The sequence below is a fragment of the Roseibium sp. MMSF_3247 genome, assembly GCF_030733765.1.
In the GTDB taxonomy this organism is placed as follows: domain Bacteria; phylum Pseudomonadota; class Alphaproteobacteria; order Rhizobiales; family Stappiaceae; genus Roseibium.
Genome location: NZ_JASHII010000002.1, coordinates 979,208 through 1,061,406, shown reverse-complemented (window position 1 = coordinate 1,061,406; position 82,199 = coordinate 979,208). Strand labels below are relative to the sequence as shown.

The window sequence follows — 82,199 nt, the reverse complement described above, 5'->3', positions numbered from 1 at the left end:
CCAACATCCCAAAGAACACGGGGAGCGTGACATTTTTGAATTGCGAATGTGAGACATTTTAGCCCGGCGCCTACAAGTAAAATACGCATAATCAATATTATGGAACATTTAATATAACCACAGAAACAGCGGAGTTACGGTCCAACGGGACACTTTGAAACGTAAATTCTCATCGTGTGATATCGACACTGGTTTGCAGTCATCACCTCCGCATCGCACATTGAAACAGTCCACGCTCGGGATCTATGCGCAGAGATCGTCCAGGTCTGCGTCAATGATCTGACGAGCGGTCTCGTAATCAAAACCAGCGCGGCACATCGCAGCGATGTCTTTTAAGCGCCGGTCATCCCGTTTAGCCTGATCACGGAACGGTCCGAACCGTCGGCGCTTTGCATAAGCGATCGCGGCTGTCCGATCTTCCGACGTGTCTTCGGCCATCACAGCTTCGATAATGTGTGCTGAAACGCCTTTGGCCCGCAGTTGTGCTTCGATCTTCTTCGTCGACTGGCCTTTTCGCCGAAGGCTCGCCAGTTTCATCTCTGCAAACCCGCGGTCATTGACCATGCCATTGCGGACGCATTTGGCGACGATGCCTTTGATGAGATCGCTGTAATCGTCCGCCACCAAATCGAGCGCATGACACGCGCGGGCAACCTTCCGTTCAAGCACTTTCCGTAAATTGGCTTCGGTGCTCGCGTACCGCTCAAGATAGTGAACCGCGGACCGGGTCAAGCGGTCTTCTGTCGGGATCTTGTATCGCCGTTCAGCCGGCATCCGCCGCGATCCTGGGCATGGTTTCCGCCAATGCACCGTCGATCAGAACTTGAAGACCATCAAAAGCCGGCTCGATGCCATCCGGCAGCTCAGCTTTCAGTGTTTCATAGTCCAAGTCGTTGTGAAGATTGGTGAAAATCGCTTTTTTGGGCGCAAGGTCCTTTGACCAGCTGAGCGCGTCGTCCAAATTGAAATGGCTGGGGTGCGGATTGCGGCGCAAACAATCCAAAATAAGCAGATCCAACCCGGTCAAAAGATCGAAACTTTCACGCGAAATATCCGAAACATCAGGGACATAGGCCGTGTTTCCAATCCGAAACCCAAGCGCATTGATTTCACCGTGCGTAACTTCAATCGGCAAAAACTCAAGGCCCCCGCCAGGGCCGTCGATCGCAACCGGCATCCCCGCCGTCATACCATGCCGATCGAGAATGGGTGGATAACTGGATCCCTTGGGCGTTTCAAAACAATAGCCGAAGGCAGACATCGCTTTGTCGAACGTCGGGCTATCCATGTAGACCGGGATCCGCCGCCGATCACGGACCATGAACGCCCTCAGATCATCAATCCCGTGAAGATGGTCTGCATGCGCATGGGTATAAAGCACAGCATCCATGCGTTGAACATCAGCACCAAGAAGCTGATCGCGCAGGTCCGGGCCCGTGTCTATCAACACCGTTGTGCAGCCGTTATCCCCAAACTTTTCCACAAGTAGTGAACAACGCCGCCGCCGGTTCTTAGCCTCCTTAGGATCGCACTTTCCCCAATCGTTCCCAATCCGTGGAACGCCGCCGGAAGACCCGCAGCCGAGGATCGTCAGCCGGACACTCATGCTGCGCCCGCTACTTCGTTGGAAACACTTTCCGGCTTCGGTACTTTTCTGAAAAGACGGAAGAAATTCTCTGTGGTCTGTCGGGCGATCTCTTCTTCGCTCACGCCGCGAACCTCCGCCAAAATGGCAGCTGTCATCGCAGTGTAAGCTGGCTCATTGCGCTTGCCGCGTCTTGGTTGGGGGGCAAGGTAAGGGGCGTCGGTTTCCACAAGCAACCGATCGGCCGGCAGCTCCCGGGCGATGTCGCGCAACTCCAAGGACTTCTTGAACGTCAGGATGCCGGAGAACGATACGTAGAAACCGAGTTCAATGCCGGTGAGGGCAAGATCGCGACCGGAGGAGAAACAGTGCAGCAAGGCAGGGAAGGCCCCCTTCCCCGTTTCCTCGCGTAGGATCGCCGCCATGTCGTCGTCCGCATCGCGGGAATGAATGACCAAAGGCAAACCAGTCTGCCTCGCTGCCTCGATATGGATCCGCAGGCCTTCTGCCTGAGCGTCCCTCGGCGCCTTGTCATAAAAGTAATCGAGCCCGGCTTCACCAATAGCGACAACTTTCGGATGCTCAGTCAGTCGGACAATTTCGTCGACGGGGATACCGCGTTCAGTGCCTGCATTGTGCGGATGGGTGCCGACAGAACAGTAGACCTCAGGGTAGGCTTCAGCGATGGCGCGCACCTGATCGAACTTTCGGATATGGGTGCAGATCGTCACCATCAACTCAACGCCCGCATCTTTTGCCCGGGCGATGAGCTCGTCACGTTCGCCGTCAAAGTCAGGAAAATCGAGGTGGCAGTGGCTGTCAACAATCATGGAATGCCGTTCTGAACGTTTCAGGTGGTGTTTTCAAAAAGGTACATACGGTGCTGGTAATTGAAAAACCAGACATCAAATTTACGCAAGTTATGTCCGTACGGACCGGAGATTCAAAAAGAAATCCAGAACAACCTGTTTGCGGTCGAGATTAAGCGCATCAGATTCTACAATTGCTTTTTGTGTGCCTTCCCAGAGTTTCACATAGGCATAGGCGGCGCCGGTGCCGGCTGCAATCGACCGGCGCATTTGACCATGCAGCCAGGTTTCTGCAACGTGTTGAAAGCTCTCCCAGTTGTCGGTTTGACCGCGCGCGGCAACCAGATCGGACAAGGCATGAAGCGCTTTCAAATCCATCTGACTGCCGGCTTCTGCGAGTTTTCTCGTGCCCTGGGCGATCGCTAAACCATCGCCTGCCAAGAGCGTCAATGCTGCTCTTAAACTGCCATCGGCGGTCTGGGCGATTTCAGATAGTCCCCTGGAATCGGGGATCGCATGTCCGGCAAGATCGCGCAGACCGTTGGCGATGTCGGTTTCAGAGAGCGGCGCCATGTCCACCCGTCGGCATCTGGACCTGATCGTGGGGAGCAACCGCCCCGGCGCATGGCTCAAGACGAGGAACAAACACCGTTCAGGTGGTTCTTCAAGTATTTTCAATAACGCATTGGCAGAACTTGCATTCATATCGTCAGCGGCATCAACGATACAGACCCGCCAGGCCCGCGCCGATGCAGTTGTTCCGAAGAAACTAACGGTTCGGCGAACCTCATCAACGGGAAGATCGGCCTTGAACCGTTTACCCTTGTCATCCCAGGGCCGGCGCAAATGCAAGATGTTCGGATGCCCGCCTGCAGCGACCTGCCGGACGACAGGATGGTCTTCGGGAACACTGAGATCGTGCACCATCGCTGCTTGCGGTCCGAACCGGTCCGGATTGGCCAGAACAAACTTGGCGAAACGAAATGCCAGTGTCGCCTTGCCGATACCCTTCGGCCCGCCCAGGATCCAGGCGTGGTGCAGCCGCTCTGAGCGGTAAGCGTCCAGAAGGCTCTTCTCCGTCTCACCATGACCAATCAGAACGTTGCGCTGGTGCGGCAGTGGGATACCCGGCAGGGCATCGACCTCTGGAGTTTCAACAGGTTCGTTTCTGCGCGCCAAAGTCAGTCGGCCTCCTGCGCCAGAGTATCTCGGTTCAACTGATCCTGAAAGGCAGCCTCGACTGCGGATTGAATGGATGTGCTGACAGTCTCCAAATCCTTCGATCCATCGATGACGGCAAAGCGGTAAGACTCTTCCGTTGCCAAATCCAGAAAACGCTTCCGGCGGCCTTCGTGGACACGAAGAGCCTCGCCCTCGAAGCGGTCCGGCCCACCGCTTGTGTCTGTCTTCGCGCGTTCCTGCACCCGAGCCAGGCCGAGTTCCGCCGGCACATCAATCAGGATTGTGAGTTCCGGCCGGACACCGGCCACGGCTGCGGTTTCCAAAAGCCTCAAATAGTTCAGATCTACGCCCGCTTCCCCCTGGTACACTAACGTGGAGTCCGAATAGCGGTCGCACAGGACCCAATCGCCACGTTCCAGCGCTGGCTTGATCAACGTATCCACATGATCTGCACGCGCGGCTGCAAAGAGCATGGCTTCGCCGCGTGGACCGAGATCACGGGCTTCACCGGACAGGAGCATGGCGCGAATTTTCTCGGCGCCGGGCGACCCGCCTGGCTCACGCGTAACGACCACCGTCTTGCCCAGGCTTTCCAGAAAAGTCTTCAACCGGGCAATTTGGGTGGACTTGCCAGCCCCCTCACCGCCTTCAAAACTGATAAAGTGTCCCTGCACCTGGTTCCGGCCCTGTTTTCTTTTTCCGCTGTTTGCCTTGCCGGGCCGAACGGGGGTTTGTCAACCGGCGGGTCTCAGGATTTTGTTATCCGATCCAGCCAAACAGAAGTTCCTGCACGCTGTCCAGCGCCTTGCCGACGAGGCCGCCTTCCGGAACGGATGCGCCGGTGACGAGCGGTGCCCTGTGAACCACGCCGTCCTGGCCGATTACCTGAAGTTCTCCGGCAGGGGCGCCAGCTGCAATCGGCGCTACAAGTGGGCCTTGATAGACTACGCGCAGCCGGTATTCCAGGGTTCCGCCGCGCGGCAGAAATACATCAATATCTGCTTCAGATATTAGTGGGACAGTGCCGTCGACACCACCAAAAACACGGCCTTCGGCCACCATTTCTCCGGCTGGAAAGACGGTTTTAACGGCATAAAATTCCCAGGTTCCCTCAAATATTTCTTTCAAGGCGGCCAGGCGATGGTTGTCTGATGTGAGGCCGGCAACTGCGGCTATGATCCGGCGGCCATTGCGGTCAATGGATCCAAGGCCGGAATATCCGTCTTCCGAATGTGCACCGCCGCCAAGTCCATCAAGATTGCGGATTTCCCCAAGGAGCGGGTTCTTGTTGCGCTGGAAGATGTTGTTCCAAGTGAATTCGGGGATTGCGAACATCGCATACCGGTCGGGATGCTCTTCGACGATGTATTCACCGAGGCGCACCTGATCGCGCACCGTCGTGGTGCTGACGGCTTCTTCGTATCCGGTCGGATTGCCAAAGCTGCTGTTCACCATACCGATTTCGGCAGCGAGCGTGTTCATGCGGTCCGCAAAGGCGGCCTCGGAGCCGTCCAGACACTCAGCCAGAATGATCGCGGAGTCGTTGCCGTTATGAACCAAAAGGCCCTTCAGCAAGTCCTCAACGGCAATCTCTGACTTGATTGCGGCGAACATAGTGGCACCACGGCCAGACGGGGCCCCGCCTGTCCGCCATGCGTGTTCGCTGACAGTGCACAGTTGATCCGGCGTCAGTTCGCCGTCCGACAACGCCTGAAAAACCGTCGCCGCGGTCATGACCTTGACCAAAGCCCCCGGCGCGAAGGAAACGTCAGCATCCTTCGCGAACAAAACTGTGCCGGATGCGGGCTCATAAAGAAGTGCTTTCGGCGCCTTCGTGGTGAGCTGCTCTGCCTGAACGCTTACATTAGCAAACAAAGACACCAAGACCGCAGCAGAGCACCTTGTAAGGCCGGACAAGCAGTTTGGTATCAGGTTTGGGATATGCGGCATGCGGCTGAAGATACGTCGCATCATCAGCCCCGATCACTCAATCCAGAGCTGCCTGGCGAGCAAGCAACTTCAAGGACAAACCGGACCTGGACACAAAGGAGAGCATCTCATGGGCATCCGACACACGCCGGTTCGCCATGTAGGAAGAGATTGCACTTCCTGGGGTCAGACCCTGCTCAGCCGGTACAGTCAACGTGCCAAGCACGCCGCTTTCCGGTGCATAGGCTGCCGGTTGCGGCTCAAACCGATTGTTGGCTGCCACCTGAACATTGCTGGAGCCAGCTTCGAAGGCGATAGCCGGATCAAACGCGGCTGCAATCGTGGTTCCAGGTGTTGCCACGGACGCAAGCGTTGCAGACGGCCTGTATGGCCGCGGTGGCGGGGCTTGTGTCGGACCAACAACAAGGCGCGGAGCATTTTGGGCAATCAAAGTGCCCGGACGGCTAGTGCCGGGCTGAACAGCGCCTGGACCGTTATACGACGCCATCAGGTAGGTTTCATCCTGACCATGAAGCGGCGCGCGGCCAACATACTCGACCTTGACCTTGGCAACACCGGCACTTTTGGTGTCCAGCATGTTGGCGACCCGCTCAGACAGATCAATGATGCGGTTGCCGTGGAATGGCCCCCTGTCATTGACCCGCACAATCATGGACCGGCCGTTGTTCATGTTGGTGACACGGGCGTAGGACGGCAGCGGCATGGTGGTGTGCGCAGCTGTCAGTGCGTTGCGGTCAAAGACCTCACCGTTCGCGGTTTTACGGCCATGGAACGTCGGCCCGTACCAGGATGCCAGCCCAACATTTTTATAGTTCGGCTCGTGTTTCGGGTAATACCACTTTCCGGCAATCTTATATTTCTTGCCAACGACGTAGCGACCGCCGCCTTTGGGAACAGGTTTTCCGGCGGCAACCACTTTCGGGCTGCCTTTAACGCCATACTTTTTCGGGCTGAATTTCGCTTTTTCTTGTGGCGCGGATCCGCAGGCGGCGACAAATCCGGCGGCGGCTGCAACCATCAAAATGGTGCGCACTTGCCGCATCACAGAACCCGTTCGGTCATTTCGTGAAGAAACAATGCCAGTGTCTTCGATAGACTTGTCATCCAAGCGCCAAGTCTGCCCGCCGATCCCATGCATCCCGCCATCCTACTCACAACGCGCTGGCAGCCCCTGAGCTCACGCGACTATTGATCCGGCCGTCCGGCAACCGGTTTCAAAGGTGTGCCCGGCAACTTGCCGGAATCTTAGACGCACTGCCCCCGCGATGCATCCCAAACCACACGCCATGTAACGGCAAACGTCTTACTTCAAAGTAAACCGCCCGTCGACCCTGCAATAACGCCGAATGCACGCAGGAGGAACCTTTCCACCGGTTCGTTTGACGGAAAAGCAAAGCCGCGAACCCTAAGTCCCTGCAAAGGCGAACTAAATTATGTGGATCGTCAAGCGCTACAGGTTGTTGCTCAAAGGTCACGGGCTCAGATTTATCGCCAAATGGACAGGATGTGACACACGTCACAACGTATATTTGGGCTACCTCGTAAGGTGTGTTCATTGCTGGTGACCGCCCTGTCACAAGCAATGCTGGACCCACCTCCAGCTTAAGGCCGCCGGTTCGACCCCTGCCCACGACACTGGATCGGCGGCCCCTTCGACCCTCCCGGGTGTTGGTCTTTAGATGGTTGCCTCACAGCCCCCCATCCAGGCCGCCATTTCAATCAACGCCCGGGACGGTCCAAACAGTCTCAGTTTTGTTTTACGAACGCGTGTTTCGGCCCGGCATAAGGCGCGCGGACGATGGCAGTCGATGGACAGTCTTGTGGGCAATCACCCCGAATTCTGATTTCCCTGCTTGACTTTGAAGGCAAGACCGGGGAAACGGGTGCTCTCGCATGAGCCTTTCAGGCTTTTGCTCTGCGCCGGAGGGGTGGCAGAGTGGTCGATTGCAACGGTCTTGAAAACCGTCGAGCGTGCAAGCGTTCCGTGGGTTCGAATCCCACCCCCTCCGCCAGCAGCCCTTCCCAGACACTCCCCAAATGACCCAAAAAGCCTTGTAAAAACAGGGTTTTTGCGCTTATGGTTTCCCAACTAGTCCCAAACATACCCGGTTTATCTCTTGCAAAAACGGGTACGGAAGCGGGTGCGGGTATTGAAAAAACCGGGTATGGGGTGGAGAGAGCATGCTAACCGATGCAAAAATCAGGCGGATCAAGTCACCCGAGAAACCAACGAAGGTTACAGACAGCCACGGCTTGCATTTGTATCTAACACCGGCTGGCGGCCGCTTTTGGCGATACCGTTACCAGATCAAGGGAAAAGAAAAACTCTTGTCCCTCGGCGAATACCCAAGCCTGAGCCTCGCTGAAGCCCGCCACGCAAGAGACGAAGCAAAGGCCATACTCAAGAGCGGCAAAGATCCCGCAGACGCCAAACGGCAGCGCACAGCGCAACAAACCGCAGACCAAGAAAACACTTTCGAAGTGATCGCGCGGGACTGGTTTGACCTCAACAAAGATCAATGGACCGAGAAGCACACCAGCGATGTCTGGCGATCCCTTGAAAAGGAAGTGCTGCCCGCGATCGGCCAAATGGCGATCAAAGAGATAACCGCCCGCCAGGTTCTTGAAATGCTCCGCGTCGTGGAAAAACGGGGCGCGAAGGAAACAGCTCGCAGGATCCGCCAGCGTGTGTCGGCCGTGTTTGTTTTCGGGATTGGCTCCGGCGTCTGCGACAATGACCCAGCAGCGCAGGTGGAGAAGGCTATGGCGCCCATCAAGCGCGGCCGCCAACCCGCGATCACGGATCTGGAGGAATGCCGGGCAATTGTCAGAGCAGTTGATACCGAGCCCGCGCATCCGGTCACAAAGCTTGCCCACCGCATCCTTGCTCTAACTGCCATCCGCCCCGGAACCCTGATCACGACTCCCTGGTCGGAATGGCAAGACCTGGAGGAAAAGGATTGCATCTGGACCATTCCCGCGGCGCGGATGAAGCTGCGCAAACAGTACAAGGAAGATGAAAACCGCGATCATCTGGTCCCGCTCTCTCGGCAAGCCGTTGAAGCGATCGCCACCTTGAGAAAAATCACGGGCCGCGGGCCGCTGGCATTCCCGAACAGCCGCCACGCACACAAGCCAATGTCCGAGAATGCGATCGGATACCTTCTCAATCGCGCCGGATACCATCACCGCCATGTTCCACACGGCTGGCGCTCATCGTTCTCAACGATCCTCAATGAGGTGTATCCAGATGAACGGACAGTGATCGACTTTTCGCTTGCCCACGTCCCAAAGGACAAAGTTGAAGCCGCTTACAATCGCGCGCTCTATCTTAAGCAACGCACGCGCCTCTTTCAGGAATGGGCGGATATGCTGATGGAGGACCAAATGCCATTGGCGCAAGTCATTCATTTGCCCCGGAAAACGCCCAACTATGGCCGCCAGGCAAAAAGCGACGGGTAGGATTCCGGTCGGGGCCTCCAAACTCAAATTTCCCCTTTGTTTTTATTGATCTTTTCGGACCTAATCGTCCCACTTTTTTCCACGGCCGTGAAAGTGGGACACTTTTGTTCCTTTTCTGATCCATGACAGGCGATGGAAAGTCGCCCTATAAACACGCCATGAACATCACTTGGAAAAAGACTTGGCCGGATCGGGACAACGACGGCACCGCGCAATGCGATTCCCTGCCCGACATCTCAGCCCGCGTTTATCTGGAGAACGGCGGCCGGCATTGGTACTGGTTCGTAAATGGGAAGGCCGCTATCAGCCGCGGCCAGGAAGATACGAAGGCCGCAGCCAAGTCAGCCGTCGAGATGGAGTTTGAACGGCTGCTGAATGCCGATGACTACTGAGAGAGCCCGCGCACAACGCCACCGATGATCATACCAACGGTCTCACTAACTGCAGCACGACCAGCCTCACCACCAGCATCTGATACAGCGTCACGAAGCTTGGCCCCGAGCGAGCCTCCCAGGCTGGCCGGATGCGCATTCATAACTGACAGAGACTTGCTGGTAAGGACATACCTGCGGCTCCCAACATCGCGGACAAAACCCTCATCCACGAGCCACTTAACAACGTGTCGATGAAGGAATTTTAACTCTTCTGATTTGTCTTCACCGTCGCCGTCTTTGATCTTTTCGACAGTTACACCCATTTCGTCGTATGAAGAAAAACGTAGACCAGCCGCTTCATAGAGCGCCTTAGTATCCACCTGCCTTGGAGAAGGAAACGAGCGATAAAGCTCGTCCAAAAGAGCGCCCGTCATTGAATTGAAAATCGTAATATTATCATGCATCTCTAAGCACCAACACACTGCTCATCAGGATCTCTAATACGGCTACTGATCTCTAAAAAATCGGTCTCCGAGTAGCGTACAGAGGGATCACAAATGCTCAAAAGCCACTCGCCATACTTGAGACAAGCGACATGCCAGCCATAGCGAGGATGTTTCACCCAGTAATAACCGTCGATGCGCATCTGAGCGGCGCTCATAGCCCCAGAAGGCCCTGGATGTACGCAGCGAGAACATCGCTTGTCAGGATGATGTATGTGGACGCCACCACCAGAAACTCAGCTCGCGTCATCGGCTTTTCCAGCATGCCCAAGCTCCCTCAATTCAAACCAATCGCCTCACCCAACCAGCCCGACCAACTGTGAAACTCAGACCAAACAAGAAGACCAACACCGGCACAGAAGACGACAAGCGCAAAATACGCGGCAACGTTTTGACCTGTATCTTCATGCACTTGAGATAACCTCCGTCACTTCGAATAAAGTCTTTTGTACCGTATAAGCTCGCGAATGCTGCTTTCCTCCTGTGGATCGGCGGTGCGCGCCAAGGCTTTTTCCAGCTCTTCAACCGTACTGTGCGATCCCCAGGGCTTTTCTTTAGATTGGTCGTTCACGGCTCCCTCCTCCTTTTACAAACTGCGAAAGACTTCTGAAACACGATCCATGCGCTGCGCGAGTTCGATCTCGTTGGAAAATTCCCCTTCGAAGAACTTTGCCGCCTCGCCTGTTTCAGCATCCATCAAGGTGCGGTCTCCAAGTAACCCCTGTGAGCGAGGCATTCGAACCACAAACGACATATCAAAAGGCCGGTATTCAACGAGCGCTAGGCGCGGATCTTTTGACCTCCGGAATGCGTCATCGTTTCTGGCCTCTGCGTTGATCCTTGCCATCGTCCCGGCTCCTATGTTCCAAATCGAATTATGGGAATAACCACGACAAAACCACGATCACTCCGCAGAACGCTAAACCGCAGAAAAGGATTAGCGTATGCCACTCCATTGTGCTTAAGCCCCAATACCAAGGAGTCTCGCCGTCCATAGTCTTCGAAAGGCGCTTTGCTTTTTCGTTGCGGCTACGTCGCTTCATTTCTTCGGCCTTCCAGTTCCACGGCCAGAATTCCCAAACGTTTTAATCGCCTTAGAGACTGTCCACCCCTTGCCCATTGCAGCCGCAGCGGCGGCGTTGGTCGGATAGTCAATCGAATTCTTCCAGATCCCGAAGAGCCGCTGATGCTCAACAGGCTCCAGCGGCTTTGCCTTCGGCCTCCCCGGCCCGGCTTTCTGCCGTTTGTAGCCGGACAGATCCGTGAAAGCTTCGGCAACAGCAAGGGCTGCATCCCCTGGGTTGTCGCACGTTCTGCCAGTGTGAACCTCTATGACCTTCACCTTCTTTTCCACGAGCGTTTGAAGGATTTCCTTCAAGGCTGTGCGCGGTGCTTTAGTCCCTAATTCCTGCTTCGGCGGCACCAGGGCAACCAGCCGATAGACGATCAGGACGTTGCCAGGACGCAGCGCATTAAGAAGTTCGGCCAGCCCGATATCACTGCCCCGACGCTCTTCAACAAGCTTCAGCTCATCGTCACCGGCATAGGCGGTCAACGCGGCTCTTTGATCTGCCAATTTCAGACCCGGACGGGTGCGAGCAAAACCATACATAAAACGTTTCATGTCCCGATTGTTGTCACACTCATAACATTTCCGCAATATTTATGCAATGTTTCTTGCACTGTTTTAGATAAAGTGTTAAGATCGGTTTACGAATTCAGAAATCCCAAGCGAAACCGTGATGCTGACAGCCCGGATACACAGAGAAGTTCGGGAGATAGTTGCGGGAGTAGGCCATCTGAAGGGCGGTCTTCAGGCCCTAGGCGCGAGGGGAAATCTCGTCAGAGGCCACCCTGCCGCAGCCGGTGAAATCCCGGCACCGAATTCAAGAAGGGAAAGGCCGTGACCACAAAACTCGATTGGACGCCGGTGAGACGCGGCGATGTCTATTGCTCGCCAAGGTGTGGCGCTGGCTGCACATGGAAAGCCTACCAGACCGCCGTTCAGCGCGCCGATGACCTTGCCGAGCGCATGGGTGATGGCTGGGAACCGCGCATATGGGAGAACGGCGGCTGGCACTACAGCGTTCGAAAAGGGAGGATGGAGATACACCCCCGGCATGAGTATTCGACCGATCACGAGCGCGCAATCAGCGGCTATTGGGCGAGTTTCGTATCCAGTATTGGCCAGTTCCACCAAGACGCAAAAGACCCCTTGGAGGCTTACGGGATGGTCATGCAGGAGTTCCGCACAAAGCACGCCATCGCTTTAGAGGAGGCGAACGAGGTGGCGCTATGACCAAACCACCTTCAGGTCGCACGATCATGCCGCCCTACGGCACCCATTCACCAATGATCAAATAGAGGCCGCTATATCGTCTGACAGACCAGCCCACTGGATTGCCTCGACTTTAAACGGCTTCTTTATAAACTTCGCCATATCCGGGCCTCTATTTGATCATCGTTGAAAGGGTGCCGTAGGGCAGCGCAAACGGGCTCTCTTCGGCGGCATCAATTGCGTCTGCGGCGCGTCTCAAACATGCTGCTGCGCCTTCATTCCTTACGTGCTGGAAATGCGCGAGCGGAGCGTTCCGATTGATCCGCACAGCGTAGTCGTGCGGCTCGTCATCTGGCCTGTCACCTTCGGTGATGTTTTGGGTCCAAAGCATCTTCCGGGCCTTTATCTGCTGTTCATCGGGAGGGCGGGGTGCGCTGTCCAATGAGTGTGATACCCAGGCCAATCGCTATCTATTGGCTGGCCGATCCAAGCCGGTTCTTCGACCGGGAATTTCCACCATGTCACCGGGCCGTCATCCTCGTGCCATTCGTCCAGCGTCCGGGCTTGGAATATTGAATGTGTGGCTGTGCGGTTCATGCCGTTCGGGCCTTTCTGATTACGCTTCAGCGGGCTTGCTTACCCACGTAAATTCGATCTTGGTTTCAACCGTGAAATCGACGTTGCAATTGGCGCAAACGAAATCATGCTCGCCTTCTGCGTAGGCATACGTTTCGAACAGATCGCCTTCAGACGCCGAATGGAAATGTCCGCAAGAGGGGCAGTGAACGCCCTCATTGGATTCAATTTCGCCGTCCTCGCCCTCATGCCGGTGACGCATTGCCCTGATGTTTGAAATATATGCATCGATGTCTATCATCGTCCGGGCCTACTGAGTCACAGGTTGAAAGGGCGGGATTTCAGGCAGTGGCGACCAGTGCGTGTAGTCGTCCGCGCGCCACCCGAATTCATCGCCAGACTGGCTGACAAACTCACCAGCATCATTGATGTGGCCGGAGTTCATTTCGAAGTGCGAGGGCGTCTTGTTAATGTGGTTCACAACCCACACGCCGCGCAGATGCACTTCGCCGTCGCAGCCGGGGGCATTCTCAATATCTGTTCGCCATTCCATGACAGGGGCCTCTATTTTACGGTTTTCATAAGGTCTTGAATTGGACCTGTGTTCCATTCCTCGAAAAGGTCAGTAAAGGACTGATCTGCGCTCTGGCTTGGCGAGCTTCCCCACTCATAAGCGGTGGCGCTGTCTTCGCCCTGCCGAACACCAGCGTCATAGGCTTCTCGGAGTGCGCCGCGCAGCTTAGGCTCCACTGACCTAAGCCTCTTTATCTCTTCAATCGCACTCTGAAGCTCTTGCACGCTCGGCGCGTCGTAAACGTCAGGAGAGCCGGTGTAGGCAACCAGTCTGTCCAGATGATCGGTCATATACGGGCCTTTCTTATATCACTCGGTTATCGACGGTAGGCGCTTCGAAATCCTCGTGGTCTTCAGTGACCAAAAAATGCACACTCGGCATCGCGGATAGCATCGAACAGTTGCCCCTAACCAGATTTGCAGCTTCCTCAAGTTCTGCTGCCAAGGCTTCACGGCTTTTGCCGTGGGCCTCAAGCTCAATGCTGTAGGTGGTCATCTGGGGCCTCTATTGTTCGGTTTTCGGGCGCACTATGATTTCGTGCGTTTTGTTGCAGTCAGAGCAAATAGCCTTAATGCCGATTGGGTCGGTTTCGGCGGCTTCCTCAGGGTCCCAGGTGGCGCAATATCGCGGGTCCGTGATGTTGGCGTCGTAAAACGCTTTCCTCTCGCAAACGTCGCAAAGGTAATAGTCTGCTAAAGCCATATCCGGGCCTTTGTTTCCTGTTACAAAGTCTGGGTCTGAAATTAATCAGACACCGGTTCTGTCACGCCGCAGCCAGCCTGTTGCTGACCACCTGAATGCGTTCTCCTATCCACCTTGCGGTTGAGATGTCCCAAGAGTTCCCGACTGCGCGATAACGCGGGCCATCCGGGCACTGTTCCGCAGGGTTCCCACGCCATGGGATGCGGGTGTAATTGTCGGGAAAACCGCAGGCTCGTTCCCACTCAAGCGGGGTGGCTATTCTTGGGCCGCTCTCTTCCAAAATGCACGGCGTTCGGTCATCGAAAGCCATTCCCCCGCGAGCCGTGAGAGTAGGGGCGGTGTTCTGGATCTGCGGGCTATTCCTGCCAGAGCCTTCTGGCTCAAAAAGTACCGCTGCGGCGGCTCTTGGGTCTCCACGATGTCCGACCATGAACACCCTTGGCCGGGGCTGGTCTTCAAGTCCGAACAGTCTACCGTCCAAGACCCGATAGGCGAGATGATACCCGCTTCCGGCAAGCTTTTCTGCGAAGCGCAGGAAGCCGGGCTTGTTGCGCCGAGACAAGACATTTCGGACATTTTCCCAGACAAACCAGACAGGTTGATACCGTTCAACGGTTCCGAAAAAAGAGAAGGCAAGTCCGGACCTTGGCCCGTCGAGGCCTTTGCCGGCGTTACCGGTTCCTGCTGAATATCCGATGCTGGCGTCTTGGCAGGGCGTTCCCCCGCAAACAAGGTCAACTGCTCCAAAGTCCGGCCACTCCTGATATTTGGTTATGTCGCCGAGGTTCGGCACATCCGGGTAATGATGAGCCAAAACAGCGCTCGGGAATTTCTCGATTTCCGCGAAGGCCAGCGGATCCCAGCCGAGCGGCTTCCATGCAACCGAAGCTGCATCAATACCGCTGCAAAGACTGATGTAACGCATCCTTGGGGCCTTTCTGATTACGGTCTGTCGTCTACTTCCATGAAGTGGATCGGGTACGTCTCAGGAAGAGGTGCCCAAAGACCGCATCTGGCGTATTCTTCGCCCAAATCCCAGCCGTCCTCGCCATCGAGCAGCATTATGCTACCTTTATCATTCCCGCCCACGACCAGGGCGACTCTGGCGGAGCACCCGTCTCTGCAAACGACTGCTATTTTCTGACCGGGTTCCGGCTTTTCATCTTCCCATTTCGTCCACATTGTCGCGTCCTTCTAATTACGCGCGGCCTTCATGCGGAGCGCTGTCCTCTATGACCTCTTCAAAGAGGCGGTTTCCGATCCGGAGATTTGCCGCTTGAGCAGCGCACCGAAGACACCCCTCAATGTGGTTTTCTCCAGCCTTCTCCATGAGGTCGGCAAGTTCTGAGATCTTGTCTCGGACTTTTGCGAAGTCGCTGGCGGTCAGGGGATATGCTGTTTCTGCCATGCCTTGGGGCCTTTCCAATAAAGCCAATTTGAATTTCTGAACGGAAGATTAACACGTTTGTCTGCTTAATTCAATAATCTCAACTTGTATTTTTAAAATAGTTCACTTATGATCGAATTCGAATTAGAACAAGGCATGAATAAGCAAATACCCATGGGCTTTTTCGCCATCCGAAAGGGCCGCAGGCTCGCAGTCAAAACGCAGCAGCAGGCGGCAATTGCAGCCGGTTATGATCCTGATCGTTTCATCGATCTGGACAAGGTGAGCCGGGAAGAGCTGTTAGGCTCTGGCGATGCGACTGGAATTCTGCGAGGCGGCAATAGGCTCGGGATTTACCGCTATGAGTTCATTGCCGATGTCGGCTCCGGCCAAAGCCGGGAACTGAAAAAGATCACTGACCGTCTGATGGAAATCGGCGTTGTTGTCGAAGAGATTGAAAGCGGGAAGAGCTGCAAAGATCCGAACGGGGTCTATGAGATTTACAGCGGCGCGGTTGTCCGGCTTTCCGGCGTTCGCAAGCATGAAAGCCCTGGCAGACCCAAGGTTCATGAATACTCAGACGATGACCTGAAGCTGATTGAAGCCATCTGGCACGATGCGAGAAACACTAACCCGGCAATGCGGGCGCAAGCCATCAGAGACGCTGGGTTTGGGAAGTTCAAACAATCCACTTGGTACACGCTCAAGAATGCTGGCCGGGTGAAATAGTGGAGCCAAGTTTCCATAGGGACGCTCACCGGACAGCCTATGGTCAAAGATTCTCCGGGCGTGGCGACAGAGTAGAATGAAAGATTTCTTAGATGTCGATGGGGACACGAAACAGGTCAGTAGGCAGGACGAACGAGCCTCGCCAAATACCTGCCCCAAACTGTGACTCAGAGGGAGCCGAACAGATGGCAATAATCATCAAAACGAGAAGCGTCGGCAGGTCGGATCTAGTCGGTCAACAGTTCGCTGACCAGCTCGCGAAGGCGGCAACGCGTCAAATGACACCCGAGCAAAAGCGCGCCCAACGTATCAGTTTCATTCATGGCCAGACCGGCGTTGATAAAGAACGCATTTCAAAAATTCTGGACGGAGAGTAAGGAGCGGATGCCGTGACTGAATATGAGCGCGGATTGAGGGACGCAGCGCAGATGTGCCGAGATCAGGCTAGGGCGTGCTTGCCCATACGTTCTTTTTCATTCTTCTGGTGGAGCAAAAAACCGGAAATGCGCATCAGTATTCAGAAGAAAGAACGAGCCCGGATGGCTATCCGATGCGCTCAGGCTATCGAAAAACAACTGTGACTCGAAGGGAGCCGACAAATTGGGTATTGAAGCAACTAGGATCGAAACTCCACCAGACATCCCACAAGACCGCCGATTTTACCGGCTTTCAGAAGCGGTAGACGGCAGCTTGTTTCAGGGGGGGGCTAATATTGAATATATGATGGAAATCGAAGAGTGGATTTTGCAACGTCTTAAAGACGACCGTTCCGCGAAATTCGTTGGCGACACAATCGAGATCGAAACGCTTGACGGGACCGCGACCACCAACCCCGGAGAATGGATCATATGCGATGAGCTAGGAGAGCTACGCCCATGCAGCCCGGTCGTTTTCAATGCGACTTACGAACCTGCATAAAAAAGGGATAAAAATGAATAAGAACATTAGCTTAGTTCAATTTGCGCAGCACTGGCTGCACGGCCCGATCCCCGCCGACTTAATGGCGCATCTTGTAGATGTGATGGAGGAGCCGGGGTACGAGGACACGCCAGAAAAGACAGTCCATCACATTGTATGGCAGGCGATCAAGTATGGCTTGGAAAACACACCGGACACAAAGGTCAGCGCGCAAAATGAAGCAGGATGATTTGTCTATCTTGACCGCAGACGGCACCAGATTGTCAGCCCATGAAGACTTTGAAGTGTTCTCCGATCCAGCCTACTACGACATGTGGTGTCTACGTCCTGTCGGGGAAAAAGCATTCAATCAAACAATTCATTTCGCGCTACTCAAAGACGCTGTTTATGCGTCTCATGTTGTCGCGGCTTGGATGACCAACTAGAGGCCCCGGCCATGCAGATCAGCGAAGAAGATATCGGCAAAGCAATCACCGGAATTATGCGGTCAATTGATGCCGAGTATGAGCAGATGACCGAGGCAGATTTAGCCTCGCGCTGGCACTTCAAGTTCGACCCGGAACGGTCAATGGAGGCCAACATGTACCTGTTTTATGACTACCTCGCGCTCTACGCCGGATCATGCCGCCGCTGGGAAGAGCGACATAACGGCAATTGCTGCGTGGTCGAGCGAGTGCGGGATAAATACGTGATGCCAAAAATTCGCGAATTTGCCGAGCAAGTCCGCGCCCTTCAACCCGTGACTCAGTAGGCCCCAACGCGTGACAGACCACCACCCGGCTGTGAACGACAACGAAGAGCTAACGCTCATTCTTCCGGTATCAGATGCCGAGATTTTGGCAGCGTTTAACCGTGACCGTCGCCCCGATGATGAGATTGACCGCGAAAACGCCGTGGAGCTTTCAGGTGGCGACATCAGTCAACTCGATATTGAGATGTAATCAGGAAGCCCCAAAGGCACTCCACATTTGCCTCACCTCATCCCGACAGCGCGAGTAAACCAGATGAAATTCAGTCGCTTTTTGACAGAAAACGATAAGAAGGAATTCAAAGAACAGATACTTGCAAACGCACTGCAGCAGTTTTCTTTGGAACGCGATGAAATCGCAGAGGCTGCCGTCAAGATCCTTTGCAAACGAACCTATGAAATCATTGCACAGGACATCGAAGAGACTGCAGAGTCATGGCTCACCACACTCAAGCTTGAAACAGCGGTCTACACCCGAGACAGCGACGGGAACGCGCTCACCCCAGATGGTCAATTTGAATTCAGTGTCTACTGCACCGAGGCCCTGGATACACAGCTGAACACGACCCTGGAAGCCCTTTTGACAGAGCGTATTCGCTACAGCGACGACCCGATCACCGATCGATCGTTCATCGCCGCCTCGCTGCGCACCCTGGCCGACAGGATAGAAACCAACGGCAGCAACCTCACCCCCGCCACTTGCCGTTCCACGGCGTGACAAGCGAGCGTTTGCCGCTCCGGTAGGTGACGATCAGGGCATCCGCCCAACCGCCTGGCCCGCGCTGCGCGAAGGCATCGGCCGCATCAAAGCCCTTGCCTGTGAAATACAGCCCATCCACGATCTTGGCTTCATGGGTGTGCCCGGCATTCACCCGCTCCACAATCCGCCGCAACGACTGCGCCGAGCGCGAGCCGCGCGCCCCGACATGCGAATGCAGGCCGCATTCGATCGGTGACCCGCTCTGCCCGCAAATCAGGAAGGATTCGCCCTCGCGCAAAAACTTCACCCGCGCGAGAAGCCCCGGGTCCTCTTGTTGAAGCGCATAGGCGTGGATCTGGAAGTCCCGATCACCGCGCCGGATCGCCTCGTGCCAAACCGAATTCAGGTGATGCCAGTAATAGGCATTGCCCGGATCGGACGCTCCGGCAGCATCCTTCAACCAGCGATCCAAAGCCAAATTGTGATTGGACGCCTTGTGCACCGTACGGCACCAGGGCCGCTGCGCAGCCGCCATGATCCAACTGGCCGCTCGAATATTCTCCTGGACACTGCTGTTGCCTTCCGCAATCCGCCATGCCTTTTCGTGAGGGTCATCTCGCGTGTGATGGTTGCGTGCGGAGAAGGTGAAGCTGTCATCGACAAACTGATATTGGGGCCGCAGGACATCAATCAACCCCTTCCCGCCACATGTCATCGTTTGAAGATCAAGATCCCAGATCAGCGAGGCGCGCTCTTGCGGCATGTGCTCGCCATGCATGTCCGGCGGATTGATCGCCTTGACCCGGTGACCCTCACTCACCTGCCCGCCCTCGACCCGCACATCCAGATCCTGGAATGATCCGTCCGGCTCGGCGCTCACCTGGCGGCCGAAATGATCCCCATCCCCATCCACCTCCACGATCGTAAAACCAAGCGTGTGGTGAAACTCCGCCTTTTGCCCGGCGTTGCGCTGAACATAGTTCGGCAAGGTCACAACGCCCGAGGTCATGATCTGTTTTGGCCGGCGGCCCGGCATCACCGGTACCGTTTCGAGCGCGATCTTGGCGTGGGGGAACACCGCCCATTTCTCGCGCGTTTGCGTCTGCCATCCGGCCAGGGGATTGGACGTGGTCGGCAAGATGTTTGCCGCGCCATACCACACGATATTCGGCCCAAGCTCGATGACCCGCGGCTGAAGAAACGGGATCAGTTCCGGCCGGTAGCGCGCTGTCACCACCGCATGATCTTCAAAGAGACCCTTTTGATAGGTAAACCCGCCGATCAGGATCTCCGCCCCGCGATGGGCCGCATAGGCCTGCATGTTCTCCCACAGCGGGGCATGAATGGCGGTTTCATCCTGCGCCGCGGTCAAAAGAAAAACCCCGGTCTTTCTGAGCTGCGCCGGGACAAACGGCACCTCGGATGCCGGGCCGGTCTCCGGAGAATCCTTGCTCTCCTGCGCGCGGGTGATGCGATGTTGAAACGCTGCCCGGCTGATGCCGAGCGCCGCTGCCGCCGCCCGTTTGCTGCCATGAACCTCCAGCAGCCGCAAAGCCTCCTGAAGTACCGCCTCGCTCAACCGCCGCGCTGGCATCGGCATCTCCTTTTGAAATTCAGAAAGATCAAAAAATCCAAATCAGTGCAGATCTGGCAGGCAGGGGCCTCAGCCCCCGCGCATTTTCTGAAGAGCGAGTGTGAGTTGCGCGGGCATGTCTTCCATCTTGGCGGTCAACTTGTCGATCGCCCGCACAAGGCGATCCTCCACCTCTTTAAGATGCTCGACCGACGCATATTCCTGCGCCACCTGGAGCTTGTAGTCGGTCAGCTCTTGACGGCTTTGATGCACATCCCTCTGCGTTTCTTCACGCAGGCGATTGACCCGCTCGTGCAGCTTGTCGTCTGCCTCCCGGATCTGCCGCGACACCGCGCGGTCGCGGGCAATGATCCCGGAGACAAGACCGCCAAACAAACCCACGACCCCGATCATCGTGGCAATCACCCAAACATCGCCGCCATCTGGAGTGCCCATTCAAAGTCCCGCCTTCATCTTGGTTTGAAAATCATCATGCCAGGCGGCACATCGGCGGACGCGCGCATTGGCGCGGCCGAGCGCCTGGTCGGTTTTGATCAAGGCCACATCCATCGGCTCACCTTCCCGAACACCGGAGCGCTCCAGGCGACGGCAGTCAGCCGGAAGAGCCGGATCCGGCTCTGCCTCTGCCGCCGCTTGGCCCATCCGCTGGCCGGCCGAGAGCGCACGCTCTTCAGCGGTTATGCAGCCGCTCAAGAAGAGCGGGACCAACAACAGCATCCACGGTCGATTCATAGCTATCCAGCTCCAGTGCCTGGCGGGTCTGCAAGGCTTCCGCCTCTGCCAACTGCCGTTGAAATTGAAAGTTTGCAGCTTCAAGGGCCGCAGCCCGGTCCTTGAGCACCTTCAACTCCGCCTCGGCGGCCGCCAGCTCGACCTTGGACACAAGCCCGTCTTTTGCGGCCTTGACCGCCGCACGCTTGTCGAGGACATGAAACCCATAGAGGCCAGCGAGGACCGCAAGCGCCGCGAGGATGATCCTGGCCCGATGCCATCCGATGGTTTTGTCGATGGCTTCGCCAATGACGGTTGAAACGGCTGTCCAGATCATCCCGCATATCCCTCCGGCGGCAGGCCCGGATCTGAGCCCCGCATCCCCTGCCCGCCGATCGGCAGCTGCTTGGCCGCTGCATCAAGCCCGAAGGCAGCAACGCCGAAGCCAAAAATCGGCAAGGTCAACAACTCCGCCCACTGATAAGCGGTCGTCTCGCCACCGGTCAGGAGATCAAAGATGCAAAGCAGCATGAGAAAGCCGAACATGATGACGGCCACTTCCCGCTTGAAAGTCTTTTGGGTCATGCCTCACCTCCCTCTTTCTGATAAAGAGGCGGCACACCATGCAACGGCTTTGGCGCATGCCGGGAACTGGCAGGCACAAAAACCTCCACCCCATCCGGCGAGAGCTTGCGGATGATAGCGTCCGGGATTTGCTTCAAGACCTCGGCGCAATCCGGAGCGCTGCTTTCCGGGTAAACATATGCAATCCCCAGAAATGCGCCTCGCTCATCACGACAGGGGTGCGAATAAAGGAGTTTCGGCATTTTAATCTCCTTACAGCCGTGCGGCCTGGACATGCATCCAGTCGAAGTTGCGCACCCGACCGAGAGACACCCAGCCTTCCGCCTCAAAGGCACGCCAGAACGGGATGGCATCATCTTCTGACAGGCGAGCGCGAGGGCGCTTCCAGGAGAGCTGATTGCGCTCCGGATCAAAGTCGATCGCAATGCCCCAGGAATGCATGGAATAGCGCGAGCCGCCGCGCATCCGGCGCACGTTCAAGGATCCGCCGAAGAGATCGAGGCCGAGCGCCTTGATCTCCCGATCGGAGTAAATCCCGCGAACCTTCTCGAAAACCCGGGATGCGGACGATGCGACCTCTTCATGAATGGTGATCCGCCGCACGGTCACGTCCTTGTCCCAGGCAAGGCGCATATCCCAAGGTACATCGACCTGGGTCTGACGGGTGCCAACAGCCCCATAGAATGCAGCAACATCACGTTGCTGCGGCCAGCTGCCTTTCCGGCCGTCATCGCGCTCTTGCCTGTCGCGATCCGGAATAAATCCCTTTTCTTCGAACGACACACGGGAGGATGATGTCTTGAGCGCTGTGACGGTTGCTTCATCCGCCGCGCCGCTCACCGGCAGCCCCCGGGCGCCCTGAAAAGCGCGCAGAGCATGCAGCGTTTTCACGCCAATGATTCCGTCGATCTCCCCACAGGCGAACCCATGGGCGGTCAACCGCATCTGTAGCCAGGTTTCAAAGGTCATTTCAGCCTCCTGTCGGCTTGTCAAAACCATAAAAAAACCCGCCGGAAAGGCGGGTCTGATGTCTTCGAAAGATGTGTATTCTGTCAGGCAGTGCGCTCGTCTTGCCCGGCGCCGTCCTGCGGCTGCTTCAGCCCGAGATCGGTGGTGCTGCCACCGCTCCGGTTGGCCTGATGCGTGACCCCGTCGATCCGGTAAGTGCCGTCCACCCCGTCACGCGCACCACTCAAACTAAAAAGCCCCTCGGCCTGCGCGGTCGGATCCAGGTCCAGTGTCACACGCCCTGTGCCACCTTCGCGCTCAACCTCGCGGCCGCGCGCCTCGGCGATCTCTTTGGCGTGCGCCTTGTCGCGCGCAGGCGTGCGCACCAGGTTGACGGTCTCGACTTCCGTGGTGGCCGGGGCCTCCGCCTCTTCGCGCCTCACCGAGCCGGACGACCGGTCAAAATAATCCACCGCCGTTTTCTTGAAGATCTCGCGCGTGGAAATCGGTTCGATGTCATAGGATATGACATTGCCGCCGCCCGCCTGAAAAAGGCCCCGCACCAAAGGCAGGCCATAATCTGCGCCCATTTTGGTCAGGACCGCCTCTGTCCCGCGCAGCTTGAAGGTGCCGCCGAGTTCGCGCGCCAGCTTTTCCCCCATATGGAGAAAGCTTTCACCATCAGCGACCAGATAATCGCGGAAGATGTTGCCCAAGTCCGGATCGATTGTCGGGGTGAACCCGGCTTTTCGAGCCAGCTTGGTCAGAAAATCACCGACCGTGCCGTCATCCTGGTGCAGCTGCTGCGGCTCTTTCGCCTTTCCGCGTGTGTCAAACCCCTTGGCCGAGACCGACAGGCTGCGCCCGCTGCCGCGATTGCCCGAGGCCTTCACGCTGTCGGTGATCCCGTCAAACACCGGAACCCGGTTCAACAGCACTTTCAGGGCGCTGCCCGGCTGCGGCAGGCGGATCTGCCCATCCGTATCATCAAACACCAGACGGCAGCTGTCGCTGGCCGATCCCGCCTTGTCAGAGACGGTGATCGACATCAGGTAATCGGCCATGTCATCGGTGGCGGAAACCCCATCCACCTCGACAGCCCAGTCCACACTCCAGGCCATCAGCGCTCCCCAAACAGCGTCACGACCTTGCGGCGTGTTGCTGCCCCGGCTGGCAGATCCGGGATGACCACGTCACTGCCTGGCACGAGAAACGGATTGGTCTGTTTCGGATTGAGCGTCACCGCTTCTTCAACAAGATCCTGACCGCGCACGCCATGACGCCGCCACAGCAACAGATCGAGCGTGATGTTGTCGCCGACAATTCGGATCGTCTCCGGCATCACACCCCCTCCAGAAGATCAAACAAGCGGAGCAGCGCCGGGACCGTTTGCTGGCCTGTTGCCCGGTCCTCCGGCACCTTTTTCAAGGTTATGGTGTGGCGCAGAACAAACGGAATACCATCGCGCAGGATTTCGCGATGCCGCTCTCGGATCCCGGTGATCATGAAACTGCCAAGCTTGGTGCCATCGCCCCGCATGACCGGCAACGCCGCGCCCTTGACCATATGATCGCGCATCGCCTCCAGCTCGGCCGTGCCGCCGATCTTGGTTGGCAGGATCTGGCCGCGCAGGGTCAGGACATCATCGCCCTCGCCCATGAATTCCGCACCTTTCAGGCCGCGCAACAAGGGTTTTTCGGCAATGTCCGCCTGATGGCTCCGGTCCACCCCGTCAATTGAAAACGGCGCGGTGTCGATCTGCACCGCGCCCACCATGTAAAGCATCTCAGACCGCCTTTGATTTACGCGACCGACCAGCTGCGATCAGCCTGAAGGCCAGCCAGCTCGGAGCGGATTTCATCGCCGATCTGCTCGGCAATTTCCCGGGCATTAACTGCGCCTTGCACGACGATGTCTCCGATGGAGACCGTCACAGACGCCGGTTGCTGCAACGCGCCGCCGGACAGCATGGCCCGTGTGCTCTTGGCATCGTGCACATAGCCGCTTTTTGTTGGCGTGATCAGCTCCGGACCATATTCCCCGGTGAGATACGTGCGCCCGCCCGCGATCGGCCCGCCGGCCGCGCGCGCCCCATCGATTGCGGATGCGGCCGATCCGCTGCCGCTGCTGAACGGATTCAATCCAGTGAAGATCCCCGACAGATCAATCTTTCCGATCGCGGCCAGGATCTTGTCCGGAAGCGTTTTAAGGTATGCCCAGAGCTGACCGAACGCCTCAATGATCGCATCGATCAGCGCTTTGCCAGCCTTGCGTCCAGCCTCACGGAACCCCGCCTCGGCCTCCGTGGAATAGTCTTTCATCGAGAAGATGTCAGAAATCCATCCCGCCACAGTTGAGGGAACCGCCAGAACGGTCGCTGCGATTGCCGCCAGCGTTCCCGAAACCGCAGAGACAAGACGGTCAAGCTCCGCCCGGATCATCGTCTCATCAATGCCGAGCAAGGCACCCACATCCACGATGCGATCTGCTGCCCAGGTACCAACTGCCGCCGCGAGTTCTGCAGAAAACCCCGTCACCGCACTGAGCGCTGCCGACAGGCCTTCCGAGATCGCCTCGGCAAACCCGGCGACAAAGCCCGAAATCGGCTCCCAATAGCGGTAAACCGCAAGGCTGAGCCCGGCGACCGCTGCAATCACCAAAGCGATCGGCCAGGTAATGCCCAGCAAGGCCGCGCCGATGCCGGCCGCCGCCGCCTTCACCCCGGCCACAGCCGCCCCAGCAGACGCGGCCAGCATGGTGAACAATCCGCCGCCGCCAACCGCCCCCAGCATACTTGCGCCGAGCACAGCAAGCCGGAGGCGCTTGGTCGCCGCAACAATCAAACCGGCCGCCTGGCTGACGCCAAGCGCTGCACTGAGCGCGCCGCCTTTCAGGAACAAAAACGCAAACCGGCTGGCAATCACCGCAGTTTTCAGCGCAACCAGCGAGCCAAGCAGGCCGACCACGGCTGTCGTCACTTGCGGGTATTGCGCGGCAAGGTCCGCCACCGCCGAGATCATCGGCATAATTGTATCCATCGCCCGGGTCAGGGCTGGCAACAAGGCATTGCCAATCACGATCGCCAGCTCATTCATCCGGTTCTTGAACGACTGAAGCCGCGCATCAAAAGTCTCCGCGCGGACCTGAAATTCCTGATTTGCCGACCCGAGATAGTTGGTCTCGTCCGCGACCGACGACAGCGCCTGCTCAAGCAGTTTGGCGTTTTCAATGAGCGGCATGATCGCCCGGGCTTCGTCGCCGAAGAGATCGGAAATGGTTGCTGCCTGGACTTCCTTTGGCAACTCGCGGATCCGGCCGATCACGTCATTCATCGTGCCAACCGCATCCTGCTGTAAGCGCTTGGCTACATCCGTTGCCGACAGGCCCAGAACCTTATATGCCTGCCGCTGCCGCTTGGTAGCGGAATCGCCGCGCGCAAGCGCCTTGGCCATGTTTCTAAAACTTGTCGCCGCAACATCGGCCTGCGCCCCGGCAGCAACCATGGCCGATCCGATTCCCGCCACTTCCCGGGCCGAAAATCCCATTTGAACCCCAGCCGAGCCAACCCGGCGCATGAAATCCAGAAGATCCGGCGCAGCACTTGCTGAGGTGTTGGAGAGATGGTTGATCACATCGGCCAGCTCCGATGTCTGATCGACGGAAAGCCCGAGCGCGGTCTTGATCTTGGCAAGGCTCTCACCGACCTGGTCGGCCGAGATGTCAAAGGCAACGCCAACTTTAGCCGCCATTTCGGCAAAGGCCAAAAGCTCATCGCCTTGCATGCCGGCCTGGCCGGCCGCAGCCACGATCTCGCCGATGCCGGTTGCCGCAACCGGGATCTCCCGGCTAAGCGCCAGAATGTCTGCACTCATCTTGGCCAGGCCGTCCGGCGCTGCAAAATCGACAACCTTGTTGATGTCCGCCATCACAGCTTCAAATTCCCGCGCGGCATTGACCGGCGCCGAGATCGCCTTGACCAGGACATAACCCATGCCGGCGGCATCCAGCATCCGGCCGCGCATGGCGTCCATTGCCCGCGCATTGGCATCAACCTGAAGCCGCATTTTGGTGAGGCTTTGATTGACGACCCGCGCAGGCCGGGTCACCCGGTCGAGCAGGGAAACGACAAGTTGAGAGGCAAGGGTTGCCAAGACTGATCCCCTTGTGATTGCATTGCGCCGTTCAGCACACGCAAAGGATTTTTTGATGAAACGGATTTTGATGGCGCTTTGCGCCTTGATGGTTACAGCGCCAGCCTTCGCAACCGAAGACCTGGAAGCCCGCGTTGAACGCCTGGAGCGCCAAACCTATTTTGGATCGGTCGCCTTTTTTCTCTCAGGTGCTGAGAATTGCGGCATAAGCATTACACCAGAGCAATACAGATCCGTATTTAAGGATGTCGCTGAAGAAGACGTGACCACGGTCGCCGCCGTCCTAAGCAACGGCGCGATCGGTCGCCTCTACTCAATGGGTCAACGCAACCTACCGGACGGAGACTATTGCAGGACCGTTCGACAGACGCTGCCAGAAGTCGGCCTGAGCGCGAAGGGCAACTGATCAGGAGACCGTCAGACTAACCGGACTTTGACCGCGCCTTGTTTTCCTGAGAGATGACCCGCGCTGCGCTTTTCGCATAGGCAAGAAAGTCGTCGATCTCCCAGCTCTCGACATCCTTGACAGGTGACCCGGTTGTCCGGGCCACCTGCAAGATCAGATCGCGCCAGGCGACGCTGTTTCGTCGCTCTGTTTCATGGCCTTCATCAAGGCCCTGGATTGCTTTCCCATCTGCGACACCATCGCCTCCGATGCCGCCGCAAAATCATCAAGATCGAGCGCCTTGATCACCTCGATCGGCTCACCGGCCAGCTCCGCAAGCAGGGCAAACCCGGCCTCTGCTTGACTTTCAACCCCTTCCGCGATCAGGGAATCCCCGGCGCGCATGCGGCGGATGTTCAGAACGGAAATCTCCCGGCCGTCATGCTCGACCGGGAACTCCAGTTTCACGTCTTTTGACTTTGGCTTAGCCATTGTTCTTGATCCTTTTGTTCAAGTCCGATCAGACGCCAAGCGCGCCGCGATAGCCTTCGGTCAGGGAGATGCCATCGCGCCGGATTTCCAGCTCATCGGCATCAATGTACCAAAGCTCTTTGCCATTAAAGGAAATGTCGAAGTGCGTGACTTCCTTGAAGACATGGTTGCAACCCTGGAACTCTTCCGGATCGCTTTCGTCCGGCTCCCACTGCGTCAACACGCCTTCGATCGTGCCGCGCCAGGCAATGTCCTGGCCGTTGGTCTTGTCGCGGTAAGCCGCGGCAAAAACCCAGGCTTCCTTGACGCCGAGCTTGCCGACAAGCTCGACATCAATGCCGTTGACCATGACCGCCGGCTCCAGCGACTTGATGCGCGGCGCCACATGATCCACACCAATGACACCACCGCCCGGATTGTGGCTTGCCGTGATGAATTCAATCGCCGGAATGGTGAACTTGGCGATGGTCGTTGCCCGTGATCCGGATTCGGCATTAGAGCGGCGCAGGTCAACACCCTGCAGCATGTAAAGAGGTTGCATCGTTCTGTCCTGATTTTGGGAGGAAAGCTAAAGGCTCAGCAGCGGCATTACGCCGCCGCCGACAGCCGCTCGATGATGTCGTTGACCAGGCCTTCAACAGCCGGGCGGTACCGGCGAATTTCGTGCTTCGCCAGCTTGAAGACGGGCGCCGGCTCGATGCCGATATCGAGATGCAGTGAACCCAGACGGATCTGCTCCGGCGAGTTGCTGTCGCCGGTGAACATCTGATCTTTAGGCGTATATCCGAGGATGTCCTCGGCCGCCTTGTGATCCCGCAGCGCAAAGGCGATGGAGTTGATCCAGTTTTCAACGCTCGACTTGGTGATCTTGCGGCCCAGGAACTGGTTGGTGATCTGGATGAACTCTGTGATGATGTAGTCCGTGCCGCGCACCTGGTGGATCTGCTCCCAAAGCTCGCCCGTTTGCGCGTTGTCGGTCCCGATAAAGCGGTACCCGCCATCGGCGATCGCGCCATCCACACCGGTTTCGCCCTCGGTGACGATCGAGACATTGGCCGCCAGCAGCTGCTGACCTTCCGTTGACCCATCCAGCGTGGAAAACGGGATCTTGCGGGACAGGCCTGCAAGGCCGTAGATCGGCCGGTTGGCGAACGGGTGAAACGGCTTGCCGCCGCCGACCTGGTTGTCGATCCGCGCCATCAGGCCCGCAATACGCGGAGCCATCGGACGAACGACAACAGACGCCCCATCCCAGATGCGCGCGGCAACACCGATCGGCATCACGCGCTCGGAGGTCATGGTTTCGCGGGCATCGATCGCGTTGGCCGCGGACGTGTCATCCACATCCACCGGGGCAACGGCAAGGATCTTTCCGAGGTTGGCTTCCAGTGCGGCGATCACCGGGTTGACGGTGTCCATGTCCGGACGCCAGGCCGTGCGGCCGGCGAGAACAATCCGCGGGGTTTTGTTCACGGCGGACGGAATGTCGGTGATGCTGTTGACGACACTTGCGATCGCGGCCGCTGTTGCCGCCGTATCCGCACCCTCGGTCACACGGAACACGGTGACATCGGCTCCGGCGTTGAGACCGCTGAGCTGATCATGGATGCCCTGCGCCTGGTCTTTCAAAAGACCTGTGCCAAGCGCCGCCATGAAATCCTTGTCGGAGGTCGAAGCGCGCACGGCCGTATCGACCGGGATTTCGGTGTTGGAGGCATCTGCCGAGGTTTCGATCAGAAGCGCTTGAGAAAAATCATCGCCAAGGACCGGCGTGATTTCAGTTTCCGGCCGCGTGTAACTTTGGCCAAAGACAGGTACTGTCATGGTGTGCTCCATTCTGCCGCAAGCGGCCACAAAAAAACCGCCACGCGGGCGGGTCGGTGAAGGTCAGGGTTTAAGGTCGCGTCGCAACCGCTTTCGGGTTGCCGGATCGAGGTAGTAGCCAAAGCCGGACTTGTTGTGGATCTCGACCCCAAAAGGCTTCAGCTTCAGCCGCAGGTAGCGCATCTGCGCCCTAAGGACGCTCATCACGTTCTCAGGAGGCTCCCGCTTGAAGTAGATCGCCGCCTCGATCGTTTCGTAATGAACTTCCGGACGGGCAATCAGGCAGCGCAGGATTGCCGCTTGGGATGGGCTCAAGCCCCAGTCCCAGGGGATGGTGGAATCCCCGTACAGCATATCCTTGAGCTGCCGGTTCTCCTCTTGCAGCTCCGCAACCTCATCAGTGAGCTGCTTGTTTTTCTCAGCGAAGTCTTCCATGGGAAACACCGCCTTTTCACTGCCGCCAGGTCAGATCAGCTCCGGCCCGGCAACCTTTTGAAGTTCAAGCCGCGCCAGGACCACATCCACATGGGCTGCACCCCAAAGTGGAGCCGGACGGGGGTTTTCATCATCAAAGGAATCCCAGTCCTCGCGGGCAACGCCCTCCAGACTGACCGCGACCTGAGCAATCGCGGCTTTGATCTCCGCGACCGTGTAATCTTCGGTGGGTTCAGGATCGGCCCAGCCCATCATGATGGCCACCGTGGTTTCCGGCGCATTGGTGTGCAGGTAGAGATGGGTTGCTGGCTCCTCGCCATTGGGAGAGGCTTTGCGCCCCTCCCCCAGCAAGTGACCCAGCGGCTTTGCCATTTCGCCAAACGGTGTCCACGACGGGTCGTCAATCACGACGACGAGTGATCGTCCCATGTTACTCTCCAATGAGGTTTCGAAGGTGGCGGTAGACGTTGACGCGGTCCATGCCGGCCAGAACGCGGTCATAGACAAGCGGACCGATGAGCGAGCCGTTCAACTCCCACCCGGCATAGCTGGACAGTCTCAACTTTGACCATCCGGAGAGGTTCAAATGCATCACCTCAACGATCACGCACTCCCCTGTTGCCAGGAGCGTATGCAAGTCGTCGCGCGTGGTTGGCGCAGCGTCTATTCCGTTAATTTTGTATTTGATGGATAGACCTGCATTAGACGACAGCTCGATTTCCGTTCGGCCATCGTCCGCCGGACCAAACCAACTGCCCCCACTCGTTTCAAGTGATGCGAGTATAAACCTCAGATCCGTTGTTCTTACCGCAAACAACATGCTGCCGTTGACCGGACCCGCACCACCCTTGAAGTCGGCCAGCAGCCCGTCATCCGTTCCATCCAACACCGAATAAACAAGCGGGCGCTTGCCTTCCTCGGTGATGTCGAACTGGTTGGTGACTTTCTGGTAGGAAGTGGCAAAAGCGCCGAGTTCGAGTTGCGGTTTCCGGAGAAAAATACCCGACGTTCCATCGCCCAAGTAGGCTTGGCCGTTTTTTGTCCGAATATCCACGATGGAATTGTCGGTTAGAGCCGCAGTGAATGTGACCTCAAACCGATACCAACCATCTCCCAAAGCCGTGACACGTTGACTGTCGAGATCCGAGTCAAGAGCCGATACCTGCCCAGTGGTAAGATCAAACAACTGGAACGCATTTCCAGAAAGCGCATCGGAAGAATAAACAAAGGAAAAAGAGCCGCAGCCATTGTCCTTCGCTTCGATCGAGTGCGTGTAGGTCTTGCCAGCTTCGAAGCTATAATACTGGCGCAGTGTATGGTCGTTGTTCGATGTGTCTTCAGTCAGTGACCAAATGCCGGCACCTGCATCAACAAGAGACAGATTAGCGTCACGAAGATCCCAAACCGCATTTGTGAGGTCTTCGGTATACGTCAGCAGATTCCGCCGGACACCCGGCACTTCCCGAGCCAGTGTCGGAGAGCCTTCCGTGGACGGCGCAGTCCAGATCGTCGCGGGGATTTCCTTTACTGAAACTGACGTGACATAAGATGTCGTGTCTGCTCTGAAGTTTCTTATCCCGACTTCTGTGCTGTTAAACTCTGCGGTAACAATTGCACTGAATGAGCCGCCCGGAAGGGCGTCACCTAGATTGTTGTTTTCAAAAAAGACATCCACAATGTCTTCACTGTCAGGATGGGATGCCACGGTGATAAGAAAGGTTTTTCCTGCTCCTTGATTTAGGTACTGCCGTAAGCGCCCAGTGGCACTCGGTTCCGAGTGAATGGCCACCGCGCCTCTCGTAGTATCGTAAAAAGTCTCACCAGGACCGGTTGAGTGGTCTTCCCAACCCGTCAGACCATCTTCAAACGCTCCGTTGGTGGTAAGCTCCGGAAGTCCCGCAACATACTCATCAAACGTCTGGTTCTTCAGATCCGCCCGATCCACGATCAAACCGTAGGTGGCCCCATGCTCAGCCGGACCACCGGACCCATCAAGACCGCTCAACACCGCACTCTCATGAGAGACATCCGGATAGAGCATCAGGCCCTCGACATCCCACGGCTCGACGTAAGCCGGGTTTTGACCGGCAGCGTACCGCAGCTCATCTTCAATGGCCTGCTCCAGAGCTGGCGTGATTTCACTGTCTGGAACGATGATCGGGCCAATGGTTTCGCCGAGCCATTCGAAGCCAGACCACCCGTTGATGGAGATCGTTCCGGCCGCATTCATCCAATTGAGGATCGGGAGTTTGACGAGCTTCCACTCGCCATCCGCAAGAGTGTTTGCGACATCCCCGCGCGTATGGGATGGGCCAAAGGCGATGCCATTAACCCAGATACTTGGGTCGCCATGCGCTGCCTCTAACGGAACAGACGAACCGGTATCCCAAATTCCACGCCACGCGCCTTTGCGCAGCAAAATGCCGGCAGGAGCCGTGGTCCGGACCATCATGTAGGCGGTGGAGTTCGCCTCGCCGGTTCCATCCACATCCAGGCCCATGGTGTCATCTGCGCCATCGGAGACAGCGGTCAGAACTGCTGGAACCCCATCTTCCTCGACCCAGAATTGGTTGATGACTTTCTGGTAGGGAGTGGCTGTGGAACCAAGTTCAAGCTGCGCGCCCCAGACATAGAGACCAGATGTCCCGTCGCCGGTGTAACTGTCAAAACCTGTTGCTGACGGGCTGCCGTCACTTAGTCCAAAGCAGAAACTTTGAAAGTCAGTTGCAGCTGCTGTGTAAGTCAACGAAATCCGAAACCAGCCGTCACCAACGTCTTCGACACTGTAGTCATCAACATCGTTATCAACGCTAGTCGCGATGGCTCCTGTAGTCAGATCGACATTCAAAACAGCGCCTGGAGACGATGTCGATATAATCTGAACGACCGTGCGTTCTGCTGCCTTCACAAAGCCAGAAAAAGTGTACTGTGTTCCGTTTGTGACAGCTATAACTTGACGATTGTAGTGCGCGCCGGTTTCAGTGCTCTCCACAAGCTTATCGGCAGACAATGTGCCGTCTGGCGCAGTTGTGGCATCTATGACGGTGGACGTACGCGTATATAACCACGCCGCGTTATCCAATTGCTCAGTGTACGTCAGTTTGTTCCGCGCACCACCCGCCGGATGTTGCTGAAGGGTCAGCGCGGCTTCGGTGCTGGGAGCGACCCACGGCGCGTCGGGGAGAACGCTCAGCCGAACATCTCGAACGACAATGTCCGTTGTGCCGCCACGACGCTTGAATTTGATGGTGGTTTCATCGGCATAGTAAATCGCAAGGTGAGTGCCGACCGTATTAAAGATCGGGCCGCTATCACCTATTTGTATGCCGCCCCCGAATACAGCCCCTTCCTCAATCGTGAAAGTGACGGCGTACCAAGTCCCGATATCGAGTTTGCCAGTAATCCCAACGTTTGTGTTTGTTCCATCCGGCGTGTAGATGCGATACCGGTTTTCACCCAAGATCTCACTGGTCGGCGTCGATGTTCCAGAAGTCCAAGGCTCAACATCGGCGTGAACCCACATATCGGCCAAACCGGAGATATACCGTTCCGCAATGCGCCCGCGAAACGACTTCGGATTGAGCGCCATGGCAAACGTGTCGCCCGGCTCCGGATGGCCACCAGAGCCATCAGGGTTGCGGAACAGAGCCGTGGTGTCTGTGACAGGCAAACGGGTCATGCGCTTGGCCTGTAGCCGCGCAGGAATGCCCTGATACCCTTGTGGGAGGTGCAATGCCAAAGGAAGGGTCATGCCAAACCTAGCTCCCGTGTTCTTGCGAGGTGGCTGAAGCATCTCAACCTCTCGTAACCGTTACTTTGAGTGGATCGCGAAGGGCCTGGACGTAGACCTTGTCGGAAGGGCTCAGCCCGGAAAAGGAAACCGGCTGATTGTGTCCGCCCACGATTCTGGGGGTTGGCGAAGATGGCTGGGACTGCGCGACATGGACCGAAAACCGATCCATCGCCTCAGTGGTCACGGTCACGTTTTCCGAACCGTCAGCGACCAGCTGCCAGGAGTTGTTCGCAACTTGAAAATCAATCATCTCTGTCATGTCGATCGCTCACAAAAAAACCGCCCCAAAAGGCGGTTGTGGAAAGGTCAAGATGCTGAGGCTCAAGCGGCTTTGATGGTCATGTAACCGTACTTGCCATTCAGAGCATTCAGCGAGTTGTCGTTGGTATCGAGGGAAAACCCGGTTGGAACCGAGGTGATGAAATCGCCCGTGTCCTCAACCAGAATGCCCTCAGGAGATAGCCGGGCATCCGTGGTGCTGTTCCAGCCGCGAACAGAGTCGAACACATAGGAATATCCACTGGCATCAAGCCGCTGGATGAAGATGTATTGCGACTCCCAGCTCAGATGGATGTCCGGGCCGCTCGGACTGCCATTGCCGGTATACATCCCGCACTGAATGATCCCATCCGGATACGGATCATGCGCCCACACATAGGCGATGTAGTTCCGGCCAGACTGATTGACGCCGGGGTGATTGGAGACCTTGAACGTGGTCGCGTTCAGATCCTTGTCCCGATAGAAAGCCTGGAAATCTCCGGGCGTTCCGATATCCACGCTGAAGGACTCGGCAAACTTGCCAGTCCCTTGATCACTGCTGCGATGATAGCATTGCCAGCTCTCAGCAACATTGTAGGCCTTGACCCACATCATCCCTGGAGGAACACCCAGATCGTGAGTCAGAACCCTGCCGTCAACGTCATTTCCGGTCCAGGTCAGCGTCTTTAGGAAACGCTGGCTTTCCGCAAACGACCAGCCAACATAGTTGTAGCCGCTGCGGTTTGCGCCAAGCGTATTTCCGACCGCATAAGCGCCGTTGTACATGCTCGTGACGGATCGAGCGCTTGCCCCCTGGAAGATCTGCGCGGCTTCAAAATCGGAATAAAGGTAGTATCCCATGCCGCGCCGCGGATCGGCCAGAATGTTGTTGATCTCAAGCTCACGGTTTCTCACCCAGGCCAGACCCTGACTGAGGTTCGTGCCGGTCGAAATCGTGCGGCCGTTGCCGTTGTTCCCGGCCCAGATGTCCGTTGAAAAGACGCTCGACACCGAAACTGCCGGCGGCAGGATCAATGGCGTTCGGGCTGGAAGAATTGCGACCATCAGGATTCATCCCAGACCGGGACGCCTTTCCAACTTGCACCAGTGTCCGTGGTGATAAAGCCAATGAGGTTCTTGCCGGACGCCAACAGCGTGGGCTCCACACCGCCATGCCAATTGATCGTACTGCCCCAGGAAAGCGCAAACGCGCCCCCGTTTTCGATCTCGACATACATCTGAACACTTGGCCGACCGCCAGAATCCAGTGTGAAGGTCGAAGCCTGATCGAGCGTCACAGTGTGGTAGTTGTAACCACCCGCAGCGCTGAAGGTGATAGCCGCTCCTGAGTTGCCAGCCGCATCAACATTGACCCCAAGCGCGTCCTCGTAATACTTGGCTTTCCACTGCGATCCGTCATACCAGAGAAGAACATCCGCATTTGAAGGCCCAACCGCTATGCTGGCCGCGCCGTCGATGTTTTTGCCATTCCCGAGGATATTGACCTTGGTCGGGTCAACGACGTTTCCACCCACGATGTAGATGGAATCCCCGTCCGCCGGATCGGCGGGCAAGGTCAGATCAATTCCGGCCGCCCGCAGACGATAGGCCCCGCCAACCTCCAGGGTGGTGTTTGCCGAAAGGTCTTCATAGGAGATCGGTTTCAGCGCCTCGAAAGCCTCAGCGCGGGCAATGATCTCCGCATCCACCCGCTCGGTCAGAACCGTCAAGGGATTGCCGGTCAAGACATCGTTCATGGTGGCTTCGAAGGCCACGTAATCGGCAGCAAGCGCATCAAGGTTCGCCCGCTGTGCGGTGATCTCATCCGTGATCGTTGCCGTGATAACCGACAGAGCCTGAGACTGGAGCTGTGCGACCGCGGCATCATAATCCGCCTCGGTGCCCTCCAAAGCGATCAACCGGGCAGCAATGGACCCCATAACGTGGTCCCAGGTCTCCCGGTTGATGTCCATGTCCAGGGGGGCTTGGTAGTTAGTCTCCGCGCTTGGTAGCGTCATGGATCGCCTCCCAGCCCTGCGACTCCACGATCTCGCGGATCACGGAGCCTTTCAAAACGTGCTTGTCACGCGGCAGCAGTTTCCGGCTTCCACGCAAAACAACGGCGGCCAGCGTTACGTTGTAGCTGGCCCCGTCCTCGATCTCGAACGGTGTCATGAGGTTTCCTTAGTTTGCGTAGACCGCCATGTTTTCCACGAAGAACACCTTCTCGATGTCCGTGGTTGCCATTTCCATGCGAACACGGGCCTCCGTGGTCGAAGGGACGGTAAAGTCCGCCGTGACAATCCGGCGATCCGGCTTGTCCACGTCCTGGGCGATTGTCACAGCGTTGGCCGTGTACTCGGTTCCGGCGATGTCGATCTTGGGAACGAAGGTGTGCTCATTGTCATCCCAGCGGTCCAAGGCGATTTCCACGTCAATGGACGTTGTGGTGATGCCGAACTCCAGAACCTTGGTCATGGCCACACCGGAAGGCTTGTGTCGGCGCGCCTCCCCCCGTGCGTTCTCGTTCAGAACAATTGCCGGAGACAGGCCATACGTCCCGATCATGGTCAGGCGCAGCTGACACGTTGTCGGAAGATTCCAGAGCGGGTTCTGATACTCCGAGGTTTCCGGCTGAATGACCTGCCACGGATCCGACCCAGAGGTTCGAACCTCCCACATCATGGCCGTGCCTTCTGGAGCCCAGCTTTCATAAAGCAGCCGGATCTCGGTCATGCCGCCCGCCAGGTTCAAGCTGTCAAAGACAACCTGGGCCCGGGTCGTGGTGTGGTTGGTCGAGTTGACCTTGAAGCAGAAGTCTTCCTGGGTAGAGCCTTGGAACCATGCCTGATCGGTAGACCAGAACAGCGAGCCTTGGGTGTACTCAGATCCGGTAACAGTGCGCAGGGAGTGGTTGCCCGTTGTGACTGTCACCCAGGCATACCGCCGGCCAGGGTCCAGATACCGGGGCGAAAATGGGAATTTGACCCAGCCCGTGGACAGATCCGCGTGTTCGACCGTGGTGTGCGCGATGGTATTGTCAAACACCGGCTCGCCGGTTGGAGAGACCTCCACCAGGAGCATTTGAACGTTACCGTCATTGCCGACCCGATCAAACTTCACCTCTATTGAGGACAGGATCATCGGCTGGGTCAAAAGGAACGTCTGCGCATAAACAGAACCGTTGATCCCGAAGGTCTCTGTAACCGTGTCCCAATAGGTTTCGGTCCAGGTGTTGTGGATCACAGCCCGAGCTGCCCGGATTTCCCGGTGTGTCGTGCTGTTGGTCGGCATCGAGTTGTGAAGAACGATGTCCGAAGCGTCGTAGTTTGTGCCGTGGGTGCGGTTGAAGTCGCTGGTATCGAGCGTATCGCCCGGCGTTTGCGCGTTGATGGCCCCGACATTGACGAAAGTCTCGCCGCCCCGCTGGAAGGTCTGACCGGTCGCAGCCGAGTCGAACCCGGAATAGTCAGCGGTATTGCCGCACATCGCGACTGTCGGACCGTAAGAGGTCGAAGACCGTGTAACCGTGCGGGCAACCGGTGTTTGGACAGTGTGAACCTGCTGCGAGATGTCCTTGGTTCCGCCCGAGCCATCCACCTCAATGATGGTGGTCTCGCTCCAGTCCAGGAGCATCACGCCATCGGTGATCTTGATCCCGTCCTGGGCAGGGTTCGTGACCGATAGCTGCACATCTTCAATGGCCGCCAGCGGAAAGCGGATCCCCTCGTCCACCCGCGCATCCCAATCGACGTGTGTCTTGCTCCAGACCGCATCAATCAAGCCGCTGTCGTAGAGATAGGCTCGCGCTGCATCTGGAAGGGACAAGAGCTTGCGCACCCGGGCCATGTCCATCTGGAGCTGGCGTGTGACATCCTGGCGGGCATAATCTGACAGCCGCGCTTGAAGGTTTGCCAAATCGGTTTGAAGAGTCTGCGTCCGGGCGAACGCGGTAAGCATCTGCGCCTCCAGAACCGTCACCCGGCCCTCGACCTCATACAAGGTCTTGACTCGGTGATCCTGGGAGGGCTCGATCGCTACAATTCCAGCTGTGCTCAGAAGCACAAAGGCAACGCAGCAATCCGTTTCCGCAATAGACGGCTTGATTGGCGTGGGTGAAGAAAGCCCCTGCTGGATGACAAAATCACACTCGCGGACCGTGGTCTTAGGAACCGCAGTCAGTGCGGTGGCGCCGGTATCAACATCCGTTTCCACAAACCGGTTCGAAGGTTTGGTATCCTCGGATCCGCGCACCAGTATCGCGATATATTTCTGGTCGTTTGCAACAACCGGCAGGTAGGTGATCAGATCCAGGTTCTCAGGCGCGTCCAGATCAAAGATCTCGCCGTTTTTGAACAGCCGGCCTTCATTGACACGGGCGACCGAGGCGGATGGAAACTCAACCGTAAACTCGGCCCAGTGGTTGGGGTATCCAATCGCGCCGCCTGTGATGTTTTCATCGCCTTCCCGGGCCGCCGCGGAAATAGCTTTCAGATCCCCCGCCTCGATGACCTCGGCGTTGGTGAACTCAATCATTTTTGTCATGGGTCAGAGCCTTGTTCGGTCGATGTACTGGCCGAGCTTGAAACCGCCGTCGATGCTGATCTGATCGTCTATGCGGATGACCCGCTTGTGAGCCCAATCCACGCGGTATTCCGAGTGCGGGGCCTTTGCGGTCTTCATCGCGATGCGGGTGCGCTCGATGGGTGTGTAGTCGGGCGTTTTCACGGGCGAACGGGCAATAACGCCCCGCCCGCAAACTGCCGCCCTTGGCGGTTTGCTGGTCAAAACCTTGACCAAGTGCCTGGCGGCAAACGGTGGATGACCAATAGGTGCCCGCCGAATGAGAGATCGCCCCAGAACCACCTTTTGAGGATAAGAAATCGTGTCGAGCAAAAGCCCGTCAGCGTGGGCCAGAAACCGGATCGTGCCGATCCGTGTCCCCTTCAACTCAGACAACCACTCGCCAGTGTGGCTCGCGTAATATCCGCCATAATGCGCGACAACCTCGCGTTTTCTCTGTTCCGGCCAGTCGTCGTACCAATAGTCAACGCTGACATGAGCTGCGAGATGAGGCAGGTTCGCGGCGTCCGCAGTATAGGCGTTCATTTGCTCAGCAAGGGGCACCGGCAAATCATCACCAACAGCCTTTGCAAGCGCACGCTCGGCCGGCGCCGTAGAGTCTGGAAGAATTTCGAGGAAGTCCTCCATCAACGGACCCTCGGCGCGATAGAGAGCGCAGTCATCACCGGCACCGAATATGGCTCCGCATCAATGGACACAGGCGCCAAGTCTTCAACTTTCAGCACATTTGGCCCGTAGGCGGCACCCGGCAGCAAATCACGTGGCACCTCGCCGCCAATCAGAACCCGGTCAATTGCCGCTGCCCGAACCCGATCTTCGGCGTCGCGCACCACCAATTCGGGTGCAGCACCACTTGGGATATCCAAAATCAGGGAGACTTCATATTCGACCCGGATTGCAGGGATGACAGAAACCGCAACAGCCTCAGGCAAAACATGCGACGCTGTCACGGCGGATCGAACCGCTGAAACCTGTTGCTCGGTCGGCGAAACACCCTCTGGTCCGATGATGACGATATCGATATCGCCGCGGCGCCCGTGAACCGGATACCCATTCACCCGCGCATCCCAAAGACCAAGCGAACGGTCCTCCGATTGCGGCCAAGCCGAGTGTGCCTGGTAGAGATAGCCATCAGCGCTCCCCGCAGCCGCCCGATCAAAACTTAGGAGATAGCGATGCAAAAGCGCTGCATCGCCCTCCATTATCGCATCGGCTGATTGTGTGGCTGGCGCCACCTCAAGTCGAAGAATGTTCCGAGTGGCCGCAATTGCGTCGAGATCTGTATCCGTCGCATACTGGGCAAGAAGCGAACGATAGACGGCATTGACGCGGCCGCGATCAAGTAGTCGAAGGAACGAAAAGGCCTTGCCGACCACCATCACGGGATCGGTGTTCAGATCCTGAACTTCATAATCCGGAAGCGACGAATCCAACTGCTGCGCCTCGGTCCACGCAGATGCAAATCGCGTCTGAAAGTCCCCGAAATATCGACTGAACGCCAACACCTCGATAGCATTCGGCGCCGCGAGAAACGACGGGTTGATCGCAGTTGGTGCGTAAAACATGGATGTCCTGGTGCTTGAAAAAGCTTAGAGCGGATTTGCCGCGAGACGGCCATCAACAAGGCCCAGGGAAAAGGTGAGCTGCCGCTCAACCGTAAAATCCCCAAACAGCGCCTCCGGGCGCCAATCCACTTGGATCACGAGATGCGCTGAACCGGTCCGGACTTCGTCCACGGTCCCGGAAAGACTTACCTTTCGGACACTAAAGCGCGGCTCCCAGAGGTCGATCGCAAGCGCGATCAGCTGCCGGACCAGCAACATCAGTTTGACGCTGATCGCCCGACCCAAAAGCTCTTCTATGCCGCCGCCAAATTGACGGGTCATAACAAGCTCACCAATCCGGGTCGCCAGGATGAATTCAACGCCCTGAAGCGCGGAGTCCAGATTGCCGATCGGCCGGAGAGAGTATCGGCTGAGACCAGTCAACGATCACTCCTCAGAGACTTCCGCAGCCTTTTTCGCCGGGGGCTTAGATCGCTGCGGCTTGATGCGACCTAAGCTCAGATCATAGGCGGCCTCTGCCTCGGACAGCTCGATGCGGCCATTTTCAGGGACCGGACCCGCACTGATCCGCTCGTGACCCTCAGCCACGACATAAGTTTTCTTGCTCATGATGCTCTCCGATGGATTAGCCGGCGGCACGCACCAGCTCCGAACCTTCAACGATTTCCCAAAGGCCTTTTGAAGATCCGATCTTCACGTTTACTTTGTCGCCGATACGGGCAACGCGCGGTCCGCCTTCATCACCAAGATCAACCTCGCCTTTCACGACCAAGTTTCCCTCGATCGTGAGCGTCCCGTCTTTCATGGTCATCCGAATCCCGAATGCCTCCATGACGTTTGCTGCAAGGTCTTCGCTTGGCTGCGTGTTTTGATCTGTGAAGCCGCCGCGGATCATGTATCCCTGCCGCGCATCACCATTCGGGTGAAGCGACATGACAACTTGCCCCACAGACAACGGCAACCAGGTCGCAGTCTGCCCACCAGATTCTGGATGTGGAAACCATGGCGAAAGAAACGGACCATCCTCGCCCTCGCCCCACTTCACCCGATAACCTTTTTGCGGATCCACAACCTCAACCGGACCCCACCGAAACTGGTTACCGAACTGGGTTTTCAGCATTTCAAAATCGAGGCGTTGACCCGTAATGATATCAAGCATCAGGAGACCTCTACCGGCTCCGCGCCAGGTGTCTGGATTGTCACGCGATTGGCGATCGACGATGCATCCGCATCCTCAAACAAGCCAAAGCCGAGCGCCTGCATTTCAGATGTGGTTGCCCCGATCCGAGCCTGGACCTCTTCATCGGTTTCTGGAGCTGCTGGAACTTCACTGCGTATTAAACCCGCAAGTGCCTGATCATCCGGAGTGCCGGCATCAAGCAGAGCCAGAAACCGCGCGAAGGGAAGACCCTCAATAACGTCTGCTGCAAACATCGGATCCCGCAAGGCATCGAGCGTAAAGGTCAGTTTTTGCGCAGCAACACGCTCCCCGTTGTTATCGCTGTCGGCGCGCTCGACCGATTGTTTTGTAACGCGCGAGAACAACCCGCGGAAAACATCAGCAGGCTCAGAAGCAGACCCCTGCAGACAAGACCGGATCTGGCGACCCAGAATATCGAGGTAAAACTCGGGCATGCGAGATGTGTACGGAATGCCAGGTATTACAGACTCGATCATCTTGTCCGGGTCTTCTGGATCCGGCTCTTCGAGCACCATGGCATCCGTCACACCATATTCGATCGACAGGGAAACCAGTCCGTTTTCGAGTAGATTGCGAGCTTCATCCGCCTGCGAATTGGCAGCATCTGTGTAAACCGCAATAAACCGGTCTTTTTTCTTGAGATAAAAACCCCGGTCTTTTTCTCGGAAGACCCCGATCTCACTGTCGAGGACATTATCGCCAGCAAGGGTACGACCCTTGAGCGCCATCACTGCCGTCATGCGCAAGGCAATTCGGATCAAACTCATCTGCTATCTCCCAGATGGACGATCACACGGCCATGGCCACGGCTGTCAACCGATGATACTCGCCAAACTGGAGCACCTGGACGCTCAAGCGCAAAGACCTTGTCGTCTTTTTCAAGAACGAGGTCGGGATACTTTGCTCGATCAATGCGCAACTCAGCACCGCCCGCCCTGACATTCGCCGACCAATCACCTGACCGATCACCTGCAAGGTTTTGATTGGACCTCGAATTCACACGCAAAACAGCTTCGATCACAACGGCAGACCTGGCCGGATCCTCGCGGCCTTCTTTGAAGGCTACAATCCGAACCTGCTCGGCCCACATGCCGTCCGTCTGGGAATGCAGCTCGCGGCGAAACTGATCGAATACCGGCACGGGAAAACCCCAGGGTTAAGCAGCCTTGGCCGCATCCAGCGCCTTCTGCGCCTTTTCCAAGTCGCCTTTTGCCGCCTGCTGGGCCTCATCACTGTCCGCATTCACAACAGCTTTTTGAGCCTTTTCAACAGCCGCCTCTAACGGCGTTAGATCTTGCGGCTTCGACCCGCCAGACTTGTCCGCCTTCGCTCGCGCCGCCTTGACCTCGACGGCGAATTTCTCATCGAGTAGATGCTTCCCGTAGGGAGCCGGTACACTTACCGGCTCGCCGGGATCACACTTGCGATCTTTTTCCGCCTTCAAAACAGCTGCAGGAATGATCCCACCGCGTGGAAATGCAATCGTCATCTTGGATTTGCGGGACATGAGGATTCTCCTTCTGATGTCGAAACACCACGCGGTGCTTGGAGATCAGAAGAAAATCCCGGGGCAAAACCCCGGGACTTCAATAGTGTGTCGAACCAAGAAAAGGTTAGGACATGGTCAGCCGGCGCAATGCGCCAGGCTTCGTGCAGATGGAAATGGCATTCATCTGCAGCTCCAAATCAACACCCTTGTTGTTTGCTTGCGGAACGATTTTCGCATAACGCGGCAGACCCAATGTGTTGACCGTTTCCATATAGTCAGCAGGCGCGAAACGGGTGATGAATAGACCCGGCGCCCCCATAGGCGTCACCCGGCCCTCGTTTTCAGCGATAAAGCCAACACCACCATTTGCGACCTTTGCTTTAGAGCCATTGCGGTACCGCTCGAATGTGAACTTGCCAAATTCGAACTTGTCCGGGATGGCCTGGCGGAGTTCTGAGGCGCCGTTGTGGTTCAGGAAAGTTTCACGAACGCGCTTGTGGTTCCAGAGCTTCATATGGAACTGGCGACCCGTCCAAACATGGAAACCGCTGTAATAGCTGTCCAGCTGATCTTCGATCGACCAGGCGACTTCCTCTTCTAAGATCGTATCGATCTCAGTGTTGGCGTTTGACAGTTCCAGATCAACTGCAGCCGGAACCGCAATACCAAATCGTGAGTAAAGGTCATGGAGCACCTGACCGGACTTGCTGGTCACAATACCCTTGATCGCCCCAACACGCTGGTGCTCAAGGGTCATATCAAGGTCCATCAAGTGGGTGTCGGACTTCTGTCGCACCCGCTCCAGAACCTGCTCGGTCTCTGATTCGCTGCCGAATGCACGGACATTCTGGACCTCATCAGCTTTGACTGCGTCGTCTCGCTGATAATGATCAACTGCAAACGGGACCAAATCGCGCCCGCCTTCGCCGGCTGTTTCACCGGCACCGCCGCGCTGAGTTGGCTCCACCAAACTCAATTCGCCGTTCCGCTCTTCGACGGAGACGATGGTGGTGGAAACGCTGTCTTCTTCGAACATGCCAGAAGCGCTGATTTGACCAGGCCGGAAAGGCATGTTGTTGACGGTCGCCGTGAGGCTGTGAACGCTGAATGCGTCCCCATTGAAAATATCAAGTGTTGGCATTTGCTCTGCTCCTCAGCGCGCCTTGATGCCGACCGCGCGGAGCTGGTCGAGCTTGGTGTCGATTTTTGCTTGATTGTCCACGGACACTTCGAACTGAAGCATCGGCAGCTTCACTTCTGCATCGACGTTGACCACCAACGCCTCTGCATCAGCAGCCGTTGCATCGGTTGCATAGCAGAGGATCGCAGAAGCGGTTTCTGCCCCCTCTTTACCGGCGACAGACGCGTTGGGTGACGCCACAAACTTTTCAGAAGCGGTCACCTGCCCAAGGACGGTTCCTGGCTCCAGTTTGCCTTCGCCCGATGCGATGGTGACAGTGTCGAGAGACCGTTTGCCCGCAGCCTCAGAAAGCAAGAACGCGAGGTTGTGCTGGCCCATTGTAAGCTTTTCCATGGCTTAAGCTCCTGTTGCCTGACCGCGCCGCGCGGCAAAGATGCCACCACGATCCAGTGTTGCCGTTGCGGGTTTTCGTTGAGCGCCAGGCTGAGCCTGACCGCTTGCCTGCAAACGACCTGCTTCGTATGTAGCTGGGTCGCTGCCGCGATCGTCGCCCTCGGCCTTTTCAGGCTCCTTATGGGCAGCGCCCAATGCCTCGATTGCGGCCTCGGCCGTCAATTCGGTTTTGTAGGCAAAAAACTGCGCCAATCCGTCTTGGCCCTTAGCCTCTTCAGAACCGAGGATCTTCTGGATCCGAGCAGTTGCCTCCGCGACAGCTGCAGAAACAGCCTCAGCGGTATCGGCGGATTTGCCGTCCGCCGGAGTTTTATCAGCCATGTCTATCTCCTTCTGGCTGGTGGTGGCGGCAGACTCCGCCGTTCCGGCGGCCTTGAAAGACCAACCGTTTTTCTTTGAAAGTTTGGTGAGATCGTCCGGCGCGGCCGCATAGGATCGATAGTCGAAAGCCGCTGCCATTCTCGCCGTCTCTTCATCGGCTTCGTCGGCATAGCCGGCCTCGACCGCCTCTTCAGCAGTCATCCAGGTGGTTGCCTTCATGGCCGCACGCACATCTTCAGGGCTTTGCCCAGACCGCGCGGAATAGGTCTCAGCAAACGACTCGGCCATCCGCTCTAACGCTTGCTTGGAGATGTCATGATCTTCCGCGGTTCCCACCGTCACTGTCGCCGGATCGTGGATCATCATAAGAGCGCCGGATCGCATGACGATTTTGTCGCCCGCCATTGCGATGAGGCTTGCAGATGATGCTGCGACACCGTCCACAAAAACGGTCACTTGGCCTTCATGTACCTTCAGCGCGTTGTAGATACTCCGCCCATCGTCCACATATCCGCCGCCTGAATTAAGCCGCACCTTCAGATCATTCTGCGAGCCATGCTCTGCGAGCGCAGACAAAACCTCGCGAGCCGTGAAGCCCGCATCCCACAGGTTCTCACCGACGAACCCGTAAAGAACGAGTTCGCCGTTTTCATAAACGGACATCTTGGAAACCCCTGTTAGATCCAACGCACTCTGCGCGCGCGACCACGCCCTGAGGCGCCACTCGCTTGATCACACTTTTGCTTGTAGTCGGCGATGAGTTGATCGAGCTTTCCAACATCCGCTCTACTGTAGGTCACCTCCTCGCCATCCATCCGGATGATCAGGGCAACCAGGCCCATCGCGACCTTCAGGCGCTGTTTTTCCAGCGCCTTTACGACATTGCACGGCTCATTGAGATCAACGTTTTCGCCATTAATCTCGATCACGGAAGATACGGTCATGATGATGCAGGCTCTTCGCCTGCCTCCTCGGAACTGTTCAGCATGTCAGCCGCAGCTGCCTGTTTTGCCGCATAAGGAGACGACATTCCCGCATCTTCATATCGCTTATGCTCGCTCAGCTGCTGCTCGAACAGCTCATCGGGATCAACACCCAACTCAGCAGCCTCGCGCTCGATTGAACTGGTCTTGTTGGCCAACTTTTCACCGGATGCCTTGGCGCTCTTTAAATCGTCTGCTGTTGGCTTGGGCGGGCCTTGCCAACTCGCCTGAGAAATCGCCTTGCGATTTGCTCGGAAAGCGTCGTACCCGCTCGGGAACGGAATTCGACCTTCGCCAATTTCCTCATCAAGCCAACTTTCATAGACCGCGCGCTCAACAGGCACGGCGCACCTGTTTCGTCGCCGCAGAACAACCGGCCAAATCGATGAATTCTCCATCCGGACTGACGAATAGGTGGCGTTGGAATGATCCATGGTCAAAGCGCCGTAGGAGATACCAATCGCTCGCGCCGTGTCTCTCGCAAGAGAATTCGAGAACGGCAGATATTGTGTTCCCGGCGTTCCCGCAGATTTGAGATCAAGCTGCTCCCCTGGCGCCAAATGCGACACCATAGGGTCGCCGCCGAGACGGATGTCGGATTCTGCAGCAGCCTCAAGGCTCCCCTTCAGATATCCAATGTACTCGCCGGCATACTCGCTCGCTTTTTCAACTTGGTTGTCTTCAAGGATCTGAAGAGCTTCAAAAGCCTCGACGGTTGGTTTTTCACTTGTGAGTGTGGCCGCAAAAACTGTTTGCAGTATCGCGGTTTGCAACGTCGCATCATCCAGCATTTCCGCCTGGATGTGTTTCTTGAACGCAGAAGCCAGGACCGAAATCCCACGCACGTCGGTGACATCCATTGGGTCGAAGACGTGGAGCACCTTGTCCCGCCCATCCCCGTCGCGCGCAGCATATATCTGCTTCACGGCTATGCCGGCATTACGCTCTTCGAACAGATAGCCGACCGGCCGCCCGTTTTCGTCGTGGTAAACCCCCTGGAAAAGACCCTCTGCTTCGTTTGTGTCCTGCACAAGTCGGTTCGGCGGGGTCAAACAGAGTTTTGTGCCCGTCTCAATGCCGTATCTGCGACGGTCGCTCCGCGGCATGTATTCAAGGATGCCGGTCACTTCGCCAAAACTCATGTCCCAGCGCAGGGCAACATCAACCTGTTGAGATAGGTCGAATTTGCCGCGAAAATCGACCTCAGCCTTATCCTTCCGATATCGATTCCAGCGGCGCCGCACCAGGCGCACCCAATCCCGGACCTGTTCGGCACTCCAATTGAACCCAGAGAAGTCCGGCGTCGGTGTCATTTGAAGACCGCTGCCAACTGTGTCGGCAATGACTTGGTCTGCCGCGCCGCGCAAGCGCCCCGAGTTCTTGATCAAATCCAGCGCAAGCGCTGCCGAACGCTGCCAGGCGATGCGAATATCATCCCGGCTTTCGGTGAGTGACACCATCCGCGAAGAGATCACACCTGAACGCGTGTCCCGAAGGTAGCGGGCAACTGGCCGCCTGCCAGCGCTGGAGCGCAAAGGGTTGCCCTGCGCATCGATCAGCCCAGTCGTCTTCGCCATTTGTTATGCCCGGTTTCTGGTTTCGGCTTTTTGGCCGGATCGGTCGGTTGTGGGTCGATCGGCTGGCTGAAGAGATCCTCAAGATCTCCCTGCGCCTCTTCTGGATAGGTTTCGCGTTCTGCTTCGTATTTGTTCCACAAAGCTTCCGGCATATCGCGGACACCGAACCTGATGGCAGCAGCCTCCGCCTGGTTCATGGTATCGAGTGCTTCGTTGGCTTGGGTAGGATCCTTTTCCCACTTGTAAACGTCGAAGCCATCCTTGTTCTTGTGAGATACACGGCGCTCTGCAGTGAGCTGCCGGTAATACTCATCATCAAAGCCAGATGGGAACGCGATGTACCCCGTCTCCAGCGGATCTTCTTTCCGGCAGTTACGATAGAGCGCCATCTTCATGACCGACGCGTTGAACGAATAAAACCGCTTCGACCACTTCAAGATCTTGCCGGTCTTTTTATGCCGCTCTTTCTTGACCGGCATGATGAGTGGCGCGTTGTCCGAGTTGTTGCCGCGAACCATCATCACCAGGCTCGCCGGGTGTTTCTTCACCCAATCCCAGACATCCTCCGTGAACGCATTCCCGTCGATGCCGACACGATCGGCGGAGATCTTTCGGCCATAGGCGTTCGGCCAGCTTTGCCTGATCAGTGCGTCCAGCTTCTCCCTGCATCCCTCTTCTGAGATGTGCCCTGGGAAAACACCATACTGGATCGCATATCGTTCGCGGTTGCGACCCCATCCGACCACCTGCCATTCGACCCGATCATCTTGGCAATCAATGCCTATGGTGATGACCAAAGCCCCGGCTGGTATCCGCCCGCGCGGATAATCTGAAGCCGCGCCTCGATCGCGCAATTCTTCCCAAGGCGGTGCCTCGCCCTGTGTTTGGTATGCCTTCCCTACCGTGTCATTCAAAAATGTTTGCTCAGAGGCCGGATCGCCTTTGGCCTTTAACCAAGCCCGAGCAATTCGCTCAAAGGTTTGCAGATAGCTGTAGGCGCTCCAGATCCAAAACGAACGATGATGTCGCTTGGCCTTTGGGTTTTGAGCAATCCACTCGATACCCTTAAGCATCTGCGGGCGGTGATGCTCCTGAATTGCCGAGCCACATTCAACACAATGAAAACACGCTTTTTCTGGATGATCTTCATCCAGGTTTTCCAGCATATTCTCCCATTCGAGAACTTGGCTGTGACCACAATGAGGACACGGAACATAGGGAAGCTCCTGACTCCCCTCTTCAAACGACCGTGTGATCCGGCACCCCGGCATGACCAGTGGTGTCGATATCTTGAAGATCTTGGCAAACTCGAACGCTTGGCTCCGGCTGTCTGCCTGGCTTTCCGGATCGCCACCCGCATTCGTTTCCCACTTTGCCAAATCATCCTGGACCTGGCGCTTCATGGAAACTTGAGACAGCGATGCGGGCGAGTTTGCACCCGAGATCTGAATTGCACCGCGACCGTCAACGCGCTCCTTGTAGAGCACGCTATCCGCGCCGTCGCGCTGGTTAGCCGGAAACAACGCACGCAGTGAAACCGAGTTCCGCAACATCGGCGCCAGCTTCATCTTCGACCAGCGCTTCGCATTCCCTTCCGTGGGATGCGTCATCATGATGTCGCCGGGATCCATCTCCAGCGAACCGCAGATAAATATGTTTGCGAGGACCGTTCCGCCCAACTGCGCCGATTTGGACATCGAGACAATCCGGCACGGATCATCCGGCGACAATGCCCGAAGGATCTCATCAAAATAGATAAAGATCTCTCGGTTGTACGGCCCAGGGAACGGGCTTTCCCGCTCACTGAAGTAGACTTTCTCCTCTGCGTATTTCAGGTAATCAACCGGAGGCGCCGGCTTGATCACTTCCGCAAACGCCTCCTGCGCCAGCCGCGCCGCGTTTGCAGTCTGAACAATCATGGATGTCATTGAACGATCTCAGCTTCGACCGTTTTTGGCATCTCTTCAACCTCGCGGCGCGCTTGCTCCGCAGCCCGTTCGCGCACTGTTCGAAATTCAGCGCGCATCAGATGCAAAACATCACGGGCGGAGACTTCGAACTTAGCCGCGATCGCGTTTGCGACATCTGGATAAGAGCCTTCAAACGTCTGGATCGTCTTCGCCAAGAGCCCCGCCATTTCGGCGCGAACCTTGTCCGTTTCGGTAAAGCGGCCTTTGCGGTGCTCTTCCTCTTCCGCAGCCTTCCGACTTTGGATCTGCGCCTGGCGCAGCTTTTCGTTTTTAAGCTTTTCCTCAACGGTTGCCGGACGGTCGTCAGGCAATGTCGGTTGCGGCTGCGGAGTGTAACCAGCCAAAGGCAGTCTGGTTGGCGCTTCCACATGAGGCTCGGACACGCGTGGGTTTGGATCGACCAACTGTGTATCGAGCCCATTTCCCATCATCTGGGAGATATCAAGCTTCAACCGCAGCTGCTCTAAGGCAGGACGGACGCGGATCTTGGCAAGACGCCCTTCGCCATGGAGCGCAGCCCCGCCGATCTTCCCATCCGAGATGTATTGCGAAACACGGCCCGGCGAGACTTTGATCAGTTCTGCAAATTTGCCCTTTGACAGGAGTTCCGGCACGGCTGGATCCACCGACCCGCTCCTCAGTTTCTAAACTTTAGTTCTTTAGTCTGGACTTTAGACTTTAGGCTTTGAATTTAGGGTCAGACTGATGAAACCTCGGGAGCTTCCCGCCCGCAGCGAGGTAGAGCCCGGATACGGTCCCTAATGTTTCACAGGCTTTTCCGTGAAACACTTCGACGCTTCATCGCCTTCGCCTTCAGCTCATCACCCGAAAGCTTTGCCCGTGATGTAATTGATCTCGCTAATAACGCGGCGCGGCAACACTTTGCCGACTGTGGACTGCCACGCCTTGGCGCTTTCGCCCTTGATCATCTCCGCCGGGATAACCACCCCGGACCTTTGTTTCTCGATCGGGAATTTGGAACTTCCGACCCGCGCAAAGACTTGACCGCCAAGGCCCAGATCAACACGCGACGGGAAACGCCCGCCTTTGATGAACGTGCCCGGAAAGATTTTGCGAATACCAAAAGGCTTCGCACTCACACCGCGTCTCCGCTCAATTGGGTCGAAGTGCTTCAGGGCAACATCACCCCCAAACGCCTTGACCTGATATTCCAGATTGAACGCCGTGGCGCGGATTGGCTTCATAGCCCTCAGCAGGGTTTTCCGCTTCAGCCCCGTCCGTTTCCGCAAAGCCTTCACAGCATGTGTGCGACCAGAACTACCCGCACGGTTCAACGCCCGTGAACCGACTTTCCGGATCGCCTTGCCGGAGAGTTTCGACAGCGCGCGATCCAGCGTCTTCATGCCGCTGACATCGCCCCAGTGCATGATCAACATCAGATCGTGACCTCGATCGACTGCCCATCTGCAATGATCAGGGTCAGATCCGCCCCGCCCATTTCGCCGGGAACGATCTCAATCCCGAGCACCTCTGTCAGGCGCTCGCGCAGATAGGCCTTGGCGGCATAGAAATCCGGATCATAGGAAAGATCCGGCCAATACTTGGCGGCCTTGTCGATCACGTCGAACATTGCAGGTTTCCGGACATGAAAAAACCCGCTGGAAAGCGGGCCTAGATTTGGTTGCAGGGGCAGGATTCGAACCTGCGATCTCCAGGTTATGAGCCCAGATAAGGAAAGTGCGAGCTACCGGACTGCCCCACCCTGACAAAACTGATTTCCGAGTTTCCCCATAGAACTCCAGAGCGCCAACTCCGCCGCATCCGGCGTGATCTGTTGGCTGGGGTCAATGCCGAAATCGCTCTGTTTGGTGTGGCGGCCAGTGCCTGCCCAGGCTTTCGGGATCCATCTAACTCGTCCTGCCAAGAACATCATGCAGGAGCCCGGCATTTGTCAACCGGCACAACCAGGCGAACCCGCTGTCCCATCATCTCAGCCTCCGCCGTCACCCGTCCGCGCGCCTCATCATAGGCGGACACAACCGCCTCCAGTCCGGTGAAATGCTGGGTGGACATACTGATCTTTTGACCGATGCTAAACGTCTGGGGCATTTGATAGTTTTTATCGGTCTGCGCTTCCCAGGCCGCCTCCATGATGGCCTGCATCTGACGAGCCGGCACGATGTGCGGCCGCTTGTCGAAATGGAATGACAAAATGTTTTCCACACCGTCGCAGGTGCGCACCATTTCGGCAAATTGCCCCGCCGATCGGTCCAGCGCAACGAACACATAACGCGGAAAAAACGCGCGGCTGGCGTCCACCGTCTTCGCATTGCGCCCACGCTTGCGGGTCACCGGCTCCATCGGTCGGTAGACGATCAAACCGGCGGCAGACAAGCTCGCCATCGCCCGCTCTTCACAGGACGGGTTGGTCATGATCACAATCCACTCCAGCGCCTTCACGGTGACCAAGGCCCGCATCAGGGCATAATCGCTTTTCAGGGCCGCAGTCACGGGTATCGTTGCCATATGGGTCATTCGGCGGCCTCGTTTTTCTGGAGTTCAGCGTGGGCATTTTCAAATCGGGCCAGCGCAGCTTTCACCGCGCCGTCCAGGCTTTCGTAACTCTCGACAGGCTCCTGCGTCGCGGGCATGTAGATCCACTCAGGCAGATCCCGCGCCTCACCGAGAAACGGCCAGCCGCGCGCGGCATGCAACGCCTTCCAGGCCTCAAACAGCGCGCCTCCAACCTTCACCTTGCCGAAGAGTTCAGCCAGTCCGGACAGCTTTGGATCCCGCGGCGCACCGCGATGCCGGCGAAGAGCGTCTTCGTGCAGCGTGTTGACCTTTGGCCAGCCATATTGCGCCGTGCGTTCGCGGATCATCCGCTCGGCCGCCGCCCCGCCTTGCGCCATCAGCTGCTGCTGAAACCGGGTGGCCGGCGGAATACGGCCATACGGCGCACGCATCAGATTGGCAAACCGCAGCGCACCCCAGTCTCGGCCGTATGGCGCGGCCATCGCAGACCCGCCGCCGCTCGCCTTCATCGCGGTTTCCGGCAAACGCTCCCAGCGCTTTTCCTGGAGATATTTGGAAAACGCACAGAACTTCGATCGACCAAGAGTCGTGGCGTGGGCGACGAAGGCCGGCAAAAGCTCAGCCGCCTTGGTGCGCTCCGCCTCGGATAGGTCAAACCAGGCCGCTTGCGCTGTGTCCACGCTGTCGGTGGCAAAGGTTGGCCACTCCTTGTGCGCTCTTCGGAAGCGGGCAATCCAGCTGGCACGGGTGACGGTTTCGGGATCCTGCGTTTCTTGCGCCCGCCCATCTGCGCACTCACCCACACTCGCACACCCAGTCGCGCGCTCTCTCTCAATTACTGGTTCTCTTACTGGTTCCCTTACAGGGTTAGTCTCCAAATTTTGGAGATGGTTTTGCCCCGGATTTGGAGATGGCTTTTGCCCATTTTTGGAGATGGTTTTTGCCTCATTTCCATCTCCAAATTCTGGAGATGGCTCCCGGTTTTCAACCGCCCGAGATCCCTTCTCGACAGCCTGAAACCCCTCTTCAAACGCCAGGCGATAGATCGTTGATCTGCGCTTGCGCGTCTTCTGGTCCGCCCGGCGCTCGCGCGCAATCAAGCCCGCCGTTTCCAGCGCGTTCAGATGGTTGTTCAAACTGGATTCGGAGATCTCACAGTCCCGCGCCAGGGTCGCCTGGCTTGGAAAACATCCGTGGTCGGGATGGTAGCGGTCACAGAGATGCCAAAGGACGATCTTTGCAGCCGGGGACAAACCCCGCTGTTTGATGGCCCAATTGGTCGCCTCATGGCTCATTCAGCGCCCCCAATAAAATCTTGCGGCAACGCAGACACTTCTGCCGGGTGGTTGAAGTCTGAAGTTTGAAAATCAATGGCCAGGGTGACGCTAATCACCGGCCCGAAGCGGACCTCGATCAGGCCCTTCCGGCGCAGCTCCATCAAAGCCATCCAGAGCGGCACCACAGCGAGCTGCAGATGGTCTGCAAGCTCAACAAACGGCACTTGCATCAAGCCGCCCTGCACGCCGCTCTCGTGGCGCGCTGCGAGTGCCAGAAGCACTTGCCGGCGCAGGCACGGATCTGGCCACACCAGCGCATCCGCCGCCCGCACAGCCCAAGCTTCAGCTGCGGCGCTCATGCTGCGTGCTCCCCTGAGGTCGTGCTCTTAGAGGGATAAGCGCACTGACCCAACTGAGAGATAGCTTGCGCACAGAAAGCCAATACCTGCGCAACACAATCGACCACCTTCGGAGTTACTAGCCTCATGCCGCCCCCGCGCCGTCGCCAGGCCCGGCCATGCCAAGCGCCTGCTCATAAAGGGCAAGAACGGAATCCTCTTCCTCGCGCTGGTGCGGCTGCTTGCGCCGCCGGGCGATGACCTGCTTGAGGATCTTGACATCAAAGCCGTTGCCTTTGGCCTCGGCATAGACATCCTTCTTGTCATCGTTCAGCGCCCGGCCCTCTTCCTCCAGCCGTTCGATGCGCTCGACAAATGCGCGCAGCTGATCGGCCGCAACTCCACCCGGATCGGTCATGGATTAAGCTCCTATGGCTTGTTTCAAAATCTCGCCCGGATCGTCTTCCGGCGTTGCGCCGAGCGGCCAGAAGCGCGTCACAGCGCCAGCCTGTGCGTCGGCAAAAGAGAAGCGGTACCAACCGCAGTCATCCATCGCGCTGTCGCGCGTGTGCGGCATCCATTTCAGCCGCGGACAGGGCACGAAATCGGTGCAGATCCGCATCATCCGGGACGCCTGTCTCGAATGTTTCCAGCCCGCATCAAACAGCAGCCAGGTCGGCGCCAGCTGCGCGAAGCGCAAGATCATCGGATGCAGATGCTCGCGCGCCCACGGCGGGTTTGTGATGATGGCGTCGGCCCCGTTCAGATCTGCAAAGGTCAATTGCCGGGCATCGCGGGCAATCACATGGCCCTGCAGACCAGGCAGATCGGGATCCACCTTTCGCGTCATCTTCGGGTCGATGTCGTATCGCCCGACACAGCGGATCCCGCCGCGCGTGATCTGGCCCGTCAGATCGCCCCAGCCCCAGCACGGCTCGACAAAGGTCCGGATCTGATCGCGCCGCAAGAACGGCAGAACAGCCGCGCCGCCGCGCACATCAATTGTCCGGTAGAGATCCTTTGGCACCCGTATAAAGTTGGAGCGCTTGCCCATCGCCTAGACCGCCCCTTGCCAAAACACCCAGACCACCGGCAGGCTCGACACGCCGCACCAGCGGCAAGCCCGCAGGCACCGCGCAATCTCCGCCCGGCGCACCGCACCGGATAGCCCTGGCAACTGCATCAGGTAGACCAGCGCCCAAATGCCGGAGAAGGACGCAACAGCCGCAGACGCGGCCGGAAAAAGGAAAAACCAGGTCATTCGGCAGGCTCCGTTAACGTTTGTCCCGAGGGGGTATTCCCGTGAAACAGGGTCACGAAATAGCGCGGATCGATCCGGTAGAAAGCCGCCAGGATCACCACCGCATCGGCGGTCACATAACCGTCCGCATGGCCGCGCTCGGCCCGGCCAATCGTGGACCTGGAAATGCCCGTCCGCTCTTCCACCTGGCGCAGCGACAAGGCGCGCCTTTCGCGCGCTGCCAGAAGCGCCGCGCCGAGTTTTTTCCGGTCAAGCATCAGCATTGGAAACGCTTTCCGCCGGCAACTGGCGCAGCTGCGGTTTTGGCAAGCCGTTGACCATGTCAGAGCGCAGACCCGGCACCCAGGCCTGACTTTCCGGCGTTTCGCGATCGGCGATCTGGGAGCACGTCACGTCAAAACCGCGCTTTGCCCAGTAGGCTTCGATTTGGCGCGCGAGTCGCATGTTCAGGGCCTTGGCCTCTTCAATCCCCGGCATTGCAATCCCCTTCAGGTTTTCAGGACAAATGATCCGGCAGGCGTTGCCGCAGATCCTCCGGCGCGCACGGCGCCACACCGCGGCCCGGGCCGCGATCGAATGTGTCGGAAAGGTCGGGAACCAGAACCGGCGCCCCGTGTTTTGTGGCCCGGCGCAATCCGCACCACCGCGCCAGCTGCGCCTGGCTGCCCGCGCTGGAAAAACCGCCGCACAGCGCCGCCCGCACCTTGGCAAGGTCAAGACCCGTGTCGGCAGCGATCCGCTCAGCCAAAGCCACAAAGACGACCGGCTGGCCGCCTTGCCACAGCAGATGCTGCGCGCGCGCCCACAGGAAGAGCCGCAAGGTCTGGCGGAGCGCTGCGGTCATCGGGCGCGCACCCGCCAGTTGACGGAAGCCGCCGCGGCCGGTGTGTGAAAGACGATCCGCTCGCGTGCGGGCGCATGAAGGCGCTCACAACAGGACGCGCAATAGCTCTGCCCGTCCTTGGCCGGTGCGCCGCAATAAAACTTGTCATGAACGCCAACGGCGCTGTCATCCCAAAGCGGCGCCCGGCACATCCCGTTTTTCAGGTCGAACAACGTGATGCCGCTGCCTGCGCTGGTTGCGGACAGCTTCGGCAGCGGGATTTTCGGAAGCGCGGAAACGCGCGGCAACATCAGCGGCTTGCGTGCACGTGCACGCGCACGTGAGGCCGCCTGCTCCTCCGAGCACCGCCGCTGCTTGGCAGCAAGGGCCGCAGGCTCTTCCGCGAGATTGTGCCGATCGATGACGCCGCGCACATGGTTGGCGCCGATCGTGCCATAGGTGATCGACAGCGCCTCTGCGATTTCCTGAACGGTGCGGCCGCGGAGCATCAGCTCGAACACGGCATCCCGTTTTTCGTCCGCCGACAAGGCCGGCCAGGTGATCGGGTCGAAGGTTTCAGCCAGGCTCATGAGCGGGCTCCTATTTTTTGGGAAGGTCGGAAAAACGAAAGGAACTTTGGGAACGAGAAAGCAAAAGACGCTTCTTGATTGCCACCGCACTCGACTTTTGGGCGAAACTGGGGTCCAACTCGCTTTTTTAGTGCACTGGGAAGGGGCCAAAACGCATGAAAGAGAGCATTCCGGACGACAAGCTGCATTTGACGGCGGCAATAGCGGCATACTTTGCGATAACGCGGCGACTGTATGCGGAACTCAGCGCCAGCATCGGCGCTGAAAACATCGACATCGACGCCATCGAGGCCGATTTGCTCAACGAGGCCAAAAAAGCAGTACCGCAGGGGCAGTTCGAGCAGCTCGGGACGGGCTTCTACGACACGATGTTCAAGGTCATCAGCGGTTTTTGTGAGGAAGCCCGGAACAGTCGCTAGGTGGACCCCCCCCCGTCGAGCCGAACCGTGAACCCGGCAAAAACCAGTTGAGTTGGACTGTCAGCCAGGCTCATGAGCGGGCTCCTGTTCTTGAGGATGGATTGGAAGATCTGGACAATCGCGCCGGTTGGCCGCTGCACGGAAAAACCGGCCAGCGGTCTCAAACATGGCCGCCTCTGCGAGAAACTGATTGCGCAGCGTGTCCAAGGTTTCCCTTTTGTCGGCAGCAGCACGCCGCACCGATGGCGATGTCAGGGACAGCGAGGACAAAACTTTCTTGCGAGCCGCATCGAAGAGGAAATCGGACAACAGCCGAAGCGCCCCCTCGCCCATCTTCAGGACATCGAGCGCATCAAGTCCGGCCAGATACCGGTCAATGCAGGCGGGGTCCCGGTTCCAGTCTGCCAGGGTCGGAGGTTTCTTCATGGCCACACCTCTTGCCAAAACGGCAGAAAAGGGGTGTGCCGAGCTTGTTGAAAACCGGCGCGAGCAAATTTCCCGCACAACGAAACCAGAACAAACCGTGTATAAAAGACAGAGATCCGGCGCACGCCCCAACATGCGCCGGACCGGCTCACCCCCTTTCGCAACACCCAAAAGGAGATGAAATTGACAGATGAGATCGACGTAACGAGCGTCGCCCAAATAGTCGTAAAGGGCGACAAGATGTCCCTAAGCTGCATGACAGCAGATGGGAAAAGCGCCCTGATCAACCTACCGCCGGAAGTTGACAAACAAATCATTTCCCTCATGGCCGACGCCCTCCGCAAACGAAGGGAGAAAAACTTTGACCAAACAGCCGGAGCGCTTCTGGCGGACACTGAACTGCAACCTCTCCGGTTGGAGAAGTCGTTAGAAGGCCTCGAAATTCAGGAGAAGTTTGTTCTTGAAATGTCAGCTGAAAACAGCACGGGTGTAACATTCCGCCTAAACCCGGAGAGCTTACGCCGCTGGATTGATACCGCGGAGGTTCAGATGGCAGAACAAAATAAAAAAAAGCGCAAAAAGCTGTTCTGACGTGGACGAATTCCAGGCCGCGCTCGGTGAGATGAAGCTTCATTCCGCAGCCTCCTGATCCAGCACCGAGCGCGCATGCGTCTGCAGAACAATCAGAGCCTCGATTGCGCGGCTGAGCTTGTCGGTGATTTCGAGATCTTCTATTTCTTGGCGGGTGATCTGGCCGTCATCGCTGAGTGCTGTGCAAATCGCCTCTGCCGCCTCGGCACCGCGCTTCACTGCGGCGCCAACCGCAGACGGCCAGTTTGTAATGGCCTCACGTGAGCGCGGGAGCGGCACAAACACACCGTTTGCCAAACGGCAGAGTGTGCGCACGACGGTTGGATCATCCCCGTCAATCGTCAGATCCATGAGAACATCGATCGGGATATGGTCCCGATCATGCGCCTCGGATGGAGAGGCATACTTGGACAAGGTTTGCTGACTAACGCGCGTTGCGCCCGCCGCCTCTTCCTGCCCGCCAATCCCCCGCAACAGCCGACGAACGGCAGATTTCAGGCTCGCACGGTCGTGCTCTGTGGTCGGCCGGAATTTCATGGCGTAAACCCCTCGGATTTACGCGATGACAACCCGCACGAGCTGAGTGATGCTTGATCAACACCGAAACCAAGGAGATCTTCAATTGTGACCGCACCTTCTGTTGCAGCTACAATGCGACTCGCGAGCCTGCGGCTAGGGAAGCGCTTCCCTCGACAAATTCGCGAGATCGTCGATGGCGTGGCATTGACGATCTTTGCGAAGTCGGACTGCGCAATCCGGCGTTCGGCCAAAAATGTTGCTAAGTTCGTCATAGCAACCATAATTGCCGCAATATTGCCAAGGAGGCAATATGCTTGATCAAATTTCTTTGGGGACGAATTGCCAAATAGGCCCTAGCCTACTGTGCCAAAAAGGCAATAATGCCTTTATGCACAAGAGCCCGATCAAACTTGCCAAACATTTAACCGGCTTCACAGGCGAGCGCCTAGCCGAAGAACTTGGCATCTCAGCCGCGCATCTATCGCGCATGAGCAATAACAAAAGACGCATTACAACTGATCTGATCGATCGTCTTGCCCGCGTGTCAAACAAGACACCCGAGGAATTTTATCGGCTTTTAGGCACAACCCCTGGCGAGGTTGAAGAAGCAGCGGAAGCGCTTACAGGCCATCCATCGGATGAGCCGTTAATGATTAACCCAGACGCCTTTCGCAAGGCGTATGAACGCGCCAGAACCATTGAAGAAACAATGCTCGGCGGACGCGGCTCTAACGCTGACTTTGCCGTGATTTTTGAACAAGTATACTCTGACATTTTGCGTAATGAGGAAGACTGACAATGAGGAGGCCGGACTTCCTTGCGTTGTATAGGTGTAAGACACCATACAACCCTGACGAGATCTTAATTGACAACATCGCCTGGATACAAAAAGAGAAACTTGAAGTGATCGCAGAGCAAATGTGCTTTCAGGTCGCCGGACACACTCATTTGCGCGCCCTTGCGGGCGACCAGGTCATAAAGTTTGACAAATTGATCAGGCCACTACTGGTCGCCTCCGATCAACAACGCAAACTCCTAATGCACAGGGGATACAATCTAGACGAAGAGTGAATTCCAATGAACGGATTTGTAGTCGAGCAACCCATCAGCTTACTCAGTAGTGGCGACGGTGATTCCTTTGCACGGACACTGCTTAAAAGGTGGCAAAGATCGGATGGCTATCTCACGCGCGACTTTGGCCATGATCTGAGCATCGACCGGCTTGTTATGCTTGACACTCTTCGCAGCAACGAACTCTCTCCGGAGATCCTGTATTGCGGCGAAAATGCACTCGCGGGAAAGGTGATTGGTGAAAGGTGGCTTGAAGAGCCAACAAAAACCACGGCCTTTCGACCTGAGTTTCGAGAGCTTGTGGGCGCCCACTATGGCAAGGCGCAAAAGTCCGAATTACCTGTTTTTGACCTTGTCTCTGCACCAACTTGCGTTGACGGGAAGTGCTTCAAATTCAAATATGAGCGCTTGATCCTGCCGGTTCGCACCCTCGCAGGCGCAATGTTTTTATATTGCTACAGCTTCGCAGCAGCGGCTAGTCCTCATAGGTTAGATCAAGAACCATCTGACGAATTCCCACTTGATCAACACCGACAAAATATACATCCCGCAAATCAATTTGCGCTGGAGGCACACGCCACTCAATACCGCGCGGATAAACCATAGAATATCCCCAACGGGCCGCATACCCTTTCAAAACCTTGTCTGGCCGCATCCAACCGTAGGTTAATGCGGGCTTCCATTCATCATATGCCAGCATGATCAGTAACTTTTGGATCAAACCAAGAAGATCGCTGCCACGAAACTCTTTTGAGATCCACCCGTCCCCGATGTAGGAAAACGGCCCGGTGATCCCTTGCGCATAAAGACAACTTTCTGGAAGAAATTCAGCAAACTCGCCGGCTTTTTCTGACGGATAAAGGCGCGACCAATGCGCCGACAGAAAGTCTTTCAAATCCCACCCAGGCTTATCGTCATACCGAGCTGCTACCATCCCGACCGGCCGCTCACTATGCTCGTCTCCGGCATACGCAACCATGACCATCAGATGACCTGGAGAAATATCATTCATGCTCCGCGCAAAGTGCGGCCCGAGCACACCCTTGCCAATTATGTTGGCCACGCACTCCATCTCAGCAACTTCATAAAGCAGCCGAATTCTGGTCACACCAGCAACTGACAAAACTTGATTGCGGACCATGCCAGCAGCGCATTGAAGGTCCAATTTATTGACTTGCTTGACGACCATATCCCGTCTCAACCGGCTCCAGGCTCGTAAAAACTACCAGAAATCATAACGTTTTTTTGGACCTAGCGAACCTGAGTCAAAAAACTTTACACAAAAAGTCATTTTGATATTGCCTAATTGGCAATATTGATCATAATTGAAGTCAACACCTGATCAATAACCGGATGTTGTTGATTTGGAATTCCCCAAGCCCGCCACCGGGGAAAAGAGCGGGCGACCGGCCCCACAGCCGGCGCCCGCGCCAATCAGGAGAAGGGAGACAGGCGATGCAGACAAAAGAAACCGCCGCAAGCCTGTCAAAACGCGTCAGCGACCTGGAGAGCAAAGTAGAACGACTTGAAGCGGACGCATCACCAAGACTTGACGCAGCTGCTGTAGCGGAAGCAATCCGCGCCAAAATCGAAACTAGTCGTCAAATTCGCTATCAATTGACGGGAACACGTTCATGATCTCGTCTTTGCAGATTTCTATGACGCGATCCCAACCCTCGGGCGCACCCCCGTCACTCTCCGCGATCTGGTCCAACTGCGAAAGAGCACCTTCCAGCGCTCCGGTCCTGATCTTCTCCATGGCCTCATCGCTGATATTGTGCATGGTTTTAAAGGCAATCATGATCGACATGATACCGACCTTATGCGCAAAAAGCCGGGCATACGTTTCCTGCTTTAAAGACGCCAAGCGCGCCTCCAAATCTTCAGACGCAACAGTTTCCTCTGCCATGCTTTTCCTTTCCTTGAAGCTTGTGGCGTGGAAAGGCCGCACCACTCTCGCGAGGAGCGGTGCGGCCAAGTACATTCATAGTGCCCGATTCCACTTTCAATCTAAAGCTGTGTGCAAGGTGGATTTCCGCGCGGTAGCATTCCCGACAGACAACAACCGGGAGATGACACCGTGACAGCCAGCATTCAAAACACCAACAGCGCCATCGCGATCCTGGAACGGACTATTGACGACTTCCAGAAACACCCGGATGCACCCACGGTTTTGACCAAAGGGTTCCATCTGGCGACCCTGATGGATTCGGTGAAGAAATGCCTGGCAAGCCTGTCCGCCCAAGTGCGCTTTTACAACAGCGCCAAGGCAACCACGCGCGCCATTCTTGTCCGCCGGGACGACGGCGGAGACGACTATGTTTCCGGGCTCGACCTTGAGGCCCTGCGCTTGCCACTGCCGAACCTTGAGCAGGACTACGTCATCTATGGCAAGCCGGATGCCCTGCGCGCCGTCGCAACGGCCCTTCACAGCAGAGGCTGGCCATCCAATGGCCCGGCTCCGCTGACCGAGCTTGGCCGCGAGCTGGCAGATGCTGCCATCAAAGACTGGAAGGAACCGGATCCATGTCCTACGCCATCACCAGCCTGATCCAGGCAACCGCGCCTTATGCGCTTTTGGGCCTTTCCGGCCTCTGCCTGGCCGCCACCCATTTCGCCGAGCGCCGCCGCCAGAAGGCAGACGCCGGCAAAAAAGCTTCCGTTCAGTCCTTCGGGGTCTGGCCGGAAGGGAGCGAAACCTCCCCTAAGACCACCCGCAGCGGCTATCTCCTCCCGGCCGCAAATGATCAGCGGGTGAAACTCGGCCCTGCCCGTTTCACTTCCTCCCGCGAGGCAGGGCCACTTTTCTTGATTTCCAAAGATCGCAAGGCATGAACCGCAGGGTGCACGCACTATGACACCGTTGGCAAAACACATTCTTATGGCGGCCCACAGCCCCAACCAGTCACTACATGCCGCGCTTGGACAATCTCATTGCTTTGAAGTCAGCGCGATTGCAGAAACCGCATGGCTGATGGCATGGGACGCCGCATACGGTCGCGTGAAGCTTTCTTCGGAAGACTTGTTTTTGCCATCCGAGCCTTGCTTCATTGAATTCCGCCTGCCGCCTGAAATCAGCCCAAATATCAACCGCGAGCACTTCGGAGGCAAAGCCCGCATCGGCTGGCACCTTTGGCGAGATGGTGACCAGATCAATGGTCTGCAGTTTTTGGGAGCAAAGGGGCACAAAATTTGCCACCTTGGCGAACTGCACATATTTCGGGAGCTTAAGTGCGGGCCACTCTTCTCTGCTACCGACCTTGCATCCTGCGCACCGCTAAGTAACGACGGCAAGCATTGCGAGAAGCGGATAGATCTGCAAGCGCGCGCGCTATTGGCAATCGTTATCGGCTTGATCAATACACCTAAGATCGTTGGGCGGCGTCAGCATATGCCACATCGCGGGTTAGAAAAACGACTCCTGCGCTCTCGATCAGTTTCCGGAAAGTTCCCCCTTAGGGCATGGACTGAAATCCTTCTGGAGATCACCCCGACTCGCGACACAAGCGCCGAGCCGCCCAAGGAAGCACACCTAACTGGAAGCAGAGCGATGCATTTCTGCCGCGCCCATCTGCGCGTCAAAAGAGGGAAAGTAGAAGTTGTTAGAGGCCATTGGCGAGGCGACCCATCTCTTGGAATCAAGCGATCCCGCTACATCGTGAGCCAACGAGAAGAGACCTTGAGCACCGAGACAGGAGCGCAAGCATGAACAAACCAAACGCGAAAAAAACAAGCGAAACATATTCCTCCGTTCGCATTGACAAGCGCCCACTTAGTCCGCCGTCAGCAGCCAAAACCGTAATTGATATGGCAGACGCCATTACCGCCGCCGTCCACAACACCGAGTTAGAGGTCTCGGACCTAAGCATCGATGTAAAAGGCGACGGCCGCACCGAGGTCTATGCAAAGCTGCAAAAGCGGACGCATTACGAACCAGACCGCGATTAGGAGACACCAGGAGAGAAAGCATGACCGCTGACAACTTTATCACTCAGCCTTCGATCCATATGTCGCGCGTTCGCCTCACGATCAGCCGAGCCTCGGCAGAGCTGGCAAAGGCCGCGCAAGAATCCGAGTGCGCCGGCGATCACGCCCTCGCCAAAGACATTCGCGCGATCGGCAACAACCTGGAACACGTTGCCGGGATGCGCCTCAGACCGCACGGCCCCATCAGCAAAGATAGCGGCACCGGCCCGGCGAAGGCGAACACGCCCGCCGGGCAATCTTCCCAGTGAATGAGAGACTGAAAGAATGAGCCTCGCAGAAGACAATCTCACACTGTTGAAACTGTCCGAAGTGAAGAACCGTGTTTCACTGGGCAGCTCGACTATTTACAGGTATATTGATGCCGGTCGGTTTCCGCGACCCCGGCAGGTTGGCCGCGGGAATGTCCGATGGCTTGAGCATGAGATCAACGACTGGATACGCGGATTGCCAGTCAACGACAAAGAGATGCCCCGGCCATAGACCGGGGTTTCTTTTTGTTCGAAACCGGGTACAAAACCGGGTATATTCGCATTATTGCACCGACTTATATTTTACTTTTCAATTAATTACGCGTTTAAAGTGACTGCCACCCCCTCCGCCACTCTCTTTCGATGATCATCGCGAGAATGTCGGCCGAGGCAGCCGATATCTGTCAAACGCTCGAGCCGATCATCTTTTCAGGGCGCACAAGTGCGTCAAATTCTGTTTCCGTTACATAGCCAAGATTGAGCGCTTCTTCGCGCAAGGATGTGCCGTTCTTGTGAGCTGTCTCGGCGATTTCCGTGGCCTTGTCATAGCCAATCGCGGGAGCGAGCGCGGTTACCAGCATCAAGGACCGTTCCATAAGGCGGGTGATATTATCCTCATTTGCCTTAATTCCGGACACGCATCGGTCTGCGAAGCTGATAGAGGCATCGGCCAGCAACTTGACCGACTGCAACATCGCATTAGCCATCACGGGCTTGTAGACGTTCAGCTCAAAGTGCCCCTGGCTTCCGGCGAACGAAATCGTTGACTGGTTACCGTGAACCTGTGCGCACACCATGGTCACGGCCTCGCACTGGGTCGGATTGACTTTGCCCGGCATGATGGAGGAGCCGGGTTCATTTTCCGGTAACGCCAGCTCGCCAAGCCCTGACCGCGGTCCAGACCCCAAAAACCGGATGTCATTGGCGATCTTAAACAGGGATACCGCGACCGTATTGAGCGCACCATGTGCGTAGACATAGGCATCATGCGCTGCAAGCGCCTCAAACTTGTTGGATGCGGTTCGAAACGGAAGACCGGTAATCGCGGCCACTTCGGCGGCGAATGCAGTGTCGAAGCCTTTTTTCGTGTTAAGGCCTGTCCCGACGGCCGTTCCTCCTTGCGCCAGCGCATATAACCCGTTGAGCCCTTCGGTGATACGCTCCATTCCAAGGGCAAGTTGAGCGGCGTACCCGCCGAACTCCTGGCCAAGGGTTAAGGGCGTTGCATCCTGGGTGTGGGTTCGGCCGATTTTGACGATATGCGCCCATTCTTCCGTTTTTTTCTCCAGAGCGGACTTCAAATGTGCCAGTGCGGGCAGCAGCTTTTCTTTGATTTCCGTAGCTGCAGAAATATGCATGGCAGTTGGAAAGGTGTCGTTTGAAGACTGGCTCATGTTGCAGTGATCATTCGGATGCACTGGTGTTTTGGAGCCGACAACACCGCCAAGCAGCTCAATTGCGCGGTTTGCAACTACCTCATTTGCATTCATGTTGGTCTGAGTGCCCGAACCGGTTTGCCAGACGACAAGAGGGAAATGATCGTCCAGCTTTCCGGCGGCGACTTCCGACGCCGCCCGTTCAATCGCGTCCGCCAATTTCGGATCAAGCTTTCCTTGAGCCGCATTCACACGGGCAGCCGTCTGCTTGATGACACCCAGCGCATGGATGAGAGGACGTGGCATCGTCTCCCCGCCGATCGGAAAATTGATCAGGGAGCGGGCTGTTTGGGCGCCGTAGTACTTATCTGCGGGTATCTCCAGTGCCCCAAAAGAGTCTGTTTCGGTCCGGACATTGTGAGACATGTTCACCTCGTTAGTCGCAACTGCCTGTTGGGCTTAGTTGGTCTCGCTGGTGAACAGTTTCCAGAGACTGCGCAAAATATGGTTCTGGGTGTGTATTGGAAGATGTTCGACTCAGATCCAAATTAGGGCGACAACCTGTGGCTCAAACGTACAGAAATTTTCGGGTACCAGAAATCCAATGACAACCACTGATAGCCGTTCTGCATATTGAAAGGTTTCTCTTCGGGGGGTAGTGCTGAAGGCACGCCACTCCCGAGCTTCAATCGAAGGACCTGAATATGGAAAGCTTTGCTGGTGACTTGAGGGAAATGGCTCGAACGCCTCTTCACCAAAGCCATGTCCAGGCAATCCGGGATCTGGGAACGGAAGTCCGCTTGGATGCTGGCACAATGATCGCCGAAGTTGGCGACCCGATGGACCGGTTCCTCTATATCCTAGAAGGGCGTGTCGAGATAATCGACACCTACACGCGGGAGGCTTACTTGCCGTCCTCGCTTGGACCGGATCAATTCATTGGAGAAATTACGTTTTTGAATGGCGGGGCTTATACGCTACCGCTGCGCGCCAAGGAAGACACGGTTTTAATCTCTGTCTCCCGGAAAGACATGCTTGCGGCCATGTCGCGAATACCCGAGATGTCGGACATCATCATTTCGGTTTTTGCTGCGCGCCGGCGCCGCCAGGTTGAAGAGCACGACACGTCGCTGAAGCTAGTCGGTGCAGATGTTGACCGCGATGTCAGGCGGGTTGCGGAATTTGCGGCGCGGAACAAGATCGCGTTTCAGATGATTGATCTCGGGTCTGAAGACGCGGATGAAATCGCGCAGAGCTGCAAGCTCAGCGGCCGGCAGCCGGCCGTTGTCTTCGGCAAAAACCGGGTTGTCGACCAACCCACACCTGCCAAGGTGGCAAAACTCTTGGGTCTGGCGCAACACTTTGAATGCCATGAAACAGTAGATGTCCTTATCGTCGGCGGCGGACCGGCAGGCGTTGCAGCAGCCGTATATGCAGGAGCGGAAGGTCTATCCGCGGTGCTTGTCGAGGATCTGGCCATTGGGGGGCAGGCCGGGACGTCCAGCCGGATCGAGAATTACATGGGCTTTCCGACCGGAATCTCCGGGTCAGATCTCGTTTGGCGGGGCGAAGTGCAAGCGCTCAAGTTTGGCACACGATTTTTGCGGCCCCGGCGGGCGGAGAAACTGGAACGGCGAGCCGATGGGACATTCTGTGTCACGTTGGACAATGGCAAGGAAATTTGCGCCAAGGCCGTTGTCGTTGCGTCCGGTGTCCAGTATCGCCGTTTGCCGCTCAACCGGTTGGAAGAATTCGAGGGCACCGGTATCTATTATGCCGCAACGGATATGGAGGCCCGCTATTGCCGCGGCGCTGATGTCGTCGTGGTGGGAGGCGGCAACTCCGCCGGGCAAGCCGCGATGTATCTGTCCAGAGCAGCGTGCCATGTCCACATGTTGATCAGGGGCGACAGTCTGGCTGAATCCATGTCGGACTATCTTCTTTCAAGGCTCGAAGCTGACCCGTCTGTAACAATCCATTACAAGTCCCAGATCAAGGCGCTGGAAGGAGACGCCGCGCTGGAAAAAGTCGTGATCGACCGGAATGGAGAGGACTGGAACCTGGACTGTCCCGCTGCCTTTATCATGGTGGGTGCAGCCCCCAACACAGACTGGCTGTCAGAAACCTGTGACCTGGATGAACGCGGCTTCGTGCTTACAGGCGATAAAGTTGGCGAAAAATCACAATATGCAACATCGTGTCCTGGGCTGTTTGCCGTTGGTGATGTTCGAGCCGGCTCGGTAAAACGTGTTGCTTCGGCCGTGGGTGAAGGATCTGTTGTGATTTCCCACGTGTGGCAACATGTGCAAGGTAATTGAAGCGTAGGCCTTTTTTGGAAAGCTCTTGGTATGCCAAGACGACAGTCGAAACTGTTCAAGATAACATCCGGCCGTGTGCTCGCCGGGTTCGTGCTGTTGTCCGCAATCGTTGCCGTGTTGTCGGAACCCGTCATTGAGACGTATTTTCAAAAACAGGCTGGCCTGCGGGGACAAGCAACCCTGAAACTGACAGTGGAAGGGTTGAAAGGTGCGTTGCAGCGCTATGAACCCCTGCCCTCGCTGATTGCCGAGCGCCCGAGCCTGGTTGCTCTCCTGAAATCCCCGACAGACCCTGAACTTTTAAAGCGGGTCAACGAAGACCTCCGGCTCTCTGCGTACCGGCTGAAGGCTTCAGATGTCTATGTGATGGATGTCTCCGGCATAACGCTCGCTGCCAGTAGCTATCAAAAGGAGCTGTCGTTTGTAGGGCGAAGCTTTGCTTACCGGCCCTACTTTACGCAGGCACTTGAAGGCGGAACCGGCCGCTTCTTTGCACTTGGTACAACATCCGGGGAACGTGGATACTTTTTCGCGGCTCCCATTGAAGACAATGAGCGTGTCATAGGCGTGGTCGCCGTCAAGTTTACAGTTGATGGGTTTGAACAAGCCTGGCGCAACGCAGATCATCAGATCATCGTGTCTGACCTGCGTGGTGTCGTCTTCATGGCGAGCCGGCCGGATTGGCATTTCCGCACCCTACGTCCGCTGACAAGAACCGAAATCGCTGAAATTCAGGCGAACCGGCAATACCCGGCGGATGGGCTTCTTCCCCTTGTCAACACGGTAAAGCCACTCACGGAGGATCTCAATCTCATCAAGATTGAGGATGAACCAAGTGGCTACCGCTATATCAGCAGCTCGGAATACATCTCTGACGCCGGGTGGAATGTACGGATCCTGGTTTCCGCCACCAGAGCAAGAACACAGGCCTTTGCGGCGGTTTTGATCCTTGTCCTCGGGATCATGCTGATTGGATTGGCCGTCGCCTTTTATATCCAGCGGCGCGCGCAACTTCTTGAACGGCTGCTGACCCAGCAGGCAGCACAGGAACAGCTCGAAGTCCGGGTGGAAGAACGGACCGCTGATCTCAACCGGACAAATGCACAGCTTTTGGAAGAAGTTGCCGAACGAAAGGCAGCTGAAACCAGGCTGCGGAAAACCCAGACAGAATTGGTGCAAGCGGGTAAGCTGGCAGCGCTTGGTCAGATGTCCGCAGCGCTCAGCCATGAGTTCAACCAACCGCTTGCCGCGGTAAAGTCTTACGCGGAAAACGCTTTGAAGCTTCTTGAAAGGAACAGGACACCTGAAACCCGGGAAAACATCAGCCGTATCTCTGAAATGACAGATCGGATGGCGTCAATCTCGAAGCATTTGCGCAACTTTGCACGCCGTCCGATGGAAAAGGTCCGGCCGGTCCCTCTGGTACAGATCGTCAATGACGCGATTGGTCTCCTTCAACCAAGGCTCCGGGGGAGCGGCGCAAAGCTCAATTTCGCTCAGCCGGATGAAGAGGTCTGGGTCATGGGCGGACATATCCGCCTGCAACAGGTTGTGGTCAATCTCCTGACGAATGCACTTGATGCCATGAAAGATCGGCAACCCGTCCAAATCGATATTGGCCTTCGAACAGATGCCGACACTTGTGTACTGTCGGTCCGGGATTACGGCGCCGGGGTTTCGGAAGAGGAAATGGGCCAGGTTTTTGATCCCTTTTTTACAACTAAGCAGCCGGGCGAAGGCATGGGGTTGGGCCTTTCAATTTCATACAACATCGTCAAGGATTTCGGAGGAACGCTCCGGGTTTCCAATCATGATGAGGGCGGCGCCGTGTTTTCGATTGATCTCCTTCTGGCTGACGAGACCGCCAACGAAAACCAGGAAATCCGCGCGCAGGAAACAGCCGCCGAATGAGTGCTCAAAAAATACTCTTTGTCGATGACGAAGAACATCTGCGTTTCACCGCCAAACAAAGCCTGGAGCTGGAAGGCCTTGAGGTTGAGTGTTTCCCCAATGCCGACCAAGTGCTGCAGCACGTAACACGCGACTTTCGCGGTATTCTCGTGACCGACATTCGTTTACCGGGAACCGATGGGCTGACTTTGATGCGCAAGGTCTTGGAAATCGATCCGAGTTTTCCGGTTATTCTGGTGACCGGCCACGGCGATGTCGAACTCGCCGTCAGCTCGATGCGTGACGGAGCCTATGATTTCATTGAAAAGCCGTTCCCCCCGAGCCGCCTGGTCGAAACCGTGCGCCGCGCACTGGACAAACGCCGTTTGACCGTCGAAGTCCGGTCGCTTCGCCGGGAGGTTGGCGCGCGGGATGCCGTCGAAGGGGTTTTGCACGGTCGCAGCCCGGTTATGCGCGCCTTGAGAGATCAAGTTAGCGCTGTTGCGGCTGCCGATGTGGATCTGTTGATTACTGGCGATACCGGTGTCGGCAAGGAAGTCGCCAGCCGGGCAATCCACGAAGCCAGTTCGCGTGCATCCATGCCGTTTGTTCACATCAATTGCGGTGCGCTTCCTGCAAATCTTGTTGAAAGCGAACTTTTCGGCCATGAGGCAGGAGCCTTCCAGGGAGCCATGCGGGCCCGAACCGGGCGCTTTGAGGCCGCCCGCGGCGGGACGGTTCTTCTGGATGAGATCGACAGTCTGTCACTCCCGCTGCAGACAAAACTCCTGCATGCCATCCAAAACCGGGTGGTCACACGGCTCGGGTCAAATGAACCGGTGGAACTGGATGTCCGTTTCATAGCAGCCACCAAGAAGGATCTTGTTGCGGAAGCGGCCGCCGACCGATTCCGGTCCGATCTCCTCTACCGGCTCAATGTTGTGACGGTTACCGTGCCACCTCTCAGTGCCCGCCGGGAAGATATCCCGCTCCTGTTTTCCAAACTAGTCTCAGACGCGGCAACCCGCTTCAAGCGAGAACTGCCCGAAATACCGGATAGTGTTTTGGCCAAAGTCGTCAGTCAGGACTGGCCAGGAAATGTTCGCGAACTGCGCAACGCCGCCGATCGGTTTGTTCTGGGGCTCGCCTCTGGCATTGATCATGGCGACGATGAACACCAAGACCTCGGTCTTGCTGATCACATGGCCCAACATGAAAAGGCTTTGATCGCGGCAACGCTTGCGGCCCATGGTGGCAGCATCAAGGAGACTTATGAGGCGCTCAAGATTTCGAGAAAGGCGCTTTATGAGAAGATGCAGAAGCATGATCTCTCCCGGAAAGCCTATTCTGAAGAAATCTAAATTTTGATCTGACTCCAAGATGTGTCACCTATTCGGGACACGACTTGACCGCTTTGTCACCGTCTCCACCCAAATACCCCCTTCCCTAAAGACAAACTTCATTTCTTGGGGCGCGCAAGCTTGCCTTTTTATCCGTTCGCACTTGATTACAGGGCGGCACGCTTTGGGAGGAGCGCAGGTCCAGTTCAATTTGGTCAGCAGGAATCCGCAAAAACTCCGTGCCCGTTCCGCTCGGAACAATAATCTTTGGAGGAACTCATGAAATTCACCATGATCACTGGCGCGGTTGCAATCGCAGCTATGACCGCGACGTCCGCTTTTGCTCAGGATGAGGATCGCACTGGCTGGCCTGAAAGCTTCACCGTTGGCACCGCTTCTCAGGGCGGCACCTACTTCGCTTACGGTTCTGGCTGGGCAAACCTGGTTGCAGAAGAACTCGGCATTTCCGGCGGCGGTGAAGTCACCGGCGGCCCGATGCAGAACATGGCTCTGGTTCATACCGGTGACGCACAGTTCGGCATGACCACCATGGGCCCGGCAGCAGAATCGCTCGGCGGCACCAACCCGATCGCACCGGGCCTGCAGATGACCAACGCCTGCGCCATGTTCCCGATGTATCAGACCCCGTTCTCAATCACGGCTCTGTCTTCCTCCGGCATTACGTCGATTGCGGACATTCCGGATGGCGCAAAGATCGGCTTCGGCCCGGCGGGTTCCACGTCCGACACCTATTTCCCGCGCATGATGGAAGAGCTTGGCGTGAATTTTGAGCGCCGCAACGGCGGGTGGTCCGACCTTGGCGGCCAGCTTCAGGATGGTCTTCTGGACGTGATTGCATTCGCAGCAGGCGTTCCGGTTCCGGCCGTTAGCCAACTCGAAGTCCAGACCGACATCAACATCATCGAGTTCACCGAAGAAGAGCGTGCGAAGATCCTGGAAGCCTTCCCGGTTTCAGAGTTCGCAATTGCTTCTGACACCTACACGACTTTGGAAAACGACGCGCGTTCAGTGTCCATGTGGAACTTCGCTGTCGCCAACTGCGACCTGCCGGCGTCCTTCGTCAAGGCAGCAGTCAACGTCGTCATGTCCGACAACGACCGTATGGTGAACATCCACAAGGCTGCACGTTCCACGCTGCCTGAAAACTGGACCAAGAACACAGTTCTGAAGTGGCACCCGGGTGCAGCTGAGTGGTTCACGGAAAATGCTGGTGCCGACATTCCGGCCGACATGATCCACGGCAACTAAGACTGTCTTCATAAAAACCAAAGGAGGGCCGCGGGACTTGCGCGGCCCTTACTTCAACGACAAGATAAACTCTGGCTGACGCAGCTGGAGGCGCGGGGGACCATGACCGACAAGACAACACCAGCCGAAGACGACGATCATCTGATCGCGCACGGCGTCGATGAGGAACCGGTTGAGGTAAACCGGCGCCTGTTTGAGGGTAAATCCCTCATGTTCATTACGTCCTTCGCTGCGCTTTATGCCGCATTTCACATGGCGGCCTTGAACGGCCTCTCGATCTCCGAATGGACCGGGATTGTTATCCCGTTCCTGCCGACGTTCCCGATGGAAACCTGGAACTTCCGCATCGTGCACGTCGCCGGTGCGCTCGCGCTTGGGTTTCTTTTGTTTGCCGGCCGGATTGATTTTCCTGAAAAGGGTCAGGAAACACCAGTCCTTGGCTATGTCGCTTATGCCTTGATGATCCCTGCCCTGTTCTCGCTCGGCATGGCCTTCTCCTTCGCCGCTGAAATTTCCAATGGCAAGATGTGGAATGGCATTGATGAAGGCATCAAGTTCAGCGAAACCTACCTTTTCGGCCTGCCACTGATCGTGGCCACAGCCGGTGGCATCATCCTCTCCTGGTTCCATCAACGCGTCCGGTCAGGGTTCGCGGCGCCGGATGTCGTGCTCGCAGTTTGTGGGGCAGCTGTAGCCGCCTACCTGATCACGATCTACGGCACCTTGATGCGGAATTCGACCGGCACACCGTTTGCACCGATCGGCATTTCGATCGCAGCGGTTGCCGGCACCGCGCTCATCATGGAGTTGACCCGGCGCGTCGCCGGTATGGCCCTTGTGGTGATCGCCGCTGTTTTTCTCGGCTACGTCTTCATCGGAGACAAACTGCCAGGCTTCCTGAATTCACCGCCAATTACCTGGCAGCGGTTCTTCAGCCAGGTTTATACGGACGCCGGTATCCTCGGCCCGACGACCGCTGTTTCGTCGACCTACATCATTCTCTTCATCATTTTCGCAGCCTTCCTGCAGGCCTCCAAAGTGGGCGACTACTTCGTCAACTTCGCTTTCGCAGCCGCAGGCCGCGCCCGCGGCGGTCCGGCAAAGGTTGCGATCTTTGCGTCCGGTCTGATGGGGATGATCAACGGAACGTCCGCAGGGAACGTGGTTTCCACCGGCTCCCTGACCATTCCGCTGATGAAGAAGGTCGGCTACCACCGCAAGACCGCAGGCGCTGTTGAAGCGGCTGCCTCAACCGGTGGTCAGATCATGCCGCCGATCATGGGCGCAGGCGCGTTCATCATGGCGGAAATCACCGGCATTCCTTACACGGAAATCACTATAGCCGCCCTGATCCCGGCCGTGCTTTACTTCGTTTCGGTCTACTTCATGGTCGACTTCGAAGCTGCCAAACTCGGCATGCGCGGGATGAAATCTGAAGAACTGCCGAAGTTCGCTCAGATGGTTAAACAGGTTTATCTGTTCATCCCGATCATCATCCTGATCTACGCCCTCTTCATGGGCTACTCGGTGATCCGCGCGGGCGCTCTGGCAACCATTTCAGCGGCCGTCGTATCGTGGCTTACACCGTACAGAATGGGGCCAAGATCCATCTTCAGGGCCTTTGAGATCGCCGGAACAATGTCGGTGCAAATCATCGCCGTGTGTGCCTGCGCAGGTATCATCGTGGGTGTGATCTCATTGACTGGTGTTGGCGCGCGCTTCTCAGCGCTCCTCCTGAGCCTTGCAGATACCAGCCAGCTGTTGGCGCTGTTCTTTGCAATGTGTATCTCGATCCTGCTCGGGATGGGCATGCCGACGACAGCCGCCTATGCGGTGGCCGCATCCGTTGTGGCGCCGGGACTTGTTCAACTCGGCATTCCGCTTCTGACCGCGCACTTCTTCGTGTTCTATTTTGCGGTTCTCTCGGCGATCACGCCGCCCGTGGCGCTGGCCAGTTACGCGGCAGCCGGGATATCGGGGGCAAACCCGATGGAGACCTCGGTCGCGTCGTTCAAAATTGGCATCGCAGCCTTCATCGTACCGTTCATGTTCTTCTACAATTCCGCGTTGTTGATGGATGGCTCGGTGCTGGATATCGGTCGCGCGGCTCTGACAGCGGTCGTTGGCGTGTTCCTGTTGTCGTCGGCTGTTCAAGGCTGGTTTCTGGGAGCGGTAGCGGCCTGGTTCCTGCGCATTGGTCTGACCGCTGCGGCTCTCCTGATGATTGAGGGCGGGCTCATCTCCGACCTTATTGGTGTCGGGATCGCAGCAGCTGTGTTCGCCGTACAGCGGATCTTTCATCCAAAACCGGATGCAGCGATTCCGGTCCGCGGCGCGGATTAACGGATGAGGCGTAAAGCCAAATTCTGAACGCCCAACTCAACACAAAAGCCCGGCCAATTTGGTCGGGCTTTTTTAGTTTGTGCCCGCCCTATCTGACGGATCAACCTTCGGTTAGAGTTGCAAGACGCAGATACCAATCCAATTTCGTATAGGGTCATTCAATGCGTTCCAGAGCCACTGTTTTTTCTAGCGTTTTTGTTCTTGTCTCTGTGGCGTTGGCGGCGCCTGCGCTGGCGCATACTGGTCATGGATATGGTGGCGGGTTCATCAGCGGGTTTGCGCATCCAATCCTCGGGTGGGATCATGTGGCGGCGATGGTGGCCGTTGGATTGTGGGGCGTCTTCCTCGGGTCGCCCTCGATCTGGATTCTGCCGATCGTCTTCCCGCTGGTGATGGCCTTTGGAGCCGTACTTGGCATTCTCGGTGTTCCGATCCCTGCCGTTGAAACCGGGATAGCCCTTTCAGCTGTCGTCTTGGGCCTCATGATCGCGCTGGCAGTTCGAGCGCCGATCTGGGTCTCAACTGTTATCGTCGGGCTGTTCGCAATCTTCCATGGCTATGCCCACGGAACGGAACTGCCCGTCTCCGCCAATGTCTTTGCCTATGCGATCGGGTTCGTCCTTGCGACCGGCATGCTGCACATGATCGGGATCGCATTCGGTCTTCTCGTCAAATGGCCGGCGGGCCGGATCGCTGTTCGCAGTGCCGGCGGTGTCATATCCCTGGCGGGCGTCGCCTTTCTGGTGGGTGCTGTCTGAGAATGCGGGCAGCCGGACTTGGTCTTGGAATTGTTTTGGTCTCAACCGGGGCAGTGCAAGCCCATAGCCCGGTTCCAGGGATTGAAGGCTTTTATGTTGGCTTGCTGCATCCCTTCTCATCACCCGCACAGATCCTTTTGATCCTCAGTGCGGGCCTTTTGATCGGCGGGTTTCCAAGGGACAGGGTGCGCTGGTTGCTGGCAGCCTTTCTCGGCTGTTCCTTCGCCGGTCTGTTCTGGTCCGGCGGTGAAGTGTCAGACGCGCTGGCCTACACCGTCGCCATCGCAACCAGTGCCTTGGCAGCGGCCTCCGCCAACCGGATTTTTCCTGCCGCTGCTATATGTGTTGCAATCGCGGGCCTTCTTCTCGGGACAATGTCTGTGCCCGATGGAGGACTTTGGTGGGATAGTTTCGTGACGATGACCGGTTCCTTGGCGGGGCTCAATATCTTGATGCTCTATCTGTCCGGATGTGTCGTCGTGCTCAATGAACGGGTTCAATGGGCCATGCTGCCGGTCGCATTCCGGATTGCAGCTGCCTGGATTGCTGCTGTTTCATCCATGATGCTGGCGATACAGTTTGCACCAGATTCCTCTGCGCCAGCGCTCTAAGGAAGACGTATGACCTCACAAGCATCTGCCGAAATGCCTCAAGAAGACAAACCACCTAAAGCCTCGCTTCTACGGCGGTTTCTCCGCGAACCGTTATTGCATTTCGTCCTTCTGGCAGCTGGTCTCTTTGTTGCGCAAGGCATCATTGGCGGAGATGAGCGGGAGGTGATCGTTGTTGATGCGGAAGCCCAAAGATATCTCTTTTCCCAGGAAGAGGACCTCCGCCTTCGACCGTTGGGCGATGACGACAAGCAGCGCATTGTCGACGCTTTCATCGAGGAGGAAATCCTCGTGCGGGAAGCAAAAGCCCGTGGGTTCACCGACAGCTCCCGGGTTCGGGCGTTGCTTTTGCAAAACATGCGCTTTTTTATTGGAAGCGACATACCCGAACCGTCCGAAGACGACTTGCGCGCCCATTTTGAGGCCAACCTGGACGCCTTTACCAGTCCGCCGAGCCTCGATCTGAACCATGTCATGTTCTCAGACCCGGATACTGTGCCAGAGGGAATTCTGGATGTGCTCAATCAGGCCGAAGATCCTTCCACTCTCGGGGACTTTGATACCCGGCTCGGGTACCGTTTGCGGTTTATTGATCAACGCCGGCTTGTAGGCCTCTTTGGCACCGAACCTGCCAAGGACTTGCTCTCGGTCAGCGAAGACGACCAGGACTGGCGCGGTCCTTATATATCCCCAACGGGGTCCGTTCATTTTCTTCGCGTGATCAACCGGAACCCGCCGCGCACGCCAACTTATGAATTGGCCCAAGACTGGATTTCAACGCATTGGTTGTCGGCAAAATCCAACGAGCTGCTCGATGCAGCGCTGGACGACATGCGGCAGAACTATCTTGTTGTGGTCGAGCCGGTTAAGGGCGGGCCGAATGACTAAGGCACACCCGATTGCCGCGCTTGTGTTGGTGGTATTGGCGGCTTGGTTGTGGCCCGCATCGGCATCAGCACACTCGCTGGGTGTCGATAAAGCCGAGCTGATCGAAACAGCTCCAGGTACTTATCAGCTCCTCTCAAAGGTTCCACAGCGCCTTTCCAGTGCGATCACGACACCCATCTTGCCGGACCGGTGCGCCTTTGAGGAATCGCCGCGCGGAGAACGTGGGTCTTATCTGGTGCTGTTCCGATTCACTTGCGAAACAGCTCTGACGTCTGACGACCAGCTCGTCCTCCCATGGAAACGCGATGGCGCTTTGCTGACCGTGCGCTGGTTCGAGCAAGAGCCCCTCACCAGGCTCGCCTCACGCCAGGGCGATGCCATTGTTGTTGATCTTGAGGAGTATCTTGCCGGGTCCGGATCCATCGTGAAGGCAGCCTCCCGGTACACGAAGCTCGGGTTTGAGCACATCCTCGAAGGGCTGGACCATCTTCTGTTTGTGTTCGCGCTGATGATTGTCGTGCGCAACGGTTGGCGTTTGGTCAAGACCATCACCGCCTTCACCATCGCGCACAGCATTACGCTGGCGCTGGCAACGCTCGGCTATGTCAACCTGCCGTCCGCGCCGGTCGAGGCCACGATTGCCCTGTCAATCGTTTTTCTGTGTGTCGAGATCGTCCATGCGGCCCGTGGCCGGATCAGTTTGACCTACCGGTATCCCTGGATCGTTGCCTTTGCCTTCGGCCTTTTGCATGGCCTCGGGTTCGCCGGTGCGCTCTCGGAAATCGGCCTGCCGCCAAATGAGATCCCGATCGCCCTTTTGTTCTTCAACATTGGCGTGGAGCTGGGGCAACTGGCCTTTGTGTTCGTGATCTTGATCGCGCTCAACCTGCTCACGGCCCTCCGCTTCGGATTTCCAAGATGGGCGGAGCTTGTTCCAACCTATGTGATCGGAACGCTTGCGATGTACTGGACCCTGGAGCGAACAGCGGCGATTGGCGGTCTTTGAGTGCCCGCGCCCAGAATCACATCAGCATCCGCGCAAGATTTGGTTGTTCGGAAAAGAAAAGGGCATTCAAATCGTCGATCGCCATGGGGCCGCCGAAGAGATACCCCTGCCCCAGTTCACAGCCAAGCGCGGTCAGCATATCACGCTGTTCGATCGTCTCAATCCCTTCGATGAGCGCCGTGGACTCAAGTGTCTTCACCATGGTCAAGGCCATCGCTATCAGGCCATGCCCCGCGTCACCGTCCCGCAGGATCTTCGTCAGAGACGTGTCGATTTTCACTTCATCCCATTTGTATTGAAGAATGCCGGACAAGGCGGAGGTTGGCGTACCAAAGTTGTCCAAGGATAGGGTGACACCCAGTGAACGCAGATCCTCAAGGCAACCATGGACACGGTCGAACGTGTTAAGGAGCCGGCCTGCTGCGACCTCTACCTTCAGCCGCTTGGCGGGGAGGCCCGTGCTGCTCAGGCAATCTTCGATCATCGGGGCAACATCCCCATGGAGCATGTGCGGCACAGACAGATTGACCGCCAGATCCACGTCCCCGGGCAGCAGCTGTACCTGAGCACAGGCCGTTTCAATAATTTTGCGTTCCAATGGGATGATCAAGCCGTTCTGCTCGGCGATCGGAATCACCTCTGCAGGTGCAATCCAGCCGAGCTGTGGATGATACCAGCGGGCCAAGGCCTCAATCCCAACGATTTGACCGGTCTTCATGTTAAACTGCGGCTGAAAATGCGGCAGGCAATCTTCCTGTTCAAGTGCCTGAAGCAATGCGCGAGAAATGCCGGATTGCCGCTCCGCAACCGCTCGCAAAGGCGGTTTGTATGTTCCGACATCCCGGCGGCCTGTCCTTATTTCCTCCGAAACAGCCAACAATGCGTTTTGCAGCCCCGCGCCCGGGTCACGTTCTTCCTGGTCTATAAATGCGATCCCCGCGACACTGTTTACTGGATAGATACCGGAGCGAATTGCCACTGGCCTGTGAATATGGTCGCGCAGCCGATTGGTGATCTCTAAGGCTGTTGTTCCACTCTCGTGATCCATCTTCATGGCAACGAAGAATCCGCTCCCACTTGCCCGCGCAAGACATCCTGGCTCGGGCCCAAGATTGATCTGATGTTGGATCCGTTCGGCAATGGCCGCGAGAATGGAATTCCGATCAGTCTCGCTTGCAGATCCGGATCCAGTCCAGGGCATAACCAGATCAAAATAAAGCACGACCAAATCCTGGTCGTCGCGACGCTTGGACTGCAGTTCCTCGATTTTCTCGATCAAGACCTTTTGTGTCATCAGCCCCGTGGCCGGATCGTGCCTCAACTCGGCGGCTGCACGGGCGAGATTGAACCCGTGGCGTTTTCTTTCATTGGCAAAGTACCGCAATCTCCGGAATAACAAGAAAACCCAGGCACTGAGACTTGCAATCAATCCAGCGCCAAGAAGCGATTGAATACGGGCTTGGCGATTAAGAGCCGCGTTGCTTTCTTGAGCAATTGACGACATACGGTTTTCGGCCAAATGCCGGACTTGGTTCAACGACGTTCCGATCTGGTGGACTTTTGCCAGCGCCTGTTCAATCGAGCTTCTGTTGTCCAGATTGGAGATCAGAGGTTCAATTGACCCTGCCATCTCTTTAGCGTCCGCAAGCCTGCGCGTTATGAGAGACGCTTGCGGACCAAGTTCCAGCAACGGGTTCACGTGCCAGGAATTCAGGGCGTTTTGAAAGCGGACGAAAGCTCTGGCGACTCGGGCTTGATACTCGAAGTCGGAGTTGTAAAGCGCACTCGTCAAAAGGCTCTCCAGCCGATGCGTGTTGAGCAGGCTGGAAGACGTAATGAGCGCTTGCAGAGCGTCGTCCTTTGCCTTCGCATCCTGCCGTTTTTGGACCATCTCGACTGCGCTGATCGACAGAGCAAACGTCATTGCGATCACGACCAATGGAAGAATATATCGGCTATAACCAGGCCGGCCCGTCATGCTAACTGTCCTACAAAACTTACGTGTATTCAGGCAGAACAACGCTGGTACGCGGCCGGGAGAAAGAGTCTCACCATCCCGGGTGCAGTCCTGGTGGAAGCCAGGCAGCGAATTTCCAAGCGTCGTTTGAGAGACAATGAGCGCAGACAGTTAACTGCACTTGAATCCATTAAATGGCATTTTCTTCACCAAGGATATTATCCCTGACAAAACGCGGTACTACTAATGGCGTGTTAAACCGATCATAGAAAATCCGACCGCCCCTTCCGGAGACGTTGATGCCGCATTCTCAAAACCGCCTGTCCGGTTGGATGATGTCCAACATGTCCACGTTTGCTGCAATTGTAGCAATCAGCGCGTTTGGTGCATCGCTGACCCCATCTTTGATGCCACGCGACCCCTTGGTGCAAAGCCTCTTGTCAGGAATTGTTGCAAGCCTGGGTTATGAAGCAGCTCTTCTTGTCCGGGCAACCTGGCGCTACATGGAAATACCGTGGCTTAAGGGGCGCTTGCGAACAGTCTGGGTTATCGGTGGCTTGGCCGCGTGTGCCGGTATTCTTGCCTATTCCCTTTCAAGAGCAGCAAACTGGCAAAATGCTACCCGCGAAGCCGTTGGACTGGAGCCACTGGAAAGCGCCGCACCATTCTTCATCCTAGGGGTATCCCTCGGCGTTTTTCTGGTTCTGTGGCTGATTTTCAGAGCGCTTGGGATCGCCCGCCGCCGGGTGGAGCGGATATTGGATCGTTTTGTGCCGCGTCGTGTCGGCATCGTGGTCTCAATTGCAGCTGTCGGCTGGCTCTTTTGGGCGTTGGTGGATGGCGCATTGATCCGCAACGCGTTCAAAGCAGCAGACGCGTCCTTCATGGCTGCAGACCTTCTCATAGAGCCGGATATTGAACAGCCATCCGATCCGGAAAAGACAGGAAGTTCAGCGTCCCTCATCCGCTGGAAGGAAATGGGGCGGCACGGCCGGGCTTTTGTTGCAACGGCCCCCTCATCAGATGAAATCGGGGAATTCTTTGAGGGTCCGGTTCAAAACCCGATCCGGATTTATGTCGGCCGGTTGTCTGCCGAGACGGCGGAAGAACGGGCCGAAATCGCGTTGGAAGAATTGAAGCGCGTGGATGCCTTCTCGCGCTCAACTCTTGTTGTCGCCGTCCCGGTTGGAAGTGGGTGGATGGATCCGGGCGCTCATGACACACTAGACTTCATGCTTGGCGGAGATGTGGCGACGGTCGCCGCGCAATACTCGTATCTCACCAGTGTTTTGTCGCTGCTCGCACATCCGGACTATGGCGTTGATCAAGCACGCGTTCTTTTTGAGAAAGTCTATGACCATTGGACAACGTTGCCGAAAGACAACCGGCCAAAGTTTTATGTGCATGGTCTGAGCCAAGGGGCTTTCAACTCTCAAGCCACGATCCCTTTGTTCGACATGCTGGGAGACCCCATCCAGGGAGCGATGTGGGCCGGGTCCCCGTTTTTCTCAAAATTCTGGTCAGAAGTTCGCGATCATCGAAACCCGGACAGCCCCGCCTGGCGGCCCACCTATGGCAACGGGTCTCTGATCCGGGTCTTGGACCAGTATGGGGGACTTGAAGGTGAATTTACGCCTTGGGGCCCGATCCGAATGGTGTTTCTCAATTATGGCAGCGATCCGATTGTGAACTTCACCTATGACAGTTCCATCTTTGAGCCCGGCTGGCTGTCACCTCCACGCGCTCCGGATGTTACGCCTCAACTCAGGTGGTTTCCCGTCGTCACCATGCTGCAGCTCGCGCTTGATTCAGCGTTTTCGCTTAATGTCTCGGGCTTTGGTCATTATTACATTGCTCGGGACTACATCGACGCCTGGGCCGCGGCCGTTGATCCAGAAGGATGGAATACTGACCGTGCAGACCGCCTCAAGGAAATCTTCGTCAAACGCGGTGGGTCGTTCTAGCTTGGAAAGACAGCTGCCTCAGATCTTTTGACCCAGCAGGCGGTCCAACCCACGTTTAACATCTTCCCGGATCGGATCGGCCGCATCCAATATGGCCTCAACTTCGAAGAAATCCATCGTTTGGAAATGACCGATTGCCGGTTCCAGGAGAAGATCCGGCTGGGCGCAACTCAACTTCGCTGCAACGAGGGAATGAAGCGTGATTGAAAACGAGCCGATCCAGGTTTCCATACCGCTTGGCAGACCATCGATCGCAGAGAAATCGGCCCCGGTCACATCAACGGCCATCACGGGATAATCCGTGTCTTCGAACACGTCAAAAGGCGTCGGGTTGACGAAGCCGCCATCAATCAAGACGCGCCCATCAATCTGGACTGGCGTCAGCAGCATGGGCAGCGCTGACGAGGCTGCTATTGCGGGTAGAAACGCACCTTCAGTTAGTACCGCCTGGGATTGGCGATGAAAATCCGTTGCGACGACTTTCATCGGGATTTGTAAATCTTCAAAGTTCTCCGCCAGCCCGTCCGGAAACAGCGTCTCGAACAAAACCAACGGGTCAATGATCGACGGGCGCATCATATTCAAAAGCGATCCCCAGGTCCGGCCATCAGTCAAAAACAGCTTTTGAAGCAATTGACCCTTTTGGGTGAAGAGATCGACCGTAAAGCTTCGGATGTCCTTGCCGCTCATGCCGCTTGCATAGTAGCCGCCGAGGATGGAGCCCATGGATGTTCCGGCGATCGCTTCCGGCTTCACCCCGAGATCATCCAGCGCTTCAAGAACGGGAATATGGGCAAACGCCTTGGCTGCGCCGCCGCCGAGGGCCAGGTGAAATCCGTCGGTGCGTTTTGTCGGATTTGCCGCGGTGTTTTCCGGTGTAACCTGTGAAGACGCGGCTTGGCCATTCGCGCCTGATGCAAGGATAGAGCTGCCGGTGACAATGGCTCCGGTCAAAAAACTGCGGCGTTCCATGCTGGATCCATTCCTTCTGTCGTGACAACACGCGCCCTGCGAGCTGTACATAGAATAGTTTGAGGCGGCTCAAGTCTATCGGAGAGTATGGGAAAACTGCCAGACCCCTCCGGTCAAGAAAAAGGCCGGGGAACAGGTGATTGCCTGTCTCCGGCCTAATCCTTGATTCGAGAGCCGGAAACTCCGGCTCTCAGAGGGCAGAATTACTGCGGCAGTTGGTCGTCAATGCCCTGAACGTACCAGTTCATGCCGAGGATCGCGCCGTCGTCGAGACGCACACCATCTTCAGCTGCAACGGTACCATCCTGCTTGGTGATCGGACCGGTGAACGGCTCCCAACCATCGACAATCTTGGCTTCCGTTGCTTTGGCCATTTCAACAACATCTGCTGGCAGATTGGTGTATGGGGCCATGACAACGTGTTTCTCTGCAAGGCCCTCCCAAGAGGAGTGGCTTTCCCATTTCCCGTCAAGAACGTCCTGAACGCGGTGGATGTAGTACGGCGCCCAGTCGTCAATGATGGC

107 protein-coding genes and 2 tRNA genes (1 of these 109 cut by a window edge) are annotated in these 82,199 nt (G+C 56.8%); 32 read left to right on the top strand and 77 right to left on the bottom strand.

The window, feature by feature from the left end; all coding sequences use genetic code 11:
- Positions 1-243 precede the first annotated feature (243 nt).
- The 7 genes from RBB44_RS10395 to RBB44_RS10365 all read right to left on the bottom strand — a co-directional run bounded on the left by RBB44_RS10395 (position 244) and on the right by RBB44_RS10365 (position 6,664).
- Positions 244-774, bottom strand: coding sequence for a regulatory protein RecX (locus RBB44_RS10395; protein WP_306147296.1), 531 nt, complete (start codon positions 772-774; stop codon positions 244-246).
- On the bottom strand, positions 764-1,606 hold the full coding sequence (locus tag RBB44_RS10390; protein ID WP_306147295.1) for an MBL fold metallo-hydrolase: 843 nt from the start codon (positions 1,604-1,606) through the stop codon (positions 764-766). The genes RBB44_RS10395 and RBB44_RS10390 overlap by 11 nt, the downstream gene beginning before the upstream one ends.
- Positions 1,603-2,415 (bottom strand): TatD family hydrolase, encoded by an 813-nt coding sequence (locus tag RBB44_RS10385; RefSeq protein WP_306147294.1) that lies wholly within the window; start codon positions 2,413-2,415, stop codon positions 1,603-1,605. The genes RBB44_RS10390 and RBB44_RS10385 overlap by 4 nt, the downstream gene beginning before the upstream one ends.
- A 90-nt stretch (positions 2,416-2,505) precedes the next feature.
- Positions 2,506-3,573 (bottom strand): DNA polymerase III subunit delta', encoded by a 1,068-nt coding sequence (locus tag RBB44_RS10380; protein WP_306147293.1) that lies wholly within the window; start codon positions 3,571-3,573, stop codon positions 2,506-2,508.
- Positions 3,574-3,575: 2 nt separating this feature from the next.
- Positions 3,576-4,250 carry a dTMP kinase gene (gene tmk, locus RBB44_RS10375; RefSeq protein WP_306147292.1) on the bottom strand — a complete coding sequence of 225 codons (675 nt, stop codon included), beginning with the start codon at positions 4,248-4,250 and terminating at the stop codon, positions 3,576-3,578.
- An 85-nt stretch (positions 4,251-4,335) separates the two neighbouring features.
- The gene (locus RBB44_RS10370; RefSeq protein ID WP_306147291.1) at positions 4,336-5,457 is read right to left on the bottom strand and encodes a D-alanyl-D-alanine carboxypeptidase family protein; all 1,122 of its coding nucleotides are present in this window, start codon (positions 5,455-5,457) and stop codon (positions 4,336-4,338) included.
- A gap of 106 nt (positions 5,458-5,563) precedes the next feature.
- Positions 5,564-6,664 carry a septal ring lytic transglycosylase RlpA family protein gene (locus RBB44_RS10365; RefSeq protein ID WP_306147290.1) on the bottom strand — a complete coding sequence of 367 codons (1,101 nt, stop codon included), beginning with the start codon at positions 6,662-6,664 and terminating at the stop codon, positions 5,564-5,566.
- A gap of 784 nt (positions 6,665-7,448) precedes the next feature.
- On the opposite strand from RBB44_RS10365, the gene RBB44_RS10360 reads away from it, so the two are divergent.
- The 3 genes from RBB44_RS10360 to RBB44_RS10350 all read left to right on the top strand — a co-directional run bounded on the left by RBB44_RS10360 (position 7,449) and on the right by RBB44_RS10350 (position 9,380).
- Positions 7,449-7,538 (top strand) — tRNA-Ser (locus RBB44_RS10360).
- Positions 7,539-7,707: 169 nt separating this feature from the next.
- The gene (locus tag RBB44_RS10355) at positions 7,708-8,988 is read left to right on the top strand and encodes an integrase arm-type DNA-binding domain-containing protein (RefSeq protein WP_306147289.1); all 1,281 of its coding nucleotides are present in this window, start codon (positions 7,708-7,710) and stop codon (positions 8,986-8,988) included.
- A 158-nt stretch (positions 8,989-9,146) separates the two neighbouring features.
- Positions 9,147-9,380: an ATPase gene (locus RBB44_RS10350; RefSeq protein WP_306147288.1), complete on the top strand. Its 234-nt coding sequence runs from the start codon at positions 9,147-9,149 to the stop codon at positions 9,378-9,380.
- On the opposite strand, the gene RBB44_RS10345 is transcribed toward RBB44_RS10350, so the two are convergent.
- From RBB44_RS10345 to RBB44_RS10335, 3 genes are all read right to left on the bottom strand, one after another.
- Entirely contained in the window at positions 9,374-9,826 is a 453-nt protein-coding gene (locus RBB44_RS10345; RefSeq protein ID WP_306147287.1) for a hypothetical protein, read from the bottom strand. The genes RBB44_RS10350 and RBB44_RS10345 overlap by 7 nt on opposite strands.
- A 466-nt stretch (positions 9,827-10,292) precedes the next feature.
- Positions 10,293-10,436: a hypothetical protein gene (locus tag RBB44_RS10340; protein ID WP_306147286.1), complete on the bottom strand. Its 144-nt coding sequence runs from the start codon at positions 10,434-10,436 to the stop codon at positions 10,293-10,295.
- 468 nt (positions 10,437-10,904) lie between these two features.
- Complete coding sequence (locus RBB44_RS10335) at positions 10,905-11,489, bottom strand: hypothetical protein (protein ID WP_306147285.1); 585 nt, start codon at positions 11,487-11,489, stop codon at positions 10,905-10,907.
- A gap of 279 nt (positions 11,490-11,768) precedes the next feature.
- On the opposite strand from RBB44_RS10335, the gene RBB44_RS10330 reads away from it, so the two are divergent.
- Positions 11,769-12,164, top strand: a complete 396-nt coding sequence (locus RBB44_RS10330) for a hypothetical protein (RefSeq protein ID WP_306147284.1) — start codon at positions 11,769-11,771, stop codon at positions 12,162-12,164.
- Between the two features lie 151 nt (positions 12,165-12,315).
- Here RBB44_RS10330 and RBB44_RS10325 read toward each other — a convergent pair whose 3' ends face one another.
- From RBB44_RS10325 to RBB44_RS10295, 7 genes are all read right to left on the bottom strand, one after another.
- Positions 12,316-12,534: a hypothetical protein gene (locus tag RBB44_RS10325; protein ID WP_306147283.1), complete on the bottom strand. Its 219-nt coding sequence runs from the start codon at positions 12,532-12,534 to the stop codon at positions 12,316-12,318.
- Positions 12,535-12,759: 225 nt separating this feature from the next.
- The gene (locus tag RBB44_RS10320) at positions 12,760-13,020 is read right to left on the bottom strand and encodes a hypothetical protein (protein ID WP_306147282.1); all 261 of its coding nucleotides are present in this window, start codon (positions 13,018-13,020) and stop codon (positions 12,760-12,762) included.
- A gap of 9 nt (positions 13,021-13,029) precedes the next feature.
- On the bottom strand, positions 13,030-13,272 hold the full coding sequence (locus tag RBB44_RS10315) for a hypothetical protein (RefSeq protein WP_306147281.1): 243 nt from the start codon (positions 13,270-13,272) through the stop codon (positions 13,030-13,032).
- Between the two features lie 11 nt (positions 13,273-13,283).
- Positions 13,284-13,583: a hypothetical protein gene (locus tag RBB44_RS10310; RefSeq protein ID WP_306147280.1), complete on the bottom strand. Its 300-nt coding sequence runs from the start codon at positions 13,581-13,583 to the stop codon at positions 13,284-13,286.
- A gap of 13 nt (positions 13,584-13,596) precedes the next feature.
- Positions 13,597-13,788 carry a hypothetical protein gene (locus tag RBB44_RS10305; RefSeq protein ID WP_306147279.1) on the bottom strand — a complete coding sequence of 64 codons (192 nt, stop codon included), beginning with the start codon at positions 13,786-13,788 and terminating at the stop codon, positions 13,597-13,599.
- A 268-nt stretch (positions 13,789-14,056) separates the two neighbouring features.
- Positions 14,057-14,920 carry a DNA cytosine methyltransferase gene (locus RBB44_RS10300; protein ID WP_306147278.1) on the bottom strand — a complete coding sequence of 288 codons (864 nt, stop codon included), beginning with the start codon at positions 14,918-14,920 and terminating at the stop codon, positions 14,057-14,059.
- Positions 14,921-15,193: 273 nt separating this feature from the next.
- Positions 15,194-15,403: a hypothetical protein gene (locus RBB44_RS10295; protein WP_306147277.1), complete on the bottom strand. Its 210-nt coding sequence runs from the start codon at positions 15,401-15,403 to the stop codon at positions 15,194-15,196.
- Between the two features lie 135 nt (positions 15,404-15,538).
- Between RBB44_RS10295 and RBB44_RS10290 the strand changes: the two genes are divergently transcribed.
- The 8 genes from RBB44_RS10290 to RBB44_RS10255 all read left to right on the top strand — a co-directional run bounded on the left by RBB44_RS10290 (position 15,539) and on the right by RBB44_RS10255 (position 18,495).
- Positions 15,539-16,111, top strand: a complete 573-nt coding sequence (locus tag RBB44_RS10290; RefSeq protein ID WP_306147276.1) for a hypothetical protein — start codon at positions 15,539-15,541, stop codon at positions 16,109-16,111.
- A gap of 185 nt (positions 16,112-16,296) precedes the next feature.
- Positions 16,297-16,488 carry a hypothetical protein gene (locus RBB44_RS10285; protein ID WP_306147275.1) on the top strand — a complete coding sequence of 64 codons (192 nt, stop codon included), beginning with the start codon at positions 16,297-16,299 and terminating at the stop codon, positions 16,486-16,488.
- 223 nt (positions 16,489-16,711) lie between these two features.
- Positions 16,712-17,029, top strand: a complete 318-nt coding sequence (locus RBB44_RS10280) for a hypothetical protein (RefSeq protein WP_306147274.1) — start codon at positions 16,712-16,714, stop codon at positions 17,027-17,029.
- Between the two features lie 13 nt (positions 17,030-17,042).
- Complete coding sequence (locus tag RBB44_RS10275) at positions 17,043-17,258, top strand: hypothetical protein (protein WP_306147273.1); 216 nt, start codon at positions 17,043-17,045, stop codon at positions 17,256-17,258.
- Positions 17,245-17,454, top strand: coding sequence for a hypothetical protein (locus tag RBB44_RS10270; RefSeq protein WP_306156126.1), 210 nt, complete (start codon positions 17,245-17,247; stop codon positions 17,452-17,454). The genes RBB44_RS10275 and RBB44_RS10270 overlap by 14 nt, the downstream gene beginning before the upstream one ends.
- Before the next feature lie 11 nt (positions 17,455-17,465).
- The gene (locus tag RBB44_RS10265; protein ID WP_306147271.1) at positions 17,466-17,780 is read left to right on the top strand and encodes a hypothetical protein; all 315 of its coding nucleotides are present in this window, start codon (positions 17,466-17,468) and stop codon (positions 17,778-17,780) included.
- Between the two features lie 10 nt (positions 17,781-17,790).
- Positions 17,791-17,970, top strand: a complete 180-nt coding sequence (locus RBB44_RS10260) for a hypothetical protein (RefSeq protein WP_306147270.1) — start codon at positions 17,791-17,793, stop codon at positions 17,968-17,970.
- A 27-nt stretch (positions 17,971-17,997) separates the two neighbouring features.
- Positions 17,998-18,495 carry a hypothetical protein gene (locus RBB44_RS10255; protein ID WP_306147269.1) on the top strand — a complete coding sequence of 166 codons (498 nt, stop codon included), beginning with the start codon at positions 17,998-18,000 and terminating at the stop codon, positions 18,493-18,495.
- Here RBB44_RS10255 and RBB44_RS10250 read toward each other — a convergent pair.
- The 11 genes from RBB44_RS10250 to RBB44_RS10200 all read right to left on the bottom strand — a co-directional run bounded on the left by RBB44_RS10250 (position 18,464) and on the right by RBB44_RS10200 (position 26,466).
- On the bottom strand, positions 18,464-20,071 hold the full coding sequence (locus tag RBB44_RS10250) for a hypothetical protein (protein WP_306147268.1): 1,608 nt from the start codon (positions 20,069-20,071) through the stop codon (positions 18,464-18,466). The two genes, RBB44_RS10255 and RBB44_RS10250, sit on opposite strands and share 32 nt — an antisense overlap.
- A gap of 69 nt (positions 20,072-20,140) precedes the next feature.
- Positions 20,141-20,506, bottom strand: a complete 366-nt coding sequence (locus RBB44_RS10245) for a hypothetical protein (protein ID WP_306147267.1) — start codon at positions 20,504-20,506, stop codon at positions 20,141-20,143.
- Positions 20,507-20,764: a hypothetical protein gene (locus RBB44_RS10240; protein ID WP_306147266.1), complete on the bottom strand. Its 258-nt coding sequence runs from the start codon at positions 20,762-20,764 to the stop codon at positions 20,507-20,509.
- Entirely contained in the window at positions 20,742-21,119 is a 378-nt protein-coding gene (locus tag RBB44_RS10235) for a hypothetical protein (protein ID WP_306147265.1), read from the bottom strand. Before RBB44_RS10235 ends, RBB44_RS10240 begins: the two co-directional genes overlap by 23 nt.
- A complete protein-coding gene (locus tag RBB44_RS10230) occupies positions 21,116-21,367 on the bottom strand; it encodes a hypothetical protein (RefSeq protein ID WP_306147264.1) in 252 nt (83 codons plus the stop codon). Before RBB44_RS10230 ends, RBB44_RS10235 begins: the two co-directional genes overlap by 4 nt.
- On the bottom strand, positions 21,364-21,609 hold the full coding sequence (locus RBB44_RS10225) for a hypothetical protein (RefSeq protein WP_306147263.1): 246 nt from the start codon (positions 21,607-21,609) through the stop codon (positions 21,364-21,366). Before RBB44_RS10225 ends, RBB44_RS10230 begins: the two co-directional genes overlap by 4 nt.
- A 10-nt stretch (positions 21,610-21,619) precedes the next feature.
- Complete coding sequence (locus tag RBB44_RS10220) at positions 21,620-22,336, bottom strand: peptidoglycan-binding protein (protein WP_306147262.1); 717 nt, start codon at positions 22,334-22,336, stop codon at positions 21,620-21,622.
- Positions 22,337-22,419: 83 nt separating this feature from the next.
- Positions 22,420-23,436 (bottom strand): phage late control D family protein, encoded by a 1,017-nt coding sequence (locus RBB44_RS10215; RefSeq protein ID WP_306147261.1) that lies wholly within the window; start codon positions 23,434-23,436, stop codon positions 22,420-22,422.
- Entirely contained in the window at positions 23,436-23,657 is a 222-nt protein-coding gene (locus RBB44_RS10210; RefSeq protein WP_306147260.1) for a phage tail protein, read from the bottom strand. The genes RBB44_RS10215 and RBB44_RS10210 overlap by 1 nt, the downstream gene beginning before the upstream one ends.
- Positions 23,657-24,100 (bottom strand): phage tail protein, encoded by a 444-nt coding sequence (locus tag RBB44_RS10205; RefSeq protein WP_306147259.1) that lies wholly within the window; start codon positions 24,098-24,100, stop codon positions 23,657-23,659. Before RBB44_RS10205 ends, RBB44_RS10210 begins: the two co-directional genes overlap by 1 nt.
- A gap of 17 nt (positions 24,101-24,117) precedes the next feature.
- A complete protein-coding gene (locus RBB44_RS10200) occupies positions 24,118-26,466 on the bottom strand; it encodes a phage tail tape measure protein (protein ID WP_306147258.1) in 2,349 nt (782 codons plus the stop codon).
- A 55-nt stretch (positions 26,467-26,521) separates the two neighbouring features.
- Between RBB44_RS10200 and RBB44_RS10195 the strand changes: the two genes are divergently transcribed.
- Positions 26,522-26,872, top strand: coding sequence for a hypothetical protein (locus RBB44_RS10195; RefSeq protein ID WP_306147257.1), 351 nt, complete (start codon positions 26,522-26,524; stop codon positions 26,870-26,872).
- A 16-nt stretch (positions 26,873-26,888) separates the two neighbouring features.
- Here RBB44_RS10195 and RBB44_RS10190 read toward each other — a convergent pair whose 3' ends face one another.
- The 40 genes from RBB44_RS10190 to RBB44_RS09995 all read right to left on the bottom strand — a co-directional run bounded on the left by RBB44_RS10190 (position 26,889) and on the right by RBB44_RS09995 (position 55,722).
- Entirely contained in the window at positions 26,889-27,017 is a 129-nt protein-coding gene (locus RBB44_RS10190; RefSeq protein WP_306147256.1) for a hypothetical protein, read from the bottom strand.
- Between the two features lie 8 nt (positions 27,018-27,025).
- Entirely contained in the window at positions 27,026-27,343 is a 318-nt protein-coding gene (locus RBB44_RS10185) for a phage tail assembly protein (protein ID WP_306147255.1), read from the bottom strand.
- Positions 27,344-27,371: 28 nt separating this feature from the next.
- Complete coding sequence (locus RBB44_RS10180; protein ID WP_306147254.1) at positions 27,372-27,884, bottom strand: phage major tail tube protein; 513 nt, start codon at positions 27,882-27,884, stop codon at positions 27,372-27,374.
- A 47-nt stretch (positions 27,885-27,931) separates the two neighbouring features.
- On the bottom strand, positions 27,932-29,167 hold the full coding sequence (locus RBB44_RS10175; protein WP_306147253.1) for a phage tail protein: 1,236 nt from the start codon (positions 29,165-29,167) through the stop codon (positions 27,932-27,934).
- A 63-nt stretch (positions 29,168-29,230) separates the two neighbouring features.
- Positions 29,231-29,602, bottom strand: a complete 372-nt coding sequence (locus RBB44_RS10170) for a helix-turn-helix domain-containing protein (RefSeq protein ID WP_306147252.1) — start codon at positions 29,600-29,602, stop codon at positions 29,231-29,233.
- Between the two features lie 30 nt (positions 29,603-29,632).
- Positions 29,633-30,031: a hypothetical protein gene (locus RBB44_RS10165; RefSeq protein WP_306147251.1), complete on the bottom strand. Its 399-nt coding sequence runs from the start codon at positions 30,029-30,031 to the stop codon at positions 29,633-29,635.
- Position 30,032: 1 nt separating this feature from the next.
- Positions 30,033-33,353, bottom strand: coding sequence for a hypothetical protein (locus tag RBB44_RS10160; RefSeq protein WP_306147250.1), 3,321 nt, complete (start codon positions 33,351-33,353; stop codon positions 30,033-30,035).
- A gap of 43 nt (positions 33,354-33,396) precedes the next feature.
- Positions 33,397-33,654, bottom strand: coding sequence for a hypothetical protein (locus RBB44_RS10155; RefSeq protein WP_306147249.1), 258 nt, complete (start codon positions 33,652-33,654; stop codon positions 33,397-33,399).
- A gap of 62 nt (positions 33,655-33,716) precedes the next feature.
- Positions 33,717-34,718, bottom strand: a complete 1,002-nt coding sequence (locus tag RBB44_RS10150) for a hypothetical protein (RefSeq protein WP_306147248.1) — start codon at positions 34,716-34,718, stop codon at positions 33,717-33,719.
- Positions 34,718-35,671, bottom strand: a complete 954-nt coding sequence (locus tag RBB44_RS10145; protein WP_306147247.1) for a hypothetical protein — start codon at positions 35,669-35,671, stop codon at positions 34,718-34,720. The genes RBB44_RS10150 and RBB44_RS10145 overlap by 1 nt, the downstream gene beginning before the upstream one ends.
- A complete protein-coding gene (locus tag RBB44_RS10140) occupies positions 35,646-35,828 on the bottom strand; it encodes a hypothetical protein (protein WP_306147246.1) in 183 nt (60 codons plus the stop codon). Before RBB44_RS10140 ends, RBB44_RS10145 begins: the two co-directional genes overlap by 26 nt.
- Positions 35,829-35,837: 9 nt before the next feature.
- The gene (locus tag RBB44_RS10135) at positions 35,838-38,198 is read right to left on the bottom strand and encodes a hypothetical protein (protein ID WP_306147245.1); all 2,361 of its coding nucleotides are present in this window, start codon (positions 38,196-38,198) and stop codon (positions 35,838-35,840) included.
- A gap of 3 nt (positions 38,199-38,201) precedes the next feature.
- Positions 38,202-38,864 carry a phage tail protein I gene (locus RBB44_RS10130; protein WP_306147244.1) on the bottom strand — a complete coding sequence of 221 codons (663 nt, stop codon included), beginning with the start codon at positions 38,862-38,864 and terminating at the stop codon, positions 38,202-38,204.
- A complete protein-coding gene (locus tag RBB44_RS10125) occupies positions 38,864-39,802 on the bottom strand; it encodes a baseplate J/gp47 family protein (RefSeq protein WP_306147243.1) in 939 nt (312 codons plus the stop codon). The genes RBB44_RS10130 and RBB44_RS10125 overlap by 1 nt, the downstream gene beginning before the upstream one ends.
- A gap of 24 nt (positions 39,803-39,826) precedes the next feature.
- The gene (locus RBB44_RS10120; protein WP_306147242.1) at positions 39,827-40,225 is read right to left on the bottom strand and encodes a GPW/gp25 family protein; all 399 of its coding nucleotides are present in this window, start codon (positions 40,223-40,225) and stop codon (positions 39,827-39,829) included.
- Positions 40,226-40,228: 3 nt separating this feature from the next.
- A complete protein-coding gene (locus tag RBB44_RS10115) occupies positions 40,229-40,411 on the bottom strand; it encodes a hypothetical protein (RefSeq protein ID WP_306147241.1) in 183 nt (60 codons plus the stop codon).
- A 16-nt stretch (positions 40,412-40,427) separates the two neighbouring features.
- Entirely contained in the window at positions 40,428-40,961 is a 534-nt protein-coding gene (locus RBB44_RS10110) for a baseplate assembly protein (RefSeq protein ID WP_306147240.1), read from the bottom strand.
- Positions 40,961-41,770: a hypothetical protein gene (locus tag RBB44_RS10105; RefSeq protein WP_306147239.1), complete on the bottom strand. Its 810-nt coding sequence runs from the start codon at positions 41,768-41,770 to the stop codon at positions 40,961-40,963. Before RBB44_RS10105 ends, RBB44_RS10110 begins: the two co-directional genes overlap by 1 nt.
- Positions 41,767-42,144, bottom strand: a complete 378-nt coding sequence (locus tag RBB44_RS10100; RefSeq protein WP_306147238.1) for a hypothetical protein — start codon at positions 42,142-42,144, stop codon at positions 41,767-41,769. Before RBB44_RS10100 ends, RBB44_RS10105 begins: the two co-directional genes overlap by 4 nt.
- A gap of 15 nt (positions 42,145-42,159) precedes the next feature.
- Positions 42,160-42,510: a hypothetical protein gene (locus tag RBB44_RS10095; RefSeq protein ID WP_306147237.1), complete on the bottom strand. Its 351-nt coding sequence runs from the start codon at positions 42,508-42,510 to the stop codon at positions 42,160-42,162.
- A 106-nt stretch (positions 42,511-42,616) separates the two neighbouring features.
- Positions 42,617-43,633 carry a major capsid protein gene (locus tag RBB44_RS10090; protein ID WP_306147236.1) on the bottom strand — a complete coding sequence of 339 codons (1,017 nt, stop codon included), beginning with the start codon at positions 43,631-43,633 and terminating at the stop codon, positions 42,617-42,619.
- 12 nt (positions 43,634-43,645) lie between these two features.
- The gene (locus tag RBB44_RS10085; RefSeq protein ID WP_306147235.1) at positions 43,646-44,026 is read right to left on the bottom strand and encodes a head decoration protein; all 381 of its coding nucleotides are present in this window, start codon (positions 44,024-44,026) and stop codon (positions 43,646-43,648) included.
- Between the two features lie 3 nt (positions 44,027-44,029).
- Positions 44,030-45,070, bottom strand: coding sequence for a head maturation protease, ClpP-related (locus tag RBB44_RS10080; protein WP_306147234.1), 1,041 nt, complete (start codon positions 45,068-45,070; stop codon positions 44,030-44,032).
- Between the two features lie 14 nt (positions 45,071-45,084).
- Positions 45,085-45,351, bottom strand: coding sequence for a hypothetical protein (locus tag RBB44_RS10075; RefSeq protein WP_306147233.1), 267 nt, complete (start codon positions 45,349-45,351; stop codon positions 45,085-45,087).
- On the bottom strand, positions 45,348-46,967 hold the full coding sequence (locus RBB44_RS10070) for a phage portal protein (protein WP_306147232.1): 1,620 nt from the start codon (positions 46,965-46,967) through the stop codon (positions 45,348-45,350). The genes RBB44_RS10075 and RBB44_RS10070 overlap by 4 nt, the downstream gene beginning before the upstream one ends.
- Positions 46,946-48,895 (bottom strand): phage terminase large subunit family protein, encoded by a 1,950-nt coding sequence (locus RBB44_RS10065; RefSeq protein ID WP_306147231.1) that lies wholly within the window; start codon positions 48,893-48,895, stop codon positions 46,946-46,948. The genes RBB44_RS10070 and RBB44_RS10065 overlap by 22 nt, the downstream gene beginning before the upstream one ends.
- Positions 48,892-49,563 carry a hypothetical protein gene (locus RBB44_RS10060; RefSeq protein ID WP_306147230.1) on the bottom strand — a complete coding sequence of 224 codons (672 nt, stop codon included), beginning with the start codon at positions 49,561-49,563 and terminating at the stop codon, positions 48,892-48,894. The genes RBB44_RS10065 and RBB44_RS10060 overlap by 4 nt, the downstream gene beginning before the upstream one ends.
- Before the next feature lie 195 nt (positions 49,564-49,758).
- Entirely contained in the window at positions 49,759-50,334 is a 576-nt protein-coding gene (locus tag RBB44_RS10055) for a hypothetical protein (protein ID WP_306147229.1), read from the bottom strand.
- Positions 50,334-50,528 carry a hypothetical protein gene (locus tag RBB44_RS10050; RefSeq protein ID WP_306147228.1) on the bottom strand — a complete coding sequence of 65 codons (195 nt, stop codon included), beginning with the start codon at positions 50,526-50,528 and terminating at the stop codon, positions 50,334-50,336. Before RBB44_RS10050 ends, RBB44_RS10055 begins: the two co-directional genes overlap by 1 nt.
- A 48-nt stretch (positions 50,529-50,576) precedes the next feature.
- A tRNA-Met gene (locus tag RBB44_RS10045) sits at positions 50,577-50,666 on the bottom strand.
- 161 nt (positions 50,667-50,827) lie between these two features.
- Complete coding sequence (locus RBB44_RS10040) at positions 50,828-51,433, bottom strand: transcription termination/antitermination NusG family protein (protein WP_209173449.1); 606 nt, start codon at positions 51,431-51,433, stop codon at positions 50,828-50,830.
- The gene (locus RBB44_RS10035; protein ID WP_306147227.1) at positions 51,430-52,728 is read right to left on the bottom strand and encodes a helix-turn-helix domain-containing protein; all 1,299 of its coding nucleotides are present in this window, start codon (positions 52,726-52,728) and stop codon (positions 51,430-51,432) included. Before RBB44_RS10035 ends, RBB44_RS10040 begins: the two co-directional genes overlap by 4 nt.
- On the bottom strand, positions 52,725-53,069 hold the full coding sequence (locus RBB44_RS10030; protein WP_306147226.1) for a hypothetical protein: 345 nt from the start codon (positions 53,067-53,069) through the stop codon (positions 52,725-52,727). Before RBB44_RS10030 ends, RBB44_RS10035 begins: the two co-directional genes overlap by 4 nt.
- Positions 53,070-53,193: 124 nt before the next feature.
- Positions 53,194-53,466, bottom strand: a complete 273-nt coding sequence (locus tag RBB44_RS10025) for a DUF2312 domain-containing protein (RefSeq protein ID WP_306147225.1) — start codon at positions 53,464-53,466, stop codon at positions 53,194-53,196.
- A gap of 3 nt (positions 53,467-53,469) precedes the next feature.
- On the bottom strand, positions 53,470-54,102 hold the full coding sequence (locus tag RBB44_RS10020; protein WP_306147224.1) for a hypothetical protein: 633 nt from the start codon (positions 54,100-54,102) through the stop codon (positions 53,470-53,472).
- A gap of 3 nt (positions 54,103-54,105) precedes the next feature.
- The gene (locus RBB44_RS10015) at positions 54,106-54,309 is read right to left on the bottom strand and encodes a hypothetical protein (protein ID WP_306147223.1); all 204 of its coding nucleotides are present in this window, start codon (positions 54,307-54,309) and stop codon (positions 54,106-54,108) included.
- On the bottom strand, positions 54,306-54,572 hold the full coding sequence (locus tag RBB44_RS10010; protein WP_306147222.1) for a helix-turn-helix domain-containing protein: 267 nt from the start codon (positions 54,570-54,572) through the stop codon (positions 54,306-54,308). Before RBB44_RS10010 ends, RBB44_RS10015 begins: the two co-directional genes overlap by 4 nt.
- A complete protein-coding gene (locus RBB44_RS10005) occupies positions 54,559-54,786 on the bottom strand; it encodes a hypothetical protein (RefSeq protein WP_306147221.1) in 228 nt (75 codons plus the stop codon). Before RBB44_RS10005 ends, RBB44_RS10010 begins: the two co-directional genes overlap by 14 nt.
- Before the next feature lie 19 nt (positions 54,787-54,805).
- The gene (locus RBB44_RS10000) at positions 54,806-55,153 is read right to left on the bottom strand and encodes a hypothetical protein (protein ID WP_306147220.1); all 348 of its coding nucleotides are present in this window, start codon (positions 55,151-55,153) and stop codon (positions 54,806-54,808) included.
- A complete protein-coding gene (locus RBB44_RS09995; RefSeq protein ID WP_306147219.1) occupies positions 55,150-55,722 on the bottom strand; it encodes a GcrA family cell cycle regulator in 573 nt (190 codons plus the stop codon). Before RBB44_RS09995 ends, RBB44_RS10000 begins: the two co-directional genes overlap by 4 nt.
- A 155-nt stretch (positions 55,723-55,877) precedes the next feature.
- Here RBB44_RS09995 and RBB44_RS09990 point away from each other — a divergent pair, with 155 nt between their 5' ends.
- Entirely contained in the window at positions 55,878-56,141 is a 264-nt protein-coding gene (locus RBB44_RS09990; RefSeq protein WP_306147218.1) for a hypothetical protein, read from the top strand.
- Positions 56,142-56,201: 60 nt separating this feature from the next.
- On the opposite strand, the gene RBB44_RS09985 is transcribed toward RBB44_RS09990, so the two are convergent.
- Positions 56,202-56,567 (bottom strand): hypothetical protein, encoded by a 366-nt coding sequence (locus RBB44_RS09985; RefSeq protein WP_306147217.1) that lies wholly within the window; start codon positions 56,565-56,567, stop codon positions 56,202-56,204.
- Positions 56,568-56,750: 183 nt separating this feature from the next.
- On the opposite strand from RBB44_RS09985, the gene RBB44_RS09980 reads away from it, so the two are divergent.
- The gene (locus RBB44_RS09980) at positions 56,751-57,158 is read left to right on the top strand and encodes a hypothetical protein (RefSeq protein WP_306147216.1); all 408 of its coding nucleotides are present in this window, start codon (positions 56,751-56,753) and stop codon (positions 57,156-57,158) included.
- Between the two features lie 39 nt (positions 57,159-57,197).
- On the opposite strand, the gene RBB44_RS09975 is transcribed toward RBB44_RS09980, so the two are convergent.
- Together RBB44_RS09975 and RBB44_RS25510 are read right to left on the bottom strand one after the other, a co-directional pair.
- Positions 57,198-57,695 carry a phage regulatory CII family protein gene (locus RBB44_RS09975; protein WP_306147215.1) on the bottom strand — a complete coding sequence of 166 codons (498 nt, stop codon included), beginning with the start codon at positions 57,693-57,695 and terminating at the stop codon, positions 57,198-57,200.
- On the bottom strand, positions 57,692-57,949 hold the full coding sequence (locus RBB44_RS25510; RefSeq protein ID WP_371932241.1) for a helix-turn-helix transcriptional regulator: 258 nt from the start codon (positions 57,947-57,949) through the stop codon (positions 57,692-57,694). Before RBB44_RS25510 ends, RBB44_RS09975 begins: the two co-directional genes overlap by 4 nt.
- 38 nt (positions 57,950-57,987) lie before the next feature.
- Between RBB44_RS25510 and RBB44_RS09970 the strand changes: the two genes are divergently transcribed.
- Positions 57,988-58,473 (top strand): helix-turn-helix transcriptional regulator, encoded by a 486-nt coding sequence (locus RBB44_RS09970; protein ID WP_306147214.1) that lies wholly within the window; start codon positions 57,988-57,990, stop codon positions 58,471-58,473.
- 750 nt (positions 58,474-59,223) lie between these two features.
- Here the strand turns inward: RBB44_RS09970 and RBB44_RS09965 are convergent.
- Positions 59,224-59,937, bottom strand: coding sequence for a hypothetical protein (locus tag RBB44_RS09965; protein ID WP_306147213.1), 714 nt, complete (start codon positions 59,935-59,937; stop codon positions 59,224-59,226).
- Between the two features lie 405 nt (positions 59,938-60,342).
- On the bottom strand, positions 60,343-60,657 hold the full coding sequence (locus RBB44_RS09960; protein WP_306147212.1) for a hypothetical protein: 315 nt from the start codon (positions 60,655-60,657) through the stop codon (positions 60,343-60,345).
- A 171-nt stretch (positions 60,658-60,828) separates the two neighbouring features.
- On the opposite strand from RBB44_RS09960, the gene RBB44_RS09955 reads away from it, so the two are divergent.
- From RBB44_RS09955 to RBB44_RS09930, 6 genes are read left to right on the top strand one after another with little or no spacing between them, the layout of a single operon-like run.
- Positions 60,829-61,299 carry a hypothetical protein gene (locus tag RBB44_RS09955; protein ID WP_306147211.1) on the top strand — a complete coding sequence of 157 codons (471 nt, stop codon included), beginning with the start codon at positions 60,829-60,831 and terminating at the stop codon, positions 61,297-61,299.
- On the top strand, positions 61,275-61,583 hold the full coding sequence (locus RBB44_RS09950) for a hypothetical protein (RefSeq protein WP_306147210.1): 309 nt from the start codon (positions 61,275-61,277) through the stop codon (positions 61,581-61,583). Before RBB44_RS09955 ends, RBB44_RS09950 begins: the two co-directional genes overlap by 25 nt.
- Positions 61,584-61,602: 19 nt before the next feature.
- Complete coding sequence (locus RBB44_RS09945) at positions 61,603-62,457, top strand: hypothetical protein (protein WP_306147209.1); 855 nt, start codon at positions 61,603-61,605, stop codon at positions 62,455-62,457.
- The gene (locus tag RBB44_RS09940; protein ID WP_306147208.1) at positions 62,454-62,696 is read left to right on the top strand and encodes a hypothetical protein; all 243 of its coding nucleotides are present in this window, start codon (positions 62,454-62,456) and stop codon (positions 62,694-62,696) included. The genes RBB44_RS09945 and RBB44_RS09940 overlap by 4 nt, the downstream gene beginning before the upstream one ends.
- Before the next feature lie 20 nt (positions 62,697-62,716).
- Positions 62,717-62,983 carry a hypothetical protein gene (locus RBB44_RS09935; protein ID WP_306147207.1) on the top strand — a complete coding sequence of 89 codons (267 nt, stop codon included), beginning with the start codon at positions 62,717-62,719 and terminating at the stop codon, positions 62,981-62,983.
- A gap of 16 nt (positions 62,984-62,999) precedes the next feature.
- Positions 63,000-63,215, top strand: coding sequence for an AlpA family transcriptional regulator (locus RBB44_RS09930; RefSeq protein WP_306147206.1), 216 nt, complete (start codon positions 63,000-63,002; stop codon positions 63,213-63,215).
- A gap of 172 nt (positions 63,216-63,387) precedes the next feature.
- Here the strand turns inward: RBB44_RS09930 and fumC are convergent, their stop codons facing one another.
- Complete coding sequence (fumC, locus tag RBB44_RS09925; RefSeq protein WP_306147205.1) at positions 63,388-64,785, bottom strand: class II fumarate hydratase; 1,398 nt, start codon at positions 64,783-64,785, stop codon at positions 63,388-63,390.
- 278 nt (positions 64,786-65,063) lie between these two features.
- Here fumC and RBB44_RS09920 point away from each other — a divergent pair, with 278 nt between their 5' ends.
- The 9 genes from RBB44_RS09920 (at position 65,064) to RBB44_RS09880 (ending at position 76,782) form a co-directional block, all read left to right on the top strand.
- Positions 65,064-66,677, top strand: coding sequence for an FAD-dependent oxidoreductase (locus RBB44_RS09920; RefSeq protein ID WP_306147204.1), 1,614 nt, complete (start codon positions 65,064-65,066; stop codon positions 66,675-66,677).
- 30 nt (positions 66,678-66,707) lie between these two features.
- Positions 66,708-68,588 carry an ATP-binding protein gene (locus RBB44_RS09915; protein ID WP_306147203.1) on the top strand — a complete coding sequence of 627 codons (1,881 nt, stop codon included), beginning with the start codon at positions 66,708-66,710 and terminating at the stop codon, positions 68,586-68,588.
- On the top strand, positions 68,585-69,928 hold the full coding sequence (locus tag RBB44_RS09910) for a sigma-54 dependent transcriptional regulator (protein WP_306147202.1): 1,344 nt from the start codon (positions 68,585-68,587) through the stop codon (positions 69,926-69,928). The genes RBB44_RS09915 and RBB44_RS09910 overlap by 4 nt, the downstream gene beginning before the upstream one ends.
- Positions 69,929-70,186: 258 nt before the next feature.
- A complete protein-coding gene (locus RBB44_RS09905; RefSeq protein ID WP_286183631.1) occupies positions 70,187-71,176 on the top strand; it encodes a TAXI family TRAP transporter solute-binding subunit in 990 nt (329 codons plus the stop codon).
- A gap of 102 nt (positions 71,177-71,278) precedes the next feature.
- A complete protein-coding gene (locus tag RBB44_RS09900) occupies positions 71,279-73,519 on the top strand; it encodes a TRAP transporter fused permease subunit (protein ID WP_306147201.1) in 2,241 nt (746 codons plus the stop codon).
- A 161-nt stretch (positions 73,520-73,680) separates the two neighbouring features.
- Entirely contained in the window at positions 73,681-74,277 is a 597-nt protein-coding gene (locus tag RBB44_RS09895) for a HupE/UreJ family protein (protein ID WP_306147200.1), read from the top strand.
- A 2-nt stretch (positions 74,278-74,279) separates the two neighbouring features.
- Positions 74,280-74,888 carry a hypothetical protein gene (locus RBB44_RS09890; protein ID WP_306147199.1) on the top strand — a complete coding sequence of 203 codons (609 nt, stop codon included), beginning with the start codon at positions 74,280-74,282 and terminating at the stop codon, positions 74,886-74,888.
- A gap of 9 nt (positions 74,889-74,897) precedes the next feature.
- Positions 74,898-75,776, top strand: coding sequence for a peptidylprolyl isomerase (locus RBB44_RS09885; protein ID WP_306147198.1), 879 nt, complete (start codon positions 74,898-74,900; stop codon positions 75,774-75,776).
- A complete protein-coding gene (locus RBB44_RS09880) occupies positions 75,769-76,782 on the top strand; it encodes a HupE/UreJ family protein (RefSeq protein WP_306147197.1) in 1,014 nt (337 codons plus the stop codon). The genes RBB44_RS09885 and RBB44_RS09880 overlap by 8 nt, the downstream gene beginning before the upstream one ends.
- Positions 76,783-76,798: 16 nt before the next feature.
- Here RBB44_RS09880 and RBB44_RS09875 read toward each other — a convergent pair whose 3' ends face one another.
- Positions 76,799-78,760 (bottom strand): GGDEF domain-containing phosphodiesterase, encoded by a 1,962-nt coding sequence (locus RBB44_RS09875; RefSeq protein ID WP_306147196.1) that lies wholly within the window; start codon positions 78,758-78,760, stop codon positions 76,799-76,801.
- A 278-nt stretch (positions 78,761-79,038) separates the two neighbouring features.
- Here RBB44_RS09875 and RBB44_RS09870 point away from each other — a divergent pair, with 278 nt between their 5' ends.
- Complete coding sequence (locus tag RBB44_RS09870) at positions 79,039-80,703, top strand: alpha/beta-hydrolase family protein (RefSeq protein WP_306147195.1); 1,665 nt, start codon at positions 79,039-79,041, stop codon at positions 80,701-80,703.
- An 18-nt stretch (positions 80,704-80,721) separates the two neighbouring features.
- On the opposite strand, the gene RBB44_RS09865 is transcribed toward RBB44_RS09870, so the two are convergent.
- Positions 80,722-81,675 carry a patatin-like phospholipase family protein gene (locus tag RBB44_RS09865; RefSeq protein ID WP_306147194.1) on the bottom strand — a complete coding sequence of 318 codons (954 nt, stop codon included), beginning with the start codon at positions 81,673-81,675 and terminating at the stop codon, positions 80,722-80,724.
- Positions 81,676-81,878: 203 nt separating this feature from the next.
- Positions 81,879-82,199, bottom strand: the final stretch of a protein-coding gene (locus RBB44_RS09860) for a BMP family ABC transporter substrate-binding protein (RefSeq protein ID WP_306147193.1). Its footprint extends 744 nt past the window's final position; only the last 321 of its 1,065 coding nucleotides appear in the window; the start codon falls outside the window, past its right edge — the gene reads right to left on this strand; it ends in the stop codon at positions 81,879-81,881.

Coding starts and splice junctions, on each gene's coding strand:
- RBB44_RS09900 (WP_306147201.1), top strand. CDS start 71,279: ATGACCGACAAGACAACACCAGCCGAAGACGACGATCATCTGATCGCG.
- RBB44_RS09945 (WP_306147209.1), top strand. CDS start 61,603: ATGACACCGTTGGCAAAACACATTCTTATGGCGGCCCACAGCCCCAAC.
- RBB44_RS10235 (WP_306147265.1), bottom strand. CDS start 21,119: ATGATCTGGACAGCCGTTTCAACCGTCATTGGCGAAGCCATCGACAAA.
- RBB44_RS09905 (WP_286183631.1), top strand. CDS start 70,187: ATGAAATTCACCATGATCACTGGCGCGGTTGCAATCGCAGCTATGACC.
- RBB44_RS10325 (WP_306147283.1), bottom strand. CDS start 12,534: ATGCTTTGGACCCAAAACATCACCGAAGGTGACAGGCCAGATGACGAG.
- RBB44_RS10005 (WP_306147221.1), bottom strand. CDS start 54,786: ATGCCGGGGATTGAAGAGGCCAAGGCCCTGAACATGCGACTCGCGCGC.
- RBB44_RS10035 (WP_306147227.1), bottom strand. CDS start 52,728: ATGAGCCATGAGGCGACCAATTGGGCCATCAAACAGCGGGGTTTGTCC.
- RBB44_RS10205 (WP_306147259.1), bottom strand. CDS start 24,100: ATGCTTTACATGGTGGGCGCGGTGCAGATCGACACCGCGCCGTTTTCA.
- RBB44_RS10250 (WP_306147268.1), bottom strand. CDS start 20,071: ATGCCAGCGCGGCGGTTGAGCGAGGCGGTACTTCAGGAGGCTTTGCGG.
- RBB44_RS25510 (WP_371932241.1), bottom strand. CDS start 57,949: ATGACGAACTTAGCAACATTTTTGGCCGAACGCCGGATTGCGCAGTCC.
- RBB44_RS10300 (WP_306147278.1), bottom strand. CDS start 14,920: ATGCGTTACATCAGTCTTTGCAGCGGTATTGATGCAGCTTCGGTTGCA.
- RBB44_RS09920 (WP_306147204.1), top strand. CDS start 65,064: ATGGAAAGCTTTGCTGGTGACTTGAGGGAAATGGCTCGAACGCCTCTT.
- RBB44_RS10090 (WP_306147236.1), bottom strand. CDS start 43,633: ATGCCAACACTTGATATTTTCAATGGGGACGCATTCAGCGTTCACAGC.
- fumC (WP_306147205.1), bottom strand. CDS start 64,785: ATGTCTCACAATGTCCGGACCGAAACAGACTCTTTTGGGGCACTGGAG.
- RBB44_RS09985 (WP_306147217.1), bottom strand. CDS start 56,567: ATGAAGAAACCTCCGACCCTGGCAGACTGGAACCGGGACCCCGCCTGC.
- RBB44_RS09885 (WP_306147198.1), top strand. CDS start 74,898: ATGACCTCACAAGCATCTGCCGAAATGCCTCAAGAAGACAAACCACCT.
- RBB44_RS09965 (WP_306147213.1), bottom strand. CDS start 59,937: ATGGTCGTCAAGCAAGTCAATAAATTGGACCTTCAATGCGCTGCTGGC.
- RBB44_RS09880 (WP_306147197.1), top strand. CDS start 75,769: ATGACTAAGGCACACCCGATTGCCGCGCTTGTGTTGGTGGTATTGGCG.
- RBB44_RS09995 (WP_306147219.1), bottom strand. CDS start 55,722: ATGAGCCTGGCTGAAACCTTCGACCCGATCACCTGGCCGGCCTTGTCG.
- RBB44_RS10335 (WP_306147285.1), bottom strand. CDS start 11,489: ATGAAACGTTTTATGTATGGTTTTGCTCGCACCCGTCCGGGTCTGAAA.
- RBB44_RS10155 (WP_306147249.1), bottom strand. CDS start 33,654: ATGACAGAGATGATTGATTTTCAAGTTGCGAACAACTCCTGGCAGCTG.
- RBB44_RS10225 (WP_306147263.1), bottom strand. CDS start 21,609: ATGCCGAAACTCCTTTATTCGCACCCCTGTCGTGATGAGCGAGGCGCA.
- RBB44_RS10315 (WP_306147281.1), bottom strand. CDS start 13,272: ATGGAATGGCGAACAGATATTGAGAATGCCCCCGGCTGCGACGGCGAA.
- RBB44_RS10110 (WP_306147240.1), bottom strand. CDS start 40,961: ATGCTTGATATCATTACGGGTCAACGCCTCGATTTTGAAATGCTGAAA.
- RBB44_RS10275 (WP_306147273.1), top strand. CDS start 17,043: ATGAATAAGAACATTAGCTTAGTTCAATTTGCGCAGCACTGGCTGCAC.
- RBB44_RS10165 (WP_306147251.1), bottom strand. CDS start 30,031: ATGGGACGATCACTCGTCGTCGTGATTGACGACCCGTCGTGGACACCG.
- RBB44_RS10075 (WP_306147233.1), bottom strand. CDS start 45,351: ATGACCGTATCTTCCGTGATCGAGATTAATGGCGAAAACGTTGATCTC.
- RBB44_RS10195 (WP_306147257.1), top strand. CDS start 26,522: ATGAAACGGATTTTGATGGCGCTTTGCGCCTTGATGGTTACAGCGCCA.
- RBB44_RS10220 (WP_306147262.1), bottom strand. CDS start 22,336: ATGACCTTTGAAACCTGGCTACAGATGCGGTTGACCGCCCATGGGTTC.
- RBB44_RS09930 (WP_306147206.1), top strand. CDS start 63,000: ATGAGCCTCGCAGAAGACAATCTCACACTGTTGAAACTGTCCGAAGTG.
- RBB44_RS10295 (WP_306147277.1), bottom strand. CDS start 15,403: ATGGCAGAAACAGCATATCCCCTGACCGCCAGCGACTTCGCAAAAGTC.
- RBB44_RS10265 (WP_306147271.1), top strand. CDS start 17,466: ATGCAGATCAGCGAAGAAGATATCGGCAAAGCAATCACCGGAATTATG.
- RBB44_RS10115 (WP_306147241.1), bottom strand. CDS start 40,411: ATGAGCAAGAAAACTTATGTCGTGGCTGAGGGTCACGAGCGGATCAGT.
- RBB44_RS10345 (WP_306147287.1), bottom strand. CDS start 9,826: ATGCATGATAATATTACGATTTTCAATTCAATGACGGGCGCTCTTTTG.
- RBB44_RS10025 (WP_306147225.1), bottom strand. CDS start 53,466: ATGACCGATCCGGGTGGAGTTGCGGCCGATCAGCTGCGCGCATTTGTC.
- RBB44_RS10130 (WP_306147244.1), bottom strand. CDS start 38,864: ATGGAGGACTTCCTCGAAATTCTTCCAGACTCTACGGCGCCGGCCGAG.
- RBB44_RS10355 (WP_306147289.1), top strand. CDS start 7,708: ATGCTAACCGATGCAAAAATCAGGCGGATCAAGTCACCCGAGAAACCA.
- RBB44_RS10095 (WP_306147237.1), bottom strand. CDS start 42,510: ATGTCCCGCAAATCCAAGATGACGATTGCATTTCCACGCGGTGGGATC.
- RBB44_RS10140 (WP_306147246.1), bottom strand. CDS start 35,828: ATGACACCGTTCGAGATCGAGGACGGGGCCAGCTACAACGTAACGCTG.
- RBB44_RS09915 (WP_306147203.1), top strand. CDS start 66,708: ATGCCAAGACGACAGTCGAAACTGTTCAAGATAACATCCGGCCGTGTG.
- RBB44_RS10020 (WP_306147224.1), bottom strand. CDS start 54,102: ATGGGCAAGCGCTCCAACTTTATACGGGTGCCAAAGGATCTCTACCGG.
- RBB44_RS10065 (WP_306147231.1), bottom strand. CDS start 48,895: ATGACATCCATGATTGTTCAGACTGCAAACGCGGCGCGGCTGGCGCAG.
- RBB44_RS09940 (WP_306147208.1), top strand. CDS start 62,454: ATGAACAAACCAAACGCGAAAAAAACAAGCGAAACATATTCCTCCGTT.
- RBB44_RS10285 (WP_306147275.1), top strand. CDS start 16,297: ATGGCAATAATCATCAAAACGAGAAGCGTCGGCAGGTCGGATCTAGTC.
- RBB44_RS10270 (WP_306156126.1), top strand. CDS start 17,245: ATGAAGCAGGATGATTTGTCTATCTTGACCGCAGACGGCACCAGATTG.
- RBB44_RS10145 (WP_306147247.1), bottom strand. CDS start 35,671: ATGACGCTACCAAGCGCGGAGACTAACTACCAAGCCCCCCTGGACATG.
- RBB44_RS10245 (WP_306147267.1), bottom strand. CDS start 20,506: ATGGGCACTCCAGATGGCGGCGATGTTTGGGTGATTGCCACGATGATC.
- RBB44_RS10055 (WP_306147229.1), bottom strand. CDS start 50,334: ATGTTGATCATGCACTGGGGCGATGTCAGCGGCATGAAGACGCTGGAT.
- RBB44_RS10215 (WP_306147261.1), bottom strand. CDS start 23,436: ATGGCCTGGAGTGTGGACTGGGCTGTCGAGGTGGATGGGGTTTCCGCC.
- RBB44_RS10040 (WP_209173449.1), bottom strand. CDS start 51,433: ATGACCCATATGGCAACGATACCCGTGACTGCGGCCCTGAAAAGCGAT.
- RBB44_RS10160 (WP_306147250.1), bottom strand. CDS start 33,353: ATGACCCTTCCTTTGGCATTGCACCTCCCACAAGGGTATCAGGGCATT.
- RBB44_RS10105 (WP_306147239.1), bottom strand. CDS start 41,770: ATGAGTTTGATCCGAATTGCCTTGCGCATGACGGCAGTGATGGCGCTC.
- RBB44_RS10175 (WP_306147253.1), bottom strand. CDS start 29,167: ATGACAGTACCTGTCTTTGGCCAAAGTTACACGCGGCCGGAAACTGAA.
- RBB44_RS09975 (WP_306147215.1), bottom strand. CDS start 57,695: ATGAAATTCCGGCCGACCACAGAGCACGACCGTGCGAGCCTGAAATCT.
- RBB44_RS09875 (WP_306147196.1), bottom strand. CDS start 78,760: ATGACGGGCCGGCCTGGTTATAGCCGATATATTCTTCCATTGGTCGTG.
- RBB44_RS10385 (WP_306147294.1), bottom strand. CDS start 2,415: ATGATTGTTGACAGCCACTGCCACCTCGATTTTCCTGACTTTGACGGC.
- RBB44_RS10395 (WP_306147296.1), bottom strand. CDS start 774: ATGCCGGCTGAACGGCGATACAAGATCCCGACAGAAGACCGCTTGACC.
- RBB44_RS10185 (WP_306147255.1), bottom strand. CDS start 27,343: ATGGCTAAGCCAAAGTCAAAAGACGTGAAACTGGAGTTCCCGGTCGAG.
- RBB44_RS10135 (WP_306147245.1), bottom strand. CDS start 38,198: ATGACAAAAATGATTGAGTTCACCAACGCCGAGGTCATCGAGGCGGGG.
- RBB44_RS10030 (WP_306147226.1), bottom strand. CDS start 53,069: ATGAGCGCCGCAGCTGAAGCTTGGGCTGTGCGGGCGGCGGATGCGCTG.
- RBB44_RS10170 (WP_306147252.1), bottom strand. CDS start 29,602: ATGGAAGACTTCGCTGAGAAAAACAAGCAGCTCACTGATGAGGTTGCG.
- RBB44_RS10390 (WP_306147295.1), bottom strand. CDS start 1,606: ATGAGTGTCCGGCTGACGATCCTCGGCTGCGGGTCTTCCGGCGGCGTT.
- RBB44_RS10150 (WP_306147248.1), bottom strand. CDS start 34,718: ATGGTCGCAATTCTTCCAGCCCGAACGCCATTGATCCTGCCGCCGGCA.
- RBB44_RS09910 (WP_306147202.1), top strand. CDS start 68,585: ATGAGTGCTCAAAAAATACTCTTTGTCGATGACGAAGAACATCTGCGT.
- RBB44_RS10125 (WP_306147243.1), bottom strand. CDS start 39,802: ATGTTTTACGCACCAACTGCGATCAACCCGTCGTTTCTCGCGGCGCCG.
- RBB44_RS10180 (WP_306147254.1), bottom strand. CDS start 27,884: ATGCAACCTCTTTACATGCTGCAGGGTGTTGACCTGCGCCGCTCTAAT.
- RBB44_RS10070 (WP_306147232.1), bottom strand. CDS start 46,967: ATGGCGAAGACGACTGGGCTGATCGATGCGCAGGGCAACCCTTTGCGC.
- RBB44_RS09865 (WP_306147194.1), bottom strand. CDS start 81,675: ATGGAACGCCGCAGTTTTTTGACCGGAGCCATTGTCACCGGCAGCTCT.
- RBB44_RS09895 (WP_306147200.1), top strand. CDS start 73,681: ATGCGTTCCAGAGCCACTGTTTTTTCTAGCGTTTTTGTTCTTGTCTCT.
- RBB44_RS10310 (WP_306147280.1), bottom strand. CDS start 13,583: ATGACCGATCATCTGGACAGACTGGTTGCCTACACCGGCTCTCCTGAC.
- RBB44_RS09950 (WP_306147210.1), top strand. CDS start 61,275: ATGTCCTACGCCATCACCAGCCTGATCCAGGCAACCGCGCCTTATGCG.
- RBB44_RS10080 (WP_306147234.1), bottom strand. CDS start 45,070: ATGTCCGTTTATGAAAACGGCGAACTCGTTCTTTACGGGTTCGTCGGT.
- RBB44_RS10050 (WP_306147228.1), bottom strand. CDS start 50,528: ATGTTCGACGTGATCGACAAGGCCGCCAAGTATTGGCCGGATCTTTCC.
- RBB44_RS09970 (WP_306147214.1), top strand. CDS start 57,988: ATGCTTGATCAAATTTCTTTGGGGACGAATTGCCAAATAGGCCCTAGC.
- RBB44_RS10365 (WP_306147290.1), bottom strand. CDS start 6,664: ATGCATGGGATCGGCGGGCAGACTTGGCGCTTGGATGACAAGTCTATC.
- RBB44_RS10305 (WP_306147279.1), bottom strand. CDS start 13,788: ATGACCACCTACAGCATTGAGCTTGAGGCCCACGGCAAAAGCCGTGAA.
- RBB44_RS10010 (WP_306147222.1), bottom strand. CDS start 54,572: ATGCTGATGCTTGACCGGAAAAAACTCGGCGCGGCGCTTCTGGCAGCG.
- RBB44_RS10085 (WP_306147235.1), bottom strand. CDS start 44,026: ATGGAAAAGCTTACAATGGGCCAGCACAACCTCGCGTTCTTGCTTTCT.
- RBB44_RS10320 (WP_306147282.1), bottom strand. CDS start 13,020: ATGATAGACATCGATGCATATATTTCAAACATCAGGGCAATGCGTCAC.
- RBB44_RS09890 (WP_306147199.1), top strand. CDS start 74,280: ATGCGGGCAGCCGGACTTGGTCTTGGAATTGTTTTGGTCTCAACCGGG.
- RBB44_RS09960 (WP_306147212.1), bottom strand. CDS start 60,657: ATGGCAGAGGAAACTGTTGCGTCTGAAGATTTGGAGGCGCGCTTGGCG.
- RBB44_RS10230 (WP_306147264.1), bottom strand. CDS start 21,367: ATGACCCAAAAGACTTTCAAGCGGGAAGTGGCCGTCATCATGTTCGGC.
- RBB44_RS09990 (WP_306147218.1), top strand. CDS start 55,878: ATGAAAGAGAGCATTCCGGACGACAAGCTGCATTTGACGGCGGCAATA.
- RBB44_RS10015 (WP_306147223.1), bottom strand. CDS start 54,309: ATGACCTGGTTTTTCCTTTTTCCGGCCGCGTCTGCGGCTGTTGCGTCC.
- RBB44_RS10290 (WP_306147276.1), top strand. CDS start 15,539: ATGAATAAGCAAATACCCATGGGCTTTTTCGCCATCCGAAAGGGCCGC.
- RBB44_RS09935 (WP_306147207.1), top strand. CDS start 62,717: ATGACCGCTGACAACTTTATCACTCAGCCTTCGATCCATATGTCGCGC.
- RBB44_RS09870 (WP_306147195.1), top strand. CDS start 79,039: ATGCCGCATTCTCAAAACCGCCTGTCCGGTTGGATGATGTCCAACATG.
- RBB44_RS10210 (WP_306147260.1), bottom strand. CDS start 23,657: ATGCCGGAGACGATCCGAATTGTCGGCGACAACATCACGCTCGATCTG.
- RBB44_RS10350 (WP_306147288.1), top strand. CDS start 9,147: ATGAACATCACTTGGAAAAAGACTTGGCCGGATCGGGACAACGACGGC.
- RBB44_RS10000 (WP_306147220.1), bottom strand. CDS start 55,153: ATGACCGCAGCGCTCCGCCAGACCTTGCGGCTCTTCCTGTGGGCGCGC.